This is a genomic window from Bradyrhizobium sp. CCBAU 45384 (assembly GCF_028128665.1).
GTDB classification, from domain to species: domain Bacteria; phylum Pseudomonadota; class Alphaproteobacteria; order Rhizobiales; family Xanthobacteraceae; genus Bradyrhizobium; species Bradyrhizobium manausense.
In genome coordinates this window covers 1-114923 of sequence record NZ_LBIZ01000118.1, presented here as the reverse complement: position 1 = coordinate 114923, position 114923 = coordinate 1, and the positions used below count along the sequence as shown (strand labels likewise).

The 114923-nt window shown below is 64.1% G+C and carries 98 protein-coding genes (1 of these 98 running past the window's edge); 52 read left to right on the top strand and 46 right to left on the bottom strand.

The genetic code is table 11. The annotated features are described in order from the left end of the window. Positions 1–1194: the 5' portion of an aspartate ammonia-lyase gene (gene aspA, locus XH80_RS34330; RefSeq protein WP_271602439.1), read on the bottom strand. The gene continues 240 nt to the left of window position 1, outside the view; the window shows 1194 of its 1434 coding nt (coding positions 1–1194); it begins with the start codon at positions 1192–1194; its stop codon lies off the left edge, out of view. Between the two features lie 197 nt (positions 1195–1391). Here aspA and XH80_RS34325 point away from each other — a divergent pair, with 197 nt between their 5' ends. Then, complete coding sequence (locus XH80_RS34325; protein WP_271602438.1) at positions 1392–2276, top strand: LysR family transcriptional regulator; 885 nt, start codon at positions 1392–1394, stop codon at positions 2274–2276. A gap of 79 nt (positions 2277–2355) precedes the next feature. After that, positions 2356–3069, top strand: coding sequence for an aspartate/glutamate racemase family protein (locus tag XH80_RS34320; RefSeq protein ID WP_271602437.1), 714 nt, complete (start codon positions 2356–2358; stop codon positions 3067–3069). A 2-nt stretch (positions 3070–3071) separates the two neighbouring features. On the opposite strand, the gene XH80_RS34315 is transcribed toward XH80_RS34320, so the two are convergent. Continuing rightward, positions 3072–4244: an MFS transporter gene (locus tag XH80_RS34315; RefSeq protein WP_271602436.1), complete on the bottom strand. Its 1173-nt coding sequence runs from the start codon at positions 4242–4244 to the stop codon at positions 3072–3074. 62 nt (positions 4245–4306) lie between these two features. Here XH80_RS34315 and XH80_RS34310 point away from each other — a divergent pair, with 62 nt between their 5' ends. Together XH80_RS34310 and XH80_RS34305 are read left to right on the top strand one after the other, a co-directional pair. After that, positions 4307–5122 carry an AraC family transcriptional regulator gene (locus XH80_RS34310; RefSeq protein ID WP_271602435.1) on the top strand — a complete coding sequence of 272 codons (816 nt, stop codon included), beginning with the start codon at positions 4307–4309 and terminating at the stop codon, positions 5120–5122. A 263-nt stretch (positions 5123–5385) separates the two neighbouring features. Continuing rightward, a complete protein-coding gene (locus XH80_RS34305; protein ID WP_271602434.1) occupies positions 5386–6738 on the top strand; it encodes a malonyl-CoA decarboxylase in 1353 nt (450 codons plus the stop codon). 294 nt (positions 6739–7032) lie between these two features. Here the strand turns inward: XH80_RS34305 and XH80_RS34300 are convergent, their stop codons facing one another. Then, complete coding sequence (locus XH80_RS34300) at positions 7033–7320, bottom strand: GIY-YIG nuclease family protein (protein ID WP_220005842.1); 288 nt, start codon at positions 7318–7320, stop codon at positions 7033–7035. 259 nt (positions 7321–7579) lie between these two features. On the opposite strand from XH80_RS34300, the gene XH80_RS34295 reads away from it, so the two are divergent. After that, a complete protein-coding gene (locus XH80_RS34295; protein WP_271602433.1) occupies positions 7580–8713 on the top strand; it encodes a DUF418 domain-containing protein in 1134 nt (377 codons plus the stop codon). Between the two features lie 152 nt (positions 8714–8865). Here the strand turns inward: XH80_RS34295 and tarD are convergent, their stop codons facing one another. From tarD to XH80_RS34270, 5 genes are all read right to left on the bottom strand, one after another. After that, a complete protein-coding gene (tarD, locus tag XH80_RS34290; protein WP_271602432.1) occupies positions 8866–10035 on the bottom strand; it encodes a D(-)-tartrate dehydratase in 1170 nt (389 codons plus the stop codon). Positions 10036–10231: 196 nt separating this feature from the next. After that, complete coding sequence (locus XH80_RS34285; protein ID WP_092237479.1) at positions 10232–10489, bottom strand: DUF3297 family protein; 258 nt, start codon at positions 10487–10489, stop codon at positions 10232–10234. Beyond that, the gene (locus tag XH80_RS34280; protein ID WP_271602431.1) at positions 10486–10962 is read right to left on the bottom strand and encodes a glutathione peroxidase; all 477 of its coding nucleotides are present in this window, start codon (positions 10960–10962) and stop codon (positions 10486–10488) included. Before XH80_RS34280 ends, XH80_RS34285 begins: the two co-directional genes overlap by 4 nt. Before the next feature lie 2 nt (positions 10963–10964). Then, positions 10965–12365 carry an amidase family protein gene (locus tag XH80_RS34275; protein WP_271602430.1) on the bottom strand — a complete coding sequence of 467 codons (1401 nt, stop codon included), beginning with the start codon at positions 12363–12365 and terminating at the stop codon, positions 10965–10967. 247 nt (positions 12366–12612) lie between these two features. After that, positions 12613–12870: a DUF6894 family protein gene (locus XH80_RS34270; RefSeq protein ID WP_271602429.1), complete on the bottom strand. Its 258-nt coding sequence runs from the start codon at positions 12868–12870 to the stop codon at positions 12613–12615. Between the two features lie 251 nt (positions 12871–13121). Here XH80_RS34270 and pqqA point away from each other — a divergent pair, with 251 nt between their 5' ends. The 10 genes from pqqA to XH80_RS34220 all read left to right on the top strand — a co-directional run bounded on the left by pqqA (position 13122) and on the right by XH80_RS34220 (position 23252). Next, a complete protein-coding gene (pqqA, locus tag XH80_RS34265; RefSeq protein WP_007595659.1) occupies positions 13122–13202 on the top strand; it encodes a pyrroloquinoline quinone precursor peptide PqqA in 81 nt (26 codons plus the stop codon). Between the two features lie 135 nt (positions 13203–13337). After that, positions 13338–14267 (top strand): pyrroloquinoline quinone biosynthesis protein PqqB, encoded by a 930-nt coding sequence (pqqB, locus tag XH80_RS34260; protein WP_271602428.1) that lies wholly within the window; start codon positions 13338–13340, stop codon positions 14265–14267. Beyond that, complete coding sequence (gene pqqC, locus XH80_RS34255; RefSeq protein WP_220005850.1) at positions 14264–15043, top strand: pyrroloquinoline-quinone synthase PqqC; 780 nt, start codon at positions 14264–14266, stop codon at positions 15041–15043. Before pqqB ends, pqqC begins: the two co-directional genes overlap by 4 nt. 9 nt (positions 15044–15052) lie before the next feature. Beyond that, positions 15053–15364 carry a pyrroloquinoline quinone biosynthesis peptide chaperone PqqD gene (gene pqqD, locus XH80_RS34250; protein ID WP_271602427.1) on the top strand — a complete coding sequence of 104 codons (312 nt, stop codon included), beginning with the start codon at positions 15053–15055 and terminating at the stop codon, positions 15362–15364. After that, the gene (gene pqqE, locus XH80_RS34245) at positions 15361–16554 is read left to right on the top strand and encodes a pyrroloquinoline quinone biosynthesis protein PqqE (RefSeq protein ID WP_271602426.1); all 1194 of its coding nucleotides are present in this window, start codon (positions 15361–15363) and stop codon (positions 16552–16554) included. The genes pqqD and pqqE overlap by 4 nt, the downstream gene beginning before the upstream one ends. Continuing rightward, positions 16544–17530, top strand: a complete 987-nt coding sequence (pip, locus tag XH80_RS34240) for a prolyl aminopeptidase (RefSeq protein WP_271602425.1) — start codon at positions 16544–16546, stop codon at positions 17528–17530. The genes pqqE and pip overlap by 11 nt, the downstream gene beginning before the upstream one ends. A 26-nt stretch (positions 17531–17556) precedes the next feature. Further along, the gene (locus XH80_RS34235; protein ID WP_271602424.1) at positions 17557–18234 is read left to right on the top strand and encodes a DUF4286 family protein; all 678 of its coding nucleotides are present in this window, start codon (positions 17557–17559) and stop codon (positions 18232–18234) included. Positions 18235–18583: 349 nt separating this feature from the next. Next, on the top strand, positions 18584–20383 hold the full coding sequence (locus XH80_RS34230) for an FAD-dependent oxidoreductase (RefSeq protein WP_271602423.1): 1800 nt from the start codon (positions 18584–18586) through the stop codon (positions 20381–20383). After that, a complete protein-coding gene (locus XH80_RS34225; protein WP_271602422.1) occupies positions 20353–22200 on the top strand; it encodes a 2-oxoacid:acceptor oxidoreductase subunit alpha in 1848 nt (615 codons plus the stop codon). The genes XH80_RS34230 and XH80_RS34225 overlap by 31 nt, the downstream gene beginning before the upstream one ends. After that, the gene (locus XH80_RS34220; RefSeq protein ID WP_057743200.1) at positions 22197–23252 is read left to right on the top strand and encodes a 2-oxoacid:ferredoxin oxidoreductase subunit beta; all 1056 of its coding nucleotides are present in this window, start codon (positions 22197–22199) and stop codon (positions 23250–23252) included. The genes XH80_RS34225 and XH80_RS34220 overlap by 4 nt, the downstream gene beginning before the upstream one ends. A gap of 32 nt (positions 23253–23284) precedes the next feature. Here the strand turns inward: XH80_RS34220 and XH80_RS34215 are convergent, their stop codons facing one another. Next, positions 23285–23851 (bottom strand): STM3941 family protein, encoded by a 567-nt coding sequence (locus XH80_RS34215; protein WP_271602421.1) that lies wholly within the window; start codon positions 23849–23851, stop codon positions 23285–23287. A 190-nt stretch (positions 23852–24041) separates the two neighbouring features. Between XH80_RS34215 and XH80_RS34210 the strand changes: the two genes are divergently transcribed. The 6 genes from XH80_RS34210 (at position 24042) to XH80_RS34185 (ending at position 26795) form a co-directional block, all read left to right on the top strand. After that, a complete protein-coding gene (locus XH80_RS34210; RefSeq protein WP_271602420.1) occupies positions 24042–24662 on the top strand; it encodes a hypothetical protein in 621 nt (206 codons plus the stop codon). Between the two features lie 41 nt (positions 24663–24703). Beyond that, entirely contained in the window at positions 24704–25153 is a 450-nt protein-coding gene (locus tag XH80_RS34205; RefSeq protein WP_271602419.1) for a DsrE family protein, read from the top strand. 213 nt (positions 25154–25366) lie between these two features. Beyond that, entirely contained in the window at positions 25367–25690 is a 324-nt protein-coding gene (locus XH80_RS34200; RefSeq protein WP_271602418.1) for an ArsR/SmtB family transcription factor, read from the top strand. Continuing rightward, entirely contained in the window at positions 25687–26118 is a 432-nt protein-coding gene (locus XH80_RS34195; protein WP_271602417.1) for an SRPBCC family protein, read from the top strand. The genes XH80_RS34200 and XH80_RS34195 overlap by 4 nt, the downstream gene beginning before the upstream one ends. Positions 26119–26163: 45 nt before the next feature. Then, on the top strand, positions 26164–26376 hold the full coding sequence (locus XH80_RS34190) for a hypothetical protein (protein WP_271602416.1): 213 nt from the start codon (positions 26164–26166) through the stop codon (positions 26374–26376). Next, positions 26373–26795 (top strand): DUF1801 domain-containing protein, encoded by a 423-nt coding sequence (locus XH80_RS34185; RefSeq protein WP_271602415.1) that lies wholly within the window; start codon positions 26373–26375, stop codon positions 26793–26795. The genes XH80_RS34190 and XH80_RS34185 overlap by 4 nt, the downstream gene beginning before the upstream one ends. A 109-nt stretch (positions 26796–26904) precedes the next feature. On the opposite strand, the gene XH80_RS34180 is transcribed toward XH80_RS34185, so the two are convergent. From XH80_RS34180 to XH80_RS34170, 3 genes are read right to left on the bottom strand one after another with little or no spacing between them, the layout of a single operon-like run. After that, the gene (locus tag XH80_RS34180; RefSeq protein ID WP_057743052.1) at positions 26905–28443 is read right to left on the bottom strand and encodes a SpoVR family protein; all 1539 of its coding nucleotides are present in this window, start codon (positions 28441–28443) and stop codon (positions 26905–26907) included. After that, entirely contained in the window at positions 28440–29717 is a 1278-nt protein-coding gene (locus tag XH80_RS34175; RefSeq protein WP_205668201.1) for a YeaH/YhbH family protein, read from the bottom strand. Before XH80_RS34175 ends, XH80_RS34180 begins: the two co-directional genes overlap by 4 nt. A 19-nt stretch (positions 29718–29736) precedes the next feature. Continuing rightward, complete coding sequence (locus XH80_RS34170; RefSeq protein WP_271602414.1) at positions 29737–31680, bottom strand: PrkA family serine protein kinase; 1944 nt, start codon at positions 31678–31680, stop codon at positions 29737–29739. A gap of 900 nt (positions 31681–32580) precedes the next feature. Here XH80_RS34170 and XH80_RS34165 point away from each other — a divergent pair. Genes XH80_RS34165 through XH80_RS34140 form a run of 6 tightly spaced genes read left to right on the top strand, consistent with a single transcriptional unit; the run spans position 32581 to position 40070 of the window. Next, positions 32581–35430 carry a bifunctional transaldolase/phosoglucose isomerase gene (locus tag XH80_RS34165; protein ID WP_271602413.1) on the top strand — a complete coding sequence of 950 codons (2850 nt, stop codon included), beginning with the start codon at positions 32581–32583 and terminating at the stop codon, positions 35428–35430. 13 nt (positions 35431–35443) lie between these two features. Next, positions 35444–36442, top strand: a complete 999-nt coding sequence (gene gnd, locus XH80_RS34160; RefSeq protein WP_271602412.1) for a phosphogluconate dehydrogenase (NAD(+)-dependent, decarboxylating) — start codon at positions 35444–35446, stop codon at positions 36440–36442. 29 nt (positions 36443–36471) lie between these two features. After that, positions 36472–37983, top strand: coding sequence for a glucose-6-phosphate dehydrogenase (gene zwf / locus XH80_RS34155; RefSeq protein ID WP_271602411.1), 1512 nt, complete (start codon positions 36472–36474; stop codon positions 37981–37983). Then, positions 37983–38732 carry a 6-phosphogluconolactonase gene (gene pgl, locus XH80_RS34150; protein ID WP_271602410.1) on the top strand — a complete coding sequence of 250 codons (750 nt, stop codon included), beginning with the start codon at positions 37983–37985 and terminating at the stop codon, positions 38730–38732. The genes zwf and pgl overlap by 1 nt, the downstream gene beginning before the upstream one ends. Beyond that, complete coding sequence (locus XH80_RS34145; protein WP_271602409.1) at positions 38719–39261, top strand: gluconokinase; 543 nt, start codon at positions 38719–38721, stop codon at positions 39259–39261. Before pgl ends, XH80_RS34145 begins: the two co-directional genes overlap by 14 nt. Continuing rightward, positions 39258–40070 carry an HAD family hydrolase gene (locus XH80_RS34140; RefSeq protein WP_220005870.1) on the top strand — a complete coding sequence of 271 codons (813 nt, stop codon included), beginning with the start codon at positions 39258–39260 and terminating at the stop codon, positions 40068–40070. Before XH80_RS34145 ends, XH80_RS34140 begins: the two co-directional genes overlap by 4 nt. A gap of 228 nt (positions 40071–40298) precedes the next feature. Here XH80_RS34140 and XH80_RS34135 read toward each other — a convergent pair whose 3' ends face one another. Then, positions 40299–42104, bottom strand: a complete 1806-nt coding sequence (locus XH80_RS34135; RefSeq protein WP_271602408.1) for a glycoside hydrolase family 15 protein — start codon at positions 42102–42104, stop codon at positions 40299–40301. A 27-nt stretch (positions 42105–42131) separates the two neighbouring features. Then, positions 42132–44093: a 4-alpha-glucanotransferase gene (gene malQ / locus XH80_RS34130; protein ID WP_271602407.1), complete on the bottom strand. Its 1962-nt coding sequence runs from the start codon at positions 44091–44093 to the stop codon at positions 42132–42134. A gap of 204 nt (positions 44094–44297) precedes the next feature. Between malQ and XH80_RS34125 the strand changes: the two genes are divergently transcribed. From XH80_RS34125 to treY, 6 genes are read left to right on the top strand one after another with little or no spacing between them, the layout of a single operon-like run. Continuing rightward, a complete protein-coding gene (locus XH80_RS34125; protein WP_271602406.1) occupies positions 44298–46244 on the top strand; it encodes a maltotransferase domain-containing protein in 1947 nt (648 codons plus the stop codon). 10 nt (positions 46245–46254) lie between these two features. Then, the gene (gene treS / locus XH80_RS34120; RefSeq protein WP_271602405.1) at positions 46255–49548 is read left to right on the top strand and encodes a maltose alpha-D-glucosyltransferase; all 3294 of its coding nucleotides are present in this window, start codon (positions 46255–46257) and stop codon (positions 49546–49548) included. Next, positions 49541–51688 (top strand): 1,4-alpha-glucan branching protein GlgB, encoded by a 2148-nt coding sequence (gene glgB, locus XH80_RS34115; RefSeq protein WP_271602404.1) that lies wholly within the window; start codon positions 49541–49543, stop codon positions 51686–51688. Before treS ends, glgB begins: the two co-directional genes overlap by 8 nt. A 3-nt stretch (positions 51689–51691) precedes the next feature. Continuing rightward, positions 51692–53770 (top strand): glycogen debranching protein GlgX, encoded by a 2079-nt coding sequence (gene glgX, locus XH80_RS34110; protein WP_271602403.1) that lies wholly within the window; start codon positions 51692–51694, stop codon positions 53768–53770. Further along, a complete protein-coding gene (gene treZ / locus XH80_RS34105; RefSeq protein ID WP_271602402.1) occupies positions 53767–55521 on the top strand; it encodes a malto-oligosyltrehalose trehalohydrolase in 1755 nt (584 codons plus the stop codon). Before glgX ends, treZ begins: the two co-directional genes overlap by 4 nt. A gap of 1 nt (position 55522) precedes the next feature. Then, positions 55523–58306, top strand: coding sequence for a malto-oligosyltrehalose synthase (gene treY / locus XH80_RS34100; RefSeq protein WP_271602401.1), 2784 nt, complete (start codon positions 55523–55525; stop codon positions 58304–58306). Positions 58307–58309: 3 nt separating this feature from the next. Here treY and XH80_RS34095 read toward each other — a convergent pair whose 3' ends face one another. Next, on the bottom strand, positions 58310–58627 hold the full coding sequence (locus XH80_RS34095; RefSeq protein ID WP_271602400.1) for a polyhydroxyalkanoic acid system family protein: 318 nt from the start codon (positions 58625–58627) through the stop codon (positions 58310–58312). A 182-nt stretch (positions 58628–58809) separates the two neighbouring features. On the opposite strand from XH80_RS34095, the gene XH80_RS34090 reads away from it, so the two are divergent. Further along, the gene (locus XH80_RS34090; protein WP_018318514.1) at positions 58810–58974 is read left to right on the top strand and encodes a DUF3309 family protein; all 165 of its coding nucleotides are present in this window, start codon (positions 58810–58812) and stop codon (positions 58972–58974) included. A 126-nt stretch (positions 58975–59100) separates the two neighbouring features. Here XH80_RS34090 and ligD read toward each other — a convergent pair whose 3' ends face one another. Then, on the bottom strand, positions 59101–61752 hold the full coding sequence (ligD, locus tag XH80_RS34085; protein ID WP_271602399.1) for a DNA ligase D: 2652 nt from the start codon (positions 61750–61752) through the stop codon (positions 59101–59103). Between the two features lie 119 nt (positions 61753–61871). Between ligD and ku the strand changes: the two genes are divergently transcribed. Beyond that, on the top strand, positions 61872–62756 hold the full coding sequence (ku, locus tag XH80_RS34080; RefSeq protein WP_271602398.1) for a non-homologous end joining protein Ku: 885 nt from the start codon (positions 61872–61874) through the stop codon (positions 62754–62756). A 95-nt stretch (positions 62757–62851) separates the two neighbouring features. Here the strand turns inward: ku and XH80_RS34075 are convergent, their stop codons facing one another. The 6 genes from XH80_RS34075 to XH80_RS34050 form a co-directional block, all read right to left on the bottom strand. Continuing rightward, positions 62852–63541 (bottom strand): response regulator, encoded by a 690-nt coding sequence (locus tag XH80_RS34075; RefSeq protein ID WP_057743008.1) that lies wholly within the window; start codon positions 63539–63541, stop codon positions 62852–62854. After that, positions 63538–66261 carry a sensor histidine kinase gene (locus XH80_RS34070; protein ID WP_271602397.1) on the bottom strand — a complete coding sequence of 908 codons (2724 nt, stop codon included), beginning with the start codon at positions 66259–66261 and terminating at the stop codon, positions 63538–63540. Before XH80_RS34070 ends, XH80_RS34075 begins: the two co-directional genes overlap by 4 nt. Before the next feature lie 39 nt (positions 66262–66300). Beyond that, positions 66301–66906 (bottom strand): K(+)-transporting ATPase subunit C, encoded by a 606-nt coding sequence (locus tag XH80_RS34065; RefSeq protein WP_271602396.1) that lies wholly within the window; start codon positions 66904–66906, stop codon positions 66301–66303. Between the two features lie 156 nt (positions 66907–67062). Next, positions 67063–69177 (bottom strand): potassium-transporting ATPase subunit KdpB, encoded by a 2115-nt coding sequence (kdpB, locus tag XH80_RS34060; protein ID WP_271602395.1) that lies wholly within the window; start codon positions 69175–69177, stop codon positions 67063–67065. Positions 69178–69208: 31 nt separating this feature from the next. Further along, positions 69209–70912, bottom strand: a complete 1704-nt coding sequence (gene kdpA / locus XH80_RS34055; protein WP_271602394.1) for a potassium-transporting ATPase subunit KdpA — start codon at positions 70910–70912, stop codon at positions 69209–69211. Positions 70913–71027: 115 nt separating this feature from the next. After that, positions 71028–71117, bottom strand: coding sequence for a K(+)-transporting ATPase subunit F (locus XH80_RS34050; protein WP_035698142.1), 90 nt, complete (start codon positions 71115–71117; stop codon positions 71028–71030). A 512-nt stretch (positions 71118–71629) separates the two neighbouring features. Here XH80_RS34050 and XH80_RS34045 point away from each other — a divergent pair. The 3 genes from XH80_RS34045 to XH80_RS34035 all read left to right on the top strand — a co-directional run bounded on the left by XH80_RS34045 (position 71630) and on the right by XH80_RS34035 (position 74443). Further along, complete coding sequence (locus tag XH80_RS34045) at positions 71630–72097, top strand: hypothetical protein (protein ID WP_271602393.1); 468 nt, start codon at positions 71630–71632, stop codon at positions 72095–72097. Between the two features lie 105 nt (positions 72098–72202). Next, entirely contained in the window at positions 72203–72838 is a 636-nt protein-coding gene (upp, locus tag XH80_RS34040; protein ID WP_220006491.1) for a uracil phosphoribosyltransferase, read from the top strand. Positions 72839–72868: 30 nt separating this feature from the next. Further along, a complete protein-coding gene (locus XH80_RS34035; protein ID WP_271602392.1) occupies positions 72869–74443 on the top strand; it encodes an AMP-binding protein in 1575 nt (524 codons plus the stop codon). Here the strand turns inward: XH80_RS34035 and XH80_RS34030 are convergent. After that, positions 74440–75606: an acyl-CoA dehydrogenase family protein gene (locus XH80_RS34030; RefSeq protein ID WP_271602391.1), complete on the bottom strand. Its 1167-nt coding sequence runs from the start codon at positions 75604–75606 to the stop codon at positions 74440–74442. The two genes, XH80_RS34035 and XH80_RS34030, sit on opposite strands and share 4 nt — an antisense overlap. Positions 75607–75854: 248 nt before the next feature. Here XH80_RS34030 and XH80_RS34025 point away from each other — a divergent pair, with 248 nt between their 5' ends. Then, a complete protein-coding gene (locus tag XH80_RS34025; protein ID WP_271602390.1) occupies positions 75855–76706 on the top strand; it encodes an HpcH/HpaI aldolase/citrate lyase family protein in 852 nt (283 codons plus the stop codon). A gap of 66 nt (positions 76707–76772) precedes the next feature. Here XH80_RS34025 and XH80_RS34020 read toward each other — a convergent pair whose 3' ends face one another. Then, positions 76773–77189, bottom strand: a complete 417-nt coding sequence (locus XH80_RS34020) for a hypothetical protein (protein ID WP_271602389.1) — start codon at positions 77187–77189, stop codon at positions 76773–76775. 413 nt (positions 77190–77602) lie between these two features. Between XH80_RS34020 and XH80_RS34015 the strand changes: the two genes are divergently transcribed. Continuing rightward, positions 77603–77821 (top strand): hypothetical protein, encoded by a 219-nt coding sequence (locus XH80_RS34015; protein WP_271602388.1) that lies wholly within the window; start codon positions 77603–77605, stop codon positions 77819–77821. Then, complete coding sequence (locus tag XH80_RS34010; RefSeq protein WP_271602387.1) at positions 77818–77994, top strand: hypothetical protein; 177 nt, start codon at positions 77818–77820, stop codon at positions 77992–77994. The genes XH80_RS34015 and XH80_RS34010 overlap by 4 nt, the downstream gene beginning before the upstream one ends. Positions 77995–78064: 70 nt before the next feature. Here the strand turns inward: XH80_RS34010 and XH80_RS34005 are convergent, their stop codons facing one another. The 5 genes from XH80_RS34005 to XH80_RS33985 form a co-directional block, all read right to left on the bottom strand. Beyond that, complete coding sequence (locus XH80_RS34005; protein WP_442869194.1) at positions 78065–79171, bottom strand: trypsin-like peptidase domain-containing protein; 1107 nt, start codon at positions 79169–79171, stop codon at positions 78065–78067. Positions 79172–79333: 162 nt separating this feature from the next. Next, positions 79334–79669, bottom strand: a complete 336-nt coding sequence (locus XH80_RS34000; RefSeq protein ID WP_271602386.1) for a hypothetical protein — start codon at positions 79667–79669, stop codon at positions 79334–79336. An 86-nt stretch (positions 79670–79755) separates the two neighbouring features. Next, positions 79756–80247, bottom strand: coding sequence for an Hsp20/alpha crystallin family protein (locus tag XH80_RS33995; RefSeq protein ID WP_271602385.1), 492 nt, complete (start codon positions 80245–80247; stop codon positions 79756–79758). A gap of 74 nt (positions 80248–80321) precedes the next feature. After that, complete coding sequence (locus XH80_RS33990) at positions 80322–80783, bottom strand: Hsp20 family protein (protein WP_057742975.1); 462 nt, start codon at positions 80781–80783, stop codon at positions 80322–80324. A gap of 209 nt (positions 80784–80992) precedes the next feature. Continuing rightward, positions 80993–82294 carry an MFS transporter gene (locus XH80_RS33985; RefSeq protein WP_271602384.1) on the bottom strand — a complete coding sequence of 434 codons (1302 nt, stop codon included), beginning with the start codon at positions 82292–82294 and terminating at the stop codon, positions 80993–80995. 371 nt (positions 82295–82665) lie between these two features. On the opposite strand from XH80_RS33985, the gene XH80_RS33980 reads away from it, so the two are divergent. The 3 genes from XH80_RS33980 (at position 82666) to XH80_RS33970 (ending at position 86491) form a co-directional block, all read left to right on the top strand. Beyond that, positions 82666–83880, top strand: a complete 1215-nt coding sequence (locus XH80_RS33980) for an ABC transporter substrate-binding protein (protein ID WP_271602383.1) — start codon at positions 82666–82668, stop codon at positions 83878–83880. Positions 83881–83888: 8 nt separating this feature from the next. Continuing rightward, positions 83889–85622, top strand: a complete 1734-nt coding sequence (locus XH80_RS33975) for an FAD-dependent oxidoreductase (RefSeq protein ID WP_271602382.1) — start codon at positions 83889–83891, stop codon at positions 85620–85622. Between the two features lie 77 nt (positions 85623–85699). After that, entirely contained in the window at positions 85700–86491 is a 792-nt protein-coding gene (locus tag XH80_RS33970; protein ID WP_271602381.1) for an IclR family transcriptional regulator, read from the top strand. A 271-nt stretch (positions 86492–86762) separates the two neighbouring features. On the opposite strand, the gene XH80_RS33965 is transcribed toward XH80_RS33970, so the two are convergent. The 4 genes from XH80_RS33965 to XH80_RS33950 all read right to left on the bottom strand — a co-directional run bounded on the left by XH80_RS33965 (position 86763) and on the right by XH80_RS33950 (position 91253). Beyond that, the gene (locus tag XH80_RS33965) at positions 86763–87464 is read right to left on the bottom strand and encodes a GntR family transcriptional regulator (RefSeq protein ID WP_271602380.1); all 702 of its coding nucleotides are present in this window, start codon (positions 87462–87464) and stop codon (positions 86763–86765) included. A gap of 105 nt (positions 87465–87569) precedes the next feature. Continuing rightward, positions 87570–88313, bottom strand: coding sequence for an aspartate/glutamate racemase family protein (locus tag XH80_RS33960; RefSeq protein WP_271602379.1), 744 nt, complete (start codon positions 88311–88313; stop codon positions 87570–87572). A gap of 9 nt (positions 88314–88322) precedes the next feature. Beyond that, positions 88323–89588 carry an NAD(P)/FAD-dependent oxidoreductase gene (locus XH80_RS33955; RefSeq protein ID WP_271602378.1) on the bottom strand — a complete coding sequence of 422 codons (1266 nt, stop codon included), beginning with the start codon at positions 89586–89588 and terminating at the stop codon, positions 88323–88325. 3 nt (positions 89589–89591) lie between these two features. After that, positions 89592–91253: a thiamine pyrophosphate-binding protein gene (locus XH80_RS33950; RefSeq protein WP_271602377.1), complete on the bottom strand. Its 1662-nt coding sequence runs from the start codon at positions 91251–91253 to the stop codon at positions 89592–89594. 272 nt (positions 91254–91525) lie between these two features. On the opposite strand from XH80_RS33950, the gene XH80_RS33945 reads away from it, so the two are divergent. After that, positions 91526–92362, top strand: a complete 837-nt coding sequence (locus XH80_RS33945) for a transporter substrate-binding domain-containing protein (protein ID WP_271602376.1) — start codon at positions 91526–91528, stop codon at positions 92360–92362. A 245-nt stretch (positions 92363–92607) separates the two neighbouring features. Further along, positions 92608–93918, top strand: a complete 1311-nt coding sequence (locus tag XH80_RS33940; RefSeq protein ID WP_271602375.1) for an MFS transporter — start codon at positions 92608–92610, stop codon at positions 93916–93918. Positions 93919–93935: 17 nt separating this feature from the next. On the opposite strand, the gene XH80_RS33935 is transcribed toward XH80_RS33940, so the two are convergent. The 3 genes from XH80_RS33935 to XH80_RS33925 form a co-directional block, all read right to left on the bottom strand. Further along, entirely contained in the window at positions 93936–94094 is a 159-nt protein-coding gene (locus XH80_RS33935; RefSeq protein ID WP_167353964.1) for a hypothetical protein, read from the bottom strand. A gap of 107 nt (positions 94095–94201) precedes the next feature. Further along, positions 94202–95662 (bottom strand): carboxylesterase/lipase family protein, encoded by a 1461-nt coding sequence (locus XH80_RS33930; RefSeq protein WP_271602374.1) that lies wholly within the window; start codon positions 95660–95662, stop codon positions 94202–94204. A 22-nt stretch (positions 95663–95684) separates the two neighbouring features. After that, on the bottom strand, positions 95685–97022 hold the full coding sequence (locus tag XH80_RS33925) for an MFS transporter (RefSeq protein WP_271602373.1): 1338 nt from the start codon (positions 97020–97022) through the stop codon (positions 95685–95687). A gap of 207 nt (positions 97023–97229) precedes the next feature. Here XH80_RS33925 and XH80_RS33920 point away from each other — a divergent pair, with 207 nt between their 5' ends. Beyond that, positions 97230–97880 (top strand): TetR/AcrR family transcriptional regulator, encoded by a 651-nt coding sequence (locus XH80_RS33920; RefSeq protein WP_271602372.1) that lies wholly within the window; start codon positions 97230–97232, stop codon positions 97878–97880. A 132-nt stretch (positions 97881–98012) separates the two neighbouring features. On the opposite strand, the gene XH80_RS33915 is transcribed toward XH80_RS33920, so the two are convergent. From XH80_RS33915 to XH80_RS33890, 6 genes are all read right to left on the bottom strand, one after another. Beyond that, positions 98013–98798: an ABC transporter permease gene (locus tag XH80_RS33915; protein WP_271602371.1), complete on the bottom strand. Its 786-nt coding sequence runs from the start codon at positions 98796–98798 to the stop codon at positions 98013–98015. Continuing rightward, positions 98795–99607 carry an ABC transporter permease gene (locus tag XH80_RS33910; protein ID WP_271602782.1) on the bottom strand — a complete coding sequence of 271 codons (813 nt, stop codon included), beginning with the start codon at positions 99605–99607 and terminating at the stop codon, positions 98795–98797. The genes XH80_RS33915 and XH80_RS33910 overlap by 4 nt, the downstream gene beginning before the upstream one ends. Before the next feature lie 69 nt (positions 99608–99676). Further along, on the bottom strand, positions 99677–100723 hold the full coding sequence (locus XH80_RS33905; protein WP_271602370.1) for an ABC transporter substrate-binding protein: 1047 nt from the start codon (positions 100721–100723) through the stop codon (positions 99677–99679). A 22-nt stretch (positions 100724–100745) separates the two neighbouring features. Then, positions 100746–102053: an NAD(P)/FAD-dependent oxidoreductase gene (locus XH80_RS33900; protein WP_271602369.1), complete on the bottom strand. Its 1308-nt coding sequence runs from the start codon at positions 102051–102053 to the stop codon at positions 100746–100748. 15 nt (positions 102054–102068) lie between these two features. Next, a complete protein-coding gene (locus tag XH80_RS33895; RefSeq protein WP_271602368.1) occupies positions 102069–102782 on the bottom strand; it encodes an HAD family hydrolase in 714 nt (237 codons plus the stop codon). 30 nt (positions 102783–102812) lie between these two features. Beyond that, positions 102813–103892, bottom strand: a complete 1080-nt coding sequence (locus XH80_RS33890) for an ABC transporter ATP-binding protein (protein WP_271602367.1) — start codon at positions 103890–103892, stop codon at positions 102813–102815. A gap of 212 nt (positions 103893–104104) precedes the next feature. On the opposite strand from XH80_RS33890, the gene XH80_RS33885 reads away from it, so the two are divergent. Beyond that, positions 104105–105043 carry a LysR family transcriptional regulator gene (locus XH80_RS33885; protein ID WP_271602366.1) on the top strand — a complete coding sequence of 313 codons (939 nt, stop codon included), beginning with the start codon at positions 104105–104107 and terminating at the stop codon, positions 105041–105043. On the opposite strand, the gene XH80_RS33880 is transcribed toward XH80_RS33885, so the two are convergent. After that, entirely contained in the window at positions 105037–106209 is a 1173-nt protein-coding gene (locus XH80_RS33880) for an alpha-hydroxy acid oxidase (protein WP_271602365.1), read from the bottom strand. The genes XH80_RS33885 and XH80_RS33880 overlap by 7 nt on opposite strands. Positions 106210–106325: 116 nt before the next feature. After that, a complete protein-coding gene (locus XH80_RS33875) occupies positions 106326–107972 on the bottom strand; it encodes an L-lactate permease (protein WP_271602364.1) in 1647 nt (548 codons plus the stop codon). A 220-nt stretch (positions 107973–108192) separates the two neighbouring features. Between XH80_RS33875 and XH80_RS33870 the strand changes: the two genes are divergently transcribed. Then, positions 108193–108954 (top strand): FCD domain-containing protein, encoded by a 762-nt coding sequence (locus XH80_RS33870; protein WP_271602363.1) that lies wholly within the window; start codon positions 108193–108195, stop codon positions 108952–108954. A gap of 126 nt (positions 108955–109080) precedes the next feature. Here the strand turns inward: XH80_RS33870 and XH80_RS33865 are convergent, their stop codons facing one another. Beyond that, a complete protein-coding gene (locus XH80_RS33865; protein ID WP_271602362.1) occupies positions 109081–110538 on the bottom strand; it encodes a M81 family metallopeptidase in 1458 nt (485 codons plus the stop codon). Positions 110539–110849: 311 nt separating this feature from the next. Continuing rightward, positions 110850–112439 carry a winged helix-turn-helix domain-containing tetratricopeptide repeat protein gene (locus XH80_RS33860; protein WP_271602361.1) on the bottom strand — a complete coding sequence of 530 codons (1590 nt, stop codon included), beginning with the start codon at positions 112437–112439 and terminating at the stop codon, positions 110850–110852. Positions 112440–112589: 150 nt separating this feature from the next. Between XH80_RS33860 and XH80_RS33855 the strand changes: the two genes are divergently transcribed. The 3 genes from XH80_RS33855 (at position 112590) to XH80_RS33845 (ending at position 114434) form a co-directional block, all read left to right on the top strand. Beyond that, a complete protein-coding gene (locus XH80_RS33855; protein WP_271602360.1) occupies positions 112590–112826 on the top strand; it encodes a DUF1127 domain-containing protein in 237 nt (78 codons plus the stop codon). Positions 112827–113062: 236 nt separating this feature from the next. Then, positions 113063–113656 (top strand): DUF6647 family protein, encoded by a 594-nt coding sequence (locus XH80_RS33850; protein ID WP_271602359.1) that lies wholly within the window; start codon positions 113063–113065, stop codon positions 113654–113656. 430 nt (positions 113657–114086) lie between these two features. Next, positions 114087–114434, top strand: a complete 348-nt coding sequence (locus XH80_RS33845; RefSeq protein WP_271602358.1) for an MAPEG family protein — start codon at positions 114087–114089, stop codon at positions 114432–114434. Positions 114435–114923 lie beyond the last annotated feature (489 nt).

Sequence of the window (114923 nt, the reverse complement as noted above, 5' to 3'; positions counted from 1 at the left end):
GGCCTTGAGACGGTCGCGGTTGGCGGTGATGCCTGCGACGCAGCTTCGTTCCAGCGTCAGGCAGGCCCGGCTGAGATGGCTGATGCTCTTGAACAGGCTGTGCGCGATGATCGGCTCGAAGGCATTGAGCTGCAATTGGCCCGCTTCGGCGGCCATGGTCACCGTGACGTCGTTGCCGATCACTTCGAAAGCGACCTGGTTCACGACCTCGGGGATAACAGGATTGACCTTGCCGGGCATGATCGAGGAGCCGGCCTGGACCGCCGGCAAATTGATCTCGCCGAACCCGGCCCGCGGCCCGCTCGAGAGCAGCCGGAGATCGTTGCAGATCTTCGAGATCTTGACCGCGACGCGCTTCAGCACGCCGGAGATCTGAACGAAGGCGCCGCAATCCTGCGTCGCCTCGACGAGATCAGGCGCGGTCACCAGCGGCAATCCCGTGATCGCATTCAGATAGCGGCAGACGAGACGCGCATAATCCGGGTGGGCGTTGATGCCGGTGCCGATGGCGGTTGCGCCCATGTTGATCTCGTGGATCAGGGTTCCTGCTTCGCGGAGGCGCTCCTGATCCTCGCCGATCATGACGGCATAGGTGTTGAACTCCTGCCCCAGCGTCATCGGCACCGCGTCCTGCAACTGGGTCCGCCCCATCTTCAGGACGTCCTTGAACTCCGCAGCCTTGTCGGCGAAAGCGAGACGAAGGACGTCCATCGCTCTCACGAGAATCTGCAGGCCATGCGACGTCGCGATCTTCAGCGCCGTGGGGTACACGTCGTTGGTGCTCTGGCTCATGTTGACGTGCTCGTTCGGATGCAGCGCGGCATACGCGCCCCTGGCGTGGCCAAGAATTTCCAAGGCCCGGTTCGCGATCACCTCATTGGCGTTCATGTTGGTGGAGGTGCCGGCGCCGCCCTGGATGACGTCAACGACGAACTGGTCGTGCAGCCGGCCGGCGCGCAGCTCCTCGCAGGCCGCGACGATGGCCCGGCCGCGTCGCTGGTCGAGAAGGCCGAGCTCCATGTTGGACAGGGCCGCCGCCTGCTTGATGGCGGCGAGCGCACCGATCAGCTCCGGATAGGCCGAGATCGCGATCCCCGAGATCGGAAAGTTCTCGACGGCGCGCAGCGTGTGGACGCCGTAATAGGCCTCAAGAGGCACCTCGCGCTCGCCAAGCAGATCATGTTCCGTCCGCATGTCATCTCCCGCTGGTCAGCTCCGTTGTCCGGAGACAGTGGGCCTCGCGCTGAGGCCTGGCATTGCGGGGCGATGCATGCGCCTGGGGACGGCGGGCCGTCCAATGTTATGCCGGCAAGCTCTATTCCGATTTTGCATAGATTTCCCGCCAGGATCAGGGCATCTTCGCAAGGCGAGCCTCGCCCGGAGCAGACCCGATGGAATTGAAATGGCTGGAGGATTTTCTCAGCTTGGCGCGAACGCGCAGCTTCTCGCGCGCGGCCGACGAGCGGCACGTGACGCAGTCTGCGTTCAGCCGCAGGATCCAGGCGCTGGAGCTTTGGCTCGGCGTGTCCCTCGTCGACCGCAGCAGCTACCCGACGACGCTGACCGCCGAGGGTCGTGAGTTCCTGGAGACCGCGGAAGAAACCGTTCGCATGCTCCATGCGAGTCGTCTCGCGCTTCAGGCGAGCAAGCGGCCGAGCACGCAAGTGGTCTCCATCGCCGCTCTGCACACCCTGTCGCTGCACTTCTTTCCGCGCTGGTTCCGGACCATCGAGAAAGAGGTCGGGCCGATCGGCAGCCGCTTGCTGCCCGATGATTTTCACAGCTGCCTGCAGGCGCTCGTCGAAGGCAGCTACGACTTCCTGCTCACCTTCCATCATGCCAATGTGCCGATCCTGCTGGAGCCGGAGCTCTACCCGCATATCGTCGTCGGCATGGACAGTTTCGTCGCCGTCCGCAGCACGGCGCTCGCTGGAGACGATACCGCTTCGCTGCCCCTGCTCAGCTACGCCGCGAACTCGTTCCTGGGACGGGTCGCCACCTTCGCCCAGGCCCAGGCCGGCTCGCCGCCGGCGCACGTGACCCATACCAACGAGAACGCCATGGCCGAGGGGCTGAAATTCATGGCGCTGGAGGGTTATGGCCTGGCGTGGCTGCCGCGCAGCCTGGTGGCCCGGGAGATCGATGAGGGCACCCTCACCATCGTGGGGCCGGAGATCCCGCTGGAGGTTCGGCTCTATCGCAGCGCACGCCGGACCCGGCCCATCGTGGAAAAGGTCTGGAACGCGGCGCAGGCAGCCGCCCCCAAAACTATGTAGAAGCCGCATATGCCGTTCTGAACAGGCATTGGATTTGCCTGACGCGGCCGTGCATCGTGGCTCCAACAAGGAGAGTTCGATGCTTGGCATTCTGGGCGGCATGGGGCCGATGGCGACCGTGGATTTCATGGGCAAGATCGTCAGGAACACCCCCGCGTCCTGCGATCAGGACCACATCCAGATGGTGGTGTGTTCGGCGACCGACGTGCCCGACCGCACCGCCGCCATCCTCGGGCACGGCGCTGATCCCTTTCCCGCCATGCTGAATGCCTTGCGCCGGCTCGAGCTGTCAGGCGCGACCCGCATCGCCATCCCCTGCAATACGGCGCATCATTGGTACGGCGCGCTGCAGGCCGAGACGTCGGTGCCGATCATCCACATCGTCGATGCCGTCACTGAGGCGCTTGCGCAGCGGCGGACGAACCCGACCCTGGGGGTGCTTGCGACCGACGGCACGGTGCACGCCGGTATCTACCAGCAGCGTCTCGCCGAACGCGGCTATGCCTGCGTGGTGCCCGCCGCCACGGCGCAAGCCGAGGTGATGCGCGCGATCCGTCTCGTCAAGGCAGGACTAACGGACGAAGCGGCCGGCATCCTCGGCCGGGAAGCAGAGGCGCTCGCGGCCAGAGGCTGTTCGCACATCGCGATGGCCTGCACGGAGATTCCCCTGGCACTGGCGGCTCTCGACAGCGATGTCGGCGCGGCGCTGCTCGATCCCACCGACCTGCTGGCGCAGGCCTGCGTCAGATCATGCCTGGCCGCGCCGCGGGAGACGGTGCGGGAAGTCGCCTAGCCTCACGCCGCCGGCGGCATGCGGATCTCGCGCGGCAGGATGATCGCCGCGGCGATCGCGAGCAGGCAGAGGCCCGCAAACGCGTGCAGCATCGTCACGAAGCCGCCCTGCTCGTAGAGCCAGGCGACGAGGCCGACTGACGCGCCCGCCGCGGTGAAGCCGATGAAGTAGCGCACCGCGTAGGCGCGCGAACGCCATTCCTCGCTGGTGTATTTGCCGACCATGGCGTCGTTCACCGTGACCTGGCCGAAGGCGCCCATGACGATGCCGATCGAGACCAGGATCAGCGGCAAATTGCTCAGGCTCGCGGCCAGATAGAGGAACGGTGCCAGCATGAAGGACAGCGGCAGCGCCACCGTCTTCAGCGAATAGCGATCGAGCAGCCGGCCGATCGTGTACTGCGTCATCGCGCCGAACACGTAGACGCAGGCGGCAATGACCCCGAGCAGCGCCGGACTTTTGGTGAGATCGGCGAGCCGCTCCGCGAACAGTTTTGGCAGCGCCACGGTGACGGCGTTGAAGGTGGTGGAGATCGCGATCACGACGATCAGCAGCGACAGCACCACGCGCCACATGTCCTGCTTGGCCACGCGAGCCTGGGCTGCGGCCTGCTTCGAGCCCTTGCGGTCCTCGTGCACCACCAGCATCGCAAAGGCGATGCCGATGAGGATGGTGACGATTCCAGGGATGATGAAGGCAGCACGCCAGCCGAGATATTGGCCGATCACACCGGTCACCAGCGCGGACGAGGCGACGCCGAGATTGCCCCAGACGCCGTTGATGCCCATCTCGCGGCCAAGCCTGTCGGCATAGGACACGATCATCGCGGTCCCGACAGGGTGATAGATCGAGGCGAAGACGCCGATCGCGAGCAGCGCGGCGCCGAGCTGCACGGGCGTCTGCGCCAAGCCGACCGAGATCATGGAGGCGCCGATGCCGACGAAGAAGATCAGCATCATGTGGCGGCGGCTCCAGCGGTCCCCGAGCCAGCCGGTCAAGAGCGAGCCGGCGCCGAAGGCGATGAAACCCGGCGTCGCGTAAGGCAGCAGTTCCGAATAGGCCATGCCGAGCGCCGGCCCCATGATGATCACCGCGGCGGCGAAAATCAGCATTGAATAATGGTCGATGAAATGGCCGGCGTTGACGAAACTGATGACCCTGACGGGGCTGTTCATGTCCCGAATCCTCTCCTGCTCCGAAATGAGTTATATGTCTTGGCCATGACGGGGTGCTGCCAATGACTGTCTTGGAAACGCCAATCTTGGAAACGCCAATCCTGCGGGAGGTCCGGAGCAACCATCGCTCGCCCGCGGGCGTGCACCTGGTTGCGCGCGACTATCCCAGGGGGATGCGGATCGATCTGCACATGCACCGCGAAGCGCAGCTGATCTACGCGGTGAAGGGCACGATGCAGGTGAATACGCCCGGCGGACGCTGGCTGGTGCCTCCGGACCGCGCGGTCTGGGTGCCGGCCGGGCTCGAGCACGCCATCGACCTGCTCGCCGACACCGAGATGCGCACGCTGTATTTCGACCTCGCCTGGCTCAAGCGCGAACAGCGCTATGAAGGATTGACGCGGGAATTCGTGGTGCGGGTGTCGCCGCTGCTCAACCAGGCGATCCTGGCGCTGTTCGACGCCCGCAACACCGAAGAGCGAACGGAGCTCCTGGTGCGCCTCGTCATGCTGGAATTGCACCAGGCCGAGGATTCCGCGACCTTCGTGCCGCTGCCGCAGGAAGTGCGCTGCCGCCGCGCGGCGATGATCGTGCTCGACGATCCCACCGCCCTGCACGACATCGACACGCTGGCGCGCGAGGTCGGCACCTCCGCGCGCACGCTGTCGCGGCTGTTCTCGGCGGAGACGCAGCTCAGCTTCAAGAGCTGGTGCCAGCGCGCGAGGATCGCGGCGGCGATCCAGAGACTGTCGACGGATGCGAATGTGTCCATAAAGCAGCTCGCGACCCAGCTCGGCTACGCCAGCGTGCCGGCGTTCTCGGCCGCGTTCCGCCAGGTGACGGGACGGACGCCGACGGAGTTTGCGGGGAAGGTGTAGCTCCAGCCTCGTCATTGCGAGGAGCTCTTGCGACGAAGCAATCCAGACTGCCACCGCGGAGAAACCCTGGATTGCTTCGCTACGCTCGCAATGACGGTGGTTGAGGCAGCCGGCCCCCTCTCGCCTTCACCGAGCATAGCGGCATTCTCCAAACGCACGGCACCAACGAAAGTTGCCGCATTCCCCTGCTTGATTGTGATCGGCTTCCGCCTAAATCCCGTGTAAGCTTGCGCATCGCACAAACCCGGATTCGAAAAGCCCTGATGGCCAATGCCTTCTTCTCTGACCTGCTCGCCACAATTTCCGAGCGCGGCCGAACGCTGCTGCGCCGGAGGGATTCCGCTGACACCAAGCAGGATGCCGACGGGCTGATCGCGCTTTGCAACGCGCTACTGTCGGGCCGGGGCGAAGCCTCCGGCACCGCGATGGCGCGTGAGGTGCTCGACATCTACCAGGAGTTGGATGCGGCGGGACGACGCGCCTTCTTCGAAGGGTTGGTGCGCGATTTCGGACCGGACCGGGAGCGCCTGAGCAAGGCGATCGAAAAGTGGCGCAGTCAACCTGATGACGAGGACGCCAGCGCGCTGCATTTCGCCTCGGAACCGCGACGGCAGGAGCTGATCCGCCGGCTCAACCGCGCGCCCGGCGGCACCGGCGATCTCGTCGCCATGCGGGCCGACCTGCTCGGCATGATGAACGGACACACCGACCTCGCCGCGCTCGACCGCGACGTCTCGCATCTGCTCTCTTCTTGGTTCAACAGGGGGTTTCTCGTGCTGCGCCGGATTGACTGGTCGACCCCGGCCAACATCCTCGAAAAGATCATCCGCTATGAAGCCGTGCACGAGATCTCTGACTGGGACGATCTGCGCCGCCGCATCGATCCGGTCGACCGCCGCTGCTACGCCTTCTTTCATCCCGCGATGGTCGACGAGCCCCTGATCTTCGTCGAGGTGGCCCTGACCGAGACGATTCCCGGCGCGATCGCCCCGCTGCTCGCGGTCGATCGCCAGCATCTGGGAATCGAGAAGGCGCGCACCGCGGTGTTCTATTCGATCTCCAACACCCAGCGCGGGCTTGGCGGCATCTCCTTCGGCAGCTTCCTGATCAAGCAGGTGGTCGAGGAGCTGCGCCGCGAGCTGCCCAAGCTCGACAATTTCGTGACGCTGTCGCCGGTGCCGGGCTTCATGTCCTGGATCAAGCAGGACAAGGATCTGCCGCTGTCGGACGAGGACCGCGAGGTGATGAAGCGCCTCGACGATCCCAAATGGTATGAGAATCCGGAGACGACCACGCAGCTGCGCGCCGTGATCGAGCCGCTCGCCGCCTATTACTTCCTGAGGGCACGCACGCCGAAAGGCCGCCTGATCGATTCCGTCGCCCGCTTCCACCTCGGCAACGGCGCGCGGCTCGAGCGCATCAACTGGCTCGGCGACCTCTCGCCCAAGGGCCTGCGCGAATCCGCCGGCGTGATGGTCAACTATCTCTACCGTCTCGACGACATCGAGAAGAACCACGAGGCCTACGCCAATGACGGCGAGGTGGTGGCGTCGAGCGCGGTGAAGAAGCTGCTGAAGGGCGAAGGACGACGGCTGCTGGACATGCGGCTGTCGTAGGGAGCGCGTTCTCTCCGCCGTCATTGCGAGCGCAGCGAAGCAATCCAGAACCGCGGAAAGACTCTGGATTGCTTCGCTACGCTCGCAATGAAGGAGTGTGTGGCGGCACCTCGCGCAATTCAGCAATTCGCTCCCAGCAAGCAAGATCTCCGATAGATATCGCCGCTCTATCCCCGTCATTGCGAGGAGCCCTTGCGACGACGCAATCCAGACTATTCCCGCAGAGGCAGACTGGATTGCTTCGCCACGCTCGCAATGACAAAAAGCGTGGCGGCGCCTTCGCGCATTGCAAGGTCAGATCAGCGTCTCGTACAAATCTCGCCAGTCCGGATTGACGCTTTCGATCAGCGCGAGCTTCTTGGCCCGACTACCGCCTTTGATCTGCTTCTCGCGCGTGATCGCGTCGGTCATGGTCGCATGCAGTTCGTACCAGACGAGGACCTTGCAGCCGTATTTCGCGGAGAAGCCTTTCACGAGGCCTTCCCGGTGCTCGAACGCGCGGCGCGGCGGGTTTGAGGTGACGCCGGTGTAGATCGTCCCGTTGCGACAATTGGCGAACATGTAGACGCAGGGTTGCTTCATGATTACCCTCACTTCAAGCGAGTCTGGAGCATATCACAACCAAGAGGTGATTGCGAGCAAGCACCCGCACTGAATGCGGTGAATCGCGAGACTGTCGCCACACCGTCATTGCGAGCGCAGCGAAGCAATCCAGCGTCCCTCCGCGGCAAGGATTCTGGATTGCTTCGCTGCGCTCGCAATGACGGAGGGTGTGGCGGCAGCTCGCCTGGTGTCCCAGGACTTGCGGTAAAATTCGCCGAGACTCATTTGGAATGCATGCATGACGTCCGATAGCACAGCATCAGCCCGACCGACGAACCCTGCGGACCGCATCGACGCCATCGACGTGCTCAGGGGCATCGCCCTGTTCGGCGTCATGGCCATCAACGTCGTGATGGAATTTCGCGTTTCGATCTTCGAGCAGTTTCTGGGGCCGAAGACGCTCGCCTCGTCAATCGATCGCGCCGTCGAGACGATCTTGACGCAGGCCGTCGAGCTCAAGGCATTTGCGCTGTTTTCGCTGCTGTTCGGCGCCGGCCTTGCCATTCAATTCGACCGGCTCGCCAAGAGCGAGCACCGCACCAGGCTGCTGGCGCGCCGGCTCGCCGTGCTGCTGGTGTTCGGCGTCATCCATTTGTGCCTGATCTGGAACGGCGACATCCTCACCGAATATGCTCTGGCCGGGTTCATTGTGCTGCCGCTGCTGTTTGGTCCGCGCTGGCTGATCGCTCTCGCTGCACTGGTGTTTCTGGCGCTGTATCTGACGATACAGGACTTTCCGCCGGAGGGGTTCTTTCCGAGCCGGACCCTGATCTGGCGCGATGTCATGGATGCCAACCGCATCTATGCGACCGGCGGCTTCCTCGACGTGCTGGCGTTTCGCCTGCGCGAACTTCCCCTGATCGCCTCGCTCCACGCGTTCGTCTTCCTGCGCACGATCGGGCTGTTTCTGCTGGGGGCGCTGGCCTGGCGCAGCGGCCTCGTGCGGAATACGCGCGCCCTGTTCGTCATCGCGATTCCCGCGATCGCTCTCGGTGCGGCGTTGCTCTGTGGCGGCATGGAGCCGCTCGGCACCATCCTGCTGGCGCTGGGCTATGGTGCCGCCATCCTTGGTTTTGCCAGCTTTGAGCGCGGCAAGCAGTTGCTTGGCTGGGCCGCGCCGCTGGGACGGATGGCGTTCACCAACTACATCGCGCAATCCATCATCTTCGGCTGGATCTTCTACGGCTACGGCCTCGGCCTGTTCGGCCGGCTCGGCATCACCGAGGCCCTCGCCATCGGCATCGCCGTCTACCTCGCACAGGTGCTGTTCAGCGCCTGGTGGCTGCGCCGCTACCGCTACGGACCGCTGGAATGGCTGTGGCGGTCGTTGATGTATGGGGTGCGGCAGCCGATGGTGGTGGCGGAGGTGTGACTTAGCTCTCTCCCCGTCATTGCGAGCGCAGCGAAGCAATCCAGAATCTTCCTGTGGAGAGACTCTGGATTGCTTTGTCGCAAGTGCTCCTCGCAATGACGTGTGGAGAGAGCTGCGCTCGCAATGACGGAGGGGTGTGGACGCAGACGGGCTTACTCCGCCAGCGCCTTCATCTCCTTGTAGAGATCGGACTTGCCTTCGAAACCGATGCCCGGAAGGTCGGGCATGGTGATGTGGCCGTTCTCGACGCTGATACCATCCGGGAAGCCGCCATAGGGCTGGAACAGGTCGGGATAGCTTTCGTTGCCGCCGAGGCCAAGGCCGGCGGCGATGTTGAGCGACATCTGGTGACCGCCGTGGGGGATGCAGCGGCTGGGGGACCAGCCGTGGGTCTTCAACACGTCCAGCGTGCGCTGGTATTCGCACAGGCCATAGGACAGCGCGCAATCGAATTGCAGCCAGTCGCGGTCGGGGCGCATGCCGCCATAGCGGATCAGATTGCGGGCGTCCTGGTGGCTGAAGAGATTCTCGCCTGTCGCCATCGCACCCGGATAGAATTCGGCGAGTGCGGCCTGCAGCGCGTAGTCGAGCGGATCGCCGGCTTCCTCGTACCAGAACAGCGGATAATCCCGCAGCATCTTGGCGTAGGCGATGCTGGTCTCGAGATTGAAGCGGCCGTTGGCGTCGACGGCGAGCTGGGCGTCCTTGCCGATCTCCTTCAGCACCGCCTCGATGCGGGTGCGGTCTTCCTCAATCGGCGCACCGCCGATCTTCATCTTCACGACGTTGTAGCCGCGGTCGAGATAGCCGCGCATCTCACCGCGCAGCATCGAGAGATCCTTGCCGGGATAGTAATAGCCGCCGGCGGCGTAAACGAACACGCGCGGATCGGCGGTGACGCCGTGACGTTCGGCGAGCAGGCGGAACAGCGGCTTGCCCGCGATCTTCGCCACCGCGTCCCACACCGCCATGTCGATGGTGCCGACCGCGACCGAGCGCTCGCCATGGCCGCCCGGTTTCTCATTGGTCATCATCGCGCCCCAGACCTTGTCGGGGTCGAGATTGTCGCCGGCCGCATCGAGCAGCGACTTCGGATCGGCTTCGAGGATGCGCGAGGCAAAGCGCTCGCGGATCAGCCCGCCCTGCCCGTAACGGCCGTTGGAGTTGAAGCCGTAGCCGACGACGCGCCTGCCATCGCGCACGACATCGGTGACGACGGCGACCAGGCTCGTCGTCATCTTGGTGAAGTCGATATAGGCGTTGCGGATCGGCGACGAGATCGGCTTGGTGATCTCGCGGACGTCGACGATGCGGACGGACATGGGCGGCCTTCGTGATCGAGAGGGACTTCGCCGACTGTCTTCCCATCATCCTGAGGTGCGAGTCGCGCGATGCAAAGCTTCGCGCCGGGAGCCTCGAAGGATGAACGGCCGAGATGCAGCCGGGCCGTCGCCCTTCGAGGCTCGCCGAAGAGGCGAGCACCTCAGGGTGACGGGGAAACATTTAGGCACGTCGCGCTTATTTCTTATCCCTGAAATACGGCTCCACGGGCCCGTGCACCTTGATGGTCAGCGGGTTGCCGTAGCGGTCCTTGGCGTTGCCGGCGGTGACGCGGACCCAGCCCTCGCTGATGCAGTACTCCTCGACATTGGTCTTCTCGATGCCCTTGAATCGGATGCCGACGTCGCGCGAGAGGATGTCGGCGTTGTAATAGGGGCTGTTGGGGTCGACCGACAGTCGATCGGGGAATTCATCGCTCATGGATGTCTCGCTCATAACAGGGTTTCGATTTGCTGCCGCAGCCCTTCCGGTCGCGCGGTCGGCGCATAGCGCGCGGTCACCTTGCCGGCACGGTCCACCAGGAATTTGGTGAAATTCCATTTGATGGAGGAACCGAGCAGACCGGATTGCTGGCGTTTGAGGTACTCATACAGGGGATGCGCATTGGCGCCGTTGACGTCGATCTTCGCGAACAGCGGAAAGGTGACGTCGTAATGAGTCGAACAGAATTCCTGGATTTCGCTCGCCTGCCCCGGCTCCTGCGCGCCGAACTGGTTGCAGGGAAAGCCGAGCACCGAGAAGCCGCGCGGCGACAGGTCGCGATGCAGATCTTCCAGACCACGATATTGCGGCGTGAAGCCGCATTTGCTCGCGGTGTTGACGATCAGCAGCACCTGTCCCTCGAAGGCGCGCATCGACACTTCCTTGCCATCAAGCGAATTGGCCTTGAAGTCGTAAATCCCAGGCATCGCTAACCCACGGGATCGATCGGCGAGGCCGGCACGCCGCCCGCCTCGATCGCTTCGCCGGCGAGCAGGCAGAGATCCTCGCGGTAGCGGCCGGAGACGATGTGCACGCCGACGGGCGTCTTGCCGACGAGGCCGGTGGAGACCACGAGGCCCGGCAGGCCCATGAAGGGAATGGCGATCTGCGGCAGCTGCGCCTCCCAGACCCGCTTGAAGGACTCGTCGTCCTTGCGGTCGAGATGATCCGGGAACGGCAATTCGCCCGAGACCGGCGTCAGCAGCACCGCATATTTTTCGAAGAACAGCATCCATTCGCGGGTCAGCGTGGCTCTTCGGGTCAGCGCCTTGGCGTAAGTCGCCTGGTCCATCGGCGTGACCCTGGCGCGGACACCGCGCAGGCAGGCCAGCGCGCCGGGATCGCCCTCGCGTTCGGCCATCTCGAGCTGTGCCTCGAAAGCATCGCCGAGCCAGAGTTTGATTTGCCACTCGACCGCTTCGCGCATCGGCGGCGTGTTCTCGATCACATCGACGGTCCAGCCGGCGCGCTCGAGGCGCTTGCCGGCGTCGGTCACGGCGGCCTTGACCTCAGACGTGGTGGCAAGTCCATCCGGGTTGAGGCAGAGCGCGGCGCGCTTCTCGCGCGCCGGGCCTTCCAGCGGCACGGGCACGTACCAGGGATCGCGCACGTCGCGCGCCGACATGGCGGCGAGGGAAATCCTGAGGTCATTCACAGTGCGCGCCAAGGGGCCCGAGACGGCCATGATCTGCGGACCGATCGGTCGCTCCGGCAGCGCCGGGTTGAAGGCGGGGATGCGGCCCAAGGTCGGGCGCAGGCCGTGCACGCCGCAGGCATAGGCGGGATAGCGGATCGAGCCGGCGATGTCGGTGCCGTGGGCGATGGCGCCGATGCCGGCCGCCACCGCCGAGCCGGCACCGCCGGACGAGCCACCCGGGGTCAGCGCGGCATCGCGCGGGTTCTTGGTATCGCCATGGACGAGATTGGTGGTGAACCAGCGATAGGAGAAGGCCGGGCAATTGGTGCGCCCGAGGAGAACCGCCCCGGCTTTGCGGAAATTGGCGACGACAGGATTGTCCTCGCGCGCGATCAGGTCGCGCTGGAGTTTCAAGCCGTTGGTGGTGGCAAAGCCTTCCTGATCGACATTGGCCTTGATGGTGACGGGCACCCCCGCCAGCAAGCCGGGGTCCTCGCCCCTGGCGATGGCGGCATCGACGGCGTCGGCCTGCTTGAGCACGTCCTCGGGCCGGTGGTCGATCACGGCGTTGAGCCTGGGATTGACGGCATCCAAGCGGTCGAGACCGGCCTTGGCCGCCTCCCGAGCAGACACCTTCCTGGATTTGACGAGGGCAGCGAGGTCGGCGGCCGACAGGCGCCATAGATCTTGCATGACATGCTCCGTATGACCGGCGTCTTTTAGCGCCGGGATCGCGGCAAAGCCATGCGGAATTCGCAGGGAGGAAAGGCGGGTTTGGTCCCGGGTCGTGCCTCATCCTCCGTCATTGCGAGCGAAGCGAAGCAATCCAGAATCCCTCCGCGGAGGCAGTCTGGATTGCTTCGTCGCATCTGCGCAAAATTGCTACGCAATTTTGTCGCGAGCTCCTCGCAATGACGTGGAGGGAGCGGCGGATCTCCCCCTAATGCCTTGTCGCGGATTCGTCCGGGAGGTCCAGCAGCGCCTCGGTGAAGGGGAATTCGAGCACGATCTCGCCGTCGTCATCGGTCACCTCGATGACCGCCTCGAGCAAGGCCGGCTGGGCGCCTTCGGATTTCACCACCTCCAGGATCATCTGGCGGGCGACCTCCCAGGCGCGATCGGGATTGCGCAGATCCTCGCCATCGGGGTCCACGATCAGTTCATCGCCGATACGGGTGTTGAAGAAATATTTTGGCATCACGAGATCCAGCTAAAGCGGCCTGTACCGGATTGAAAGCTGCACTGCACTCACAACTGCTTTATCAGGACAGGGTTCACGACCGAATGCGCCGGGCGCAAGGCCGTATCACCAGAAAGTACTGTTCCCCGCGTATGTCTCGCGGCGCAATATGGCCGTGCTCGGGAAAATTTCACTGGCGAACTTTTCCGCCCGCAGTAATTTAACCCCCGGGCGGAGACGTCCCAAAATCGCGAAAATGGAGAGCCGAAATGGCCTGGAAAGCCCCCAAGATCGTCGAAGTGCCCTGCGGCATGGAAATCAACATGTATGTGAGCGCCACCCGCAAATAAGCGGTCGGCAGTCAAGCGTTCTGCGCAGGTGGGTCTCTCGGTCACGATCGGTTTCCGACTGATGGAAACTGTGTCGTCCGAGTCCTTTTTGATCCTTTTGATCCACCTCGCGACGTTGCCTCCAGGAGACGGATCATGCTTCGCGTCGTCGTCCTGGGCGCCGGGGCTGGCGGCGGAGTCCCGCAATGGAATTGCGGGTGTGAGGGCTGCCGGGCGGCCCGTGAAAACGGCCACGAGCTTTGTCGAACCCAGGCCTCGGTCGCCTTCAGCGGCGACGACGAGCATTGGTTCCTGATCAATGCCTCCCCTGATCTGCGCCAGCAATTGAATGCCACGCCGCGGCTGCATCCCAAGGCGGGCGCGCTGCGCCATACGCCTGTCGCAGGCGTGATCCTGACCAACAGCGAAGTCGATGCCGTCGCCGGCCTGCTCTCGATGCGCGAGGGTTCGCCCTTCACGGTCTATGCGCATGAGAAGGTGCTGGCGATCCTGGCCAGCAACAGCATCTTCAACGTGCTGAACGAGAAGAACGTCAAGCGCCAGCCGATCGGAATCGGTGAGCCGTTCGAGCCGCGATTGCCTGATGGTGCGCGCTCGGGCCTGGAGGTGCTGCCCTTCGCGGTGCCGGGCAAATCGGCCTGGTATCTCGAGGGCAAGGTCCATCCCGGCGGCGAGAGCGGCGATGGCGATACGCTGGGCCTGAAGATATCAGACAAATCATCAGGCAAGTGCTTCTATTTCATCGCCGCCTGCGCCGAGGTCACCGATGCGCTCAAGGCCGAGATCGACGGCGCCGCGCTGGTGTTCTTCGACGGCACGGTCTGGCAGGATGACGAAATGATCAGGTGCGGCCTTGGCCACAAGACCGGCAAGAGCATGGGCCATGTCGCGATGTCCGGCGAGAACGGCGCCATTGCGCGGCTGGCCGATCTCTCGATCGGCAGAAAGATATTTCTACATATCAACAACTCGAACCCGGCACTGCTGCCTGCCACGCCTGAACGCAAGATGGCCGAGGGCGCGGGCTGGCAGATACCCGCCGACGGAACGGAGATCGTGCTGTGAATGCTGCATCCATGACGGGAATGACCGCGCTCTCGATCGGCAAGGACATCAGGCTCACGAGCGCCGAGGAGCTCGAGGCGACGCTGCGCCATATCGGCGCGACGCGCTATCACAGCCTGCATCCGTTCCATAAGCTGCTGCATGGCGGCAAGCTGAACAAGGGCCAGGTGCAGGCCTGGGCGCTGAATCGCTACTATTACCAGAGCACGATCCCGATCAAGGACGCGGTGGTGATCTCGCGCTTCCGCGACCGCGCCACGCGGCTGGAATGGCGTCACCGCATCGAGGACCATGACGGCGATGTCGGCTCCGAGGGCGGCATCGAGCGCTGGCTGAAGCTGACCGAAGGCCTCGGCCTCGACACGGCCTACGTGGAATCAACCGAGGGCATCCTGCCGGCGACGCGCTTCGCGGTCGAGGCTTACGTGCATTTCTGTCGCGAGAAGAGCCCGCTGGAGGCAATCGCCTCCTCGCTCACCGAGCTGTTCGCGCCGAGCATCCATGAAGAGCGCATCGCCGGCATGTTGCAGCATTATGATTTCGTCAATCCTGACATCATGAGCTACTTCAAGCGCCGGCTGACGCAGGCGCCGCGCGATGCCAATTTCGCGCTCGATTATGTGCGGACGCATGCGCGGACCCCGGAAGAGCGGGCTTCGGTCTGCAATGCGCTGATCTTCAAGACCAACGTGCTGTGGGTGCAACTCGACGCGCTCTATCATGCCTATGTCGAGGGCAACATTCCGCCGGGCGCGTTCGTGCCCAAGGCGAGCTAAGGACAACAGATGGCCGGGCCGCGGAACATCAGCGTCAGCGAGGCAAGCCGCCCCGTGCTGCCGCGGCATGCCAAGCTGAAATATGACGAGACGCGAAAGGTCTGGGTGATCCTGGCGCCGGAACGCGTGCTGGCGCCGGACGAAATTGCCGTCGAGGTCTTGCAGCTCTGCAATGGCGAGCGCAATGTCGGCGAGGTCGCCGATCAATTGGCGGCGAAATACGCCGCGCCCCGCGAGGCGATCCTGACCGATGTCATCGCCATGCTGCAGGATCTCGCCGACAAGGGCTTTTTGGCCGAAGCCCGGGAGAAGACGCCATGAGCGATGTGCCCCTGGTCATCCCGCCCGACGCCAGCGACAGCCTCGCGGTGCTGGAGAAGAGCCGCTCGACGGCGGAGACCTTCGGTATTCCGCTCGCGGTGCTGCTGGAGATCACCCATCGCTGCCCGCTGCAATGCCCGTACTGTTCCAATCCGATCGAGCTGGATCGCTCGGCCAAGGAGCTGACCACCGACGAGTGGAAGAAGGTGCTGAGCGAGCTCGCCGAGATCGGTGTGCTGCAGGTGCATTTCTCCGGCGGCGAGCCGACCGCGCGGAAGGACCTGGTCGAGCTGGTCAAGCATGCCAGCGACGTCGGGCTCTATACCAACCTCATCACCTCGGCCGTGCTGCTGACGCGCGAGAAGCTCGGCGAGCTGGCCGATGCCGGGCTCTGCCATGTGCAGATCTCGTTCCAGGGCATCGAGGAAGGCCTCGCCGACCGCGTCGCCGGCTACAAGGGCGGCCATCGCAAGAAGCTCGAGGTCGCCAAATGGACGCGGGAGCTGGATTTGCCGCTCACCGTGAACGCGGTGATGCACCGGCAGAACCTGCACCAGCTCCCCGAGATCATCCAGATGTCGATCGATCTCGACGCCGACCGGCTCGAGGTCGCCAATGTGCAATATTACGGCTGGGCGCTGAAGAACCGCGCCGCCTTGATGCCGACGGTGGCGCAACTCGACGAGTGCACCCGCACCGTCGAGGACGCGCGCGAACGGCTGAAGGGCCGGCTGACGATCGACTACGTCGTCCCTGATTATTACGCGCTGCGGCCGAAGAAATGCATGGGCGGCTGGGGCCGACAGTTCTTCAACATCTCGCCCGCCGGCAAGGTGCTGCCCTGCCATGCCGCCGAGAGCATCACTGGGCTCGATTTCCTGTCCGTGCGCTCCAACCATTCGATCGCCTGGATCTGGCAGAACTCCGACGCCTTCAACCGCTATCGCGGCACCGGCTGGATGAAGGAGCCGTGCAAGTCCTGCGAATTCCGCGAGATCGATTTCGGCGGCTGCCGCTGCCAGGCCTTCGCGCTGACGGGCGATGCCGCCAACACCGATCCGGCCTGCGCGCTGTCGCCGCTGCACGAGACCATCTTCAAGCAGGCGGAAGCCGAGGCCGAGGGCGAAACCAACCGCTTCCTCTACCGCAATTTCGCCGGCGGCACCCTGGAATCCGAGAATGGCGCCTGACGCCGACGCTGCCGCATCCGCCAGGCGCGCCGATCCCTTTGCGCCGCTGACATCGGACATGCTCGATGTCGGCGACGGCCATGAGCTCTATGTCGAAAGCATCGGCCGCGCTGGCGGCATTCCCGCGATCTATCTGCATGGCGGCCCGGGCTCCGGCTGCCAGCCCGATCACCGCCGGCTGTTCGATCCCGAGCGCATGCACGCTGTGCTATTCGACCAGCGCGGCTGTGGCCGCAGCCGGCCGAAGGGATCGCGCGAGCATAACACCACTGCGCATCTGGTCGCGGACATGGAGAAGATCCGCGAGAAATTCGGCGTCGCACGCTGGATCGTCGTGGGCGGCTCCTGGGGCGCGACGCTGGCCCTGGCTTACGCAGAGGCTCATCCCGAGCGCGTCTGCGGCATTGCGCTGCGCGCGACGTTCCTCGGCACGCAAGGCGAAGTCGAGACCGCCTTCACCTCGCGCCTCGCACAATTCTATCCGGCGCTGCACGAGGATTTCTTGAGCGTGCTGCCGCCGGAGGAGCGCGCGCAACCGGTGCAGGCCTATTATCGCCGCATCCTCGATCCTGATCCGGCCGTGCATGGTCCCGCCGCGCGCGCCTGGCACGACACCGAGCGCGCGTTGTCCGAGCACAAGGCGGCAAAGACGCGCATCGACCTTGCATCACTGAACGTCTGGCGCACGCTGCCGGCGACGCCGTTCATGGAGGCGCATTATTTCGTCAACAACTCCTTCATGAGCGACAACCAGTTGTTGCGAAATGCTACGAGGCTCGCCGACATTCCCGGCATTATCGTGCAAGGCCGCTACGACCTGTTGTGTCCTCCTGAGACATCCGCGCGGCTCGCGAAACTGTGGCCGGGTTCCGAGGTCAGGATCGTGGAAGAAGCCGGACATTCCCTCTATGATGCCGGCGTGCGCGATGCGGTGATGAAGTCGATCGCCGACCTTGCGTCGAAGGCCGCGCGCTGACGCGCGAAAGTAAGGACAACAAGAAAATGCCGCTCGCCGGGACAGGCATGCTGCTGACATCGATGGATATCGACGCGGCTGACGATGCCGATTTCAACCGCTGGTACGATCGCGAACATCTGCAAGAGCGCGTCGCGATCGAGGGATTTCTCGAAGCGCGCCGCTATGTCGCGCACGCGGCCTCTCCGAAATATCTCTCGCTGTATTCGACCACGACCCTCGAGGTGCTCGACAGTCCCGCCTACCGCGCCCGGCTTGCCAACCAGACCGAATGGTCGCGGCGGACCATGGCGCATTTCAAGAACATGCTGCGCGTGGTCGCCCGCATCACCATCAGCAAGGGCACCGGCCGCGGCGCCGCGCTTGGCCTGGTGCGGCTGCGGCCCACGCCTGACAACGCCGGCGCATGGCGTGACGCACTGCGAGAAAAGCTGGCGCCGGGGGATCGTGACGGCATCATCTCGATGCATCTGCTCGAAAGCGAGCCGGAATTGTCCGGCGCAACGGCGGACATCCCCGCGGTGCGCAACGAAGGCGCGCGCGACTGGTTCGTGCTGATCGACGGCACCCATGTCGGCGCCGTCTCCGCCGTCATCGCCGAACGCTTCACCGGCCCTGCGGCCGCGCCCTTCCCGCTCCCGGTCTCCGTCGGCACCTACTGCCTGATGTGGGACCTTGCCAAGAGCGATATTGCGGGCAGCTGAGGTGCCGAGATTGCTGCGCTGCCACCAACACCGCCATGGCGAGGGCAGCGAAGCAATCCAGGGTCTTTCCGCGGTGGCAGTCTGGATTGCTTCGCTGCGCTCGCGATGACGACGGATGGAGCAGAGTGCGATGCTGCACCGCACGCAGCTCGCGCGCGCGGCGCTAATGCTGTGTGCGCTTAGCTCCCATGAAACGCGGTGATCGCACAAATTTGCCGTTGTACTCCGGAACGGTTCTAATAAGCTAACCCGATGACGTCATTCAGAAACGAGATCGCCGCGCGTTAGGCGTCGACAAGCTCAAAGAAGAGGCCGCCAGGTCTTTGAGCCTGCGCGGACGAGGGTAGGAATGAAACCGACCGATATCGCGGCCCCCGACTACTTTCACAAAGTGGTCGATTGCCAGTGGGCCTGTCCCGCGCACACCCCGGTTCCCGAATACATCCGATTGATTGCGCAAGGCCGCTACAGCGACGCCTACATGATCAACTGGAAATCGAACGTGTTTCCCGGAATTCTGGGACGCACTTGCGATCGTCCATGCGAGCCGGCGTGCCGCCGCGGACGCGTCGAGGAAAATCCGGTTGCGATCTGCCGCTTGAAACGCGTCGCGGCCGACTTCAAGGACGACATCAAGCAGCGCCTGCCGCGGCCCGCAGCCAGAAACGGCAAGCGCGTTGCGCTGGTCGGCGGTGGTCCCGCCTCGCTGACGGTGGCGCGCGATCTCGCGCCGCTCGGTTATCACTGCACCGTGTTCGATGCCGACCCCGAAGCCGGCGGCATGATGCGGACGCAGATCCCGAAATTCCGCCTGCCCAATTCGGTCATCGATGAGGAGACCGGTTATATCCTGGGTCTCGGCGTCGAGTTCAGGGGCGGCCATCGCATCGAGAGCATGAAGGCGCTGCTCGCGGAGAAATATGACGCGATCTTCGTCGGGTCCGGCGCGCCGCGCGGACGCGAGCTCGACATTCCCGGCCGGAAAGAGGCCGCCGCCAACATCAACATCGGCATCGAGTGGCTGGCCAATGTGTCGTTCGGCCATGTCGACAAGATCGGCAAGCGCGTCATCGTGCTCGGCGGCGGCAACACCGCGATGGATTGCTGCCGCACCGCGCGCCGTCTCGGCGGCGAGAAGGTCACGGTGGTCGTGCGTTCCGGCTTCGAGGAGATGAAGGCCTCGCCCTGGGAGAAGGAAGACGCAATCCACGAGGATATCCCGATCCTCAACTACATGGTGCCGGTGGCCTTCAAGCATGTCGCCGGCAAGCTGATCGGAGTCACCTTCCAGCACGTCAAGGCCGAATACGACGCCAAGGGCCGCCGCAACCTGGTGCCTTCGGGCGATCCCGATCAGACCATTCCCTGCGACGACGTGCTGGTCGCGGTCGGCCAGGAGAACGCCTTCCCCTGGATCGAGCAGGATTGCGGCATCGCGTTCGACAAATGGCATATGCCCAAGGTCGACCCGAAGACCTTCGTCTCGACCAATCCGAAGGTGTTCTTCGGCGGCGACGCCGCCTTCGGGCCGAAGAACATCATCTGGGCGGTGGCGCACGGCCACGACGCCGCGCTGTCGATCCACAAGATGCTGTCGGGCGAGGACATCACCGAGCGGCCGCTGCCGGAGGTGCAAATCTCCTCGCAGAAGATGGGCATCCACGAATGGAGCTATGACAACGACATCTCCATCGACAAGCGCTTCAAGGTGCCGCATCGCGACAAGGTGATCGCGCTGAAGGACGTCAGGACCGAGGTCGAGCTCGGCTACGACGTCAAGCTCGCGCTCGGCGAAGCGCATCGCTGCCTGAACTGCGACGTGCAGACGGTGTTCTCGACCTCGCTCTGCATCGAGTGCGATGCCTGCGCCGACATCTGCCCGATGGACTGCATCACCTTCACTGACAATGGTGAGGAGAGCGACCTGCGCACGCGCCTGAAGGCGCCCTCGCCGCATCCGGACCAGGATCTCTACGTCTCGTCCGATCTCAAGACCGGGCGCGTCATGGTCAAGGACGAGGACGTCTGCCTGCATTGCGGGCTGTGCGCCGAGCGGTGTCCCACCGGGGCCTGGGACATGCAGAAATATTTCATCGAGATGACTCACGCAGGTTCGACATGCCCGACAAAAAGCCGATCAGCAGCGTAAACGACTTCGTCGTCCGCTTCGCCAACGTCAACGGCTCGGGCTCGGCCTCCGCGAACGAGATGTTCGCGCGCGCGATCCTGCGCCATGGCGTGCCGGTATCCCCGCGCAACATCTTTCCCTCCAACATCCAGGGCCTGCCGACCTGGTACGAGGTGCGGGTGACTGAAGCCGGCCATCTCGGCGCCCGCGGCGGCGTCGACATGATGGTGGCGATGAACCCGCAGACCTGGGACAAGGACGTCGCCGGCATCGAGCCCGGCGGCTATCTGTTCTACGATTCCACCAAACCGATGCCGTCGACCAAATTCCGCGACGACATCACCGTGATCGGCGTGCCGCTCACCGCGATCACCAACTCGACCTACACCGATCCGCGTCAGCGCCAGCTGTTCAAGAACATCATCTATCTCGGTGCGCTCAGTGCGCTGCTGGAGATGGACCCGAAGCTGATCGAGCAGCTGATCGGCGAGCAGTACAAAGGCAAGGAGAAGCTGCTCTCCTCCAACGTCCATGCGCTGCATCTAGGCCGCGACTGGGCGCTGCAGAATTTGAAATGCCCGATCGGGCTCAGGGTAAAGAAATCCGACAAGGTCGGCGACCGCATCTTCATCGAGGGCAACAGCGCCGCCGCGCTCGGCGCCGTCTATGGCGGTGCCACGGTGTGCGCCTGGTATCCGATCACGCCGTCATCGTCGGTGGCGGAAGCCTTCACCGCGCATTGCAAGAAGTACCGGCACGATCCGGAGACCGGCAAGGCGAAATACGCCATCGTGCAGGGCGAGGACGAGCTCGCGTCCATCGGCATCGTCATCGGCGCCTCCTGGAACGGCGCCCGCGCCTTCACCGCGACCTCGGGGCCCGGCATCTCGCTGATGACCGAGTTCATCGGTCTCTCATATTTTGCCGAGATCCCGGCCGTGATCATGAACATCCAGCGCGCCGGCCCTTCCACGGGCATGCCGACCCGCACCCAGCAATGCGACATCATCGCCTGCGCCTATGCCTCGCATGGCGACACCAAGCATGTGCTGCTGTTCCCGGAAGATCCGGCCGAAGCGTTCGAGTTCGCCGCGGCCGCGTTCGATCTCGCCGAGCGGCTGCAGACCACGATCTTCCTGATGCTCGACCTCGACATCGGCATGAACCACCGGCTCTGCCGTCCGCTGAAATGGGACGATGCGCGGCAATACGACCGCGGCAAGGTGATGACCGCGGAGATGCTGGAAGAAGGCCGCGACTTCGGCCGCTATCTCGACGTCGACGGCGACGGCATTCCCTACCGCACCTATCCCGGCACGCATCCGACCAAGGGCTCCTATTTCACCCGCGGCACCTCGCGTGACCGTTACGCGCGCTATTCCGAGGAAGGCACCGTCTATGCCGACAACATGCAGCGCCTGGTCCGCAAATTCGAGACCGCGCAGGATCTGGTGCCGCGGCCGCTGCAGGCCAACGCGGAACGGCCGACCAAATATGGCGTGATCTATTTCGGCTCGACCTCGCCGGCGATGGACGAGGCGATCGGAATGCTGGAGGCGCGCGGGCACCAGCTCGATCGCCTGCGCATCCGCGCCTTCCCGTTCCACTCCAGCGTCGCAAGCTTTCTCGCCGAGCACGATTTCGTCTATGTCGTCGAGCAGAACCGCGACAGCCAGCTCCGTCAGCTCATCGTCAACGAGAACGGCATCGATCCAGTCCGCCTCGTGCCGATCGTGCATTATGACGGCACCCCGATCACCGCCCGCTTCATCGCAAAAGCCATTGGCGACCATCAGGATCACCTCAAGGTGACCCCGCTCCGCAAGGCCGTGTCATGACCTACATCGCAAAGCCGAAATTCCACCATCCGGGCCTGAAGAAGAACGAGCTCGGCTACACGCATCGCGATTACGAGGGCAAGATCTCGACGCTGTGCGCCGGCTGCGGCCATGATTCGATCACCGCCTCGATCATCGAGGCCTGCTACGAGCTGTCGATCGAACCGCACCGCGTCGCGAAGATCTCCGGCATCGGCTGCTCCTCCAAGACGCCGGATTACTTCCTCGGCAATTCGCACGGCTTCAACTCCGTGCACGGCCGCATGCCCTCAGTGCTGACAGGCGCCAACCTTGCCAATCGCGACTTGATCTATCTCGGCGTCTCCGGCGACGGCGATTCCGCCTCGATCGGCTTCGGCCAGTTCGCGCATTCGATCCGGCGCGGCGTCAACATGACCTATATCGTCGAGAACAACGGCGTCTACGGCCTGACCAAGGGCCAATTCTCGGCCACTGCCGACCGCGGCTCGAAGTCGAAGAAGGGCGTCACCAACACCGACAACGCCATCGACCTCGTCGCGATCGCGCTGCAGCTTGGCGCCACCTTCGTGGCGCGCTCGTTCTCCGGCGACAAGGACCAACTGGTGCCGCTGATCGCCGCCGCGATCCGACACAAAGGTTCGTCTTTCATCGACGTCATCAGCCCCTGCATCGCCTTCAACAATCACGCCGGCTCGACCAAGAGCTTTGATTATGTCCGCGAGCACAATGACGCCGTGAACCGGCTCGACGTGCTGGTCGGCCGCGATCCGATCGCGGTGGACTACGCGCCTGGTACCGTGCAGGTGGTGGAGCAGCATGACGGCAGCAAGATCGCGCTGCGCAAGATCGACGCCGATTACGATCCGCATGATCGGCTGGGCGCCCAGACCTTCCTTGCCAGGCACGCCGCCAAGGGCCAGATCGTCACCGGGCTGCTCTACGTCGATCCTGACGCGGAAGATCTGCACGCCCATCTCAACACGGTCGAGACGCCGCTCAATACGCTGGAAGCGGACACGCTGTGCCCCGGCTCGGCGGTGCTCGACAAGATCAACGCCAGCCTGCGCTGACGCGCTGACGCGACCGGCCGAGCGATCGGTCGCTAGCTGACGGGCTCCGGCGTCGCACGGCGCAAATGAGCGAGCCGGCTGGCCGTCCAATATTGCCTGCAGGTCTGGGACAAGGTCTCGGCGTCCATGGTCAGGCCGCCGGCATTGATGATCACGCCGTCGGCGCCGAGCGCCTTGTTCATCAGCGTTACGATGTGCTTCAGCATGCCTCCAGCAAACTGCTCGGCAACGAGGGGATCAACCTTCAGTACCACGATCTTTTGGGTGCGAAGCTGCCAGACCAGGATGTCGCGCACCGATCGCCAGGCGATGGTGTCGTCGGCGATCCTGGTGTCGCGGATGCCGACGCGGGTGATGAAGATAACCGGCTCCCGGGCGGAGACCAGCCTCCAGATCGCCTGGCAGGTCGCAAAGCCGAACAGCGCAACACCGGCGGAGCAGATCACGATCTGGAGCGAGCTGATCTCCTTGCCGTGCAGCCAGTTGAAGGCGACGGCGGCACAGAGCAACGTCAGCAGCAGGCCCGCGCCGAGCACCTTCAACGACCTGGCCAGGGAATAGCCGATCGCAAGATTGGGCAAGTTCTGACTTTCGGACATGTTCAACCGCCTCCAGCCATTTGCAACGCCCGGGGTTTTTCTGCGCCCCCTCGCAAGGGTTAAGCCTGGAACCTTGCGCGAGGCTGCCGGCCAGGCGCGCGGTTGAACGCGCCGCGTGCGGCTTGCGACTAACCGCTGGTGGCCCGTCACCATCCCGATGCGGGGCCCAAATGGCTGACCCGGTGCAATCATGAAAATTGCCCTTATCCTTCCGCTTGCCTTCGTGGCCTTCATCGGCGTCGCTGGGGCCGAGGAGGCCGACGACTTCCGCGAGGCGAACAAGACCGAAGCCGAGACCTTCAACGCACGGATCTATGCGGGCACACCAGGCAAGACAGCCTATGCCTGCTTCGTCCGCCGCTACGATGCCGAGCATCTGGCGCGACATCCGAAGCAGAAGGTCGCTTCCATGAAGCTGCTGGTCTCCGCGGAGACCGACAGCGAGGACAAAGAGCTCCACAACTCGTTCCGGCTCGGCTTCCGCTATCGCCACCGTAGCGGTGATTTCGATTCCAGCGGCTCGTGTCACCACACGGTGCTCACCAAGGAAGGCAACGAGGTCAGACTCGGCTGCGGCGTCGATTGCGAGGGCGGCGGCATCGGTATCGCGCTCTCGAAGGACGACAAATCGGCCATCGTACGGCTCGAGAGCGTCAGGGTCTGGCTGCACAACAAGCCCGACGACGAGGCCGAGCGGTCGCTGGTCGCCGGCAGCGATGACGGGATTTTCCGGCTCGACCGGGCTGACAACAGCGAATGCGCCGCGCTCGCGACCGACCGCAAGGAACTCGCCGCGCTCCGCCACAAGTGATATCGCTCCGGCAAAGACGGGCGTCATCAAAGGACATCGCCATGAACCGCCGGAACATTCTGTGGAGCACGATTTCGGCGCTGGGCGCGGCCTTTGCCGCCTCGCGCGCCAACGCTGCGACTGAAGCTGCAAAGTCAGACAAGCTGAAGGTGGTGTATCACCTCAGCGACGCCGACAAGGTCAATTTCGTGCTCGGCAACATCCAGAACCACATCGACGGCGTCGGCGGCCCCGACCATGTCACCCTCGCGCTCGTCATCCACGGGCCGGCGCTGAAGGCCTTCCATCAGGCACAGGCCAATCCCGACGTCAGGGGGCGGATCAGCAATTTCGCCAAGGACGGCGTCGAGCTCGCCGCCTGCGGCAACACCATGAAGGCGCAGAACATCACGCTGACGGATCTGTTGCCGGGCTTCGCGAGCGCGGAGAAGGGCGGCGTGGTTCGGCTCGCTGAACTGCAGTCGCAGGGGTATTTGTACTTGCGGCCGTGAGCCACTTCGCCCCCATCCTCCGTCATTGCGAGGAGCCCTTACGACGAAGCAATCCAGGCTGCCTCAGCGGAGAGATCCTGGATTGCTTCGCTACGCTCGCAATGACGGGCGAGAGAGTTGCGCCCGCCAGCACCAACCCCTTTGCCGCCCCTTGACTTACCCATAACCCTGCGGTTATGAATCAATCCATAACCTAGGAGTTATGGATTTCCCATGTCCTCCACCCCTGACCTTCTGTTCCGGACGCTCGCCGACCCGACGCGGCGGGCGATCTTCGAACGGCTGTGCCGGGAGGGCGAGCAGACGGTCGGAGCACTGACGGCGCGATCGGGCGTTTCGCAGCCGGCGGTGTCAAAGCATCTCGGCGCGCTGAAGCTCGCCGGCCTGGTGCGCGACCGGCATGAGGGACGCCAGACCCATTACAGCGCGCAGCCCGGCGCGCTCAATCCGCTGATCGACTGGACCAGCCAGATGGCCGGCTTCTGGCAGAACCGGCTCGATGCACTCGACGATCTCCTGAAGAGGATGGACCAATGACTGAGGCTGCGACCGAAACACGTTCCGTGGTGATCGAGCGGGAATTCGCCTATCCGCCTGAGCGGCTGTGGCGCGCGCTGACGCAGCCGCATCTGATCGAGGAATGGCTGATGAAGAACGACTTCAAGCCCGAGGTCGGCCACCGTTTCAATCTGCGCGGCGAATGGGGCGGCGTGCTGGATTGCGAGGTGCTCGCCATCGAGCCACAGCGCTCCCTCGCCTATACCTGGAATTTCACCAACGAGGACGCAGCCTACGACCTCAGAAGCGTGGTGACGTTCACGCTGACCCCGCGAGGATCGGGCACGCATCTGCGTGTCGAGCAGGCGGGCTTCCGCCCCAGCCAGAAGCAGGCCTATGGCGGCGCACATGCCGGCTGGAAGCAGTTTTTCACCAAGCTCGACGAGCTGCTGGCACGGGCCGAATAGCGAGCCACAAACGTTGATCCCGAATATTCCCAGAGGAGACTTTAGATGAACTCGAACATGTGGGTCCGGCAAATCCATCGCTGGCTGTCGATTGCCTTCACGCTGGCTGTGATCGCCAACATCGTTGCGCTGACCATGCAGATTCAGGCCACATGGATTGGCCTGATGGCTTTCGTGCCCTTGATTCCATTGCTCGCGACCGGGCTCTATCTGTTCGCACTGCCCTATCTCGACCGCGGCAGCGAGGCGAGGCCATGAAGAAGACCGTGACCGCGAAGAAAAAGACGGATGGGCCGTCACCATCCAGGATGATCGACGGCCGGATCAAGGAGCTCGGCGACTGGCGCGGCGAGACGCTGAAGCGGATCCGCGCGCTGATCAAGGAGGCCGATCCTGATGTGGTCGAGGAATGGAAGTGGCGCGGCGTTCCCGTGTGGGAGCACGACGGCATCATCTGCACGGGGGAGACCTACAAGGCGGTGGTGAAGCTGACCTTTGCCAAGGGCGCGGCTCTGGACGACCCCGCCGGCCTGTTCAATTCCAGCCTCGACGGCAATGTGCGGCGCGCGATCGATATCAGCGAGGGCGCGAAGATCAACGAGAAGGCGCTGAAGGCGCTGATCCGCGCGGCGGTGGCGCTGAATGCGGCGAAGAAGAAGCCGGGGAAGAAAGCCTGACCTGATCTCTTCAGAAGCCGCGGACTGGCTCTAACCTCTCCCGCAAGCAGGCGGGCGAGGGAGCGCACCGCCTTCTGCGCGCGGGTCTCATATCACCTTGAAAGATGCCTCAGGCCACCGCGGCCGCTATTGGACGCGGGCTGACGACGTATTCGCGCAGCACCTTGTCGTTGGCATCGACCTCGATCAGCGCGACGTCGTAGGTCCAGAGATCGGCGAGGTGCTGCAGCACGCGCTTGGCGTCGGTCTCGTTGAGCTGCGAGCCCTTGATGACACGGTGATGCAGGATCAGCCGGCGGTCGCCGGAGAGATCGACGTCGACCACCTCGATATTGGCATCGATGAAGCCGACATCGTGCTGGCGCGCCAGCTCGCGGCGGACGCGGCGGAAGCCGCGCTCGTCGTGGATCGCGTCGACCCGGATGCCGGCGCGCTCCTCGGGATCGTCGTGCAAATGGAACATGCGGAAGTGCCGCATCAGCTTCGGGCTCAGGAACTGGCCAATGAAGCTTTCGTCGCGGTAATTGGCCCAGACGTCGCGCAGCACGCCCATCACGTCGTTCTTGCCGGCGATATCAGGGAACCATTCGCGGTCCTCGTCCGACGGACTGGTGACGATGCGCTCGATGTCCTGCATCATGGCGAAGCCGAGCGCGTATGGATTGAAGCCCGAGAAGCGTGGATCGTCGAATTCGGGCTGGAACACCACATTGGTGTGCGAGCCCAGAAACTCCAGGAAGTTGCCATCGGTGATGCGGCCCTGCTGATGCAGCTGGGTCATGATGCGATAGTGGACGTAGGTCGCCGTCCCCTCGTTCATCACCTTGGTCTGGCTCTGCGGATAGAAATATTGCGCGATGTGGCGGACGATGCGCAACAATTCGCGCTGCCAGGGCGCGAGGCGCGGCGCGCTCTTCTCCAGGAAGTAGATCAGATTTTCCTGCGGCAGGCCGAGCAGCTTGCGGCGGCGCTCGATCGAGAGCGCGGACCGGCTCTTGCTCTTGCCTGTCGGCACGGTGCGCCAGAGGTCGTTGAAGACCTCCTCCTCGTGCTGGCGGCGGCGCCCTGCCCGCTTCTCCTCGGCGCGCAAATCCAGCTTCTTCTTGCCGGGATACCGGTCGATGCCGTGCGACATCAGCGCATGCGCGGCGTCCAGCGTGCGCTCGACCTCGATGCGGCCGTAGCGCTCCTCGCACTGCATGACGTAGTTCTTGGCGAAATCCAGATAGTCGAGAATCCCTTCCGCGTCGGTCCACTGCTTGAACAGGTAATTGTTCTTGAAGAAGTGGTTGTGGCCGAAGGCGGCGTGCGCGATCACCAGCGTCTGCATCGTCGCCGTGTTCTCCTCCATCAGGTAGGAGATGCAGGGCGAGGAGTTGATCACAATCTCATAGGCAAGACCCATCAGGCCCTTGCGATACGAGGCCTCGTGATAGGCGAAGTGCTTGCCGAACGACCAGTGCTTGTAGAACAGCGGCATGCCGACGGACGAATAGGCGTCCAGCATCTGCTCGGCGGTGATGACCTCGATCTGGTTCGGGTAGACGTCGAGCCCGAGATCCTTCAACGCAACTTCTTCGCAGGCATCGGTGATGCGCTGCAAGGTGTGGAAATCCCAATCGGCGCCTTCGAACAAGCGTTCCGTCATGGAGCGGCTTTCTCCTGGGCAGTTTCGCGGCGCTGGAACAGATCGTGGAACACCGGGAAAATCTCGCTGCGCTCGGAAACCTTGCGCATCGAGAGCGGTGCGCCAGAATTGCGCAGGCGCTCATAGAGGGTCCAGAGCGAGGAGTCGGAGAGATCGAAGGCGCTGCCGCCTGATTCCCCGACCTCGAGATAGGCAAAGAACTGGCAGACCGGCAGGATCTTCTCGGTCAGCAGCAGGCCGGTCAGCTCGCCATCGGAATAGGAATTGTCGCCGTCGGAGGCTTGCGCGGCGTAGATGTTCCAGTCCGCCGGGCTGAAGCGCTCGCGCACGATCTCGTGCATCGCCTGCAGCGCGCTGGAGACCAGCGTGCCACCGGAGGCCGGGCCATAGAAGAAGGTCTGCTCGTCGACCTCCTCGGCGCGGTCGGTATGGCGGATGAAGACGATCTCGACATGCTTGTAGCGCCGCTTCAGGAACACGTAGAGCAGCATGTAGAAGCGTTTGGCCAGATCCTTCATGTGCTCGGACATCGAGCCCGACACGTCCATCAGGCAGAACATCACGGCCTGCGCCACCGGCCGCGGCACCTTCTCGTAGCGGCGATAGCGGATGTCGAGCGGATCGATGAAGGGAATGCGCTTGGTCTTCGCCTTGAGCTTTTCGAGCTGGGCGATAAGCTCGGCACGCTCGTCCTCGTCGGTACAGGCCTCGATCGCGGCTTCCAGCTCCTCGACCTCGTCCTTGCGCGGGCGCTTGAGCGCGATGCGGCGTGCGAGCGCCAGCTTCACGGTGCGGCTGACCGAGATATTGGCGGGCGAGCCCGAAGTGGTATAGCCGGCGCGCTGGATGCCTTCGCTCTCGGTCTGCGCGATCTTGCGCTTGGCGAGATCAGGCAGCTCGAGATCGTCGAGAAAGAGATCGACGAACTCGTCGCGGCTGAGCACGAAGCGGAAGGCATCTTCGCTGTCGCCTTCACCGGGACCGGAATCCTTGGCGCTGCCCTGGCCCTGACGCTGGAGATAGTCGCCCTCGACGAACTTCTTGTTGCCGGGCAGCACCATGTCGCGCGTGCCGCCTTCACGGCGGAAACGCGGCTCGTGCATCCCGTCGAGCGGGATTGTGACCTCTCCACCCTCCAGGACGTCCTTGATGTCGCGTTCCTGAGAGGTCTTCTTGACGGCGCCCTGCACCAGGGATTTGGCCCGACGCAAGAACCGCTGGCGGTTCTCAAGACTCTTGCCGCCTGGATTCAGGCGCCTGTCAATAATGTGAATGGCCACTTTCTCATCCGCCTCAACCGGCTTGCTTCACGCGCATGTACCATTCGACCAGTCGGCGAACCTGACGCTCGGTGTAGCCGCGCTCCACCATGCGTGCCACGAACTCGCCGTGCTTCTTCTCCGTCTCGCCGTCCTTCTTCGAACCGAACGAGATGACCGGAAGCAGGTCTTCGACCTGGGAGAATATCCGCTTTTCGATCACATCGCGAATCTTCTCGTAGGAGGTCCAGGTCGGATTCTTGCCGCCGTTCTGGGCCCGGGAGCGTAACGAGAATTTGACGACCTCGTTCCGGAAGTCCTTGGGATTGGCAATACCCGCCGGCTTCTCGATTTTCGTCAATTCCTGGTTCAAAAGCTCGCGATCAAGCAGCTGGCCGGTGTCGGGGTCCTTGAAGTCCTGGTCCTCGATCCAGGCATCGGCGTAATCGACATAGCGGTCGAACAGGTTCTGGCCGTAATCCGAGTAGGATTCGAGATACGCCTTCTGGATCTCGTTGCCGATGAACTCGGCATAGCGCGGCGCCAGGTCGGCCTTGATGAATTCGAGATAGCGCTTCTCGACTTCCTCGGGCAGCTGCTCCCTGCGGATCGACTGCTCCAGTGCGTACATCAGATGCACGGCGTCGGCGGCAACCTCCTGCGGATCGTGGTTGAAGGTCGCAGCCAGGATCTTGAAGGCGAAGCGGGTGGAGACGCCGTCCATGCCTTCGTCGACACCGGCGGCATCGCGATATTCCTGCACGCTGCGCGCCTTCGGATCCGATTCCTTCAGGCTCTCGCCGTCATAGACCCGCATCTTGGCGAACAGCGTCGAGTTCTCGTGCTTGCGCAGGCGCGACATCACCGAGAACCGCGCCAGCGTCTCCAAGGTCGAGGGTGCACACGGCGCAGCCGCCAGCTCGGAGCCCTGGATCAGCTTCTCGTAGATCTTCTGCTCCTCGGTGACCCGGAGGCAGTAGGGCACCTTGATGACGCAGATGCGGTCGATGAAGGCCTCGTTGTTCTTGTTCGACTTGAAGCTCGCCCACTCCGCCTCGTTGGAGTGCGCGAGGATGACGCCGGTGAACGGGATCGCGCCGATATTCTCGGTGCCGATGTAATTGCCTTCCTGCGTTGCCGTCAGCAACGGGTGCAGCATCTTGATCGGCGCCTTGAACATTTCGACGAATTCGAGCACGCCCTGGTTGGCGCGGTTGAGGCCGCCGGAATAGCTGTAGGCATCGGGATCGTTCTGCGCGTAGGTCTCGAGCTTGCGGATATCGACCTTGCCGACCAGCGAGGAGATGTCCTGGTTGTTCTCGTCGCCGGGCTCGGTCTTGGCGATCGCGATCTGGCGCAGCCGCGACGGCTGGATTTTTGCGACCCTGAACTGGGAAATGTCGCCGCCGAAGGCCTCGAGGCGCTTGTAGCACCACGGGCTCATCAGGCCGGTGAGACGCCGGCGCGGAATGCCGTACTTCTCTTCCAGCATCGGCCCGAGCTGATCGGGATCGAACAGGCTGAGCGGGCTCTCGAACACAGGCGAAAGCTCATCGCCGGCCTTGAGCACGTAGATCGGATGCACCTCCATCAGCGACTTCAGCCGCTCGGCGAGCGAGGATTTACCGCCGCCGACCGGGCCGAGCAGATAGAGGATCTGTTTACGCTCTTCGAGACCTTGCGCCGCATGACGGAAGAAGCCGACGATGCGCTCGATGGTTTCCTCCATGCCGTAGAAGCCGGCGAAGGCCGGATAGGTCCGGATGGTGCGGTTCAAAAAAATACGGCCAAGGCGTGGGTCCTTGGCCGTGTCAATCGTCTGGGGCTCACCGATCGCTGCAAGTAGTCGTTCGGCCGCATTCGCGTATTTCATGGGATCGCTTCGACACGATTCCAGATATTCCGCCATCGACATGTCGTGCTGGCTTCTCGCCTCGAACGACCGAGCGAAAGCGTTGAATAGAGAATCGTTGTACATGATCCCTCTCCGCGTGAGTTCCGCTACAAGCTGAAACGAAAGCAGTTACTAGACTGTTCCTCAGGCCGCTTCTCGAATCAGCGTGAGCACATGCCGATCATTGGACACCCGGGTGCCGACACGACGCAACGCACAAGGTAGGCACTCGCTGAATTACGAACAGGCACTTGCCTGTAATTTGTGCGAATCTTCCTATATCTTGGCGTATTTCCAGAAATTGTCACTGGCTGGCCACATCCGGGCGATACCGGGGCACCACTCCCTCCGGCACTGCAACATGACGATTTCCGAGCGGCAAACTTATGACGCTTGCAGGACGATCGCGTGGGTGCCGCGGTCATCTTCCTGCTGCAATGCGGTGCCCCGGCTGCCTGCAGCGGCCTGCTTACTTGCAGCCATGACGGTCGCGACAAGCGCGCAGTATCAAAATCGGTCGCCAGGCCCTCCTGACGGATAACGTCGTTCTGCGTGGCAGCTCGGATGCAGTCGCATCAGGTATTGACCGACGTCGGGATCACAGGATGCGCCGACGCAGGCGACCGACGCGATCGATCGCCGGTGACCGGCGACGGCAACGCCGTCAGGACTTGCGTGCATGCTTTCCCCCAGCATGACCATTCGCGACCGAGCCGATCAGACAGGTCAAACAACCGCTGACCACACTCCGCGACGCGACAGGTGTCCTCACGCAGCAAGACGTTGGTCGAACCATCCCAGATTTATATTACGCATAAGCACGACTGCCGCCTGGATCGCCATGATCGCGACGGAGTTAGACCGAGAGAATGACGCCAATACCCTTGATTGGTTCCCTCCCGGGAGCATGTGGGCTAAAGGATAGCGCGTCAGGACCGGCGCGGAAACCCCCTCCGCCCGCAGGCTTGGAGATAAATAAGCATCATGAATCCCGTCAAAGAACTGGAAAAGCACGGACAAGCCGTCTGGCTGGACTTCCTCGCCCGCGGCTTCATCGCCAAGGGCGACCTGAAGCGGCTGATCGACACCGATGGCGTCAAGGGCGTCACCTCCAATCCCTCGATTTTCGAGAAGGCGATCGGCAGCTCGGACGAATACGACGCCCCGATCGGCAAGGCGCTGAAGCGCGGCGACCGGACCGTGGCCGATCTGTTCGAGGCGGTCGCGGTCGAGGACATCCAGGCCGCCGCCGACGTGCTGCGCCCGGTCTATGACCGCCTCAAGGGCGGCGACGGCTATGTCAGCCTCGAGGTCTCGCCATATCTCGCGATGGACACGTCAGGCACGATCGCCGAAGCACGCCGGCTCTGGAAGGACGTTGGTCGCAAGAACCTGATGGTGAAAGTGCCGGCGACGGCCGAGGGCCTGCCGGCGATCGAGACGCTGATCGGCGAGGGCATCAGCATCAACATCACGCTGCTGTTCTCCAAGGCGGTCTATCTCCAGGTCGCCGAGGCCTACCTCGCAGGCCTCGAGAAATATGTTGCCGGCGGCGGCGACCCCTCGCATGTCGCCAGCGTCGCCAGCTTCTTCGTCAGCCGTATCGATACCATGGTCGACAAGCAGCTCGACGAGAAGATCGCGCGGGCCAACGACCCTAGCGAGAAGGAGCGGCTCGCCGCGCTGAAGGGCAAGGTCGCGATCGCCAATGCCAAGGTCGCCTATCAGGATTACAAGCGACTGTTCTCGGGCCCGCGCTGGGAGAAGCTCGCCGCCAAGGGCGCCAAGCCGCAGCGCATGCTGTGGGCCTCGACCGGCACCAAGAACAAGGATTACAGCGACGTCCTCTACGTCGAGGAGCTGATCGGCCCCGACACCATCAACACCGTGCCGCCGGCAACGCTGGATGCATTCCGCGACCACGGCAAGCTGCGCGACAGCCTGGAGGAGAATGTCGAGGACGCCTACCGCGTGCTGGAGGAGCTGGAACGCTCCGGCGTCTCGCTCGATGCCATCACCGAGGAGCTGGTCAAGGACGGCGTCAAGCAGTTTGCCGACGCCGCCGACAAGCTCTACGGCGCGGTCGCCCACAAGCGCGCCACCGTGCTCGGGCCGGCAATCGACCACCAGCTTCTCTCGCTCGGCGACGGCCTCGGCAAGGCCGTGGCCAAGAGCACCGAGGAATGGCGCGCATCGGCAAAAATCCGCAGGCTGTGGCAGCGCGACAAGTCGGTCTGGACCGGGACGGACGAGGACAAATGGCTCGGCTGGCTCGACAGCGCCGCCAAGGCCGACGTCGCCGATTATGAGGACTATGCCAGCCGCGTGAAGGGCCAGAAATTCTCCGACGCCGTCGTGCTCGGCATGGGCGGATCGAGCCTCGGCCCCGAGGTGCTGGCCGCGACCTTTGCCCGGAAGCCCGGCTTCCCGAAGCTGCACGTGCTCGATTCCACCGATCCGGCCGAGGTGCGGGCGATGGAGGCCAAGATCGACATCGCCAATACGGTGTTCATCGTCTCCAGCAAGTCCGGCGGCACCACCGAGCCGAACGCGATGAAGGACTATTTCCATGAGCGCGTCGCGCAGGCCCTCGGCCCCAAGGCCAAGACCGGCTTCCGCTTCATCGCAGTGACCGATCCCGGCTCCTCCTTGGAGAAGGCGGCCAAAAAGCTGAGCTATGCCCGCATCTTCCATGGCGAGCCCTCGATCGGCGGCCGCTATTCGGTGCTGTCGCCGTTCGGCCTGGTGCCAGCGGCAACCGCCGGCATCGACGTCAGGACCTTCCTCAAGCATGCGCTTGCGATGGCCCGCTCCTGCGGCCCGGACGTGCCGCCAGCCGAGAACCCGGGCGTGCAGCTCGGTCTCGCCATGGGCCTTGCCGGCCTCGAAGGCCGTGACAAGGTGACGATATTCTCGTCGAAGAAGATCGCCGATTTCGGCGCCTGGGCCGAGCAGCTGATCGCGGAATCGACCGGCAAAGAGGGCAAGGGCCTGATCCCGATCGCCGGCGAGCCGATCCGCGAATCCGCCGTCTACGGCAATGACCGCTTCTTCATCGACATCCGCACCGAGGGCGAAACCGATGCCGCCCATGACTCGGCGCTCGCCGGAATCGAGGCGGCCGGTCATCCCGTCGTGCGCATCGTGATGAAGTCGATCGACCATCTCGGCCAGGAATTCTTCCGCTTCGAGATGGCAACGGCGGTGGCGGGCAGCATTCTCGGCATCAATCCGTTCGACCAGCCGGACGTGGAAGCGGCCAAGATCAAGACCCGCGAGCTGACGTCGGCCTTTGAGAAGACCGGCGCGCTGCCGGCCGAACAGCCTGTCGTCAGCACCAAACAGTTCGATCTCTACACCGACGACCACAACGCCGCTGCGCTCCGCACGATGGGCGCCAATGGCGACCTCACCTCCTGGCTCAGGGCCCATATCACCCGCTCGCGGCGCGGCGATTACTTTGCCCTGCTCGGCTACATCACGCGCGACAAGGCCAACATCGAGGCGCTGCAGCAGATGCGCACCGCCGTGCTCGAGAAGCGGCACCTGGCAACCGCCGCCGAATTCGGGCCGCGCTTCCTGCACTCCACGGGGCAGGCCTATAAGGGCGGACCGGACAGCGGCGTGTTCCTCCAGATCACCGCCGACGACGCCAAGGACCTCGCTGTGCCGGGCCAGAAGGCCAGCTTCGGCGTGATCAAGGCGGCGCAGGCGCGTGGCGATTTCGACGTGCTCACCGAGCGCGGCCGGCGCGCGCTCCGGGTGCACCTGAAGGGACCGCTCAAGAAAGGTCTCGCGGCGCTCAACGCCGCGCTCAACGACGCGCTGAACTAAGGGAATTTCTCACATGCAACTCGGCATGATCGGCCTCGGCCGGATGGGCGGCAACATCGTTCGCCGGCTGATGCGTCACGGCCATTCGACCGTGGTCTATGACAAGGACGCCAAGGCCGTCGCCAGCCTTGCCGCCGACGGCGCCGTGGGATCGGCGACGCTTGAAGAGTTCATCTCGAAACTGGAGCGGCCGCGCACGGCCTGGGTGATGCTGCCGGCCGGCCGCATCACCGAACAGACCATCGAGACGATCGCGGGCGTGATGCAGGACGGCGACGTCATCATCGACGGCGGCAACACCTTCTGGCAGGACGACGTCCGCCGCGGCAAGGCGCTGAAGGCGCGCGGCATCCAATATGTCGACGTCGGCACCTCGGGCGGCGTCTGGGGTCTCGACCGCGGCTATTGCATGATGATCGGCGGCGAGAAGCAGGTGGTCGACCGGCTCGATCCGATCTTCGCAGCGCTCGCGCCCGGTGTCGGCGACATTCCGCGCACGCCGGGGCGCGAGGGACGCGATCCCCGCATCGAGCAGGGCTACATCCATGCGGGTCCCGTCGGCGCCGGCCATTTCGTCAAGATGATCCACAACGGCATCGAATATGGCCTGATGCAGGCCTATGCCGAAGGGTTCGACATCCTCAAGAACGCCAATATCGACGCGCTGCCGGCCGATCATCGCTACGATTTCGACCTCGCCGACATCGCCGAGGTCTGGCGCCGCGGCAGCGTGATCCCGTCCTGGCTGCTCGACCTCACCTCGACGGCGCTCGCCGACAGCCCGCAGCTCGCAGAATATTCCGGCTTCGTCGAGGACTCGGGCGAAGGACGCTGGACCGTGAATGCGGCGATCGACGAGGCCGTGCCGGCCGAAGTCTTGACCGCCGCGCTCTACACCCGCTTCCGCTCCCGTCGGGAACACACCTTCGCCGAAAAAATTCTTTCCGCGATGCGCGCGGGTTTCGGCGGCCACAAGGAGCCGAAGCAACCGGCCGCTTCGAAGCCCAAATAAGAACTCCATCAAGCGAAGGCCAATCGTTCGTGACCAAAGACCCGCAACCAAAGCGCAAGCCGGAAAACTGCGCCTTCGTCATTTTCGGTGTCACCGGCGACCTCACCCATCGCCTGGTGATGCCGTCGCTCTACAACCTCGCGGCCGAGCACCTGCTGCCGGAAAAGTTCTGCGTCGTCGGCGTGGCCCGCAGGGGCCAGTCGGACGACGAGTTGCGCGACGGCCTGATGAAGGGCCTCAAGCAATTCGCAACGCGGCCCGTGGACGACGACATCGCGACGAGGCTCTTGGAATGCGTGACCTTCGTCGAGGCTGATCCGAAGGACCCGCCCTCCTTCGACCGCTTGCGCGAGCATCTGGATACGCTGGAATGCGCGCAGGATACCGGCGGCAACCGCCTGTTCTATCTTGCGACCCCGCCGGCCGCCTTCGCGCCGACGGCGCGCGAGCTCGGCCGCACCGGCATGATGAAGGAGAATGGCGCCTGGCGCCGCCTCGTGATCGAGAAGCCTTTTGGCACCGACCTCGCCTCGGCCAAGGCGCTGAATGCCGAGCTCCTGAAGATCATGGACGAGCACCAGATCTACCGGATCGATCATTATCTCGGCAAGGAGACGGTGCAGAACATCCTGGTGCTGCGCTTTGCCAACGGCATGTTCGAGCCGATCTGGAATCGCAACCACATCGATCACATCCAGATCACGGTGGAGGAGAAGCTCGGCGTCGGTCATCGCGGCGGCTTCTATGATGCCACCGGCGCGCTGCGCGACATGGTGCCGAACCATCTGTTCCAGCTGATGTCGCTGGTGGCGATGGAGCCGCCGGCGCGCTTTGACGCGCATTCCGTGCGCTCCGAGAAGGCCGACGTCCTCACGTCGATCCAGCAGCCAAGCCGGGAAGAGGCACTGAGAAATTCGGTGCGCGCGCAATATCTCGCCGGCCGCATCGGCGACGAGGACATCCCGGATTATCGCAAGACCGAGGGCGTCAAGCCCGACAGCACCGTCGAGACCTTTGTCGCCCTGAAGCTGATGATCGACAATTGGCGCTGGGCCGGCGTTCCGTTCTACTTGCGCACCGGCAAGGCACTGGGCCACAAGCGCACCGAGGTGGCGATCAAGTTCAAGCAGGCGCCGCTGTCGATGTTTTCAGGCACGACGGTCGACCGGCTCTCGCAGAACTTCCTCACCATCGGCATTGCGCCGACCGAAACCATCGAGCTTCAATTCAATGCCAAGATTCCGGGGCCGAGCATCACCATCGACGGTGTCGAGATGAAGTTCAGATATGGCGACTATTTCCGCGCCGACCCCTCCACCGGCTACGAGACGCTGATCTACGACTGCATGATCGGCGACAACATCCTGTTCCAGCGCGCCGACGGCATCGAGGCCGGCTGGGCGGCGGTGCAGCCGTTTCTCGACGCCTGGAAAACCGAGGGCAGCAACGGCATCGAGACCTATGAAGCCGGCAGCGACGGCCCCGCCTGCGCTGATGAACTGCTGCGCCGCGACGGCCGCAGCTGGCGGAAGTTTTCGTGATGGCCACGACCGCAGAGCCGAAGCTGATCGTCGTCGCGGACGCCGAGGCCCTCGCACAAGCCGCCGCCGAGCGGGTGATGGCGCGGATAGCAGCCAATTCCGGCCGTATCGCGATCTGCCTGACCGGCGGATCGAGCCCGAAGAAGCTGTATCAGCTGCTCGGCAGCGACGGCTATCGCAGCAGGATTCCGTGGGACCGCGTGCACTGGTTCATCGGCGATGAGCGCTTTGTCCCCGAGAGCGATCCGCTCAACAACATGGCCGTCGCGCGCGCCATTTTTCTCGATCGCGACGCGCCGTCGGGCCATATCCATCCGATCCCGACCCTGGTTGAAAATCCCGACGAGAGCGCTGCGGCCTACGCACACGAATTGCAGGCCTTCTACGGATCTGAACGCCTCGATCCGGCTCGACCGCTGTTCGATCTCGTCCTGATGGGCGCAGGACCCGATGGGCATACCGCCTCGCTGTTTCCCGGCTATCCCGAGATCGAGGAAACCGCGCGCTGGGTGGTCGGCGTGCCCAAGGCCAATGTCGCGCCGTTCGTGCCGCGGGTCTCGCTGACGCTTCCCGCGCTGGCCTCGTGCCGCGAGATGCTGTTCGAGATTGCAGGGCATGACAAGCAGCCGATCTTGACGCGCCTTCTCAATGGCGAGAATCTGCCGGCGTTACGCGCGCGCTCGCATGGTGAGACCGTCTGGATGGTCGATCGGGCCGCGCTTCCGGAGGGGATTCGTGGGCCGCGTTAAAGCACCTTGTGCGTTGATTGTGATGGGCGTGTCGGGATCGGGCAAGAGCACGATTGCGGCTGCACTCGGCGAGCGCCTCGGCTGGCGCTTCGAGGACGGCGACAGCTTCCACCCCAAGAGCAATGTCGAGAAGATGCGGGCCGGCCATCCCCTCACGGATGAGGACCGCTGGCCCTGGCTCAACGCCATCGCCGACGAGATCGCGCGCGCCTGCGGCAAGGGCGAGCATGTCATCATCGCCTGCTCGGCGCTCAAGCACAGCTATCGCGAAGTGCTGCTGCGCGGACGTGACGACGTGCGCTTCGTGTTCCTGAAAGGCACGCAGGAGCTGATCGCCGACCGGCTGGCGCACCGCAAAGGCCATTTCATGCCGCCCGGGCTGCTCACCAGCCAGTTCACCACGCTGGAGCCGCCGGACGCGAGCGAGCACGTCATCACGGCCTCAATCGACGAATCCGTCGAGGCGATCGTCGACGGCATCGTGCGGCAGCTGAAAATCGACGGCGGGAAAAGCAGGGCTGAGCCATGACGAAGATTTCACTGGTCGTCTCCGATGTCGACGGCACGCTTTTGACCAAGGACAAGACGCTGACGGACCGCGCGAGGAGCGCGGTGCAGCGGCTGCACCAGGCCGGCATCGGCTTCACCATCACTTCGAGCCGCCCCGCGATCGGCATGCGCTTCCTGATCGAGCCGCTGGCGCTGTGGCTGCCGGTCGGCCCGTTCAACGGCTCCTCGATCATCGACCCCGAGATGAGGCCGGTCGAGCAGCATCTGATCCCGAAAAGCGCCGCCGAAAGGTCGCTTCAGATCCTGCGGGAGTTCGGCGCCGACATCTGGCTGTTCACGACCGACCAATGGCTGATCGACAACCCCAGCGGTAAATACGTCGCGCATGAGCAGCACACGATCCGCTCCGATCCCACCATCGTCACGGACTTTGCGCCGTATCTCGCCAGTGCCTGCAAGATCGTCGGCGCCAGCGCCGATGCAGCGGGCCTCGAGGCTTGCGAGAAGGCGATGCAACAGGCGCTCGGGAGCGAGGCGACCGCGGTGCGCTCGCAGACCTATTATCTCGACATCACCCCGCCCGGCTTCGACAAGGGCACCTTCGTGCAGGCCATGGCCAAGCGCCTCGGCGTTTCCCTGGATGCGGTCGCCACCATCGGCGACATGCAGAACGACCTCGCCATGTTCCGCGTCAGCGGCACCTCGATCGCCATGGGCAACGCCACCGACAACGTCAAGGACCAGGCCACCAACGTCACCGCGAGCAACGAGCAGGATGGTTTTGCCGAGGCGATGGAGATGATCTTGAAGCGGAATGGGGTGGGCTAGGGCATCCCGCGAGGGCAGGTTGAAGCGGCCCGCTCAAATCTCTCACCGTCATCCTGAGGTGCTTGTCCTGCAACGCAGGACGAGCCTCGAAGGACGACGGCCTGGCTGCATCCCCGGCCGCTCATCCTTCGAGGCTCGCCAAGCACCGCTTCGCGTCGCATGGCTCGCACCTCAGGATGACGGGTCTGACATGGCATCCTTGCGCGCAATCGAAGTTGATCTTTCGAGCTATTTCGACCGCTGCATCGCCGGCTTGTCGCCGGCGTGCCTTGCCGCCGAGAGATTGTGCGCGGTGTTGATCAGCGCAATATGTGTCAGCGCCTGCGGGAAGTTGCCGGTCTGGCGGCGTGCGACGGAATCATATTCTTCGGCGAGGAGCCCGACGTCGTTCGCAAGACCTGCGATGCGATCGAACAGCGCCTGCGCCCGATCGAGGTCGCCCGCGAGCACGTGGGCGTCAGCCAGCCACAAGGTGCAGGCCAGGAAAGCGCCCTCGATCGGCTGTGTCTCCTCGGAGACCTCGCGCGGATCGTGCCGCAGCACGAAGCCGTCGCGCATCATGTGCTTCTCGATGGCCGCGACGGTGCCGCGGATGCGCGGGTCATCGGCCGGCAGGAAGCCGACACCCGGCAGCAGCAGCAGGCTGGCATCGAGCCGTTTTGAGCCGTAGGACTCGACGAAAGCGTTCTCTTCGGGATCAAAGCCCCTGTGGCAGACGTCGCGGTGGATGGCCTCGCGCAAGGTGCGCCAATGCAGCAGCGGCGCCTTGAAGCCAAAAGTCTCGGCGCTCTTGATGGCCCGGTCGAAGGCGACCCAGGTCATCACCTTGGAGAAGACGTAGTGCTTCGGCTGACCGCGCCGCTCCCAGATGCCGTGGTCGGGATGATCCCAGACTTCAGCGAGATGATTCAGCACCGCGCATTCGAGCGCCCAGGTCGCCTCATCGTCGAGCTTCAGCTTGGCCATGCGCGACTGATGGAAGGCATCGATCAATTCGCCGTAAACGTCGAGCTGGAGCTGGGCATGCGCGGCATTGCCGACACGTACCGGCTCGGCGCCTTCATAACCGTCGAGCCAGGCCGCCTCCCATTCCAGGAGCCGCCGCTGGCCCCAGATGCCGTACATGATCTGCATGTTGGCCGGCGAGCCGGCGGCCGCACGCAGCAGCCAATTGTGCCAGGCCGAGGCTTCCTCGGTGTAGCCCGAGTTCATCAGCGCCAGCAGCGTGAAGGTGGCATCGCGCAGCCAGCAGAAGCGGTAGTCCCAGTTCCTGCCACCGCCGAGCTTTTCCGGCAGCGAGGTGGTCGGCGCCGCGACGATGCCCCCCGTCGGGCCAAATGTCAGCGCCTTCAGCGTGATCAGCGAGCGCATGACGAGATTGCGATACTCGCCATCATGGGTGGAGCGGCTTGACCACTCCTTCCAGAACTTTTCGGTCTCCTGGAGCGCGATCTCTGGGTCGATTGCCTCTGGCGGATCGAGATGCGAGGGGCCGTAGGTCAGCACGAACGGCACGGTCTCGCCGGCCTTGACGTCGAAATCGGACACCGTGGTGAGATCCTCGCCGCGGATTTCGACCGGCGTGCGCAACACGGTCATGTCCTGGCCGGCGACCGCCAGCAGGGACCGATCTTCGCAGCGGCGCACCCAGGGAATATCGACGCCGAAGCCGAAGCGGATGATGAGCTCCATCCGCATCTTCACCGTGCCCTTGACGCCGCGCACCAGCCGCACGATGTCGGAGGCCTTGCCGCGCGGCGGCATGAAATCGATCAGCGCGGCGGTGCCGCTCTTCGTTTCAAAGCGCGTTTCAAGGATGAGAGTGTTGCCGAGATAGCGGCGCGAGATGCTTGTAACGTCCTCGCTCGGAGCGATCAGCCAGCGACCGTTCTTGCGCGTGCCGAGGATGGCGGCAAAGCAGGCGTCGGAATCGAAGGCCGGCCAGCACAGCCAGTCGATCGAGCCGTTGCGCCCGACCAGCGCCGCGGTCTCGCAGTCGCCGATCAGCGCATAGTCCTCGATCCTCTGCGACAATGTTTTGCGAGCCTAAAACCCTCGATATCAACGCCCACCGATGAGCGAACGTTCCCGCGTCGCGGCCTTCAGGGCCGCGAGATCGATCTTGGCAACGATCTGATCGAGCGCGACCGGAAGCCGCTGCCGCCAGTTCGGGTGCTCGTCGATGGTGCCGGGAATGTTGGGTTGGTCGATCACGCCGAGCAGGTCCTCCAGCGACACGGCGAGCAGCCGCGACGGCGTGCGCGACAGGAAGCCGAGCACAGAGTAGAGATCGTTGGCCTTGATCCCGTTCTGGCGCAGGATCTCGTCGAGCGCGCCGAGCGCGTCCCAGCGCGCCTGCTCGTTCTCGCCGGGATCGAGCCCCAGCGAGCGCTTCATCTTGAGATCGCTGAAGGAGCGCCAGCCCGCATAGGTGCAGAGATCATGGGTATTCAGCGTGACCAGCGCGTTCGGCCGGTAATGGTCGACATTGCGGAAATGGCCGGCATCGTCGCGCTCGAACATCATGACGAGATAGGACCAGATGCCGAAATCCTGCATGGTCTCGCGGAAGCCTTCGGGCACGGTGCCGAGGTCCTCGCCGATCACGATGCATTTATGGGTGACGCTCTCGCACACGACCGCCGCCAGCAGCGCCTCGAGCGGCATCTGCACATAGGCGCCGTTGTCAGGCTTGAAGCCGCGCGGCACCAGGTACAGCCGCTTCAAGCCGAGCACGTGATCGAGCCTGATGGCGCCGGCATGCCGCATCGAGGCGGCCAGCATGTTCGCGAAGGGCACGAAGGATTGCGCCTCCAGGCCGCCCGCGTTGAAGCCGGCAAGGCCCCAATCCTGGCCGACGGTATTGAGGACATCAGGCGGGGCGCCGACCGCGAGATGGCGGGAGATGGACGTCTGCTCGTTCCAGGCATCGAAGCCGTTGGACTGCACGCCGACAGCAACGTCGAGATAGAGCCCGACGCGCATGCCGAGCTCTGCGGAGAGCTCCTTCGCAGCGCGCAACTGGCTGTCCGCCGTCCATTGCACGAATTCGACGAACTCGATCTTGTGCTTGTCGGGTCCGTTGCGCAATTCAGCGCATTTGACATCGTCCGGCTGCTGCCATTCCACCGGCCATTCCCACCACGGCACATTGAAACGATGCCGAAGTACCTCGAAGCAGGCAAAGCGCGACAACAGCGGCGCCCGCTCGGCGCGGAAGGCATCGAACTGGTTGCGCCGGACACCGGTCGCGGTCTTCAAGAAGCTGTCAAAGGCGGCGCGCAGGCCCAGCCATTTCAGCGCCGCCATGTCGGCATACGGGACACGATCGCCTTCGCGCAGCCGCGCCGCGGTCCTGGCAGCGTCCGGGATGAGGTCGGCCGAATATTCGGGGATGGCCTCCACGTCGATATAAAGCGGATTGAGAAACAGCCGGCTGTTCGGCGAATAGGGGCTGCAATCGGCCGGATGATCGTCGAACAGGACATGGAGCGGATTGAGCCCGACGCCGTCGGCGCCGAGTTGCTTGGCGAGCCTGACAAGGCCGGCGAGGTCGGTGAAATCGCCGATGCCCCAATTGCGATCCGAGCGGACGCTGTAGAGCTGCACGGCCAGCAGCCAGCCGCGGTCAAACTCACCGCCGAAGGCCCGTTCGGGCGCCACGATCATCGGCACCTCTTCGGTCGCGCCCGCAGCATCGGTCAGCGTCAGCCGGTGATAGCCCAGTGGCAGGCCGGCGGGCCAGGCGATGACAGGCTCGTGCGTCTCGCCCTGCCCGATCATGTTGCCGTTGCCCGTGATCTTCCATTGCAGCGGCGCGGCGCCGACGGAAGCGAGCTCGGTGCGCGGATTGCCGAGCGCGCGCACCACGACCGGACCGCTGACGAAGCGATAGACCCGCTTTTCCGGCAGGGCATCGAGGATGGACTTGAGCGCCTCGGGCGCAGTGACCCGCAGCTTGCCGAGGGCATCGACGAATTCGGACTGAACGCCCTTGATCCGGGCTTGAGCTAAAAGATCCATTCGGCACGCAGCTTGCAGGCCATTGTTTGGCCGGGGGCATGGATTTTAACGAGGTCGCGGAAGAGGTTAGTCAGGGGTAACTCGCAAACTGGGCCTGCCGTTCCCAAGGGAACCAATGACACACAAGCGGCTTTCTATAGTGGTACCAAGCGTAGGTTCCCGACAAGGGAAACGGGCTCCTGCTTTCTTGTCAATGGCATCACCGTGAACAAGACAATTCAAACTGTCGAGAGTGCCGCCGCCGGCAGCGCTTTCCTCATCGAAGATATCTATCCGTTGATCGATGGCGGCCGTTTTGCCGTGAAGCGGATCGCGGGTGATCGGGTCGAGGTCTGGGCCGACATCTATCGCGACGGCGAGGCGACCATCAGAGCCGCGCTGATCTGGCGTGGCGAACAGGACCGGGAATGGCGGCGCGAGCCGATGACCCATCATGGCGACGACCGCTGGTGCGGCGCGTTCACGCCAACCGAAGCAGGCCAATATGTCTATGCCATCGAAGCCTGGACCGACGAATTCGCCACCTGGCGTCACGGGCTCGAACGCAAGCAGCTCTCGGGCGGCGACGTGACGCTCGATGCGATCGAGGGCGCCGGCCTTTTGACCAAGGCGCATGGCGCGCGGCAAGACGCTGCGGCCGTGATTTTCAGGCAATGCGAGGATTATCTCCAAAACGGCGACGTCGCTTCGCTGCTCGCAACTGATCTCGGCGAGGCCATGGCCGAAAGCCAGGCGCGGCCCGACCTGACCCGCTCGCCAAACTTCCCGCTGATTGTCGACCGCCACAAGGCGCGCTTCAGCGCCTGGTATCAGATGATGCCGCGCAGCCAGAGCACGGTGGCCGGCCGGCACGGGACGCTCCGCGACTGCATCGCCCGCGTACCCGACATCGCCGCGATGGGCTTTGACGTCCTGTACTTCACGCCGATCCACCCGATCGGGCGCACCAGCCGCAAGGGCCGCAACAATGCGCCGGTCGCAACCGAGGGCGAGCCCGGTTCGCCCTATGCGATCGGCTCGGCCGAGGGCGGGCACGATGCGCTGCATCCCGAACTCGGCACCATCGAGGATTTCCGCGCGCTGGTCGCGACCTGCCTCGAATATGGCCTCGAGATCGCGCTCGATTTCGCCGTGCAATGCTCGCCGGATCATCCCTGGCTGACGCAGCATCCGGAATGGTTCAAATGGCGGCCGGACCGCTCGGTGCGGACGGCGGACGGTCCCTATTCCGACATCGTCATCCCCGATTTCGCCTCGGTCGACCGGGTCGGGCTGTGGAATGCGTTTCGCGACGCCATGCTGTTCTGGATCGACCATGGCGTGACCATCTTCGCCATCGACAATCACGACACCGCGCCGCTGCCGTTCTGGGAGTGGCTGGTCCACGAGATCAGGCAGCGGCATCCCGAGGTGATCCTGTTCGCCAAGACGTTCGCGCGGCCGAAGCTGATGAAGGGTCTCGCCAAGCTCGGCTTCGCGCAGTCCTTCAGCTATTTCCCCTGGCGCACGGCGAAGTGGGAGCTGGAGCAATATCTCGGTGAGCTCTTGCGCTATCCCGAGCGGGATTTCTACCGGGCAAACCTGTTCGTCAACACGCCGGACCTGCTGCCCTATCACCTCCAGAGCGGCGAGGCCTGGATGTTCAAGGCCCGTGTCGCTTTGGCAGCAACGCTGTCGGGCAATTACGGCCTCTATAGCGGGTTCGAGCTGCTCGAGCACGAGGCCGTGCCCGGCCACGAAGAATATCGGGATTCCGAGAAGTACCAGATCCGCCAGCGCGACTGGGACAAATCAGGCAATATCAAGCCCTGGATTGCCGCGCTCAACCGCATCCGCAACGACAATCCGGCGCTGCAGCAGACCGTCAATCTGCGCTTCCTCGGCATCGAGGACGGCGAGACCATCGCCTTCGTCAAGGAGGCCGCCGAACCCGCCAACACGATCGTCGCGGCCATCGCCCTCTCGCGCCATGTGCGCGAGACCTGGTTGCCGCTCGGCGACCTCACCATCGACGTCGGCGGCGAACGCCGCCCCGTCACCGCTCTTGAAAATCTCATGACAGGCGAACAGTCCCGCATCGAATGGGGCGGGATCAAATTGCGTATCGATCCCGACCGCGATCCGGCCCTGCTCTTCCGCTGCCTGGCGTAAGGATCACGCCATGAATGTTCTGTCTTCCGTCGACACCAAGAAGGCCGAGGCTGCCGGGATCGTAGATGAGCTCTGGTACAAGGACGCGATCATCTACCAGCTCCACGTCAAGGCCTTTGCCGACAGCAACAATGACGGCATCGGCGATTTCGCAGGGCTGACCGAGAAGCTGCCTTATCTGCAGGACCTCGGCGTCACTGCACTGTGGCTGCTGCCGTTCTATCCCTCGCCCGGCCGCGACGACGGCTACGACATCGCCGATTACGGCGCGGTCAATCCCGATTTCGGGACGATGAAGGACTTCAAGCGCTTCATCCAGGAAGCGCAGAAACGCGGCCTGCGCGTCATCACCGAGCTCGTCGTCAACCACACCTCGGACCAGCACAAATGGTTCAAGCGCGCCCGCCGCAGCCCGGCCAGCTCGAGCGCCCGCAACTGGTATGTCTGGAGCGACACCGATCAGAAATACCAGGGCACGCGGATCATCTTCACCGATACCGAGAAGTCGAACTGGACCTGGGATCCCGAGGCCGGCGCGTTCTACTGGCATCGCTTCTTCTCGCACCAGCCCGACCTCAATTTCGACAATCCGCGCGTCGTCAGCGCCATCATCCAGGTGATGAAGCGCTGGCTCGACGCCGGTGTCGATGGCTTCCGGCTGGACGCGATTCCCTATCTGTGCGAGCGCGAGGGCACCTCGAACGAAAACCTCCCGGAGACGCATGCGATCATCAAGCGCCTGCGCCAGGAGCTGGACGCCTATTCCAAGGGAAAGCTGCTGCTGGCCGAGGCCAACCAATGGCCGGAGGACGTGCAGGAATATTTCGGCCGCGGCGACGAATGCCACATGGCCTACCACTTCCCGCTGATGCCGCGCATCTATATGGCGATCGCGCAGGAGGACCGCTTCCCGATCACCGATATCCTGCGCCAGACGCCTGATATCCCCGCGAGCTGCCAATGGGCGCTGTTTCTGCGCAATCATGACGAGCTGACGCTGGAGATGGTCACCGACGTCGAGCGCGACTATCTCTGGACCACCTACGCCAACGATCCCCGCGCCCGCATCAATGTCGGCATCCGCAGGCGCCTTGCGCCGTTGATGGACAATGACCGGCGCAAGATCGAGCTGATGAACTCGCTGCTGCTGTCCTTCCCCGGCACGCCGATCATCTATTACGGCGACGAGATCGGCATGGGCGACAACATCTATCTCGGCGACCGCAACGGCGTGCGCACGCCGATGCAATGGAGCCCGGACCGCAACGGCGGCTTCTCGCGCTGCGACCCCGCCCGTCTCTACGCGCCGCTGATCATGGATCCGGTCTATGGCTATGAGTCGGTGAACGTGGAGGCGCAGTCGCGCAGCCTGTCGTCGCTGCTCAGCGCCACCAAGCGGCTGATCTCGGTGCGCAAGTCGACGCTGGCCTTCGGCCGCGGCACCATGACCTTCATCCGCCCGGCCAACCGCGCCGTGCTGGCCTATGTCCGGCAATATCGCGACGAGGTCATTCTCTGCGTCGCCAATCTGTCGCGCGCGGCGCAGGCGACCGAGCTCGATCTGTCGCCGTGGAAGGACCGCATCCCGCAGGAGATGCTGGGCCGCACGCGCTTTCCGCCGATCGGCGAATTGCCCTACATGATCACGCTCGGGCCCTACGGCTTCTACTGGTTCCAGCTCCAGGAGCGCGACAAGTCCGAGCCGGTGGTGCCGCGCGCGGTACCGGAGTTCGAGACGCTGGTGGTTCCGGTCAACTCGAACTGGGTGTCGCTCGCCCGCGAGCGCGGCGTGTTCGAGCGCGACGTGCTGCCGGGATTTCTGGCAAGGACGCGGTGGTATCCCGAGCATAATCCCAAGCACATCAAGGCGACGCTGACGTCAGCGGTGCCGTTCAGCGACATCGGCGACAACAGGCCCTGGATCGCGTTCTTCGAAACCGCAGGGAATGATGTCACGACGCGCTACGTGCTGCCGATGCAGATCGAGTGGGTGCGCTTCGACCGCGAGCGCTTCAACCCGAGGGCGCTCGCCGCCGTGCGCCAGGGCGCGCGCGAAGGCACCCTGCTCGACGTCGCCACCGACCAGATCTTCATCGGGCTTTTCCTGCGCGGCTTGTCTCAGAACCTGGTGGTGGACGAAAACAATCTGCGGCTCGAGTTCAAGGCGACGAGCCGTTTCGCCGACTACACCGTCAAGGAGCCCGGGCGCATCCGCGCGATCGAGCAATCCAACAGCACCGCGCTGGTCGACAATCAATATGTGGCCAAGATCTATCGCCGGCTTGAAAGCGGCCCCAATCCTGAGATCGAAATCGGCAATTATCTCACCGAGGTCGCACACTTTGCCAATACACCGGCGCTGCTCGGCAGCGTCGAGCTGGCCGAGGGCGACAGCCGCAGCGCCGTCGGCGTGCTGCATGCCTATGTCGAGAACCAGGGTGACGGTTGGGCGGTCACGGCGGGCTATCTCGACCGCTATGTCGACGAGCAGCGGGTGCTGCCGCCGGACGAGGAGTACCGGACGACCCAGGAGCAGTCGATCTATCTGCACTTCGTGGCGCAGATTGGCCGCCGGCTTGCCGAGCTGCACATGGCGCTCGCCGCTGCAAAATCCACCGACCTTGCCCCTGAACCGATCGGCAAGGCCGACGTCAAACGCTGGACGACCGACCTCATGGGCCGAGCCGAGCGGGTCTTCGACCTGCTGACCGATGCCCGGGACGGCCTGCGCGAAAGCGACCGGCCCCTGATCGACCAGCTTGTCGGGGTGCGCGCGAGCTTGCCGCGCCACATCAACACACTCTTGCCATCCGAGATCGGCGGGTTGAACATCCGTCATCACGGCGACTTCCGCCTCGGGCAAACTCTGATCGTGAAGGACGACATCTTCATCATTGATTTCGACGGCGATCCGCACCTCGCACTGGCCGACAAGCGGCGCAAGCTGCCTGCCGCGCGCGATGTCGCGGGCCTGGTGCGCTCGATTGATCTTTCGGTTAACGCAGCGCTTGGCCGCGCGGGCTCGGGCGGCGGTGATGAACAAGGCCGGATCACGGCCGCGCTCGACGAATGGCGCGAGCGCGCCACCGCAACCTTCCTGTCCGCCTATCATGAGGCCATGACCCACCGGCGGCTCTGGCCGGAAGACGCGCACGGCGCGGAAAGCATGTTAAGGTTTTTCCTGCTTGATCTAGCGTTCGACGAGGTAGAGTACGAGCTGTCCCACCGGCCCGACGGGCTCCATGCGCCGCTGACCGGCCTGCTTCGCATTCTGTCCAGTGCCGGGAGCGAAGCCCATGCCTAAACTGCCAGCCGAAGCCTACGCCATCATCGAGGGTCGCCACTCCGATCCCTTCCACTATCTCGGGATGCATCCCGAGGGTGGCAGGAGCGTGGTGCGCGCCTTCCTGCCCGAGGCCTCCAATGTCGAGGCAATCGGCGAGCATGGCGAAGTCGCGCCGCTCGACCGTGTCCACGATTCCGGCCTGTTCATCGGCGCCCTGCCCAACGGCTCCAAGCACTACCAGCTTCGCGCCAAATTCGGCGACAACGTCGTCGAGTTCGAGGACGCCTATCGTTTTCCGCCCATTCTGACCGATTTCGATCTCTATCTGCTCGGCGAAGGCACGCATCAGCGCCTCTACGACAAGCTCGGCGCCCATCCGATGCGGCTGGAGGGCATCGACGGCGTCGGCTTCGTGGTGCTGGCCCCGAATGCGCGGCGCGTGTCCGTGGTCGGCGATTTCAATTTCTGGGATGGGCGGCGTCATCCCATGCGGGTGCGCGGCGCCGGCTATTGGGAATTGTTCATTCCGCACGCCAAGAGCGGCGATCACTACAAGTTCGAGATCATCGGGCCGCACGGCCATCTGCTGCCGCTGAAATCCGACCCGCTGGCGTTCGCCAGCGAGGTGCGGCCGAAGACCGCCTCGATCGTGTTCGACGAGGCGCATCTGCCGCGGCCGCGGCCGGCGCCCGACGGCATCAACGCACTGTCGGCGCCGATGTCGATCTACGAGGTTCATCTCGGCTCGTGGCGGCGCAAGAACGGCAATGAATGGCTGACCTATCGCGAACTCGCCGAGCAACTGCCCGCCTACGCCCGCGACATGGGCTTCACCCACCTCGAATTCCTGCCCGTGAGCGAGCACCCGTTCGACGGCTCCTGGGGCTATCAGCCGACCGGCCTCTATGCGCCGACCAGCCGTTTCGGATCGCCGGAGGATTTTGCGGCGCTGATCGATGCCTGCCATCGCGAAGGCATCGGCGTGCTGCTCGATTGGGTGCCCGGCCATTTCCCCGATGATCCGCACGGGCTCGGCAGCTTCGACGGCACGGCGCTCTACGAGCACGCCAATCCGCTCCAGGGCCGTCATCTCGACTGGGGCACGCTGATCTACAATTACGGCCGCACCGAAGTGACGAACTTCCTGGTGTCGAACGCGCTGTTCTGGCTCGAGCGCTACGCCATCGACGGCCTGCGCGTCGATGCGGTGGCATCCATGCTCTATCTCGACTACAGCCGCCCGCCGGGCGCCTGGATTCCCAACCAGTATGGCGGCCGCGAGAACATCGAGGCGATCAACTTCCTGCGCCGCTTCAATACCGAGCTGTTCGCGCGCTTTCCGCAGGCGACCACGGCAGCGGAGGAATCCACCGCATGGCCGCAGGTCTCGCGCCCGGTCGAATTCGGCGGGCTCGGCTTCGGCTACAAGTGGAACATGGGCTGGATGCACGATACGCTGAACTACATCAGCAAGGATCCGATCCACCGCAAATATCACCACGGCGAGATCCTGTTCGGCCTGCACTACGCCTTCTCTGAGAACTTCATCCTGCCGCTGTCTCATGACGAGGTCGTGCACGGCAAGCGCTCGATCTTCGGCCGCATGCCCGGCGACGAATGGCAGCGCTTTGCCAATTTGCGCGCTTACTACAGCTTCATGTTCGGCCATCCCGGCAAGAAGCTGCTGTTCATGGGCGGCGAGATCGCGCAGAGCCGCGAATGGAATCACGACCAGTCGCTCGACTGGCACCTGCTCGAATACAAATATCATCAGGGCATCCAGGCGCTGGTTCGCGACCTCAACCGCCTCTATCGCGCAGTGCCGGCGCTGCACCAGATGGACTGCGACCAGGCCGGCTTCGAATGGCTGGTCACTGACGATGCCAACCGCAACGTGTTCGCCTGGCTGCGCAAGGGCTTTGACGAGCACGCGCGGTGTCTCGTGGTCGTCAACTTTTCCCCCAATGTCTATCGCAACTACCGCGTCCCCGTGCCCTTTGCGGGCAAGTGGAAAGAGGTTTTCAACTCGGATTCCGCCCATTATGGCGGCACCAATGTCGGGAACATCGGCGAGGTGCAAACCGTTGCCGGCAAGGCGCCCGAGCTCCGCCTCACCATTCCGCCGCTCGCCGCGATCTTCCTCGTTCCGGAAAGCTGACCGATGCGCCTGACTGCTGGATCGCCCGCGCGCCTCGGTGCAAGCTGGGACGGACGCGGCACCAATTTCGCACTGTTCTCAGCCCACGCCGAGAAGGTCGAGCTGTGCCTGTTCGACAGCCAGGGTCGGCGCGAGCTCGAGCGCATCGAGCTGCCTGAGCGTAACGAAGACGTCTGGCACGGCTATCTCAACGACGTCTCGCCGGGCCAGCTCTACGGCTATCGCGTGCATGGCCCCTACGAGCCCGAGCACGGCCACCGCTTCAACGCCAACAAGCTTCTGCTCGACCCCTACGCCAAGCGGCTCGCCGGGCGGCTGGTCTGGAGTGACGCGCACTTCGCCTATCGCACCGGCTCGGCGCGCGAGGATCTGTCGTTCGACCGGCGCGACAATGCACGCGGCATGCCCAAGGCGGTCGTGGTCGACGAGACTTTCAACTGGGGCCGCCGCGAGATCAGGCCGAACATCGCCTGGGAAGACACCATCATCTACGAGGCCCACGTCAAGGGCCTGACCCAGAAGCGCGACGACGTGCCGCCGAATCTGCGGGGCACCTATGGCGGATTGTCGTCGCCGGCAATGATCGAACATCTGAAGAGGCTCGGCGTCACCACGATCGAGCTGTTGCCGGTTCACAGCTTCGTCGACGACCGCGTGCTGGTGGAGAAGAAGCTCACCAACTACTGGGGTTACAACACGCTGTCCTTCTTCGCGCCGGAGCAGCGCTACGCCCAGGACAATGCGCTGGATTCCTTCCGCACCACGGTGGCGCGCCTGCACGATGCGGGCATCGAGGTGATGCTCGATGTCGTCTACAATCACACCGCCGAAGGCAATCACCTCGGCCCGACGCTGTGCTACCGCGGCATCGACAATGCCTCCTATTACTGGCTGAACCGCGAGAACCCGCGCTATTATGACGACTTCACCGGCTGCGGCTCCTCGGTGAACCTGACCCATCCGCGCGTGCTGCAGATGGTGATGGATAGCTTGCGCTACTGGGTCGAGGTCTGCCATGTCGACGGCTTCCGCTTCGACCTCGCCACCACGCTGGCGCGCGGCCCGAACGGTTTTGACCGCGGCAGCTCGTTCCTCACCGCTGTCAGGCAGGATCCGGTGCTCGCCACCGTCAAGCTCGTCGCCGAACCCTGGGATCTCGGCCTCGGCGGCTACCAGGTCGGCGCCTTCCCCTCGCAATGGTCGGAATGGAATGACCGCTATCGCAGCGCCATGCGCCGCTACTGGAGCGGCGAAGGCAGCCTGATCGGCGACATCTCCAGCCGCATGACGGCCTCGTCCGACCTGTTCAATCACGACGGACGCCGGCCGCGCGCAAGCATCAACCACATCACCGTTCATGACGGTTTCACGCTGGCGGATCTCTTCAGCTACAACGAAAAGCACAACGAGGCCAATGGCGAGGACAATCGCGACGGCTCAAACGACAACCACAGCAACAATTGCGGTGTCGAGGGCCCGACCGATGATCCCAAGATCCTTGGCCTGCGCCGGCAGCTTCGCAAGAACGTGCTGGCCTGTCTGATGCTGGCGCAGGGCGTTCCGCTGATCCTTGCCGGCGATGAGGTCGGTAACACGCAATTCGGCAACAACAACGCCTATTGCCAGGACAACGAGGTCGGCTGGGTCTCTTGGGACAATCTCGGCAAGGACGGCGATGACATGATCGATTTTGTCGCTGATCTCGCAGACATCCGCCGAAAATTCTCGCAGCTCCGCAGCCATCGCTGGCTCGACGGCCGGCCCAAGGACGGCATCTCCTATGGCGCACTGTGGCTGACGCCCGAAGGCAACGAGATGACCGAGAGCGACTGGACATTCCCGGACGGCCGGTTCCTCTCTTATGTGATGGGACCGATGGAACCGGGCAACGCGGCGCTCTTTATCGTTCTGAACGCCGCCCCGGAAGAGATTGCATTCAAATTGCCCAAAATGCCCGAATACAAGAGTTGGCAGCAGATCCTGAACACGACGGATGCCAAGCTGAACAGCGTTGATTTCCTGTCCGGAAGCGACAGCAAGGCGCCGCCACGCTCCGTGCTCGCCTTCGCGGGGGCGCTATGAGGCCATCCTTCGGAGCGAAGCCGACCAAGGACGGCGTGTCGTTCCGGCTGTGGGCGCCCGCCGCGCGCCGCGTCGATCTCCTGCTCGAAAGGCGACATGCGATGCAGCGCCGGCAGGATGGCTGGTATGTCGCCGAGATCGCCGGCCTCGCTCCTGGCAGCCAATACAAGTTCAGGATCGAGGACGAGATCGACGTGCCGGATCCCGCCTCCGCGTTTCAGCCTGAGGATGTGTTCGGCCCGAGCGAGGTGATCGATCACGACGCCTTCGCATGGCGCGCCAAGGATTGGCGCGGCCGCCCCTGGGAAGAGACGGTGCTGATCGAGACCCATGTCGGCACCTTCACGCGCGATGGCACCTACCGTGCCATGATCGACAAGCTCGATCATCTGGTCGCATCCGGTATCACCGCGCTGGAGCTGATGCCGCTGGCCGATTTCGCCGGCCGTCGCGGCTGGGGCTATGACGGCGTGCTGTGGTACGCGCCCGACAGCGCCTATGGCCGTCCGGAGGACTTGAAGACGCTGATCGACGAGGCGCACCTGCGCGGGCTGATGGTCTTCCTCGACGTCGTCTACAATCACTTCGGCCCGGAAGGAAACTACCTCGGCCGCTACGCGCCATCTTTCTTCACCGACGCGCACACGCCCTGGGGCAGCACGATCGATTATCGCATGCCGCAGGTGCGCGCCTTCGCGGTCGAGAATGCGCTGTCCTGGCTGACTGACTACCGGTTCGACGGTCTCAGACTGGATGCCGCCAACCACATCATGGCGATCCCGGGCGAGCAGTCGATGCTGCACGACCTCAGCGTCGCCGTCGGCGAGCTCGCCAAGGCCACCGGAAGGCACATTCATCTGGTGCTGGAGAATGGCGACAACCGCGCCAGCCTGCTCGATGCCGCGCAGGAGCCGCCGAGCGGCAAATATCGCGCGCAGTGGAACGACGACTATCACCACGTCTGGCACGTGATGCTGACCGGCGAGCTCAACGGCTATTATGCCGACTACCAGACCCCGCGCATGGACCTCGCGCGTGCGCTCGCCTCCGGCTTCGTCTACCAGGGCGAGATCTCGGAGTTCTGGGGCAAGAAGCCGCGCGGCGAGCCGAGCGGCGAGCTGCCGCCGGCGACCTTCGTCACCTTCCTGCAAAACCACGACCAGATCGGCAACCGCCCGCTCGGCGAACGGCTGGAGAGCCTGGCCTCGCCCGAGCAGATCGAGGCCGCGCTCGCGGTGACGCTGCTCGCGCCGATGGTACCGATGCTGTTCCAGGGCGAGGAATGGGGCTCGAAGATGCCCTTCCCATTCTTTTGCGATTTCCAGGGTGGCCTCGCCGATGCCGTGCGCAAAGGGCGCAAGCAGGAATATGCCTGGGCCTACGCGAAATATGGCGACGAGGTGCCGGACCCGCTTGATCCTGCCACGCCGCAATCGGCCGTGCTGGACTGGACCGGCCGCACGCCCGAACAGGACGCTCGGCTGGCGCTGGTGCGCGACTTGCTCGAGCTTCGCCGCAGGGAGATCATGCCGCGGCTGAAAGACGCGCGCTTCGGCGATGCCGAGGCGAAAGACAACGGCCTGCTCACCGCGCATTGGCGCATGGGCGACGGCACGACGCTGCAGCTCACCGCCAATCTTTCCGACAACGACATCGCGCATTCCAACGACAACGCGGGCACGCCGATCTGGGGCGGCGCTGCCGGCGACCGACTCCCGCCCTGGTCGGTGGTCTGGCATCTCGGAGGTTGAAATGCCTTCCGCGATCCCTCTTGCGACCTACCGGCTCCAGCTCACTGCGGATTTCGACTTCGACAAGGCCGCCGCGGTCGTGCCTTATCTGAAGGCACTGGGGATCACCCATCTCTACGCCTCGCCTGTGATGAAAGCGCGCAAGGGCTCGACCCATGGCTATGACACTGTCGATCACAGCCAGTTCAATCCCGAACTCGGCGGCGAGGCCGGCTTTGCCCGGCTGAGCGAGGCGCTCGCACAGAACGACCTCGGCCTGATCGTCGACTTCGTGCCCAATCATGTCGGCGTGCATTTCGCCGACAATCCCTGGTGGCTCGACGTGCTGGAATGGGGCCAGGCCTCGCCGCACGCCGTTTCCTTCGACATCGACTGGGACCAGCTCCCCTATCGTGCCCGCGGCGGCGTGCTGCTGCCGATCCTCGGCGCCTCCTATGGCGAGGCGCTGGAGCGCGGCGAGATTGAGCTGCGCTACGATCCCGATGAGGGCAGCTTTTCTGCCTGGTATTTCGAGCACCGCCTGCCGATCGCGCCGGAGCGCTATGGCGAGATATTGCGGATGATCGTGAAGGAGGCGGATGCTGCCGATACCGTTGCCGGCAAACGCCTGCTCTCGCTCGCCGCGCGCTATACCGGCCTGCGCAGGCCGAACCGCAAGGAGGCCCCCGCCTTCAAGGCAGAGCTGAAGGAGATCGCAGGCGGCGCCGACATCGTCATGCACGGCCTCCTCGCCTATCGCGCAGCCAAAGACCGCCCGGCGCAGACGCTGGCGCTGCATCACCTGCTGGAGCGGCAGAACTACAAGCTCGGCCATTGGCGGCTTGCCTCCAGCGACATCAACTATCGCCGTTTCTTCGACGTCAACGGGCTCGCCGGCCTGCGCGTCGAGGACGCGAGCACGTTCGCCGCCACGCACCGGCTGGTGAAGCAGCTCGTCGCCGACGGAAAACTGCAAGGCATCCGCCTCGATCACATCGACGGCCTGCGCGACCCTGCGCAATATTGCCAGCGGCTGCGCCGGCTGGTGCGCGACGCGCAAGGCAATGCCAAACCATTCTACACGGTGATTGAGAAGATCCTGTGCGAGCACGAGAAGCTGCCGCACTTCGCCGGCGTCCAGGGCACCACGGGCTATGAGTGGATGAACGCGATCACCCAGGTGCTGGTCGATGCCAAAGGGCTGGAGGCGCTGGACGAGACCTGGCGCCAGATCAGCAACCGGCCGCCGCGGCTCGCGCCCTATGTCAAGGACGCCAAGCGGCGCGTGCTGGAAACGCTGCTGACCAGCGAATTCACCGTGCTGACCCGCCTGCTCGCACGCATCGCCAACGGGCACTATTCGACCCGCGATTTCTCCGCCGACAGCCTGCGTCAGGCGCTCGAGCTCTACGTGCTGCACTTCCCGGTCTATCGCACTTACTTGACGCATAGCGGCCCGACCGCGCTCGACCGCAAGCTGATCGACGACACCATCGCGTGCGCCCGCACAGAGTGGTTCGCCGCGGATGAAGGCATTTTCGACTTCCTGCGCGATGCGCTGACCATGGACCTGCTCAAGCCCGGCCGTCCGCCGCACAGCGCGCCGCGCGTGCGCCGCTTTGCACTGAAGGTGCAGCAGTTCACGGGACCGATGATGGCGAAATCACTGGAGGACACCGCGTTCTACCAGTTCCACCGGCTGCTGGCGCTGAATGAAGTCGGCGGCGATCCCGCCAGCAAGGGCCTCAGCATACCGGCCTTCCACGAGGCGATGCGCGCCCGCGCCAGGGAATGGCCGCAGGGGATGACGGCGACCGCCACCCACGACACCAAGCGCGGCGAGGATGCGCGAGCGCGGATCACGGCGCTGAGCGAGATATCAGGCGAATGGACCAGCGCGGTTTCGCGCTGGAAGGTGCTGAACGCGCCGCACCTCGCGCTGTCAGGCAATCTGCGCGCGCCGTCGGCAACGTTCGAATACATGCTCTACCAGACCCTGCTCGGCGCCTGGCCCCTTCAAGGGCCGGATGCCAGTTTCGTCGAGCGCATCCAGGCCTATGCGCTCAAGGCGGCGCGCGAGGGCAAGGAGGAGACGAGCTGGCTCAATCCGCATGAAGCGTATGAAAACGGCATCAACAGCTTCATCGAGAAGATTCTCGACCCCGGCCTATCAGGCGAATTCCTGGATGCGCTTGCCACTCTGGCTCGCCGTGTCGCGCTGCTCGGCGCACTGAATTCGCTGAGCCAGCTCACGCTGAAGGCGACACTGCCGGGGGTGCCTGATTTCTACCAGGGGACTGAATATTGGGACCTGTCGCTGGTCGATCCGGATAATCGCCGCCCGGTGGATTTTTCTGCACGGCAAGCGGCGCTGGCTTCGCTCGAAACACCGGATTGGGGCGGGCTGATCAGGACCTGGCCGGACGGACGGCTCAAGCTGGCCTGGACGCGGCACCTTCTCAGGCTCCGGACTGAGCTCGCCGACGTTTTTGCGCAAGGCGGTTATCAGCCGCTGGATGTGCGCGGCGCGCACGCCGATCATGTGATCTCTTTTGTCCGCCACCACGGCCGCGCTGCAGCGATCGTCGTGGTGGCGCGCCAGTTCGCACCCTTCACGCAAGCGGGCCGCGAGTGGCCGGCGCTCGAAGGTTTTGACGCAACCGTCGACATCAGCGGCTACGCCGCGCCGGGCCTTGCGGGCAACGAATTGCCGCTCGCGCAGGCATTCCGTGATTTTCCCGCTGCGGTCATCAAGGCGCGCGCGGCAGGTGCCGTCAGGCCCCGGCGACAGCGCGTGGGCGCCTGACGCCTACTTTCCCTCATCCTTGGTCAGCAGCAATTGCCCGCGCTTCTTGATGGTCGCCTGCGCCATCTCGGCAAAGCGCTGCAGCAGCCACGGCAGCACCACCTCGACCTTGACATGGTCCTCAGTGACGTCGACCTGCCCGCTCGCGACCTGGCCGAGCGCGCGAATGCGGAAATTCATGGTGTCGCCGCTCCAGCGCTCCTCCTCGACCTGCATCACGGGAATGCTGGCGGCGGCGCGGCCGAGCCCGGTCTTGAGCCGGCGAACCGCTTCCTCGCGACCGAGGCGATGCGGAATGGAGACGACGAGCGGTGCTGACATGGCCCTGCCCTGTGGCGACTGATCCTCACATAGTCATGCCTGATAGAGGCGTAAAGGTTCCATGCAGGTCGGAACTGTCGCCCCGTTTCAAACCCGGAACTTTAAAACCCCGGGCAAGTTGCCCTCCGCACAACGGGACAGGTTGCAACAACCCTTTCGACAAAGGGCTGGAGGAGATTCGCATGTCTATCGGTACGATCATTCTGATCATCCTGGTTATCGCGCTGCTCGGCGGCTTCAGCGGCATCGGCGGCGGTCCGTTCTACGGCACCGGCTATTACGGCGGCGGCGGCCTTGGGCTCGTCATCGTCATTCTGCTGATCCTGCTGCTGATGGGCCGGATCTAGGACGAGATCTCGTAGGGTGGGCAAAGGCGCGACGCGCCGTGCCCACCTAATCTTCGCTCCAACGAAAAGATGGTGGGCACGCTCCGCTTTTGCCCACCCTACAGCAGTTGTGCCCGGCGCGCGGGTCTACTTCTTCGTAGCCAATTTCTTGATCGCCGCCTTGATCGACACGGCAGCATCATCATAGCCATCCCATGCCTTCGACCGCGCCAGCAGGCCCGGCACGGTGCGAACCGTGTAACGCTTCGGATCGAGATCGCTCTTCACCTGCGCCCAGGTCAGCGGCATGGACACGGTTGCGCCCGCACGTGCACGCGGCGACAACGGGGCGACCGCCGTCGACATGCGGTCGTTGCGCAGATAATCCAGGAAGATCTTTCCCTTGCGCAGCTTCTTCGACATGTTGAGCAGATAGCGCTCGGGATCGTCATCGGCCATCCACTGACAGATGCCTTGCGCGAATGCCTTTGCTTCCTTCCAGTCCACCTTGTCGCGCGCGCCATGCAGCAGTGGGACCACCACATGCAGGCCCTTGCCGCCCGTGGTCTTGCAGAAACTCTCCATGCCGATATCGGTGAGCCGCTGCCGCATCTCCTTCGCCGCTTCCACCACATCGGCGAATTCGACATCAGGCGCAGGATCGAGATCGAATACCAGCCGGCCCGGAACGTCATAGGCGTAGGGCGCACAGTTCCAGGGGTGCAGCTCGACCCCGCCGATCTGCGCGACCGCGGCAAGGCCCTCGATACGGTCGATCTGCAGGTAAGGCTTGCGATCGCCTGACACGCGCGCGAGCTCGAGCAGGTTCGAGGTGCCCTGCATGGCGTGGCGCTGGAAGAAGCACTCTCCCTTGATTCCGTCAGGTGCGCGGATCAGCGAGCATGGCCGGCCCTTGAGATGCACGATCATCCATTCGCCGACGGCCTCGAGATAGCGTGCGAGGTCGAGCTTGGTGACCGGCGCGCCCTCCCCATCGTCGGGCCACAGCTCCTTGTCGGGCTTGGAGATCACGACGCCCATCACTTCGGCGGTGCCCTTCCCTGCCGCCGGCTTTGCAGCAACGCGCTTCCTGGGAGAGGGCTTGGCGAGTTCTGTATCCGCAGGCGTCTCCGCCTCGACTTCCTCAGCGGGCTTGTCCTGCCGCAGGCCCTTGAAGGCGGCCTGGCGGATGTTGCCATCAGCGGTAAATCCGGCGAACTCGATCTCGGCGACGAGCTCGGGCTTCAGCCAGTGCACGTCACGGGTCTTCTTCGGCGCATTCTTGCCGCCGAACGGACTTTCCTTGGCTTCCATCGCTTTCAGCGACGGCATGATGCGCTTGATCTTGTCGGCACCAAATCCGGTCCCGACCATTCCGACGAAGGCGAGATGATCGCCCCGATGCACGCCCGCCATCAGGGAGCGGAATTTTCCATTGGTGGTCTTGTAGCCGCCGATCACCACCTCATGGCCGGCGCGGCATTTTGCCTTGGTCCAGCTCTCGGTGCGGCCTGAGCGATAGGGCGCGTCCAGCTTCTTCGAGACGACCCCCTCGAGCTCGAGCTTGCAGGCCGATTGCAGCACCGCATCGCCGCCGCTCTCGAAATGCTCGACATAGCGGATCTGGCTCGTCTTCTTCTTGCGCGCCTCCAGCAGTTTCTTGAGACTGGCCTTGCGCTCGCCGAGCGGCAGGCGGCGATAATCGAGATCCTCGGCGAACAGCAGGTCGAAGGCAAAGAAGATCAGCTCGTCGGTCTTGCCGTCCGACAGCGCGGCCTGCAGCGAGGAAAAGTTCGGCGCGCCGTTATGGTCGAGGGCGACGATCTCGCCGTCGATCATCACGTTCGGCAACTCGGCGGCCTCCTTCGCGATCGACGCGAACTTGTCGGTCCAGTCGAGGCCCTTGCGCGTCTTCAGCGTCGCCTCACCATCCTCGACGCGAAGCTGCACGCGATAGCCGTCGAACTTGATCTCGTGGCACCAGCCATCCGAGGCCGGCGGCCGCTCCACCGGGGTGCAGAGCTGCGGCGCCACGAAATCAGGCATGTCCGAGACCTTCCTGGCCGTCGTCGCTGATGTCGCTTTCTTCTTCGATGCCTTGCTGCTCTTCAGCGCCGTGCGAGGCGCCGGCTTGACCGTGCGCCCCTTGGCCTCCTCGGCGCGGTTGGACTGCCAGACCGCATCGGCCTTGCCCTTACCCTTCGCCAGCATGAACGGTTTTGGCGCGCGACCCTTCCCGCCTGCGATCTGTTCCATCGCACGGCCGGAGGCCACGGACTTGTCCTCCGCCAAAATATCCTCGTCTTCGCTGGCATATTCGTCGCGGTGCTTGATCAAGAGCCAGTTGGTGCGCTTCTCGCCGCCACGGTTACGCATGCGCACCAGCACCCAGCTGCCATGCAGCTTGTCGCCATGCAGCGTGAACTTGAGATCGCCCTTCTTGAAGCCGGCTTCGGGGTCATCGCACTCCCAGGTGCCGCGATCCCACAGCATCACCGTGCCGCCGCCATATTGGCCCTCGGGAATGGTTCCTTCGAAATCGCCATAGTCGAGCGGATGGTCCTCGACTTCCACCGCCAGCCGCTTGTCATGCGGATTGAGCGAGGGCCCTTTCGTCACCGCCCAGGACTTGAACACGCCGTCGAATTCAAGCCTGAGATCGTAGTGCAGGCGCGTCGCGTCATGTTTCTGGATCACGAAGCGGCGTTGCTTCGAGGGCGCCACCGCCGTCTTGCCCGACGGTTCGGGCGTCTTTTCGAAATCCCGCTTCTTTCGATAGATGGAGAGTTTTTGCAGCACGACGGGTCCCACATCCTCTGATCGCGTTGAAGCCTATCACGGCGAAAGTCCCACCCGGAACCAAAACCCCGGGGGCCGGTTGGAGTTCCTGAAAAGCCTTGAAATCACTGGAGAATGGAATGGCCCCGCGCGCCTATTGGAAGGGAACGTTGAAACTCTCGCTGGTCAGCTGCCCGGTCGTGCTTTACCCGGCGACCACGGCCGCCGAGAAGACGCGGTTTCACATGATCAACCGCGAAACCGGCAACCGGCTCAAGCAGCAGATGGTGGATGCCGAGACCGGTGACGTCGTCGAGAGCGACCAGAAAGGCCGCGGCTATGAGCTGCGCAAGGGCAAATATGTCGAGATCCAGCCGGAAGAGCTCGAGGCGGTGCAAATCGAGAGCAACCACACGATCGATATCGAGAGCTTCGTGCCGAGCGAGGAGATCGACCAGCGCTATCTCGACCATCCCTATTACATCGCGCCCGACGGCAAGGCCGCGGCCGACGCCTTTGCGGTGATCCGCGACGCCATGAAGGACCAGGACCGCGTCGCGCTCGCCAAGATCGTGCTGACCAACCGCGAGCACATCATCGCGATCGAGCCGCTCGGCAAGGGCCTGCTCGGCACCACGCTGCGCTTTCCTTACGAGCTGCGTGACGAGGACGAATTCTTTGGTGACATCAAGAGCACGAAGATCACCAAGGACATGGTCGAGCTCGCCGGCCACATCCTGCACACCAAGGCGGCGCATTTCGACCCGAGCAAGTTCAAGGACGAGTACGAGACCGCGCTGAAGGCGCTCGTCAAGCGCAAGGCGAGCGGCAAAAAGATCGAGCTGCCGGAGCCCGAGGAGCGGCCGAGCAACGTGATCAACCTGATGGATGCGCTGAAGCAGAGCCTGAAGGGGCGCGGCGGCGGAAAAACGGCGGCCAAGTCGCATGCGCGGCGTGCGACGGGGCGGCAGCGGGCGGCGAAGAAGACGCACCGGCCGACTGCGCGGCAGAGGAAGGCGGGGTAGCTCCTACCGTCATTCCGGGGCGCCTCGAAGAGGCGAACCCGGAATCTCGAGGTTCCGGGTTCGATGCTTCGCATCGCCCCGGAACGACGACCAAGTTAATCCCCCGCCTTCAGCCGGTACCCGATCCCCGTCTCGGTCAGCACATATTGCGGCCGCTCCGGATCGGCTTCGATCTTCTGGCGGAGCTGGCGGACGTAGACGCGCAAATATTGCGCATCGGTCAGCTCGTCCCAGAGCTCCTTGAGCAGAAAGCGATGGGTCAGCACCTTGCCGGCGTGCTGGACCAGCACGCGCAGGAGATCATATTCCTTCGGCGATAGCTTGATCTCGCGCTCGCCGAGCTTGACGATGCGGCGGACCAGATCGACCGAGAGATCGCCGCTGCGAAACACCGGACGCTCGCCCTGGACCTGCAACTGGTGCCGTAGCGCGGCGCGCAGGCGCGCCAGCAGCTCGTCCATGCCGAACGGCTTCGTCAGATAATCATCGGCGCCAAGATCGAGCGCCTGCACCTTGCCGGCCTCGTCGCCACGGCTCGACAGCACCACGATCGGCACGGCTTCGTTGCGGGCACGGATGGTGCGCAAGAGCTCGTGGCCCTGGATGTCAGGCAGGCCGAGATCGAGAATGATCAGCGCGGGCTCTTCGGCAAGCTTCTCAAGAGCGAGCTTGCCGTTCGACGCCTCCAGGATCTCGTAGCCTTGCGTCGACAACCCCATCCGCAGCAATTTGCGGATCGGCGGCTCGTCGTCGATCACCAAAACCTTGATCGGGGCAGCGCTCATGCGGCGGTATCCAAAGCCTTGGTCTGTGCCGGAACCGGCAGACGGATGGTGAGGACGGCGCCGCTGCGGTCGCTGCGGTTGGCGGCCGAGATCGTGCCGCGCATCGCCTCGACGAAGCCGCGCGAGATGGCGAGCCCGAGCCCGGTGCCGGGACGGACATGGTCGCCCTTCTGCACGCGATAGAACTTGTCGAACACGCTCTCGAGCTCGTCGGGTGGAATGCCGGCGCCCTCGTCAGCGACCTCGAGCACCACATGGTCACGCTCGCGCCGGCTCCTGATCGCGATCGTGGTTTCAGGCGAAGAATATTTCGCGGCATTGTCGAGCAGGTTGAACAGCACCTGCTCGAACAGCACGGCGTCGAGCTCGAGCATCGGCAGATCGGCCGCCAGCACCAGCTCCACCTTGTGCGCTGTCAGGATCTTCGATGCCCGCCGCAGTGCGCTGCCGACGATCTCGCCGAGATCGTGCAGCGCCGTGTTGGGCACGATGGCGCCGGATTCGAGCTTGGTCATGTCGAGCAGATTGGCGATGAAGCGGTTGAGCCGCTCGGACTCGTCGATCACGGTCGCAAGCAGGTCGCGCTTCTCGGTGTCGGACAGCGCGCCGGCGAGGTCGCGCATGGTCGAGGCCGCGCCCAGCACGGAGGCGAGCGGCGTCTTCAGGTCGTGCGAGATCGAGGTCAACAGCGCCGAGCGCAAGCGCTCGGATTCGACGGTGCGCTTGACGCGATCCATGTCCTCGACCAGCAGCACGCGCTCGATCGCCAGCGCGCCCTGGTCGACCAGCGCGTCCAGCAGCCGGCGCTGGTCCGGCGTCAGCAGCGGGCCGGTGCGGTCATTGTCGATGCCGATCACACCGATCGGACCGCGCCCGGTACGCATCGGCAGGAACAGCCGCTTGGCACCCGGCAGCGTATCCGAGCCGCGACCGGCGGAACGGTCATTGCTCCAGGCCCAGTTGGCGGCGGCAAGGTCGGCCTGGTCGAGCTGGTCCTCCGGCGGATAGCCCGACTTCACCGTGAGCAGGCCGTCTTCCGGCAGCAGCAGCACGACACGCACCTTCAGCATCAACGCGATCTGATAGGCGGTCGCCCACAGCACGTCGTCGAGCGTGGCGGTGCCGGCGAGCTTGCGGCTGAACGCATAGAGCTGCTCGGTGGTCCTGATCCGGCCGATCGCGGTGTCGGCCTGCGTACGCACGCGCGCGGCGACATTGGAGACGATCATCGCCACCACCATGAACAGGAAGAAGGCGGCGACGTTGGTCGGGTCGGTGATCGTGAAGGTGTAGATCGGCGGCAGGAAGAAGAAATTGTAGGACAGCGAGGCCCCGACGGTCGCGAGCAGCGAGGGCCACAGGCCATAGCGGACCGCCACGGCAACAACCGCCGTGAGCAGCACGAGGTCGACGTTCTCGATCCCGAAATAGGGCTGGATCAGCTCCGCGGCACCGAGGCCGACCAGCACGACGCCGAGCGCCTTCAGATAGGGTAGCGGGTTGAACGGCTCGGCCCGCGCGGCGGTCTGCACCGCCGTCTTCGCCGCCGCCTCGCCGGGCAGCTCGTCACCGGGAATGACGTGAACACTGATATTGCCGGCGCGCCGCACCAGATCATGCACGACCGAGCCGCGCGTCATCTCGAACCAGCGCGAGCGTGTCGACTTGCCGATCACGATCTGGGTGACGTTGTTGCCTTGCGCAAAATTGATGACGTCGTCGGCGATGCGGCGGCCGACCGCGGGAATGGTCAGCGCTTCGCCGCCGAGCGACTCCGCGAGCCGCAGCGTGTCGGCGAGCCGATCGCGCTCCTGGTCCGAAAGCTGGAGCGAGCGCCTCGTCTCGATCGAGATCGCTGTGAACGGCGCATGCAGCCGGTCAGCCAAGCGCTTGGTGTAGCGCACCAGGCCGGCCGCGCGGGGATCCTCGCTGACGCAGACGAGGATGCGCTCGCCTGCGGCCCAGGGGCCGGCGATGGCGTTCGCCTGCATGTGACTGAGCAGCTGCTCATCGACCCGCTCGGCCGTCCGCCGCAGCGCGAGCTCGCGCAGCGCGGTGAGATTGCCGGGCGAGAAGTAATGCTCCAGCGCCCGCTCGGCCTGCTTGGGAACGTAGACCTTGCCCTCGCGCAGGCGCTGGATCAGATCGTCAGGCGTGAGGTCGATCAGCTCGATCGCGTCGGCGCGGTCGAAGATCGAATCCGGCACGGTCTCGCGGACCCGCACATGGGTGATCTGGGCGACGACGTCGTTCAGGCTCTCGATGTGCTGGATGTTGACGGCGGTGTAGACGTCGATGCCGTGCGAGAGCAGCTCCTCGACGTCGAGATAACGCTTGGGGTGACGGCTGCCGGCTGCATTGGTGTGGGCGAGCTCGTCCACCAGCGCGATCTTCGGCCGCCGCGCGATCACCGCGTCGAGGTCCATCTCCTCGACGATCTGGCCGCGATAATCGAGCCGCTTGCGCGGGACGACCTCCAGTCCCCGCACCAGCGCCTCGGTCTCGGCGCGGCCATGGGTCTCGACGAAACCGACCACGACATCAATGCCGGCCTTGCGCCTGGCATGGGCGCTTTGCAGCATCTCGTAGGTCTTGCCGACGCCGGGGGCGGCGCCGACGAAAATCTTCAGCTTGCCGCTCGCGCTCTCCTCTCGGCGCGCAGCTTCCAGCAGCGCCTCGGGCGAGGGACGTTGTTCGGGATCGCGGCGTTGCTGAACCATCAGGCCAATATAATCATCCTGATATTGCCGGCCTAGACGCTACTTCGCGGACGCACGATCCAGCGCCAGATTCAGCGCCAGAACGTTAACCCGGGGTTCGCCGAGCAGGCCGAGCAGGCGGCTCTCGGTGTTGGCGGCGACCAGCCGCTTGAGCGACTCTTCCGGCATCTTGCGCGCCTTGGCGACGCGCGGCACCTGGAATTGCGCCGCTTCCGGCGAAATGTCGGGGTCGAGACCGCTGGCCGAGGTCGTGACCAGATCGACCGGCACGGCGGCATCCGGATTCTCGGCTTTCAACCTGTCCACATCCTCCTTCAGCCGGTCGGCCAGTGCCTTGCTGGTCGGGCCGAGATTGGAGCCACCGGAATTGGCGGCGTTGTAGGGCGCCGGGATCGTCTTGCTCGAATCGCTCGGGTCCGGCGCCAGCGTCGCCGAGGGGCGGCCGTGGAAATATTTGTCATCCCTGAACTCCTGCCCGATCAGGGCGGAGCCGATCACCTTGCCGTCCTTCTCGATCAGGCTTCCTTGCGCCTTGGCGGGGAAGATCGCGCCGGCAATGCCGGTCATGGCGAGCGGATAGGCCAGGCCCGTGATGGCGGTGAGCACCAGCAACAGGACGATGGCGGGGCGGATTTCTCTGAGCATGTGTTTTTCTCCAGTTACGTCGTCATTGCGAGGAAAGCGTCTCTCCTGTCGTTCCGGGGCGGTGCGAAGCATCGAACCCGGAACCTCGAGATTCCGGGTTCGCCTCTTCGAGGCGCCCCGGAATGACAGTGAAAATCGCTCCACTCGATGACGCGGTTAAGCCAGGTGCAGCGCGACGACCGCAAGGTCGATCGCCTTGATGCCGATGAAGGGAATGACGATACCCCCTAAGCCGTAGATCAGGAGATTGCGCCGAAGCAGCGCGCCGGCACCGACCGCGCGATAGGCGACGCCCTTGAGTGCCAGCGGGATCAGGCCGACGATGATGAGCGCGTTGAAGATGATCGCCGACAGGATGGCGCTCTGCGGGCTCGACAGGTTCATGACGTTCAGCACGTTGAGCTGCGGGTAGAACGCCAGGAACATCGCCGGGATGATCGCAAAATACTTTGCCACGTCGTTGGCGATCGAGAAGGTGGTCAGCGCACCGCGCGTCATCAAGAGCTGCTTGCCGATCTCGACCACCTCGATCAGCTTGGTCGGGTTGGAGTCGAGGTCGACCATGTTGCCGGCCTCGCGGGCGGCCTGGGTGCCGGTGTTCATGGCGACGCCGACATCGGCCTGCGCCAGCGCCGGGGCGTCGTTGGTCCCGTCGCCGCACATGGCGACCAGCTTGCCCTTGGCCTGCTCGTCGCGGATCAGCTTGAGCTTGTCCTCGGGCGTTGCCTGCGCCAGGAAGTCGTCGACGCCGGCTTCCGCCGCGATCGCGGCCGCAGTCATCGGATTGTCGCCTGTGATCATGATGGTGCGGATGCCCATGCGGCGCAGCTCGGCAAAGCGCTCGCGGATGCCGCCCTTGACGATGTCCTTGAGCTGGATGATTCCGAGCAGCCTGCCGTCCTTGGCGACCGCCAGCGGCGTGCCGCCGGACTTCGACACTTCGTCGGCAATCGTCTGGATCTCGCGGCCGATCTCGGAGAGAGCCGCAGGCTGGATCGCCCTCGCCGTGTTGCCGGAAGCGACGGCGATCGGAGCGCCGCCGCCGACATAGTTCAACATGGCATCCACCGCGCCCTTGCGCACCGACGAGCCGCCGGCATCGACGCCGCTCATGCGGGTCTGCGCCGTGAACGGGATGAAGGTCGCGCCAAGCTCAGCCATGTCGCGGCCACGGATGCCGTACTTTTCTTTCGCGAGCACGACGATGGAACGGCCTTCCGGCGTCTCATCGGCGAGCGAGGCGAGCTGGGCGGCGTCCGCGAGCTCCTGCTCGGTCACCCCGCGCACAGGGCGAAACGCCGTTGCCTGGCGGTTGCCCAGCGTGATGGTGCCGGTCTTGTCGAGCAGCAGCGTGTCAACATCGCCGGCCGCCTCGACCGCGCGGCCGGACATCGCCAGCACGTTGAAGCGGACCAGACGGTCCATGCCGGCGATGCCGATGGCTGACAACAGCGCGCCAATGGTGGTCGGGATCAGCGTCACGAACAAAGCGACCAGCACGATCACCGAGATCGAGCCGCCGGCATAAGCGGCGTAGCTAGGAATCGTGACGGTGGCGAACACGAAGATGATGGTGAGGCCGGCGAGCAGGATGTTCAGCGCGATCTCGTTCGGCGTCTTGGCCCGCTCGGCGCCCTCGACCAGCTTGATCATGCGGTCGATGAAGGTCGAGCCTTGGGCCGCCGTGATACGGACGCGGATCCAGTCGGACAGCACCTGGGTGCCGCCCGTCACCGCCGAACGGTCGCCGCCGGACTCGCGGATGACAGGCGCTGATTCACCGGTGATGGCGGCCTCGTTGACGGAGGCCACGCCCTCGATCACCTCGCCGTCGGAGGGGATGGTGTCGCCGGCTTCGACCAGCACCAAGTCTCCAACCTTCAGGCTCGTGCCCGGCACCAGCTTGAAATCATGGCCCGCGCCATTCAGGAGCTTGGCCTGGCTTTCGGTGCGGGTCTTGCGCAGCGAATCCGCCTGCGCCTTGCCGCGGCCTTCCGCGACGGCTTCCGCGAAATTCGCGAACAGCACCGTGAACCAGAGCCAGACAATGATCTGGAAAGTGAAGCCGAGATTCACCCCGCCCGTGACGAGATCGCGCAGGAAGATCACCGTGGTGAGCGCGGCCACGACCTCAACCACGAACATGACGGGGTTCTTCACCATCAGCCGCGGATCGAGCTTGGCGAAGGAGGCACGGATCGCGGGCAGCACGATTTTCGGATCGAGCATGGCCGACATCGGGGCACGCTTTTGCAGTTTCATCGTATCCATCGAGGGCACTCCGGAAATCAGAAGAGGTTAGTCAGAACAGTTGGCTTGCGTTCATCGCCAGATGCTCGACGATGGGGCCGAGCGCGAGTGCCGGAAAGAAGGTCAGGCCGCCCATGATCAGGATCACGCCGACGACGAGGCCGACGAACAGCCCGCCCGTGGTCGGGAACGTGCCCATCGACGGCGGGATCGATTTCTTCTCTGCGAGCGAGCCCGCAATCGCCATGGCCGGCACGATCATGAAGAAGCGGCCGACGAACATCGCGCTGGCCAGCGTGAGGTTGTAGAAGAAAGTGTTGCCGGTCAGGCCCGCAAAGGCCGATCCGTTGTTGCCGGTCCCCGAGGTGTAGGCGTAGAGCACCTCGGTGAAGCCGTGCGGTCCGGCATTGGCCATGGAGGCCACCGCCGCCGGATAGACCACGCCAACCGCGGTCCAGCCCAGGATCATCAACGGCAGCACCAGGATGGCCAGCATCGCCATCTTGACCTCGCGCGCTTCGATCTTCTTGCCGACATATTCCGGCGTGCGGCCGACCATCAGGCCGGCGACGAAGATCGCCAGGATGACGAACAGCAGCATGCCGTACATGCCGGCCCCGACACCGCCGACGACGATTTCGCCGAGCTCGATGTTGATCAGCGGGATCATGCCGCCGAGCGCGGTGAAGCTGTCATGCATGGCATTGACCGCGCCGCAGGAGGCGGCGGTGGTGATCACGGCAAACAGCGAGGAGGCAACGATGCCGAAGCGGACCTCCTTGCCTTCCATATTGCCGCCGGTGAGGCCGAGCGCCTGGAGCGTCGAGGTGCCGCTGGCTTCCGCCCAGTAGGTCACGGCAACGCCGGCGATGAACAGCACGCCCATCACGGCGAGGATCGCCCAGCCCTGGCGCTGGTTGCCGACCATGCGACCGAACACGTTGGTCAAGGCAGCGCCCAGCGCAAAGATCGACAGCATCTGCACGAAGTTCGACAGCGCGGTCGGGTTCTCGAAGGGATGCGCAGCATTGGCATTGAAGAAGCCGCCGCCATTGGTGCCGAGCATCTTGATCGCGACCTGCGAGGCGACAGGGCCGACCGCAATGGTCTGCTTGGCGCCTTCGAGCGTCGTGGCTTCGACATAGTCACCGAGGGTTTGCGGCATGCCCTGCCAGACCAGGAACAGGGTGTAGACGACACAGATCGGCAGCAGCACGTAAAGTGTGCACCTGACGACATCGACCCAGAAATTTCCGACCGTGCGCGCCGAGGCACGCGAGAAGCCGCGGATCAACGCGACCGCGAGCGCGATGCCGGTCGCCGCCGACAGGAAGTTCTGGTGCGTCAGGCCCAGCATCTGCACGAGATAAGAGATCGTGCTCTCGCCGCCGTAGTTCTGCCAGTTGGTGTTGGTGATGAAGGAGATCGCGGTGTTGAAGGACAGATCCTCGGCGACCGCTGTCTGCCCGGCCGGATTGAAGGGCAGAACGGCCTGGAGACGCATCACGGCGTAGATGATCAGGAAGCCGCCGACATGGAACAGCAGCATGGCGACCGTATAGGTCAGCCAATGCTGCTCGCGCTTCTCGTCGACGCCTGAAATCCAGTAGATCCCGGCCTCGATCGGGCGCAGCACCGGCGAGAGAAACGTTGTCTCGCCATTGAACACGCGCGTCATGTACCAGCCGAGCGGTTTTGTCAGCGCGACGATGATGAGGCAGAAAAGAATGATCTGGAGCCAACCGATCACGGTCATGGAATCAACCCTTCAGGCTTGGTGTCCGGCGCAACAGCTACGGCAGCAGCACCATCAACGGGCAGGCGAACAGCGAGGCCTCTGCCAGCAGCAATCCGACAAGCAGCAGCACCGCTCAGAATCGCTCCGGCCGCAGCAGCGCGTAAGTGAGGTAGATCAGAAGGCCGAACGAGACGGCGCCGGCGAGCGCATAATCGAAGATCATGGTCCGCTCCGTCACAGCCGTTCGCAGGCGTAGGTGTAGCCGATCGCAAGGGCAAAGAAGCCGAAGCCCAGCGCCAGCATAAGAATGTCCATCATAGGGATGCTCCTCGTTGCGTCCCCATATCGGGGGCAACACTCGACCGTGCTGAAGTGCCATCACGGGCATAGGTTTTCGAGACGAGGGCCATGGCGAAGTTATAAGAATCTCATAAAGGGCGGAGGCGGTGCTCGGCCAATTCTCTATCGTCGTCCCGGCGAAGGCCGGGACCCATAACCACGAAAGGGAGTTGGAGCGCAGAGCTCCCACTCCGAGTCTTCGTCAAACCACTGCCTCGGGGTATGGGTCCCGGCCTTCGCCGGGACGACGACAGAGAATGACGCTACAGACCGCCCCCTCCCACCTTTATGAAATTCCTATATCTGCCGCTCCCGCCCCATCTCGTTTTCCAATGCGCCTCCCGCCATCCTGAACAGGCCGGCCGACTGACCGACGCCGCTTCCAGGAGGCCTGACATGACTGCCGCTTTCCGACACTACGATTCATCCTCCCTCGGCGATCGCTTGCGTAACGCGCAAGGCATGACCGGTCCGCTGATGCGCGAGTTCATCGACAAAGCCTGCCGGCGACTCCCCTCACTCCACCAGAGCGAGCGCACGGCACGCCTGGTGCAGCTGATCGAAGCCGAAGCCTGGACCGATGCCGCGTTGGCACTGATGGAGCTTGAGCTGCCGCTGTGGCACGTCCGCCGCATCGCCTATGACGAAGGCGAGTGGCATTGCGCGCTGTCGCGTGAACGCGAGCTGCCCGACTGGCTCGACGCGGCGATCGAGGGATGCCATGGCGACCTCGCGATCGCGCTGATGTCGGCGTTCGTGGAGGTGCAGGCACGCACCGTGGACGCGCCGCGTCCGAGTGTGCCCAACGTGCGTCCCGCCCCGGATCCCCTCATTGAGCCGGCCTCGTGCGAGAACTTCAGCTGACCGAGCTCCCGCGGTAGTCGCACCGCCCTGACAGGGTTGCGTCCCTTGCGGAAAACGCCCCGGCCGATCTGGCGCAGCTTCGCGGAACCGTGTTAGATCGGCCGCATGAGCACATCTAGCGTCAACGTCGTCGCCCACCCCCTGGTCCAGCACAAGCTCTCGCTGATGCGGGAGAAGGACCGCTCGACCAAGAGCTTTCGCGAGATCCTGAACGAGATCGGGATGCTGCTCGGCTACGAGGTGACGCGCGACCTGCCGCTGGAGCTGGTCGACATCGAGACGCCGATCGCCCCGATGCAGGCGCCGAAGATCGCCGGCAAGAAGCTCACGCTGGCGCCGATCCTGCGCGCCGGCGTCGGCTTTCTCGACGGCATGCTGGCGCTGATGCCGTCGGCGCGCATCGCCCATATCGGGCTCTACCGCGATCCCGAAACGCTGCAGGCCGTGGAATATTACTTCAAGGCGCCGCAGGACCTGTCGGACCGTACCGTGATCCTGATGGACCCGATGCTGGCGACCGGCAACTCGGCCTGCGCCGGCGCCACGTTGCTCAAGGCGCGCGGCGCCCGCGACATCCGCTTCGTCTGCCTGCTGGCGGCCCCGGAGGGCATCGCCCAGTTCCAGAGCGAGCATCCCGACGTGCCGATCTGGACCGCCGCGATCGACGAGCGGCTCAACGATCACGGCTACATCGTGCCGGGTCTCGGCGATGCCGGCGACCGGATGTTCGGCACCAAATAGACGAATTTGCGCGATCGGGCTCCGGTTGCCATGCATGCTGACGATGTTTCACTGCAATCGCTGATCGGACCTGCGACATCAGCCGATCCCGCCTTCGTGTTTGGCGGCACGCCCGTTTTGCGCGCGGAATTTTCCCGCAAGGTCGAGCAGACCGCGGCCTGGCTTGCCGCGCAGGGTATCGGCAAAGGCGACGTCGTGGCGGTCTGGCTGGTCAACCGTGTGGAATGGATTGCGCTGCTGTTTGCCGCCGCCAGGCTGGGAGCGATCGTCGCCGCCGTCAATACGCGCTATCGCAGCGCCGAAGTCGCGCATCTGCTGAAGCTATCAGGCGCAAAGCTGCTGGTCATCGAGGCGGCGTTCCGCTCGATCGATTTCGCTGCCATTCTCGCCGACATCGCCAAGACCGATGTCCCCGCGCTGCAACAGCTCGCGGTGGTCGGCGCGGATACGGTTCCTGCGCAATGGCCCAGTGTGCGCTTCGACGCCTTCGACAAGCATTATCCCCCGGCTCCGACTCAGCACGACATCGATCTGCCCGTGCTGCTCTACACCACATCGGGCACGACCAAAGGGCCAAAACTGGTGGCACATTCGCAGCGAACGCTGGCGAGCCACGCCAAGGCCGTGGCCAACGCGCTCCAGCTTTCGCCGCAGCGTCATGCCCTGCTGGCGATGCTGCCGTTCTGCGGCACCTTCGGCATGACGAGCCTGCTTGGCTTCGTCGCCGCCGGCGCCACCGTCCACGTGCTCGACGCCTTCGAGGCGGCGCCGGCGCTGAAGATCCTTGCCGAGCACAAGATCACCCACAGCTTCGGCTCCGACGAGATGTTCCGCCGCATCCTTGCGCTGACCGACGCAAGGCGGCCGTTCCCGCATCTGCAAGTTTGCGGCTTCGCCGCATTCCAGCCCGGCTGGCGCGAGCTGGCCGCGGAGGCCGAGGCACGCGGCCTGCCGCTGTTCGGCCTGTACGGCTCGAGCGAGGTGCAGGCGCTGTTCTCGATCGGGCGCGCCAGCGACGCCTTCGCCGACCGCATCGAGGGCGGCGGCTGGCCGATGTCCCCGGACGCGGAAGTCCGCGTGCGCGACACCGAAACCGGCGAGCTTGCGCCGCAAGGCGTCTCCGGCGAGATCGAAATCAGCGCGCCATCGTGCTTCATCGGCTATTTCAACAATCCGCAAGCCACCGGGGATGCGATCACTGCGGACGGCTTCTTCCGCACCGGCGATATCGGCCGCCTGCGCGGCGGCGCCTTCGTCTATGAGACCCGCGCAGGCGATGCGATGCGGCTCGGCGGCTTCCTGGTCGCGCCCGGCGAGATCGAGGACGAGCTCAAGTCCTGCGCCGGCGTTGCCGACGCCCAGGTCGTCGCCGTCGATCTGAAGGGCCAGGCGCGCTGTGTCGCTTTCGTAGTCCCGGCCGGAGCTCCGCCGCGTCAGGAGGTGCTGACGGCCCGCCTGCGCGAGCGGCTCGCCGGCTACAAGATTCCGGCACGGATCTATGTCGTGGATGCCTTCCCGGTCACCGACAGCGCCAATGGCGTCAAGATCCAGCGCGCAAAGCTCCGCACCATCGCGATGGAGCGGATCGCGGCCGAACCGAGCTAATACGACTTGGCAAGCCCCAGCACCTTTTCCGCGATGAAGCTCAGTGCGAGCTGCGGGCTGACCGGCGCGATGCGCGGGATCAGGATTTCGCGCAAGTAGCGCTCGACGTGAAACTCCTTGGCGTAGCCGAACCCGCCATGGGTCATCACCGCCTGCTCGCAGGCATGGTATCCGGCTTCGCCCGCGAAATATTTTGCGGCATTGGCGCCAGCGCCGCAGGGCAAGCCCTTGTCATATTGCCAGGCGGCCTGCATCACCATCAGCCAGGCCGCCTCGAGCTCGACCCAGTTCACCGCGAGCGGGTGCTGGATGCCTTGATTCTTCCCGATCGGCCGGTTGAACACGACACGGGTCTTGGCGTATTCGGTCGCGCGCGACAGCGCGAGCTTGCCGAGGCCGACGGCTTCTGCCGCGATCAGGATGCGCTCGGGGTTCATGCCTTCGAGGATGTACTGAAACCCTTTGCCCTCTTCGCCGATGCGGTCCTCGATCGGGATCTCGAAATCCTCGAAGAAGAGCTCGTTGGAATCGACGATCTTGCGGCCCATCTTCTCGATCTCGTGGACCTTGATCCTGTTGCGGTCGAAATCGGTGTAGAACAGGCTGAGGCCATGGGTGGGCGAGCGCACCTCCTCCAGCGGCGTGGTGCGCGCCAGCAGCAGGATCTTGTGCGCGACCTGCGCGGTCGAGATCCACACCTTCTGGCCGTTGACGATGTAGCGGTCGTTCTTGGCAACGGCGCGGGTCTTGAGCTGGGTGGTGTTGAGCCCGGTGTTCGGCTCGGTGACGGCGAAGCACGCCTTCTCGCGGCCCTCGACCATCGGCGGCAGCATGCGCTTGCGCTGCTCTTCGGTGCCGAACACGACGACGGGGTTGAGACCGAACACGTTGATATGCACGGCAGACGCGCCGGACATGCCGGCACCGGATTCGGCAATGGTGCGCATCATGATTGCAGCTTCGGTAATGCCGAGGCCCGAACCGCCATATTGCTCCGGAACGCAGATGCCGAGCCAGCCGGCATCCGCCAGCGCTTTGTGGAAGTCGTGCGGGAAGCCGCCGTCGTGGTCTTTCTTCAGCCAATAGGCGTCGGGAAAGCCTTCGCAGATCTTGGCGATGGCGTCGCGAATGGCTTCCTGCTGATCGGTGAGCGCGAAATCCATGGTCTTGGTCTCCTTGTTGGGAGCCGCGATTGCCCCATCTCCCGATCGCGTTCCCCGCGCAAAGGCCATGGCGCTTGCCGCGCCCGACATGCCCTGGCTTTTCGTTCTTTAGCTCGAAAAACCGCATGCAGATACGTGAATTTGTCCATCAACTGTGTCTAACATGCATGGCGTCATGCGGCGCAAAGCTAAGCGCGCCGTTATTTCGCAAGGAGGGAAACCGCGATGATGCACAAGAGGCCGGCCTGATGCGTTCGATGCTGTTCGTGCCGGGCGATTCCCCGCGCAAATTCGAGAAGGCGAGCGAAGGCAAGGCCGACGTCCTGATCATCGATCTCGAGGACTCCGTCGTCACCGACAAGAAGCCCGAGGCGCGGACCCTGACGCTTGCGATGCTCAGGAGCCGCCCCGGCCCGCACCAGCTCTATGTCCGCATCAACGCGCTCGACACCGGCATGACGCTGACCGATCTCGCCGCCATCATGCCGGGCAAGCCTGACGGCATCGTGCTGCCGAAATCGCAAGGCGGCGATGACGTGCGCCAGGTTGCGACCTGGCTTGAAGCACTGGAAGCAGCATCCGGAATCACAGCAGGCGCAACACGCATCGTCTGTGTGGCGACGGAAACCGCCAGCTCGATCTTCGGGCTCGGCAGCTACAGGGGCTGCTCCCCTCGCCTTGCCGGCTTGATGTGGGGCGCGGAAGATCTTTCCGCCTCGCTCGGCGCGACCGAGAAGGCGTCAGGCGGCGTGTTTCACAGCCCCTACCGCCTCGCGCGCGATCTGTGCCTGATGGCGGCGGCCGCGGCGGAAGTGGCGCCGATCGACACTGTCTATACCGACATCGACAATCTCGCAGGTCTCGAGCAGGAAACCCGCGCCGCGCGGCGCGACGGCTTTTCGGCGAAGGCGCTGATCCATCCCAAGCATGTCGACATCGTCAACGCGGCGTTCGCGCCGACCGACGCCGAGCGCATTTGGGCGGAGAAGGTCGTCGCCGCGTTCGCGAGCAATCCAAACGCCGGCACGCTGCGCCTCGACGGCCAGATGATCGACAAGCCGCACCTTCGCGCCGCGAAGAAGATCCTGGGCCAGATCTAGAGAAGTGGTCGCGCTGATGGCGCGGACGGTCGATCGGCTGCGGCCGAAGACCACCGCGGCCTGGTTTCAGTCGAATCCCTGAACGGGTGGCGTCGTGGTTGCCGCTGGCACCGCAGGCGCAACTTGAGCCGGCTGCGACACGGGAGCGGCTTGGACCGGCGGATTGCCGGCCGCTCTCATCTGACCGTTGGCCTCCATCGCCTCGCGGGTGCGTGGGGGCGCACCGGCGGCCGTCGTCCCATACGCCTCGCGACGTGGCGGCTGCCGGTGTCTTGCCGAGCGCGAACCTCTCATGCCCCATGACCGGGCGATGGCAGGACCGGCGGTATAGCCGATCACGGCGCCCGCGACGGCACCGACCGGCCCCAGCACGACCGCGCCGGACACGGCTCCGAGCGCCGCCGAGCCGGCGCGCTCCTGCGCAACGGCGCTTGCGGGCACGGCGGCCAGCATCACAACGGCAGTGATCAGAGCTTTGTTCATGGAGTGCCTCCCTCACCGGAAACCACTCCTTCTCAAATATGGCCACAGGAGGTTCGCTTGCCGGCCAACAAAAGGCAATCGACGGGGGAACCCGGCGGTCGAAGCGGCGATGACCTTAACCCCGCGAGCGCTAGGGCGTCGCAGATCGACGTTCACCGGAGGTCGTCATGCCCGGGCTTGTCCCGGGCATCCACGTTCTTTGTGCCGCGTAACAAGGCGTGGATGGCCGGGACAAGCCCGGCCATGACGATGTGAGCCGGCGGATTTCAATACGGCGACGAGCTCGACCTCGTGGTGGCCGGCGTTTGGCAAATCTCTTGACACGAAATTCGCGCTGCATATTTTTGCGGCGAGAACACCGTTCTCACCCTCGGAAATCAAAGGATCCAACGCGACCGTCTGGAGAGACGACGATGCTCGATGAGAATTTGGCCCGCATTCGTGCACATCGTAACAACATCCACCGTTACCGGCGTCTTCTGAAGACCAGGCTGTCGGCGCTCGAACGCCAGTTCATCGAGAGACGTCTCACGGAAGAAAGGTCGGCGCTCGAAAGCCTGACCGCGGCGACCTTCCCGGTTGCTCTCTCTGCCACCCAGGCGCCGATCGATGTGAGAGGAGCAATACAATGATCAGCCAGCGAGAGCTGCTCATTGGCGGCAGCGAAAAGGTGATCGGCCATTACGAACTGCTCCTGGCAAGCGCAAAGTCCGAGCAGGAGCGCGAGCTCTATCTCCAGCGGATCGAACGCGAGCGAAGGCTGATCCGCGACTTGCAAGGCGAGCAGGATCACCGCGCGGCTTGAGCCGCGATGTCATGCGGCTCACCACCCTCGCAGGGGATACACCGTTGATCTTCGGCCCCCTGCGACCGATTCAACGAACGAGGCGATTGGGCCCTGCGAGGGCGCTGCTGGACTCACTCGCGGGCGCGATCCTGACGCTCACGGTGAGCGGAACGCCGTTCCGCAAGACCGAGAGCCTCACATCCTCGCCGACGCGGGCAAGGCCGATGGTGTTGCGGAGCTGGGCGGCGGTGCGGATCGGGCGGTCGTCTGCTCCGGTGACCACATCCCCCCTGCGCAGGCCTGCCTTTTCCGCGGGCGAATCCGCGGCCACTTCGGCAATGACGGCGCCTTGAATCAATCCCCTGTTGGCCGAGGGATGCAGATCGTTCAGCGAGATGCCGATACGGCCGCGCTCGACGCGACCGTTGGCGATGATCTGCTCCATCACCTTGCGTGCCATGTTGACCGGAATGGCAAAGCCGATGCCGACATTGCCGCCGGCCGGAGAGATGATCGCCGAGTTGATGCCGACGAGTTCTCCGCGCAGGCTGACCGGCGCCCCGCCGGAATTGCCCGGATTGATTGCGGCGTCGGTCTGGATGAAATCCTCATAGCCCTGTTTGCCGATTCCAGTCCGGCCCAGCGCGCTGACGAGACCTGACGTCACGGTCTGGCCGAGCCCGAATGGATTTCCGATCGCGAGCACGAAGTCGCCGACTTCGAGCGCGTCGCTGTCGCCGAAGGGGAGCGCCTTGAGCCCGGTCGGGTTCTGAATCTGGAGTACCGCGACATCGGTGGGTGGATCACGTCCGACGACCTTCGCGGAAAACTGCCGGCCATCCTTGGTCGTGATCTGGACGGCGGAGGTGCCTTCGACCACGTGATTGTTGGTCAAGACATAGCCGCGCTGGGCATCGACGATCACGCCGGAGCCGGTCGCGTTGACCTCCTTCTCGATCTGCCTGGGGACGTCGAAGAACTCGCGAAACATCGGGTCGCGGTAGAGCGGGTTATCCTCCCGCACGCGGCCGTGCACGGAGATGTTGACCACGGCGGGCGTCACCTGACGCACCAGCGGCGCCAGGGTCGGCAGCGAGCCGCCGGTCTTCAGGTCGGGAATTTGGCCGGCAGCAGGCTGCAACGCCGTGGGCGTCAGCACCAGCATCGCCAGCAGGAGCAAACGCACAGCACGCATCTTCAGTACCTGCTACCTTGCCTGGGATTGGAACGTAAAAGCTCTGGCCTCAGATCTCGGCACGCGCCCCGGTGACGAGGCCTTGCAGAGCCAGAAATGGAACCGCCCAGACTGCCGAAGCCTGGCCGAGCAGCACGAGCCCGAGAACAGTCTGTGTGAGCATCATGCGCTTTGCCCCTCGGCGGCGGCCGATGGCCGCCGCAGCCGCATCGGGACGCCGCCGCCGCGCGGCGGGTCGTCATTGTCGTTGTCGCCGTCGAGCTTGCGCAGGGCAGCCAGGATATCGGCGAGCCGGACCGTGTGGCCCATGCCGGGGATCTCGCGCAAGGCGGGACAGGATTCCACCGCGTACATATCGGACGCCCAGGACGACAGGATGACCCGCTTCTCCGGCGTGGAGAGATCCTGTGCATTCAGGACCTCGGTAGGTGAATCGTAATGGGCGGCGGGATGAAACAGCGGATTGAGATTGCCGAAATTGGTATTCACGTTGGTCATCGGCGGTTGCCTCCCTCATACTCCTTTCAAGGGACGGGTTCGTTGACGGGGGACGGCGGCGCCAGAGGCCGCCGTCCGGCTTGTTGCTATTGCGTATTGATCGCGATGCGCTTGACGCCTTCGCGCGCCCTCTCGGACTTCGGCAGCGACACGGTCAGAACGCCGTTCCTGAACGACGCCTCGGCCTTGTCCTCCTCGACGCCTTCCAGCGGGATCTGCCGCTCGAAGGCACCATAATAGCGCTCGGTGAAGTACCGGCCCTCGCCGTTGCGCTCCGCCTTCTTCTCGCCGCGGACTGTCAGGACGCCATTGGCGATCTCGACCTGGACGTCCTTCTCGGTCAAGCCGGGAAGCTCGGCAGACACCGTCAGTGTCTTGTCGGTCTCGCTCAGTTCGACCTTCGGCCAGCCGAAACGGCCTTCCATCAGCGGCGACAGACCGGTCCCACTGACGCCGCGGAAAACGTCGTCGAACAGACGGTTCATCTCGCGGTGAAGCGTCAGGAAGGGGTCGAAACTGTCCCGCGTGGGCGCAAGCTCCTGGTTTCTCGACCAGGGAATGAGGTCACGAAAAGCCATGCTTGTCTCCTTCATGCATCGGGAGCGCGGCGCGCATTGCACGCCGCGTTCCGCCGTTGGACCGATCGAGCGCTTTAGGCTGCTTTCTTCTGCTCGATCTGCGATGCCGCAGGAGCGCCGCCCGCGATCGGAATCCGACGCGGCTTCATGGCTTCCGGAACCTCGCGGACGAGGTCGATGATCAGGAGCCCGTCCTGGAACGAGGCCTGCTTCACCTGGACATAGTCTGCGAGATTGAACACGCGCCGGAACGGACGCGCGGCGATGCCCTGGTACAGGTATTCGCGCGCGGCGGTCTCGGGCTTCCTGCCCTCGATGGTGAGCGCGTTCTGCTCGGCCGTCACGGTGATATCACTGGTGCTGAAACCCGCCACCGCAAGGCTGATCCGGTAATGGTCCTCGCCGGAGCGCTCGATATTGTAGGGGGGATAGTTGTCCTCGGTCGCCTGGCGCAGCGTGCTGTCGACGAGGTCGGCCAGGTGATCGAAGCCGATGGTGGAGCGCCACAGGGGCGCAAAGTCAAAACTGGTCCTCATAACCAAGTCCTCCAAAGAGCAAGATGGATACGAAGGAGCGCAGGACAGGGTATCAGACGGGTCCGACGACCGATCCGGCGCCCGCACCGGGCCCGATCTGGCGCCCGGCACACCGCTCTCGCGGCGAGAAATCAATTAGAAAAACGGCTGGCGGTTTCAAGGGGGAGGCTCGAAAAATTTTTGGCCGCCCAGCCGGTCGCCGGAATGCCTCAGGACTTCAGCGCGTCGCGCGCCGTCTCCGGCGTCATCAAGGTCGCAATGATCGTGATGACCGAAAGCGCGATGATGTAGAGCGACACCGGCCAGGACGTGCCGGCCCAGCCGAGCAGCGCGGTCGCGATCAGCGGCGAGAAGCCGCCGCTCAAGGCGGCCGCGACATTTGCCCCGAGCGAGGCGCCGCTGTAGCGCACCTTTGTGCGGAACAGTTCCGGCATGAACGCCGCCTTCGGCCCGAACAGCAGCGCATGCGTCAGCGTCATCGTGACGACGAGCGCGAGCGTGATCAGCACCGGCTCCCTGGTGTCGAGGAACCAGAACAGCGGAAAGGCGAGCGCCACCGTGAATACGCCGCCGGCAAGATACAGCGCCTTGCGGCCGAAAAGATCGGATAGCCAGCCGGCGAGCGGCAACGTGGTGAACTCGACGAGCGCGGCATAGACGACAGCATTCAGGATCACCTGGCGCGGGAGGCCGAGTTTTGTCGTGGCATAAAGCACGGTGAAGACAGTGAGGAGATAAGCGAGCCCCACTTCCGAGATCGTGATGCCGATCGCCAGCAGAAAGCTGCGCCAGTCGCGGCGAAGCACCTCCCACACCGGCTGCGCCAGCACCTCCTTGCGCTCGACCACCTCCTTGAAGTGCGGCGTCTCCGCAAGCTTGAGCCGTACGATGAGACCGATGCCGACCAGCAGAATGCTGATCCAGAACGGCACGCGCCAGCCCCAACTCAGGAAGTAGGCCTCGGGCAGTTGCGTCATCAGCCCGAACATGCCGGTGGAGGCAGCAACGCCGACGGGAAAGCCGATTTGCACCAGGCTGCCGTAGAAGCCGCGCCTGTTACCGGCGTGCTCGACCACCATCACGACCGCGCCGCTCCACTCGCCGCCGAGGCCAATGCCTTGCACAAAGCGCAGGATGACAAGCAGGATCGGCGCCCATACGCCGATTTGGCTGTAGGTCGGCAGGCAGCCGATCAGGAAGGTGCCGAGCCCCATCGCGATCATGGTCGCGACCAGCATCCTCTTGCGGCCGAGCCGGTCGCCGTAATGCCCGATGATGGCGCCGCCGATCGGCCGTGCCACGAAACCGACCGCATAAGTGGAGAATGCCGCCAGCGCGCCGACGAAGGGATCGAAGCTCGGGAAGAACAGCTTGTTGAGCACGAGCGCGGCCGCCGTGCCATAGATCAGGAAGTCATACCACTCGATCGCAGTGCCGAGCGCACTCGCCCACACCACATGCGCCGTCGTCGATCGCTCCGTTTCGCCGGAGACTCCTGTTGCCGCCGTCATTGCCCATCCGCCCCAAAAGATCCCGGGAGCATCATGGCCAATCGTGGTGTGGGTTGCAACTTGTCCGCGCAATGCCGTCAACCCGGATCACAGCGGGAGAGGATGCTCACAACTGTTTCAACCACGTCGTTGCGAGGAGCCCTTGCGACGAAGCAATCCAGACTGTCTCCGCGGAAAGATTCTGGATTGCTTCGCGTCGCTCGCAATGACGGGTGCTGAGGCAGTTGCGCACACGTCTCCGCAGCGCTTCTCGGCGAGAAGGAACCCTCATTGACGCCTGTATTTGTCATTGACAAACTGTTTCGCTAATATCTAATTTACCGCCATAACAACCGGCCGCACCAAGCGGCCAATAACGAGAGGAAACATCGATGAGAGGGCTTTTGGCCTGCGCCATGCTCGCGGCCATGACTTCGGCTGCCATGACCAATGTCGCGCGCGCGCAGGTCTCCGACGATGCAGTGCGGATCGGCGTGCTGACGGATCTGTCGAGCTGGGGCCGCGACAACTCCGGGCCGGGCTCGGTCGAGGCCGCCAGGATGGCGGTGGAGGAGTTCGGGCCGACCGTGCTTGGCAAGCCGATCGAGATCATCAGCGCCGATCACCAGATGAAGACGGACGTGGGCGTGCAGATCGTGCGCGGCTGGTTCGACAACGGCAAGGTCGACGCGGTGGTCGACATCCCCAATTCCGGCATCGCGATCGCCGTGCACAACATGGTGCGCGAGCGGGGCAAGATCGCCCTGCTCTCCGGCCCCGGCGCGAGCTCGCTCACCGACGAGCTGTGCAGCCCGAACACAGTGCACTTCACCTACGACACCTACGCACTGTCGAAGGTGACGGCGTCCGCCGTGATTAAGGAAGGCGGAAAATCCTGGTACTTCATCACCGCGGACTACGCCTTCGGCCAGCAGCTCGAGAAGGACGCCACGCGCTTCATCAACGAGATGGGCGGCAAGGTGCTCGGCGGCGTCAAGCACCCGACCAATACCGCGGATTTTTCGTCCTTTGCGCTGCAGGCGCAGAGCTCCAAGGCTGACGTCGTCGCCTTCGCCAATGCCGGCCAGGATACGGACAACGCGATCAAGCAATCCGGCGAGTTCGGCCTGGTGCAAGGCGGCCAGAAGCTCGTCGGCCTCTTGATGTTCGACACTGACGTGCACGCGATCGGCCTGAAGTCGGCGCAGGGCACCTACATGACGACGGCGTCCTACTGGAACATGGACGAGGCCACGCGGGCATGGTCCAAGAAATTCTATGCGCGCACCAACGTCATGCCGACCATGATCCATACCGGCGTCTACGGCTCGGTGCTGCATTATCTCAAGGCCATCAAGGCTGCAGGCACGGACGACCCCGCCAAGGTGATGGCCAAGATGCGCGAGCTGCCGATCGAGGATATTTTCGTCCATGGCGGCAAGTTGCGCGAGGACGGCCGCGTCATCCGCGACATGTATCTGGCCAGGGTGAAGGCACCAGAGCAGTCCAAGGAGCCCTGGGACTATCTTGACATCATCAAGACCGTGAAGGGCGAGGATGCCTTCCGCCCGGTCTCCGAATCCAAATGTCCGCTGCTGAAGCAGTGAGGTGAGACATGGCCGGCAGCGAGCATAGCGCAAGCGAAACATACGAGTGCGACGTGCTCGTGGCCGGATCAGGCTGCTCCGGCATGTCGGCGGCGATCACCGCGAGATATCGCGGCCTCGACGTGCTGATCGTCGAGAAGGAACCGCGCTTCGGCGGCACCACCGCGCGCTCCGGCGGCTGGCTGTGGATTCCGGGCACCGCCCTGGCGAAAGCCTACGGCATCGAGGAGACGCCGGAGCAGGCCCGTACCTATCTGCGCCACGAGGCCGGCAACAATTTCGATGCGGCGCGCGTCGATGCGTTCCTCAGCGCCGGCCCCGAGGCGGTGGATTTCTTCACCACCAAGACCGCGCTCCGCTTCGACATGCCACTGGTGTTCCCCGACTATCACGCCGAGGCGCCCGGCGGCGGGCAAGGCGGCCGCTCCATGGTGACATGCCCGTTCGATGGCCGTGAGCTGGGCGACCTCATCAAGACGCTCGGCATGCCCCTGCCCGAGCTCACCGTGTTCGGCATGATGCTGGGGTCAGGCAAAGAGATCATCCATTTCATGCGCGTCACGAAGTCGCTGACGTCAGCGGTTTATGTCGCAAAGCGGCTATCGCGCCACCTGATGGACGTGCTGCGCCATGGCCGCGGCATGACCTTGACCAACGGCAATGCGCTGGCGGGTCGGCTCGCAAAGTCCGCGCAGGATTTGAAGATCCCGATGTGGTTGTCTTCGCCGGTGCGCGAGCTGACGGTCGAGAATGGCACGGTGACCGGCGCGATCGTGTCGCGCGAGGGACGCGACGTCCGCGTCCGCGCGCGGCGGGGCGTCGTGCTCGCCTGCGGCGGCTTCCCGCATGATGTCGAGCGCCGCAAGAAGATGTTTCCGCATGCGCCGACCGGCGCGGAGCATTTCTCGCCGGGGCCGACCGGCAATACCGGCGACGGCCTGCGCCTCGCCGAAAGCGCGGGCGGACATATCGAGGATCGCCTGCCGAACGCGGCGGCCTGGGTCCCGGTGTCGCTCACGACGCGCAAGGACGGCTCGAAAGGCGTGATGCCGCACTTCATCGATCGTGCCAAGCCCGGCGTGATCGCGGTGATGCGCGACGGCAAGCGCTTTGCCAATGAAGGCAATTCCTACCACGACTTCGTCCAGGCCATGATCAAGGCGGCCAGGCCCGGCGAGGAGATCGCCGCCTATCTCGTCTGCGATCACAAGACGTTGCGCAAATACGGCCTCGGCTGCGTGCCGCCGTTCCCGATGCCGCTGGGACATCATCTCGCGAGCGGCTATCTCATGCGCGGCGATACGCTGGAAGCGCTGGCGGCAAAGGCCGGCATCGACGCGAAGGGCTTTGCGGAGACAGTCAGGCAGTTCAACGCGACCGCGCCGCTCGGACAGGACCCCGCCTTCGGCAAAGGTTCAAAAGCCTATAACCGCTACCAGGGCGACGCACTACACGGTCCCAATCCTTGCGTCGCGCCGATCGAGAACGGCCCGTTCTACGCCATCAAGATGGTCACAGGCGATCTCGGCACCTATGCCGGTATCGTCACCGACGAGAACGCGCGCGCTCTCGACGCCGAAGGCCGGGTGATTCCCGGGCTCTATGCCGCCGGCAACGACATGGCGAGCATCATGGGTGGCAATTATCCCGGCGCCGGCATCACGCTTGGGCCCGCGCTGACCTTCGGCTACATTGCCGGGCGACACCTTGCCGACAGCGCCAGCAAGCGCGACGCGGCGTAGAGCATGATCCGGAAAAGTGTGCAGCGGTTTTCCGAAGAGATCATGCTCAAACAAGGACTCAAGCGCATCGGGAACGCATGAAGAAAGAAAGCCGCGGCATCCAATCGATCGAGGTCGGCGGAGAATTGCTGCGCGCGCTCGCGAGATGCGGCGAGCCGATGATGCTGCGCGATCTCGCGCGCGAGGCCGGCATGACGCCGGCCAAGGCGCATCCTTATCTCGCCAGCTTCTCCCGCATCGGGCTGATCGAGCAGGACGAGACCACCGGCCGCTACGAGATCGGCGCGCTGGCGCTCGAGCTCGGACTGATCAGCCTGCGCCGCCTCTCCGGCGTGCGCATCGCGCAGCCGAAGATCGCGGCGCTCGCAAGCCAGATCGGCCACGCGGTCTCGCTCGCGGTCTGGGGCACGCACGGCCCGACCGTGGTGCAGCTGGAAGAGCCCGGCCAGCCCGTCCACATCGTCATGCGCGCGGGATCGGTGATGGCGTTGCTGGAGACCGCCACGGGGCGTGCCTTCGCAGCGTTCCTGCCGGAGAAGACCATCAACGCCGCGCTCGAGAGCGGCCTCGATCGCCAGGGCGTCGGCTACAATCCGAAGCGGCCGGTGAAAGGCAAGGTCGCGGAGATGCTGACCGAGGTCCGCAAGCACGGGCTCGCCCGCGCGCTCGGCGATCCCCTGCCCGGCGTGAACGCGTTCGCCGCACCGGTGTTCGATCATTCAGGCCATGTCGCGCTGGTCATCACCGCCATGGGACCGGAAGGCACGTTCGAAGCGCGCTGGGACAGCCCGATCGCGCACGCGCTGCGCGATTGCGCGGGGGCGATTTCGAAGCGGCTTGGTTACGGAATGAATGTTGCGGCGGAGTGAAAGGCGAACCGCCCGCCTCACAACAGGTGTCATGCCCCGCGCAGGCGAGGCATCCAGTACGCCGCGGCCTATCGGTTCAATCACCGCCGTCTCGGCGTACTGGATCGCCCGGTCAAGCCGGGCGATGTCAGCGAGAATGGAGCCGCCCTGCTTATCCTTCACCGGCACCGTGTAGAAATCGTAGGGTGGGCAAAGGCGCACTTGCGCCGTGCCCACGACTAGGTGGTGGGCACGCTTCGCTTTGCCCACCCTACGATACTGCAGAAGAGCCTCAATTCGCCCCAGCTCTCAGCGCCGCCGGCATATAGATCTGCGCGTAGCCTTCCTTGATCGCGGAGGTGATGCGGTCGAGGCGGCGGTCGATGTGCTTCTCCAGCACCGAGACGCAGACCTCTTCGTTGCGTGCCATCAGGCCCTCGATCACCGCGCGATGCTCGGCCTGGGTGTTGGTACGGTTGATGCTGTCCATGTCGATCCAGCGCACGAAGCGGATGCGGGCGTTGACGTTGCGCAAGACGCGCAGCATCTCGGCATTGTTCGACATCGCCATCAGCCGCTCGTGAAAAGTCTCGTCCAGCTCGACGAGCTCGACCGATGTGCGGTCGCCGGGATCGGGGCCGGTGGCCTCGAGGAATTTCAGCAGCGCGTCGATATCTTCGTCCTTGGCGCGCTTGATGGCGAGGCGGACCGCGGCGACTTCGATCGACTTGCGCAGCTCGTAGAGATCGAAGATCTCGTGGGCGTCGAGCTCGCGGCAGAAGAAGCCCTTGCCCGGCGTGAAACGCAGAAAACCTTCGGTGTTGAGACGATTGAGCGCTTCGCGCAGCGGCGTGCGGCTGACGCCGAGGCGCTTGGCCAGTTCGCCTTCGTTGAGCCGCTCGCCCGGCTTGAACTCATAGCTCACGGCCATGGCCTTGAGCTGTTCATAGACGCGATCGACGATACTGTCGGAGGCCAGTTCCACGTTGCTCATCATCAACTGCATTCATGACCGAACACAGCCAAATATACCGGGGCTGCGGCGGCGATTGCAATGCAAACAACAGCAGAGGTGCGAGGAGCTGTGTGACATCAGGAATCAGCCGAAGGCGCGCGGGCGCAGTCCAGCATGAAACCAGGTGATCATGGAATAGATGTCGTAAACGGGCAACCCGACTTCGGCCTGCAGCGCTGCCGCATAAGGCGGCATGTTGGTGCATTCGAGCACGATGGCGCCGACGTCGGGGTTTTTCGCGACCAGCTCTTTGCCGGCCTCGACCACGTCGCGCTCGGCCTGCGCGACGTCCATGTCATCCTTCTCGGCCTTGATCAGGACGCGGAAAAACTCCTTGCCGTGCTCGGTACCGACCACCGGCGTATCGAGCGGCACGCCGGCACCTTCGAGATGGGCCGGTGTCAGGGTCGAGCCCGATACCGTGACGAGGCCGACGCGCTTGCCAGGCGGCAAGGTCGCCTGCACCCACGGCACCTGCATCAACGACGAGGTCGCAACCGGCACGCCGACCGCGGCGGCGATCTCCTTCTGGAACAGGGAGAGGAAGCCGCAATTGGTGGTGATGGCTTCGGCCCCGAGCCGCACCAAGTCCTTCGCCGCATCGATGAAATCAGGCAGCAGGCCAGCCGCGCCCTTCAGCACCACCTTCTCCGGCGACGCCCCGCTCACCACGCGATAGAGCACGGGGAAGGGCCAGGTCGTGCCATTGCCCATGTCGCCGGGGATGCGCGGAAAGCGCGCTTCCAGCATCAAAATGCCGAGCGGCGCGCCGTAGATGGCCTTGCCGCCACGGGCGATGCGGGATGAGGAACTGGACGTATAAGTCATGTTGCAAGCTCAGAGGAAGCGATCGGGAGAAAACGGCGCGAGCGGAATTTCGGGCGGCTTGCCGCTCAGGAGCTGGGCGACGAGGCGACCGGTGCGAGCTGAGCCGACCAGGCCGACATGACCATGGCCGAAGGCATAGACGATGTCGCGCGAGGCGCGGGAGTAGCCGATGCAGGGACGTCCGTCCGGCATGCTCGGACGATGGCCGAACCACATCTTGATGCGCGAGGCGGGAATGTCCCTCGGCAGTTTCGGAAACATGCTGAGAAGGTGGTCGCGCAGAATCTCCGCGCGCTTCCAGTTCGGCGCGGCCTCGAGGCCCGCGATCTCGACCGTGCCTGCGGCGCGCAAGCCCTTGTTGGTCCAGTTTGCCACCATCTTGGCGTCGGAGGCCATCATCGAGCTGCGCGGACCTGCTTCGGGGTTCTCGATCATGACGTGATAGCCGCGCTCGGTCTCGAGCGGTAGCGGATCGCCGACGGACGCAGTCAGCTGCTTCGACCGCGCGCCGGCGGCCACCACAGCGGCATCGCAAGCAATCTCGCCGGTGTCGGTGAGAACGGCGACGAGCTTGTTGCCGCTCAGCTTAAGCCCGGTTGCCTTGGCACGAACCAGCTTCGCGCCGCTCGCCAGCGCGTGTTGGGCAAGCGCGGCAACATAAGCGCCGGGATCACGGCAGCGTCCCGCCTCCTCCACCACCACACCAAAGGTATAGCGCGGATGCAGATCCGGCTCGCGCTGACGCATCTCGTCGGCGTTCAGCTCCAGCCATTCGACGCCGACCTTCCTGCGCAGGCGCCAGCCGAGATCGTAGTCGAAATTGCCGCGCGACGGGAACACATGCATCACGCCGTTGCGCTCGATCAGCTCAGGCACGCCAGCTTCTTCCGCCAGCTTCCGGTGCAACAGCGGCGCGTCCTTCAGGAGGTCGCGCAGCGCGAACGCTGTCTTCTCGACACGCGCCTCGGTCCAGCCCGACAGCAGATATTTGATCAGCCAGGGCAGCGCCTTCGGCAGATATGACCAGCGGATCGCGAGCGGGCCGAGCGGGTCCATCAGATAACCCGGCACCTTCTTCCAGACGCCGGGCTCGGCCGGCGGGATCACCGAATGCGACGAGAGCCAGCCGGCATTGCCGTAGCTTGCCGCCTGTTCGCCGCCCGGCTCGCCCGGATCGATCAGCGTGACGCGATGCCCTTCGCGCAGCGCCTCGATGGCGCTGATCACGCCGATCGCGCCGGCCCCGATGATGGCGACGTGGCGACCCTCTGCCATCGCTTACGCCTTCACCTGCGGCACAAAATCCTTGCCGACCGAGATCGCGCGGGGATCGATGATACAGTGGAGGATCGACGGCTTGCCGGAAGCGAGCGCGCGCTCGAACGCCGGTGCGAATTGCTCGGTGCGCTCGACCCGCTCGCCATGGCCGCCGAACGCTTTCGCGTACATCGCGAAATCAGGATTTTTCAGCTGGGTGCCGACGACGCGGCCGGGATAGTCGCGCTCCTGGTGCATGCGGATGGTGCCGTATTGCGAGTTGTCGACCACGATCACGATCAGCGGCGCGTCATACTGCACGGCGGTCGCAAACTCCTGGCCGTTCATCAGGAAGCAGCCGTCGCCGGCGAAGGCGACGACGACGCGGTCAGGATATTGCCGCTTCGCCAGCACGCCGGCCGGCACGCCATAGCCCATCGAGCCCGAGGTCGGCGCGAGCTGCGAGGCAAAGCTGTGGAAGCGATGATGGCGATGAATCCAGCCGGCATAATTGCCGGCGCCATTGCAGACGATCGCATCCTTCGGCAAGCGGTCACGCAACCAGGTCATGACCTGACCGTACTGGAAATTGCCCGGCAGCTCCCGCGCCTTCTCGGTCCAGGCGAGATAATCGGCATGCGCCTTGGCGGCCTCGCCCTTCCAGGCAACGGCACTCGAAGGCTTCAGCGTCTCCACAGCGGCTGCGAACGCGGCGGGCGTCGCCTGGATCGCCAGCTCCGGCTGATAGATGCGGCCGAGCTCTTCGGAGCCGGGATGCACATGGATCAGCTTCTGCTTCGGCGAGGGAATGTCGAGCAGCGTGTAGGACGAGGACGGCATCTCCGACATGCGGCCGCCGATGAGGAGAATGACGTCAGCGTTGTCGACGCGCGCTTTCAGGCCCGGGCTCGGCCCGATGCCGAGATCGCCGGCATAATGCGAATGATCGGCATCGATCAGCGAGGCCCGGCGGAACGAGGTCGCGACCGGCAGATCGAAGCGCTCGGCAAACCGCGCGATGCTCTTGGTAGCCTCATCGGTCCAGCGCGAGCCCCCGAGAATGACCAGGGGTGCCTTCGCGCCAGCGAGCAGCGCACCGACACGTTCGATGTCTGGTGGCGCCGGCCAGCTCACCGCGGGCTCGATGCGCATGGCGTCGGCCACAGCGGCGGTCTCGGTCAGCATGTTCTCCGGCAACGCGATCACCACCGGACCCGGACGGCCCTGCATGGCGACGCGGAAGGCGCGCGCGACCAGCTCGGGAATGCGGTCGGGGCGATCGATCTCGACGGCCCATTTCGCCATGGAGCCGAATACCGCCTTGTAGTCGAGCTCCTGGAACGCCTCGCGCTCGCGCATGCCGGTGTCGACCTGGCCGACGAACAGGATCATCGGGGTGGAGTCCTGCATCGCGATGTGGACGCCGTGGCTGGCATTGGTGGCGCCGGGGCCGCGGGTGACGAAGCAAACGCCGGGGCGCCCGGTGAGCTTGCCATAGGCTTCCGCCATCATCGCAGCGCCGCCCTCGGCGCGGCAGATCACGACGTCGATCGCGCTGTCGTGCAAGGCATCGAGCGCCGCCAGATAGCTTTCACCGGGAACGCAGGTAACCCGCTCGACGCCTTGCGCGACCAGCTGATCGATCAGGATCTGGCCCCCGGTGCGGGTGTTTCTGATGGTCATGACGGCTCCCTGCATGCTTTAGCGAACGCGCTGTTGTTCCGAGGTGGCGTAGGACAGGAGGACATGAGGTGCAAGGCCGATGCTGACAGTGCAGAGAGCATCGGCACGCCTCGGCTTCACAAAATTTTCTCTCGCTTTGCCAACGGACTAGGCTCTAACCTGCCGCATCGCTCAAATGCCCGGCAGGGCTGCGATACCATATTGCATTATGTTCTGAATACAGAAATAGTCCGCCTGCCGGCTAATGATCCCATCCCCAGGGAGTACCGACGATGAACCGCAGGGACGCACTCACCACCGTCGCGCTGGCAGGCGCCGCAATGGCCGCGACCGCGCCAGTCAAGGCCGACACCGCGCCGACCTCCACGCTCGATCGCATCAAGAAGAGCGGCGTGCTGCGCATCGCTGTCATCGCCGGCCAGGACCCCTATTTCCACAAGGACCTCGCCACCAATCAATGGTCGGGCGCCTGCATCGACATGGCGAATGACATTGCGGGCAAGCTGGGCGCCAAGGTCGAGATGCTGGAATCGACCTGGGGCAACCAGATCCTCGATCTTCAGGCCGACAAGGTCGACCTCGCCTTCGCCGTGAATCCGACGCCGGAGCGCTCGCTCGTCATCGACTTCTCGACCCCGATCCTGGTGCACTCCTTCACCGTCATCACCAAGAAGGGCTTTGCCAAGCCGCAGACCTGGACCGAGCTCAACAAGGCGGAGGTCAAGATCGCCGTCGACATCGGCTCGACGCACGAGACCATCGCGCGCCGCTACTGCCCGAAGGCTGACATCCTCGGCTTCAAGACCCGCGACGAGGCGATCCTTGCGGTGTCGACCGGCCGCGCCGACTGCAACGTCTCGCTCGCGGTGCTGTCGATCTTCACACTGAAGAAGAATCCGACGCTCGGCGAGCTCGCGATCCCGCGGCCGATCCTGACGCTGCCGACCAATCTCGGCATCCGCGCCGAAGCCGACCGCCGCTACAAGGATTTCCTCAGCGCCTGGGCCGACTACAACCGGTCGCTCGGCCAGACCCGCGAATGGCTGCTGAAGGCCTATCAAACCGTCGGCCTCAGCGCCGACGACATTCCCGGCGAAGTGCAGTTCTGATCGGTCAATCATGTCAGGGACGCGTCAGCCGCGCAGCAAGCGGCTGAAGACGTTCTTGAGCCGGTTGCACCGGACACATTGACGCGGATGCCCTGAATAAACCGGGACGCTGATATGCGCGCCGCCTTACGTGGCACTTCCGGTGTTGACGCGAATCCACGCGCGTTTAAGTAGGTGAGACAAAGACTGCAGGGATGGCGACGTTTGCTGGGCTGGTTCCCGTTGCCGTCACCTAAGCAGGACACATGACGACCTCGCCTCACGCGACCTCGCCAAGCGCGAAACCGAAATCCCATTCCCCTCATCTCGCCATCGTCCTGTTCTCGCTCGCGATGGGCGGCTTTGCGATCGGGACCACCGAATTCGCATCGATGAGCCTGCTGCCGTTCTTTGCGGCTGACCTTCATATCGACGAGCCGACCGCCGGACACGCGATCAGCGCCTACGCGCTCGGCGTGGTGCTGGGCGCGCCGCTGATCGCGGTGCTCGGCGCGAAATTCGCCCGGCGCACGCAGCTGTTGGCGCTGATGGCCGTGTTCGCGCTCGGCAACGCCCTCACCGCGCTGGCGCCCGGCTTCGGCTCGATGGTCGCGGCCCGCTTCCTCTCGGGTCTGCCCCACGGCGCCTATTTCGGCATCGCCGCGCTGGTTGCGGCCTCGCTCGTGCCGCAACACCGCCGCTCGCAAGCGGTCGGCCAGGTGATGCTGGGCCTGACTATAGCCACCATCATCGGCGTGCCGCTAGCCAATCTGATCGGCCAGATGGTCGGCTGGCGCGCGAGTTTCGGCCTCGTGTCGGTGCTGGCCCTGTTCACGATGCTGCTGTGCGCGTTGTTCGCGCCGCGCGACCGGGCCGGCCGGTCGGATCCGCTGCGCGAGCTCGGCGCGCTCAAAAGCCGCCGGGTCTGGACCACGCTCGCGATCAGCGCCATCGGCTTCGGCGGCATGTTCGCCGTCTACACGTATCTCGCGACGACCTTGATCGAGGTCACCAAGGTCAGCACCGAGGTCATCCCGTTCTTCCTGGCCATCTTCGGCATCGGCGCCACGCTCGGCAATCTGTTCGTGCCGCGCTTCGCCGACCGCGCCTTGATGCCGACCGCGGGCGGCATCCTGGTGTTTGCGGCCGTGGCGCTGCTGGTGTTTCCGCTTGTGGCCGGCAATCCCTGGCTGCTCGCGATCGACATCTTTGCCATCGGCGCGAGCGTCGCGCTCGGCGCCGTCTTGCAGACGCGGCTGATGGATGTTGCCGGAGATGCGCAGGCGCTTGCCGCCGCGCTCAACCATTCGGCGTTCAACACCGCCAATGCGCTCGGCCCGTTCCTGGGTGGCCTTGCCATTCGTCAGGGGCTCGGCTGGACCTCGACCGGTCCCGTCGGCGCGGGGCTGGCGGTCCTCGGCTTGCTGATCTGGTTTGTTGCCTGGCGCGACACCGGCGCTGCGCCGGTCGAACACGTCCCAGGCAGCGACACCTCGCCACGCGAAGCAGCTCCGCTGGAGCAGGCGCCGCCGCTGGCGCCGCGTGAGCGAAGCCGTCCCAAGGAACCCGTGGCCTGACGGCGATTGCGACGCGCTCAGAACAGAGCGGCGTTGAGAGCCTGTCCGTAGATCATCGCGGCGACGAGCGAGACCAGGAGGCCCGCGCCCGAGAAGATCACGAGGATCTTCAGGGTTTCGAAATCGACATTGGTTCCCGTCGCGCGGGATATTGCTCTTGCCAGTGCAGCAATCATCGCCAGCTCCGAAGTCGGCCGCTTGGACAGGGCCTGACTTCATCTAGCGCAGATCGACGCATTCGCCTGTGAAGCAGATTACAGGGGGCGGCTTCGAGCACCCCGTCTCACGCGCTCAGTTCCGCCCACAGGCGGGAACGCGCGCCCTCGTTGAGAGGGACAACCTGAAACGGCTGGCCGAAGATGGCGAGCGATTCCCTGTGAGGCTCGAACCGCGGCCAGGCTTCAGCAACATCGGGCATGCCTGAAGTCACGAAGCGCAGCAGGCTGGTCTGAAACCGTGCTGCGACGTCGATATCGGCAGGCATCATCGGTCCGCCCTTGCGCTTCAGGATCGGGCGATCGATGAAATCAGGCAGATGCGCCCACAGGCAGGCATTGTCGGCGCCATGGGTCGGGCCCTGGGACAGAAACGGCTCCAGCGCCGGGCGATGGTCGAACCGGCTGAGCCACACCGCGCCGCCTGCTTCGGCGTGGCTCCGCGCCAGATCGGCCATCGGGCGGTGCCAGAACGCATCCGACAGCAGCGCCTCGTACGGGTTCTCGTCGGGACGCACTGAACCGCGATAGCAGGCCAGCAGCCGTTCCCAGCCGGCGTCGCCAAAGGCAACGCGCAAATTGCGCTCGCTGGTGCGGATCATCGCGGCGGGCGGGGTGCTCTTCAGGAACATCACCATCTCGTCGCGGCAGGAGCCGAGCCAGAGCTCGACATCGCGCAGAGTCCCATCGGCAAACACATCGCGCGGCTCACGCGGGATCACGCTGCCATCGAGCACGGGCCCGAACACGGTGCCTGCTTCCGTTTCGTCCGCGATCCTGCGGCCGACACGCTCGACGGCTGCAAACAGGTTTGGCAGCGGCACCGATGCGATCGCGCTTGGGTCTTGCTCGATCTCGAGCTCCGCGAGCACCCGACGCGCGATGTGGTCGGCATGATCCGCACTCATGATGTTGCGCCCCGGCGCGCTCAGCGCCAGCGCGCGGGTGAACTTGCCCCTCGCCTGCGGCAACGTCGCGAGTGCAATCACCATCGACGCACCGGCCGACTGGCCCGACAGCGTCACCTGGTCAGGATCGCCGCCGAAATTGGCGATGTTGGCATGGACCCAGTCGAGCGCGGCGAGTGCATCCGAGATCGCGAGATTGTCGGCTTCGCTCAGGCCATGGCGATGCAGTTGCAGGAAGCCGAGCGGGCCGAGCCGGTAGTTGATGGTCACGATGACGGCCGGGCCGTGCGCGGCGAGGAAGGTGCCGTCATAGTCGGCGCCGCCACCGGTGACGAAGGCGCCGCCATGGATGAAGAACAGCACCGGCAGCGGGCCATCGGCGCCGACAGGCGTCCAGATGTTGAGGCTGAGACAGGAGTCTTCCGGCTGATCGAGCTGCCCCGGCTGCGGTGCGTAAGGGCCGTAATCCGTGCAGCGGCGCGGCTCGGTCCACGCAAGCGGCGGCGTCGCCTTGGCAAAGCGCCGCGCCATCGCGAACGGCACGCCCTTGAAGGCGCGGACGTGCCCCTGCTCGGCCCCGATGACGGGACCGAGCGTGGTCGGAACGGCGCAGGTCAGCATCGGTCTTTGTCCCGTCTTGCGCTCACGCGCGCCGCTTGCCGAGATCGGCGATGTCGACCTTATGGGTTTCGCGCGCGGTCGATGCGGCCGCGGCCGAGGCGACGCAGCAGCCGGCGACGAAGATCGCAACCGGAATCCAGCCGTTCGGACCCTCGCCGACGAGGCTTGCGCTCACCAGCGGCGTGAAGCCGGCGGCGAGGAAGCCAAGCTGGGTGCCGATCGCCGTGCCGGAATAGCGCACCCGCGCTTCGAACATCTCGGCGTAGAACGACGGCCAGATCGCGTTGGGCGCGGAGTAGATGATGTAGAGGCCGATCGCAGCAGTGAAGATCGCGGTCGTGCTGCCCGTCGTCACCAGCATGAAGTAAGGGAACAGCAGCACGGCGCAACCGAGCACGCCGCCGATGAACACCGGCTTGCGGCCGATCTTGTCGGCGAGCAAGGCCCAGAGCGGCTGCGCGAACAGCGCCACGACATTGCCGAGCACGCCGGCCCACAGCATGGTCGGACGCGCGACGCCGAACTTGCTGGTGGCATAGCCGAGCGCGAACACCGCCGTGAGCGTGCTGACGGTCGCGATCAGCGCGCAGACGATCACCCGCAGCACGTCCGGCCAGTAGTCGCGCAGCAGCGCGACGACGGGGAAGCGCGCCACCTGCGCCTTGTCCTTGATGTCCTCGAACACTGGCGTTTCCGGCATGGTCCGGCGCACCAGATAAGCCACCAGCAGCACCAGCGCCGAGAGCAGGAACGGAATGCGCCAGCCCCAGCTCAGCAATTGGTCTTCCGGCATGCCGGCGACGGGAATGAACACCAGCGTTGCCAGGATCGCGCCGGCCTGGGTGCCGCTCAACGTCCAGCTCGTGAAGAAGGCGCGGTTGGAATTGGCGGAATGCTCCAGCGTCAGCGAGTTCGCCCCGCTCTGCTCGCCAGCGGCCGACAGGCCCTGCAACAGGCGCAGCAGCGTCAGGATGATGGGCGCGGCATTGCCGATGGTCTTGGCATCAGGCAACAGGCCGATCGCCAGCGTCGAGAAGCCCATCACCACCAGCGTGAACAGCAGCACCGTCTTGCGGCCGATGCGGTCGCCGAAATGGCCGAGGATGACGGCACCGACGGGGCGCGCGATATAGCCGATGCCGAACGACAGCAGCGCGAGCAGCGTCGCGGTGCCGGGATCGACATTGGCGAAGAACACTTTTGGAAAGATCAGCGCCGCCGCAGTGCCGTAGATGAAGAAGTCGTAGTATTCGAGCATGCTGCCGACGAAGCTGACGAGCGCGGCGCGCTTCGGCAGCTTGTTCTGTGTTGTCTCCGCGCTGGACGGCGCGTGCAGCGATGCAGTTGAGGTCAAGCTCATCAATCGTCCTCCCGTATGCGATGGCGACCGCAGCCCGCGTCATGCCCATCCGGCTTTCCGCGGGCTTTTGCTTCTGGTTGCCGCAACCTTGGTTTCGCCGCATAATGTACGAACTAGTACGTTTATGCAAGCATCCTGGGTCGTCGGATTGGGCGAAATTTGCCTTCACCTTCAAGGTGATCCATAGAACCGGCGGGAGAAATTGTGATGCTCAAGCGCAAGCCGCCCCCATCCAAGCGCACCAACGACCCCGAACGCACCAAGCGCGACATCCTCGAAGTGGCGATGGCCGAATTCGCCTCGGAGGGCTATTCCGGCGCCCGCGTCGACGCGATCGCCGCGCGGACCCGCACGTCCAAGCGGATGATCTATTATTATTTCGGCGGCAAGGAGCAGCTCTACCTCGCCGTGCTGGAAGAGGCCTATCGCAGCATCCGCGCGCTGGAAGACCAGCTCGATATCGAAAGCTGCGACGCGCGCGAAGGCCTGCGCCGGCTGATCGAGGCGACCTTCGACCACGACGAGCGCAACCCGAACTTCATCCGCCTCGTCTCGATCGAGAACATCCACCACGGCAAGCATCTGAAGCAGAATCCCCAGCTGCGTGAGCTCAACGCCAGCGTGATCGCGACGCTCGACAGCATCCTCAGGCGCGGCCGCAGCGAGGGCGCGTTCCGCGACGACGTCGACGCCATCGATCTGCATCTGGCCATCTCCTCCTACTGCTTCTTCCGCGTCGCCAACCGGCATACGTTTGGGGCCCTGTTCGATCGCGACCTGAGCGAGCCGAAGGTGCTGGCGAGGAGCAGAAGCCAGATCGTGGAGATGATCCTGGCGTGGCTGGAGGCCAAGGCTTAACAGCCGCCACACACTCGCTGTCATTCCCCGCGAAGGTGGGGAATCCAGTACGCCGCGCCTATCGAGGAATCACTGCCGTCTCTGGAATACTGGATCGCCCGCTTCGCGGACGATGACACCGGGAATGGAGCCCTACCCCGCCTTCTTCTGCCGCGTACTCGCCGCGAGCACCAGCAGGAACGACGCCGCCGTCATCAGCGTCGAGATTGCGGCGATGGTCGGGTCGATCTCGTCGCGGAGCGCGGTGAACATGCGTTTGGTCAGCGGCTGATACTGGCCGCCGGAAATGAACAGCGCGACGATGGTCTCGTCCATGGCCGAGATGAAGGCGAAGATGCTCCCCGCAATCACGCTCGACTTGATCTGCGGCAGCGTCACCGCAAAGAAGCTGCGCAACCGGTTCATGCCGAGGCTGCGCGCCACCATCTCCTGCGCGGGATCGAAGCTTTGCAAGCCCGCGAGCACCGAGATGACGACGTAAGGCAAGCCCAGCATCACGTTGGCCAGCACGAGGCCGGGCATGGTCGCGACCAGGCCCACCTTGGCATAGACGAAGAAGATGCCGACCGCGGTAATGATGATGGGCACCACCAGCGGCAGCAGCAGCGCCATGTGGATCAGCCGCATGATGCGCAGTTTCGACTGGCTGATGGCATAGGCGGCGGCGATACCGCACGGCGTTGCGATCACCACGGTGAACAGCGCCACCGTCAGCGTCACCCGCGTCGCCTGCATCCAGGCCGGATTTGAAAAATACTGCTGGTACCAGCGCATGGAGAATGACGGCGGCGGGAAGGTCAAAAAGCGCGCACTGGAGAACGAGATCGGCGCGATGATCAGCACGGGCAGGATCAGATAGAGCAGCACCAGCGCGCTGATCACGTAGAGGGCAATTCGAGCGGGCGAGATCCGCGTCATTTCTGCCCCAACACGCGATCGAGCGAAATGAAGCGGCTGACGACGAAGAAGATCGCGAGCACACCGAGGAGCAGCACCACCGCGACCGCGCTCGCGGCACCGAACTGGTTGTAGAGCTCGACATTGCGGCTCACCAGCGTCGACACCATCACGGTGCGGCCGCCACCTAGCAGCTCCGGCGTGATGTAGAAGCCGAGGCAGAGCACGAACACCATGGTGCAGCCCGCGAGCACGCCCGGCAGCGACAGCGGCAGGAACACGCGAAAGAATGTCAGCGACGGGCTTGCGCCCAGGCTGGCGCCGGCCTGCATCAAGTCACCCGGGATCTTCTGCATGGTGGCGTAGAGCGGCAGCACCATGAACGGCAGCAGGATGTGCACGGTCGCGACCACCGTGCCAAAGGTGTTGTGCACCAGCGCCAGCGGCTCGGAGATCACATCGAGATAGCGCAGGAATTGATTGATCACGCCGGTGCGTTGGAGCAGCGCCAGCCAGGCATAGGCGCGCACCAGCACTGATGTCCAGAACGGCAGCACCACCAGCGACAGGATCAGGATGCTCCAGCCCTTCGGCACGGAATTGGCGAGGTAGGCGACGGGATAGCCGAGCAGCAGCGCGATCACGGTGACCGCGAGGCTGATCTCGAAGGTCAGCGCGAAGCTGCGCCAATAGATGTCCTCGGTGAAGACGCGGCGATAGTTCTCCACTGTAAAGCCGTCATGGTAGATCGACTGCCAGGCCAGCCAGCCGACCGGCAGCACGATCAGAGCCAGGATCACCAGCAGCGCCGGCGACGCCAATGCCAGCATCAGGCCGTGCTCGCGGCGCTGATGCTTTTGGGAGGGATCTGGCACTGAAGTCGCCAAGGCTGGCCTCACTCACTTCTGCATGAACGACGCCCAGCGCTTTTCGGCGGCTTCGCCCGCCGGCGAGGACCACCAGGCGTAGGACATCAGCGCTTGTTTCGAAGCGTTCGCCGGCTCGCTCGGCAATTGCGCTGCGCGCTCGGGGTTGATCACGCCCGTCTCGAACGCCTTGGGATTGCCTGGGCCGTAGTCGATGTTGAGCGGCAGATTGGCCTGGTGCACGGGATCGACGGCCTCGTTGAGGAACTTTACGGCCGTGTCGAGATTCGGTGCGCCCTTGAGGATGCACAGCGATGTGCTCTGCAGGATGCCCTGGTTGTAGGTGAAAGCAACCTTGGCGCCTTCCTTGGCGACGGCGCTGACGCGGCCGTTCCAGGCCATCTCCATGTCGACTTCGCCGTCATTGAGCAGCTGCGCCGACTGCGCACCCGAGGTCCACCACACCGTGATGTTAGGCTTGATCTCCTCGAGCTTCCTGAAGGCGCGGTCGACGTCGAGCGGATAGAGCTTGTCAGGCGCAACGCCGTCGGCCATCAGCGCCGCCTCCAGCGTCGCGAAGGGATGGTTGCGCAGCGCGCGGCGTCCGGGGAATTTCTTCACGTCCCAGAAATCGGCCCAGCTGTTCGGGGCGTCCTTCGGGAACGTCTTCTGGCTGTAGGACAGCACGCTGGAATAAAATTCGTAGGAGACCGAATAGGGACTGCGATAGGCTTCCGGCATCGCCGCACCGTTTGGAATCTTCGAGAAGTCGAGCTTCTCCATCAGCCCCTGCTCACCGCCACGCAGGCAGTTGCCGGTCGGGGTGTCGACGACGTCCCAGATCGGCTTGCCGCTGCCGACCTGGGTCTTGATCGCAGGCCAGGCGTCGGGGATCGAATCCTGGTTGATGGTGATGCCGAGCTTCTTGGCAGAGGGATCCAGGATCGCCACCGTCTGCGCCTGCTGATAGGCGCCGCCCTGCGAGACGAAGGTGATCTGCTCGGCGGCATCAGCCGAGGTGGTCAATCCCATTGCGCCCACCAGCGCACAGCCCAATCCAAAATTCCGTTTCGTCATCATCCTCGCCTCCTTCAAAGTGATTTCACCGACCGATCGCATCGAGAAACTGGTACCAGCCGGCGACCATGCGCACGGCGGGCTCGCGCAGCGGATAGAACGGAATGGGTTTCATGCGGCTGACGTCGAGCAGTGCGACATCGGGCCTCTCGCCGCGCACGAAGGCGGCGAGATAGCGGCCCATCAGGCTCGACATGGCAACGCCGGCGCCGTTGTAGCCGAGCGAGACCAGGGTGCGGTCGTCGATCCGGCCGATATGCGGCACCGAGTCCAGCGTCATCGCGACAAGGCCCGACCATTTGTATTCGAGCGGGACATCGGCCAGATCAGGGAAGATGCCGACCATCGCCTTGCGCAGCGCGTCGAAGGCGGTTTGCGAATCCTGCTTGCCGAAGGCTCCGCGGCCGCCGAAGATCACGCGATTGTCGACCATGCGGAACCAGCGCATCATGCGCTTGGTCTCGGTATAGGTGCGCCCCGTCGGCATCAGTTTGCCGGCGAGATTGCGCGGCAGTTTTTCCGTCGCAATGAGGGCGCTGCGGAACGGGATCAGCGTGCGCTGGAGTTGCGCGGTGGCGCCGGTGAGATCGGAATAGCTGTTGGTGGCGATGATCGCCTGCCTGGCGCGCACCGCACCTTGCGGCGTCTCTGCGACGACACCGTCGCCCTCGCGCCGGAGTTTTACGACCGGCGATTCCTGGAAGATCTGAACGCCGCGACGCGCGACCCCGTCGGCGAGGCCGCGCAGATAATTCAGCGGATGGACGCCGCCCGAGCCGGGATTGAGCACGCCGCCGACGAAAATGTCGGAGCCGGTCTCCTCGCGCACGCCGCGCTTGTCGAGGATACGAACCTCGGCCGAGCCCATTTCGCGCGTCATCCAGTTGGCTTCGTCGATGGCAGCCTTCAGCGTGGTTTCGTTGTGCGCCGCCTTGACCTGGCCGGTGCGGGTCAGGTTCGCACTGGTGATGCCGAACTCGGAGACAAGCTCCTCGACCATGTCGGTGGATTCATGCGCGATCTCGTACATGCGCCTCGCCATGGCGCGGCCATGCGCGGCATCGATCTCGCGAAACGAGAGACGAAACTTTGCGGTGATCACGCCGCCATTGCGCCCGCTCGCTCCCCAGCCCGGCCTGTTGGCCTCGAGCACGACAGGGGTCAGCCCGCTCTTGGCGATGTGGTGCGCGGCGGAGAGGCCGGTATAGCCTGCGCCAACGATCACCACATCCGCCTGTTGCTCGCCGGAGAGCACCGGAAAGGCGCGCGCCGGCTCCGCCGTGGCTTCCCACAGCGAGTTGGCCGATGGCAGCGCGCGCCAGTCCCGTGTCATGCCGGCACCCGTCCCTTAAGCCGGGCCGATGGCCGCGTCGGCCAGCGCCTTCAGGGTCGGGTAGTGGAAGTCCGGCTTGGTCAGCGTCTCCACCGCCGGCGTCCCGCCGAAACCTGCGATGCCCTGGCGGCGCTCGATCCAGCACACCTTGTAGCCGAGTTTTCGCGCGATCCCGATGTCGTGATACTGGCTCTGCGCGACGTGCAGGATGTCGGACTGCTTGTAGCCGAAGGCGGATTGCCGGCCCTTGTTGTAGGCAAAGAACTCCGGATTCGGTTTTGCCACGCCGGTGTCGTCGGCGCAGACGGTGTCGTCGAAGGGATTGCCGAGCGCATGGGCGTAACAGGAGAGCGCGACGCGGTCGGCATTTGTCATCGCCACCAGGCGAAACTTTGTCCGCAGCCGCTTCAGCGCCTCGACGGAATCGGAGAACGGGCCCCAGCGCAGCACCGAGAGCTGGAACACGTCGCAGGATGCGTCGTCGGCAGGCAAACCGAGCTCGGTGGCGAGATGGCGATAGACGTGGAACATCACCTCGCTGGAGCGCTCGTAATGCTTGTCGCGGCCGCGCTTGTAGGGCTCGAAGATCTGCTCGTCGCTGAGCTCGGCCGCCTTCCTGCCGCCGATCCTGCGCACGGCTTCGAGCACGCCGGTTTCGAAATCGATCAAGGTGCCGACGACGTCGAAGGTGAGAACCTTGAAATTGCTGAACGCGGCTTGGGTCGACATGTGCTTCTTCTCTCAGGTTGCAACAAGGCTTCAGTCCACCCGGGGCACGACGATGGTGTCCTCGGGGTGGAGGGTGACGGTGAGGCTGCCGCCGAGCGGCGGGATGCGCAGGTAAGCTTGATGATAGGAAGGCTGGCGCAGGCTGAGCGCGACGCCGCCTTCGAGCGCCAGGAAGATGCGCAGGCTCTCGCCCTGATAGACGATGTCGGTGACCGTGCCGGTCAGCCGATTGCAGGCGGCATCCTGCGCGCCGTCGTCGATCAGCAGCTTCTCGCTGTGCACGGCGAGCATCAGCGCATCGCTATCAGGAATGGCGCGGGCGCTGCGCAGCAGCGCGTTGCCGAGCGCGACACTGCAAGCATCGACGCGGCGGACGGGAAGCATCGTCGCCTCGCCGATGAAGCTGGCGACGAAGGAATCGGCCGGGTGATCGTGCAGGCGCGCCGGCGCGTCGATCTGGATCAGCCTTCCATCCTTCATCACGGCGACGCGGTCGCTCATGGTCAGCGCCTCGCGCTGGTCATGGGTGACGTAGATGATGGTCGCGCCGATGCGCCTGTGCAGCGCGCGCAGCTCGATCTGCATGGTCTCGCGCAGCTGCTTGTCGAGCGCCGAGAGCGGCTCGTCCATCAGGATCAGCCGCGGCTCGAAGATCATGGCGCGCGCCAGCGCCACGCGCTGGCGCTGGCCGCCCGAGAGCTGCGCGATGCCGCGCGCCTCGTAGCCGGCAAGGCCGACCATGCTGAGCGCCGCGCGCACCCTGTCAGGCCAGCTCGCCTTCGGCAGGCGGCGTGCGCGCAAGGGAAAGGCGACGTTCTCGCCGACGCTCATATGCGGGAACAACGCGTAGTTCTGGAACACGACGCCGATGTCGCGCTTGTGCGGCGGCATGTAGGTGACGTCGCGGCCGCCGAACAGGATGGTGCCAGAGGTCGGCAGGATGAAGCCGCCCAAAATTCCGAGCAGCGTGGTCTTGCCGGAGCCGGAAGGACCGAGCAGCGAGACGAACTCGCCGGCGCCGACATTGAGGGACACGTCGTCGAGGGCGCGAACGGCGCCATACGCCTTGCTCGCGGACCTGATCTCGACGCTTTCCGCTCGTTTGTCCAACGATCGACCTCGCGCAATCCCGCCATGACGTGCCTGACTGCACGCCATAAGCCTGCTTTATAGACAGGGTTTTGCAGCATTCAGAGGCGCGGCGTGCACCGCACCAAATCTTCGCTCGCAGGCCCCTGTCTTTAAGGCTGTCATGGCAATGACACCAGACTTGCGAAAATCCGGCAATTGCCAAATTCTCACCAGGATCATAACATGACGTTATGCCAGAGCTCCGCCGCATGCTGCCCTCCAGCAACGCCCTGTTCGTCTTCGACGCAGCGGCGCGCAATGGCAGCTTCACGGCCGCCGCCGCCGAGTTGAACGTGACGCAGCCGGCGGTGAGCCGCATGCTCGGTCAATTCGAGGAGCATCTCGGCGTGCGGCTGTTCGACCGCAAAGCCGGCCGCGCGGTGCTCACCGAGGAAGGCGAGCTGCTCTATCGCCGCGTGCTCGAGGGCTTTCGCAGCATCGAGACCGGGCTCACCGAGATCGAGCGGCGTCGCAAGGGCACCGAGACGGTGACGCTGTCGGTCTCCTCCGCCTTCACCACGCATTGGCTGATGCCGCGCATCGACAAGCTGCAGAAGCAGTTTCCGCAGGTCGATCTGCGCTTCCAGCTCATCTCCGGAGCGCTACGCGGGCCGGTGGAGAATGTCGATCTCGGCATGCGCTTTCGTGATCGCGAGGAGCCATCGTCCGGCGGCACGCTGGTGATGAAGGAGGTGATGCTGCCGATGTGCAGCCCGACCTATCTCGACGCGACCGATCCCGCCGAGGGCAACACCATCATTCGCCTCGCCGAGACGCCGGGCGACTGGGCCGCGGATTACGCCTCGCTGCTCACCGGCCGCCGCGGCGCCGCCAAGGGCTTGAGCTTCACCGATTATGCCGTCGTGGTGCAGGCGGCGCTACTCGGCCAGGGCATCGCGCTCGGCTGGCTCACGGTCGCCTCGCACTGGCTTTTGACCGGCGCATTGGTGCCGGCCTCCGACCGGCTCACCACCACGCGCCGCATCTGCGAATTCCTCCCCCCGCGCAACCGGCCAATGCGCCCCATCGCCGCCGAGATCCGCGACTGGATCATCGCCCAGATGCACAGCGAAATCGCGGCGATCGACAAGCTCTATCCCAAGCTCGGAGCGATGGCGGCCTGCTATTGAGAGCAACCGGCTGATGATCCGCTCCTGAAGCGCAGATTGGCACGCGACAGCTGACCGAGCGAGGTACATCCCATCAATTTCATGTCGCGCTCGAGCTCGGCGCGCAGCAGGCCGAGCGCACGCTCGACGCCGGGCTGGCCGGCCGCGGCGAGCGGATAGAGATAGTATCGTCCGAGGCCGACGGCCTTGGCCCCGAGCGACAACGCCTTGAGGATGTGGGTCCCGCGCTGGATGCCGCCGTCCATCATCACATCGATGCGGTCGCCCACCGCATCCACGATTTCGGCAAGCTGATCGAAAGCCGAGCGGGAGCCATCGAGCTGCCGTCCGCCATGATTGGACAGAACGATCCCCGCGCAGCCGATCTCGACCGCGCGCCGCGCGTCCTCCACCGACATGATGCCCTTGAGACAGAACGGCCCGTTCCAGGTCCGCACCATCTCGGCGACGTCGTCCCAATTCATCGACGGGTCCAGCATGTCGGTGAAATAGCGGCCGATCGACATGGCGCCGCCGCTCATGTCGACGTGCTCGTCCAATTGCGGCAGCCTGAACTTCTCGTGAGTGGCATATTGGATGCCCCACATCGGCTTGATCGCGAACTGAAGCATGCCTGATAGCGTCAGGCGGAAGGGTATGCTGAAGCCGGTGCGCAGATCGCGCTCGCGATTTCCTCCGGTGATGCTGTCGACCGTCAACATCATCACGTTCACGCCGGCCTCCTTGGCACGTTGCATCATGGCGCGGTTGAGGCCTCGATCCCGGTGGAAATAGAACTGATAGACCTGCGGCGTGGCGTGGGCCTTGCGCAGCTCCTCGAGGCCGACCGTGCCGAGGGAGGAAACGCCGAACATGGTGCCGTAGCGCGCCGCGGCCGCGGCGACGGCACGCTCGCCTTGGTGGTGGAACAGGCGCTGCAAGGCGGTCGGCGAGCAGTAGAACGGCAGCGCCAGCTTCTGGCCCATGACGGTGACCGACAGGTCGACCTGCCCCACGCCACGCAACACATTGGGGACGAGGTCGCACTGCTCGAAGCTTGCGGTGTTGCGCCGAAGGCTCGTCTCGTCGTCGGCTCCGCCGTCGATATAATCGAAGATCGGTCCCGGCAGCCGGCGGCGTGCCAGCCGCCGGAAGTCATGGAAATTGTGACACTGTGCGAGACGCATCTTGCGGCCTCCCCTCAGAGCATGATTCGGAAAAGTGTGAAGCGGTTTTCCGAAAAGATCATGCTCAAAACAAAGAACTAAAGCGCGATAACGATTCAACCCAAGCTCATCGCGCTTTAGGGCACCAGGAGCTTCAGCGGCCAGAGATAGGCCTGGCCCAGCACCATCAAGCCGACCAGAACGGCCAAGGCGAGGCTGTGGAAGAAAACGAAGCGCAGGATCGTGCCTTCGTGGCCGTACCATTTCGTCGCGGTGGAGGCGACCACAATGCTCTGCGCGTCGATCATCTTGCCCATCACGCCGCCGGAACTGTTGGCAGCCGCCATCAGCACCGGGCTGACGCCGATCTGCTCGGCGCTGATGCGCTGCAGCCCGCCGAACAGCACGTTCGACGACGTGTCAGATCCCGTGAGCGCCACGCCAATCCAGCCGATCAATGCACCGAAGAACGGATAGAGCGATCCGGACTTGGCAAAGGCGAGCCCGAGCGTGGCGTCCGTGCCGGAGTAACGCGTGACGAAACCGAGTGCCAGCATGCAGGCGATGGTTGCCAGCGAATAGCGCGTCAGATGCAGCGTACGCACATACATCCGCGCCAGGCCGAGCGGGCCGTAGCCGACCAGCAGTCCCGAGATGATCGCCGCCAGCAGGATGCCGGTACCAGCCGCCGAGAGCAGATTCAGCACATAGACTGCGCCTTCGGCGGCGGGCTTTGCCACGACCGGCGGAGCTTTCTGCACGAGGTTGTGCAGCCCCGCGACGGGAAATTTCGCAACCCAGATACTGTCGAGCCAGCTCTTCACCTGCGGCGTTCCCCAGGCGAAGACGAAGGCAGAGAAGATCAGCCACGGCGTCCACGCCTTGGCGACGGCCGCCTTCGTCGTCTTGCCGCTGGGCGCTTCGGCCGCGAGCGGCACGCCATAGCGCGCCGGCATCTCCTTCATCGCGTTCGCAGGGCGCCAGATCTTCAGGAACAGCGCAAGGCTCGCCATCGAGACCACTGCGGCGATCACATCGACCAGCCACGGACCATGGAAGTTCGAGACCAGATATTGCGGAACGGCGAACGAGACGCCCGCGACCAGGATCGCCGGCCAGATTTCGAGCATCCGCCGAAAACCGACGAAGGCCCAGATCAGCCAGAACGGCACGAGCAGCGAAAAGAACGGCAGTTGCCGACCGATCATCGCGCTCAACGCCTGCAGATCGAGCCCCGTTACGGCGCTGAGCGCAATCACCGGCGTTCCGAGCGCCCCATAGGCGACCGGAGCCGTATTGGCGATCAGCGACAGGCCGGATGCGGCGAGCGGAGAAAAGCCCAGCCCGATCAGCATTGCGGCGGTGACGGCGACCGGCGTGCCAAACCCGGCGGCTCCCTCGAAGAAAGCCCCGAGCGAGAACGCGATGAACAGCAGCTGCAGCCGCCGATCGTCGCTGATCGAGCTGATCGAGCGTTGCAGCACCGCGAACTCGCCCTTCTCGTTCAGCAACTGATAGAGGAAGATGATGTTGATGATGATCCAGCCGATCGGCAGGAGCCCGAAGCCCGCCCCATAGATCGCCGCCATTGCAGCCATCGGCGCCGGCATGCCGAAGCCGAGGATGGCAACGCCAAGCGCCGTCACGAGGCCGATCGCCGCCGCCCAGTGCGCCTTGATCTCGAAGATCGCAATCGCGCTCAGCAGGACGACCACGGGAAGGGCCGCCGCCGCGGTCGAAAGCCACGGATTATTGAAAGGGTCGTAAACCTGCGTCCACGTCATGAGACTTCTCCTCGCGTTTCCTCACGCCGCCGCGCTGAACCGCGATCTTGGGCATATCTGTTATCCTATCATCCTATTGGTAAAATTAATTTACCAGTACTGTCAATTGGGAAAGATATTTCATAATTGATCGATGACGGGGAGCGGACTTGACCGATGCCTGCCAAGGTCCATAGTCGCAAGACGAATCCATACGCTCGCCCAGACAGATAGGTGCCACTTGAGCAACGTCGTTCGCACACCCAAGATCGCGGAAGCGATGGCCGATCACATCGAGCGGCTGATCCTGGAGGGCGTGCTCCGGCCCGGTGAAAAGCTGGCGGCCGAGCGGGACCTGGCCGAGAAGCTGGACATCTCGCGGCCGTCGCTGCGCGAGGCGCTGCAGATCCTGGAACAGCGGGGGCTGCTCGCCACCACGCGCTCGGGAACGTTCGTCGCCCAATTCCTCTCGCCGCTGTTTCGGCCGCTCGCCACGCTGCTGCAGGACAAGCCGCGCGTCACGGCCGACTATTTCGAATTCCGCCGGATTCAGGAGGCGCATGCGGCCCGCTTTGCCGCCATGCGCGCGACCGACCTCGACCGCAAGGCGATCCGGCACTGCGTCGACCGGATGCAGAAGGCTCACAAGCTTGAGGATCCCTCGCAGGAAGGCGACGCCGACGTCGACCTGCATTTGCTGATCTACGAGGCCAGCCACAACGTGGTCCTGCTTCACGTCATGCGCGCGCTCGCCGACCTCCTGCGCAACAATATCTTCTACAGCCGCGCGCAGCTCTATTTGCGCGAAGGCGTCCGCGATCAGTTGCTCCAGCAGCACCTGACGCTCGCGGAGGCCGTGATCGCCGGCAAGGCCAAGGAGGCGGAGGCGGCAGCGGCCGCGCATATCGGCTTCACTTTCGAGACGGTCGAGGAAATCAGGCGCGACAGTGTTCGGCTGGAGACATCGTTGAGCCGCGTCAACCGCAGCGATTTTCTCGCCTGACCGCTAAAACGCGACGGGATTGGGATGAATCGGTGCGCGCCAAGAACTCGAGTCACCTCTCCCGCAGGGAGAGGTGAAACACGGACCCGCCGACCAAACCTAATTTCACGCTTTAATGACCGGCCGTCAGCTCGCATCCAGCGGCCATTTCGGGCGGCGGATCTTGCGGTATGGCAGCGAAGTGATGTCGCGGGCCACGACGCCGGGCGCGTCGACCATGATGACGCGCGTGGCGATCGGCTCGAACGACGCGCGGAAATGCTGCGATGACTTGACGACGGCGATCTTGCGCTGCGCGGGATCGAGCCCGAGCTGGGTGAAGACGTCGACACCGAAGGTCTGGCAGCGGAAGGTCGAGAGCACGACCTCGACGCCGTCAGAGGCAATCAGGGCGCAGTCGCCGAGCTTCGCCGGCGTCCCCGCAAGTCCCGTCATGACCATGTCCGGCTTGATCGCGCGGATCTCCCAGACGGCGTCGACAGGATCTCCCGACAATGGCCCGATCTTGCCGCCGATGCGCAAGGCGATGCGCGCGCCGACGCCGGCATCGAAGGCGATCCGTACCGCACCGGGATCCCACAATGGCCCGAGACAGGCGCTCGCGACCTTGCGATCGATGAGCCTCCGCAGGATATAGGTCGAATCGCCGGGTGCGCCGCCGCCCGGATTGTCGCTGCCATCGCCGAGCACCACCGTGCCATCAGCGGCGAGCGCGGCGTCGATCGCGGCATCGATCCCGACCGGTCGCTCGCTCAGCGCCCCGCGCAGGTCGCACAGCTCGCGCGCCAGGCGCTGCGCCACGTCTTGTCCCCGTGCGCCGTCCGGATCGGCGGCGGCATCGCTATAGACCAGCATCTTGGTGCCCATGTCAGGCACGTCGCCCGATGCAAAGCCGTGCACGACGGAGATGGAGACAATGCCGTCCTTGCCCTCGTGTGCGCGCACGCGGTTCACGAAACTCTTGCCCGGCTCGCGCGTGGTGTGCAGCGGCGCGATCATCCCGGTGTCGATAACAGCGACGCGCAGCTCGAGGCGCTGCTCGGCCAGCGCCGTGCAGAATTCGACGAGCTCCCGCGCCCGCTCCAGGATGTCCGTGTGCGGATATTCCTTCCAGCAGATCAGGAGGTCGGCATTGCCGACCATCGCGTCGCTGAGATGGGTGTGCGGGTCGAGCGTCCCGCCGACCACCGTATCCGGTCCCACGATCTGCCGGACGCGCGCCAGGAGGTCGCCTTCGCAATCGTCATAGCCGTCGGCGACCATGGCGCCGTGCATGCCGAGCAGGACCATGTCGACGGGAAGCGCCGCCTTGAGATCCCCGAGCAGCTGGTCGCGGAGACTTTCATAGGCTGTGCGCGTCACGATGCCGTTCGGCACGGCTGCCGCCACCAGACCCTCGATCAGCGTCCAGCCCCGCGACGGCCCGACCTCCCGCGCGGCCCAGAGCGGGCCGCCGTGCATCTGCATCGCATCGGGATGCTTTCCCGCGAGATAGTAGGCGCGCTCATGAAACGCCGACACGCCCGTCGGCATCGGCGCAAAGGTGTTCGTCTCGGTGGCAAGGGCGGCAGAAAAGACGCGCATGGGATTTCACTTCTCACGTTGAGAAGCGCAATAACGCCCGCTATGGCGGCAGGCGCAACCGTCTTTAATGCATGATCGCCCGGATGGCGCCACGCAGCTGGGCGAGACCGCGGAGGCGGCCCGGCCACCGGCGCGACGCGGCTGACGAATTCGACGAGTTCGTTGCGCATGATTCAGGCTCCAGTTCGGGAGCTTGAATCACGGCAGTCCGGCCAACCGCAACGCCGCTGGCCCGACGCTTACGGAAAGGAGCGGACATCAACCAGCCCGCAACCTCAGCCAAAACCGTCGAAAGTGACCCATCTCCGACATCACCTTTCCGGCACCCCCGCCATGCGCATGCCCTCGTAGACGCGCTTGCCTCCGGCGATGAAGGTTGGATTGTTGCTGGCTGCATGGGCGTTGAAGCGGCGGAGGGTGCGGAGGGTAAAGTTTGGGTCAAGCATAAGTCCTGCCTGCACAGCGGCCTTTGCCTCATCGAGCGAGCCGAGCAGCGCCAAGGCGGCGGCGAGATAGAAGTTTACACGGGGATGATTTCGGTTGATGTCCATTGAGCGACGGAACCGCGCGACCGCTTCCTCGTCGGCGCCGAGCTGTAGCTTAGCGTGGCCGGCGATTATCATCCAAATAAAAGCGTCCGTATCGCGAGGACTGAGGCGGAGTGCGTTCTGGATATGGGCCTCGGTCTCAGCGCCGCAACCAAGAAAATACTTGGCCATACCGATGGACCCGTGTGCGCTGGCCAAGTTTCGATCCAGTGCCAATGCCTGCTCGCATTCAGCAAGGCCTTGAGCCGCGCGGTTGGTGAAAATCTTGACGTGTCCAAGATGCCGGTGGGCCCGCGCGTGCTGTGGGGCCAATGACAGAGCCTTGATCAAGGCCGTCTCAGCCGCCGCGAACCGTGCGGCCGGATCATCTGTCAAATAGAATGCACCACTATTCAGGTCAATATTTGCCAACGCGACCAGCGCCTCGACATTTTTGGGATCGAGCGCCAAGGCGCGTTCAAGAAAACTGCGCGCTTGGGCAAGATACTCGGGAATCCTTCCCTTGTTTAAGCAAGCCATGCCTTGGAAATACAAATCCATCGCATCTGGATGCAGCGCGCGATCTGCTCGCCGCGCCTCAACCTCAATAAGCTGCGCATTCAAGCTGTTGGCGAGCCTCGATACAATTTCGTCCTGCATATCAAAAAGATCCGCGACTGGCTTATCGAAGCGTTCGGCCCAAAGGTGATTGGTGGTCTCGGCGTCAACCAACCGCACGTTCACGCGAACCAGGTTGCCACCCCGCTGCACCGAGCCTTGCAGCACGTAGCGGACGTTCAACTCCCGCCCGATCCGTTTCAGGTCGACCGCTTTCCCCTTGTAGGTGAATGCTGTGTGCCGTCCAATCACGAATGAGCCGCTAATTCGCGACAAGTCGGTGGTCAAACTCTCGGTTACGCCATCGACAAAATAGTCCTGCTCGCGCTCGCCGCTCAGGTTGGCGAACGGCAGCACAACAATGGATAAACGCGGCGCCGTAGATGAGCTTGACATCGTATCGCTGCGCTGCACTGCCGAACCGAGAGGGTCAACAGTGCGTCTCGGGACTTCCCGAACGGCGCCAACAAAGCGGAAGCCTTTGCGAGGCAATGTTTTTATTAGGCGCTGCTTCTCGCCCGTGTCGCCAATTGCGCTCCGAGCGGCATTCAGGCGGGTCGTCAGGGCGGCATCGGAAACGATACGTCCGTTCCAAACGGCGTTGGTGAGGTCGTCTTTGCTGACGACCCGCTCCCTGTTTCGGATCAGGTAGTCAAGCAGATCGAACACCTGAGGTGTGACAACAATCACGTCCGTTGCGCGGTGCAGTTCGCGTCGGTCAGTGTCCAAGGCGTAGTCATCAAAGAGATAACGCAAGCTGCCATTCCTTTTCGAGGTCACCTCTGAAGCCTCAGGAGCGCAAAGAATAAGCTGCCGGTAAGGAGAATGTAAGCCACCTGTTAAGCGCGCCAGCGGATGTGCAGGCAGCTTTAGTTTGGTGAAACAGCCCAACTTGGACACACCGCGATGAGCACGATCCACGGGACCACTGAGTTTGGACCGGCAACTGCAAGGCGGCAGTATTACAGCCCCCTCGAAGCATATTGGGATGCGTTTTGTGAGTGGCGCAAACGCGAGAGGCTGCGAATGCAGCTGTGTTGCCTGACGGACAGCGAGCTTATGGACATTGGTATCACGCGCGGTGAGATCGACTTCGTCACCTCGAACCCATCCATCGAACCAACCATCTTTCGTTCATCCTAGCTCGGCAATCGGCGATAGGCGTGCTCACTGTCACTACGATGGGCGGTCTGTTTGTATCCCGGCGAGGTACCACCCGCGCCGCTCACCAGCATACTCGGTGACCGGCGTTGTGGCTTCTCTGGTGTGAATGGGTTCACAATGGCGTCGGCAAGCGAATGCTATGATTCAGCCATTCAACTGCTGACTAAGGGTATTGGAAGAGCGTCCGTATTCCGAACAGCCTCTAGGAGAGGGTCATGTTCAAAGAATTTCTTATGGTCGCTGTAGTTGCCTCTCTCACGTTGGCGACATCCTCAGGAGGTCATTGCGAATATGCTTTGGAGGGCAGCGCGTCCACCGGGTCGCGTTCGGTCTTGTTGCATTCTGACGCGGTTCAACCTTCGGAAGACCTGTTGGAAGAGATTGTAACTTGGCTCTCGTCAAATTTTGACCTCCCAGCCAACAAAGATCGTCCTGCCATTGAATTTGCATCAAGGATGGAGCTTGCGAGGTTACGTGCAAGGGACCTTGCGTCTTCGCAAAGCTTCATGGGAAACGATGGGCAAGCCGCTCAGCGCGAGGTCGTCGCACTCTACGACAACCATAGGAGTACGATCCTGCTTCCTGACGATTGGGACTCGACTTCGCCGGCGGACCAATCGGTCCTGGTCCATGAAATGGTTCATCACCTTCAGAATCTGGGAAAGCTCAAATTCGATTGCCCCCAGGCGCGGGAGAACACGGCCTACCTGGCTCAGGCAAAATGGCTGGAGCGGTTCGGTCTGAGCCTGGAGAAAGAGTTCGACGTGGACATGTTTACGGTGCTGATTTCTTCAGCATGCATGTATTGATCTGGTCGCGGACGATTGCTTTTACGACGCAGCGCAAAGCCAAGAACTTGGACGTACGAACAAGTTTTCAGCAGAATTCGATCGATGGTCAAACTTCTCGCGGTCATTGCAATCATCTTGATAATCCTGGCGATGGCCCGGGGGCAGCAGAATCAATTTGTCCCACTGCCAACGGGGCCGCTGCCAGCGCCGCTTATTCCCTGAGTTCGCCGACGGTGGCGCACCTACCCAATTTGTCGCTGGCGCACAGGTCGGCTCTTGGCCCGAATGCGAAGTTTGGGCGGCGTCTTCAATTGTCAGCTTATCGGATTGGACCAGAAGCAAGGGCCAACCGTCGAAACGGCGCTCCTCACCCGAAGCGGACTTTGGGGCCTAGCCGCTCCCCGCTTCTGTGTGGTTGAATGACCGAGCAAAACGAAGGCGATGCGATATGGACAAGCTCAGCTTTCACGATCCGCTTTTTCGTACCTATGCGATCGCAGCCTCCATCATGGTTCTCAAAGCTCTCACGATGTCGTGGTTGACGGTTGTTCGGATGATGCAAGTAAGAGGCGGATTTCGCTCACCCGAGGACATCAAGAAGACCATCCTCAACCCACATCCAAACTCAGAACAACTAGCACCAAATGAATATGTGGACCGCATCCGGCGAATTCAGCTGAACGATCTCGAAAATCTGCCGTTTTTCCTAGTCGCTGGATTCCTCTTCATCTTGACCGAGCCATCAATAGCGCTCACGCAATGGCTGCTGTACGGTTACGTGGTCTCGCGGCTATAGCATTTCGCCGCATATTTCACGGCAAGGACTCACGATACGCGCGCAACACTCTGGACGGTGGGTTCTCTAATTCTAATCTTTATGACTTGCTGGACGCTGATTGTTGCTTTGCGTCAATGATGTCGGCAGCCACTGGGCCCTTCGCATGTAAGTTCGCAGCTTGCTATCGCATCCAACGTGGCATGGGCAGAAGCATCTGCCGGAGGTCCGTTCACCGCTCCTCAACGGACATCCTGCGATAGCATAGGGCGTTGGGCTCCGTTCCTTTGGCACTCTCAAGGAATTAACCGCATTGCCTCATGAAATCCATGCATTTGGCATCTGTGCTGCCGCGGCTGGCGACACAAGGGCGGTGCGAGAGTACATCGAAGGCTTTATCTGATATCTCTCGGGTCTATGTCTGCCTTTGATGCTGTGGACGGCTCCTCCACCGGCACGAGAGTGCCAAGGAGTGGGCGCCGTTTGAGGCTCCCACGATTCGGAGGAGCA

What these genes read in the sequence shown, in the direction of transcription:
- XH80_RS34325 (WP_271602438.1), top strand. Translation starts at nt 1,392, where the DNA reads ATGGAATTGAAATGGCTGGAGGATTTTCTCAGCTTGGCGCGAACGCGC.
- XH80_RS34320 (WP_271602437.1), top strand. Translation starts at nt 2,356, where the DNA reads ATGCTTGGCATTCTGGGCGGCATGGGGCCGATGGCGACCGTGGATTTC.
- XH80_RS34315 (WP_271602436.1), bottom strand. Translation starts at nt 4,244, where the DNA reads ATGAACAGCCCCGTCAGGGTCATCAGTTTCGTCAACGCCGGCCATTTC.
- XH80_RS34310 (WP_271602435.1), top strand. Translation starts at nt 4,307, where the DNA reads ATGACTGTCTTGGAAACGCCAATCTTGGAAACGCCAATCCTGCGGGAG.
- XH80_RS34305 (WP_271602434.1), top strand. Translation starts at nt 5,386, where the DNA reads ATGGCCAATGCCTTCTTCTCTGACCTGCTCGCCACAATTTCCGAGCGC.
- XH80_RS34300 (WP_220005842.1), bottom strand. Translation starts at nt 7,320, where the DNA reads ATGAAGCAACCCTGCGTCTACATGTTCGCCAATTGTCGCAACGGGACG.
- XH80_RS34295 (WP_271602433.1), top strand. Translation starts at nt 7,580, where the DNA reads ATGACGTCCGATAGCACAGCATCAGCCCGACCGACGAACCCTGCGGAC.
- tarD (WP_271602432.1), bottom strand. Translation starts at nt 10,035, where the DNA reads ATGTCCGTCCGCATCGTCGACGTCCGCGAGATCACCAAGCCGATCTCG.
- XH80_RS34285 (WP_092237479.1), bottom strand. Translation starts at nt 10,489, where the DNA reads ATGAGCGAGACATCCATGAGCGATGAATTCCCCGATCGACTGTCGGTC.
- XH80_RS34280 (WP_271602431.1), bottom strand. Translation starts at nt 10,962, where the DNA reads ATGCCTGGGATTTACGACTTCAAGGCCAATTCGCTTGATGGCAAGGAA.
- XH80_RS34275 (WP_271602430.1), bottom strand. Translation starts at nt 12,365, where the DNA reads ATGCAAGATCTATGGCGCCTGTCGGCCGCCGACCTCGCTGCCCTCGTC.
- XH80_RS34270 (WP_271602429.1), bottom strand. Translation starts at nt 12,870, where the DNA reads ATGCCAAAATATTTCTTCAACACCCGTATCGGCGATGAACTGATCGTG.
- pqqA (WP_007595659.1), top strand. Translation starts at nt 13,122, where the DNA reads ATGGCCTGGAAAGCCCCCAAGATCGTCGAAGTGCCCTGCGGCATGGAA.
- pqqB (WP_271602428.1), top strand. Translation starts at nt 13,338, where the DNA reads ATGCTTCGCGTCGTCGTCCTGGGCGCCGGGGCTGGCGGCGGAGTCCCG.
- pqqD (WP_271602427.1), top strand. Translation starts at nt 15,053, where the DNA reads ATGGCCGGGCCGCGGAACATCAGCGTCAGCGAGGCAAGCCGCCCCGTG.
- pqqE (WP_271602426.1), top strand. Translation starts at nt 15,361, where the DNA reads ATGAGCGATGTGCCCCTGGTCATCCCGCCCGACGCCAGCGACAGCCTC.
- pip (WP_271602425.1), top strand. Translation starts at nt 16,544, where the DNA reads ATGGCGCCTGACGCCGACGCTGCCGCATCCGCCAGGCGCGCCGATCCC.
- XH80_RS34235 (WP_271602424.1), top strand. Translation starts at nt 17,557, where the DNA reads ATGCCGCTCGCCGGGACAGGCATGCTGCTGACATCGATGGATATCGAC.
- XH80_RS34230 (WP_271602423.1), top strand. Translation starts at nt 18,584, where the DNA reads ATGAAACCGACCGATATCGCGGCCCCCGACTACTTTCACAAAGTGGTC.
- XH80_RS34225 (WP_271602422.1), top strand. Translation starts at nt 20,353, where the DNA reads ATGCCCGACAAAAAGCCGATCAGCAGCGTAAACGACTTCGTCGTCCGC.
- XH80_RS34220 (WP_057743200.1), top strand. Translation starts at nt 22,197, where the DNA reads ATGACCTACATCGCAAAGCCGAAATTCCACCATCCGGGCCTGAAGAAG.
- XH80_RS34215 (WP_271602421.1), bottom strand. Translation starts at nt 23,851, where the DNA reads ATGTCCGAAAGTCAGAACTTGCCCAATCTTGCGATCGGCTATTCCCTG.
- XH80_RS34210 (WP_271602420.1), top strand. Translation starts at nt 24,042, where the DNA reads ATGAAAATTGCCCTTATCCTTCCGCTTGCCTTCGTGGCCTTCATCGGC.
- XH80_RS34205 (WP_271602419.1), top strand. Translation starts at nt 24,704, where the DNA reads ATGAACCGCCGGAACATTCTGTGGAGCACGATTTCGGCGCTGGGCGCG.
- XH80_RS34200 (WP_271602418.1), top strand. Translation starts at nt 25,367, where the DNA reads ATGTCCTCCACCCCTGACCTTCTGTTCCGGACGCTCGCCGACCCGACG.
- XH80_RS34195 (WP_271602417.1), top strand. Translation starts at nt 25,687, where the DNA reads ATGACTGAGGCTGCGACCGAAACACGTTCCGTGGTGATCGAGCGGGAA.
- XH80_RS34190 (WP_271602416.1), top strand. Translation starts at nt 26,164, where the DNA reads ATGAACTCGAACATGTGGGTCCGGCAAATCCATCGCTGGCTGTCGATT.
- XH80_RS34185 (WP_271602415.1), top strand. Translation starts at nt 26,373, where the DNA reads ATGAAGAAGACCGTGACCGCGAAGAAAAAGACGGATGGGCCGTCACCA.
- XH80_RS34180 (WP_057743052.1), bottom strand. Translation starts at nt 28,443, where the DNA reads ATGACGGAACGCTTGTTCGAAGGCGCCGATTGGGATTTCCACACCTTG.
- XH80_RS34170 (WP_271602414.1), bottom strand. Translation starts at nt 31,680, where the DNA reads ATGTACAACGATTCTCTATTCAACGCTTTCGCTCGGTCGTTCGAGGCG.
- XH80_RS34165 (WP_271602413.1), top strand. Translation starts at nt 32,581, where the DNA reads ATGAATCCCGTCAAAGAACTGGAAAAGCACGGACAAGCCGTCTGGCTG.
- gnd (WP_271602412.1), top strand. Translation starts at nt 35,444, where the DNA reads ATGCAACTCGGCATGATCGGCCTCGGCCGGATGGGCGGCAACATCGTT.
- pgl (WP_271602410.1), top strand. Translation starts at nt 37,983, where the DNA reads ATGGCCACGACCGCAGAGCCGAAGCTGATCGTCGTCGCGGACGCCGAG.
- XH80_RS34140 (WP_220005870.1), top strand. Translation starts at nt 39,258, where the DNA reads ATGACGAAGATTTCACTGGTCGTCTCCGATGTCGACGGCACGCTTTTG.
- malQ (WP_271602407.1), bottom strand. Translation starts at nt 44,093, where the DNA reads ATGGATCTTTTAGCTCAAGCCCGGATCAAGGGCGTTCAGTCCGAATTC.
- treS (WP_271602405.1), top strand. Translation starts at nt 46,255, where the DNA reads ATGAATGTTCTGTCTTCCGTCGACACCAAGAAGGCCGAGGCTGCCGGG.
- glgB (WP_271602404.1), top strand. Translation starts at nt 49,541, where the DNA reads ATGCCTAAACTGCCAGCCGAAGCCTACGCCATCATCGAGGGTCGCCAC.
- glgX (WP_271602403.1), top strand. Translation starts at nt 51,692, where the DNA reads ATGCGCCTGACTGCTGGATCGCCCGCGCGCCTCGGTGCAAGCTGGGAC.
- treZ (WP_271602402.1), top strand. Translation starts at nt 53,767, where the DNA reads ATGAGGCCATCCTTCGGAGCGAAGCCGACCAAGGACGGCGTGTCGTTC.
- treY (WP_271602401.1), top strand. Translation starts at nt 55,523, where the DNA reads ATGCCTTCCGCGATCCCTCTTGCGACCTACCGGCTCCAGCTCACTGCG.
- XH80_RS34095 (WP_271602400.1), bottom strand. Translation starts at nt 58,627, where the DNA reads ATGTCAGCACCGCTCGTCGTCTCCATTCCGCATCGCCTCGGTCGCGAG.
- XH80_RS34090 (WP_018318514.1), top strand. Translation starts at nt 58,810, where the DNA reads ATGTCTATCGGTACGATCATTCTGATCATCCTGGTTATCGCGCTGCTC.
- ku (WP_271602398.1), top strand. Translation starts at nt 61,872, where the DNA reads ATGGCCCCGCGCGCCTATTGGAAGGGAACGTTGAAACTCTCGCTGGTC.
- XH80_RS34075 (WP_057743008.1), bottom strand. Translation starts at nt 63,541, where the DNA reads ATGAGCGCTGCCCCGATCAAGGTTTTGGTGATCGACGACGAGCCGCCG.
- XH80_RS34070 (WP_271602397.1), bottom strand. Translation starts at nt 66,261, where the DNA reads ATGGTTCAGCAACGCCGCGATCCCGAACAACGTCCCTCGCCCGAGGCG.
- XH80_RS34065 (WP_271602396.1), bottom strand. Translation starts at nt 66,906, where the DNA reads ATGCTCAGAGAAATCCGCCCCGCCATCGTCCTGTTGCTGGTGCTCACC.
- kdpB (WP_271602395.1), bottom strand. Translation starts at nt 69,177, where the DNA reads ATGGATACGATGAAACTGCAAAAGCGTGCCCCGATGTCGGCCATGCTC.
- kdpA (WP_271602394.1), bottom strand. Translation starts at nt 70,912, where the DNA reads ATGACCGTGATCGGTTGGCTCCAGATCATTCTTTTCTGCCTCATCATC.
- XH80_RS34050 (WP_035698142.1), bottom strand. Translation starts at nt 71,117, where the DNA reads ATGATCTTCGATTATGCGCTCGCCGGCGCCGTCTCGTTCGGCCTTCTG.
- XH80_RS34045 (WP_271602393.1), top strand. Translation starts at nt 71,630, where the DNA reads ATGACTGCCGCTTTCCGACACTACGATTCATCCTCCCTCGGCGATCGC.
- upp (WP_220006491.1), top strand. Translation starts at nt 72,203, where the DNA reads ATGAGCACATCTAGCGTCAACGTCGTCGCCCACCCCCTGGTCCAGCAC.
- XH80_RS34035 (WP_271602392.1), top strand. Translation starts at nt 72,869, where the DNA reads ATGCATGCTGACGATGTTTCACTGCAATCGCTGATCGGACCTGCGACA.
- XH80_RS34030 (WP_271602391.1), bottom strand. Translation starts at nt 75,606, where the DNA reads ATGGATTTCGCGCTCACCGATCAGCAGGAAGCCATTCGCGACGCCATC.
- XH80_RS34025 (WP_271602390.1), top strand. Translation starts at nt 75,855, where the DNA reads ATGCGTTCGATGCTGTTCGTGCCGGGCGATTCCCCGCGCAAATTCGAG.
- XH80_RS34020 (WP_271602389.1), bottom strand. Translation starts at nt 77,189, where the DNA reads ATGAACAAAGCTCTGATCACTGCCGTTGTGATGCTGGCCGCCGTGCCC.
- XH80_RS34015 (WP_271602388.1), top strand. Translation starts at nt 77,603, where the DNA reads ATGCTCGATGAGAATTTGGCCCGCATTCGTGCACATCGTAACAACATC.
- XH80_RS34010 (WP_271602387.1), top strand. Translation starts at nt 77,818, where the DNA reads ATGATCAGCCAGCGAGAGCTGCTCATTGGCGGCAGCGAAAAGGTGATC.
- XH80_RS34005 (WP_442869194.1), bottom strand. Translation starts at nt 79,171, where the DNA reads ATGCGTGCTGTGCGTTTGCTCCTGCTGGCGATGCTGGTGCTGACGCCC.
- XH80_RS34000 (WP_271602386.1), bottom strand. Translation starts at nt 79,669, where the DNA reads ATGACCAACGTGAATACCAATTTCGGCAATCTCAATCCGCTGTTTCAT.
- XH80_RS33995 (WP_271602385.1), bottom strand. Translation starts at nt 80,247, where the DNA reads ATGGCTTTTCGTGACCTCATTCCCTGGTCGAGAAACCAGGAGCTTGCG.
- XH80_RS33990 (WP_057742975.1), bottom strand. Translation starts at nt 80,783, where the DNA reads ATGAGGACCAGTTTTGACTTTGCGCCCCTGTGGCGCTCCACCATCGGC.
- XH80_RS33985 (WP_271602384.1), bottom strand. Translation starts at nt 82,294, where the DNA reads ATGACGGCGGCAACAGGAGTCTCCGGCGAAACGGAGCGATCGACGACG.
- XH80_RS33980 (WP_271602383.1), top strand. Translation starts at nt 82,666, where the DNA reads ATGAGAGGGCTTTTGGCCTGCGCCATGCTCGCGGCCATGACTTCGGCT.
- XH80_RS33975 (WP_271602382.1), top strand. Translation starts at nt 83,889, where the DNA reads ATGGCCGGCAGCGAGCATAGCGCAAGCGAAACATACGAGTGCGACGTG.
- XH80_RS33970 (WP_271602381.1), top strand. Translation starts at nt 85,700, where the DNA reads ATGAAGAAAGAAAGCCGCGGCATCCAATCGATCGAGGTCGGCGGAGAA.
- XH80_RS33965 (WP_271602380.1), bottom strand. Translation starts at nt 87,464, where the DNA reads ATGAGCAACGTGGAACTGGCCTCCGACAGTATCGTCGATCGCGTCTAT.
- XH80_RS33960 (WP_271602379.1), bottom strand. Translation starts at nt 88,313, where the DNA reads ATGACTTATACGTCCAGTTCCTCATCCCGCATCGCCCGTGGCGGCAAG.
- XH80_RS33955 (WP_271602378.1), bottom strand. Translation starts at nt 89,588, where the DNA reads ATGGCAGAGGGTCGCCACGTCGCCATCATCGGGGCCGGCGCGATCGGC.
- XH80_RS33950 (WP_271602377.1), bottom strand. Translation starts at nt 91,253, where the DNA reads ATGACCATCAGAAACACCCGCACCGGGGGCCAGATCCTGATCGATCAG.
- XH80_RS33945 (WP_271602376.1), top strand. Translation starts at nt 91,526, where the DNA reads ATGAACCGCAGGGACGCACTCACCACCGTCGCGCTGGCAGGCGCCGCA.
- XH80_RS33940 (WP_271602375.1), top strand. Translation starts at nt 92,608, where the DNA reads ATGACGACCTCGCCTCACGCGACCTCGCCAAGCGCGAAACCGAAATCC.
- XH80_RS33935 (WP_167353964.1), bottom strand. Translation starts at nt 94,094, where the DNA reads ATGATTGCTGCACTGGCAAGAGCAATATCCCGCGCGACGGGAACCAAT.
- XH80_RS33930 (WP_271602374.1), bottom strand. Translation starts at nt 95,662, where the DNA reads ATGCTGACCTGCGCCGTTCCGACCACGCTCGGTCCCGTCATCGGGGCC.
- XH80_RS33925 (WP_271602373.1), bottom strand. Translation starts at nt 97,022, where the DNA reads ATGAGCTTGACCTCAACTGCATCGCTGCACGCGCCGTCCAGCGCGGAG.
- XH80_RS33920 (WP_271602372.1), top strand. Translation starts at nt 97,230, where the DNA reads ATGCTCAAGCGCAAGCCGCCCCCATCCAAGCGCACCAACGACCCCGAA.
- XH80_RS33915 (WP_271602371.1), bottom strand. Translation starts at nt 98,798, where the DNA reads ATGACGCGGATCTCGCCCGCTCGAATTGCCCTCTACGTGATCAGCGCG.
- XH80_RS33910 (WP_271602782.1), bottom strand. Translation starts at nt 99,607, where the DNA reads ATGCTGGCATTGGCGTCGCCGGCGCTGCTGGTGATCCTGGCTCTGATC.
- XH80_RS33905 (WP_271602370.1), bottom strand. Translation starts at nt 100,723, where the DNA reads ATGATGACGAAACGGAATTTTGGATTGGGCTGTGCGCTGGTGGGCGCA.
- XH80_RS33900 (WP_271602369.1), bottom strand. Translation starts at nt 102,053, where the DNA reads ATGACACGGGACTGGCGCGCGCTGCCATCGGCCAACTCGCTGTGGGAA.
- XH80_RS33895 (WP_271602368.1), bottom strand. Translation starts at nt 102,782, where the DNA reads ATGTCGACCCAAGCCGCGTTCAGCAATTTCAAGGTTCTCACCTTCGAC.
- XH80_RS33885 (WP_271602366.1), top strand. Translation starts at nt 104,105, where the DNA reads ATGCCAGAGCTCCGCCGCATGCTGCCCTCCAGCAACGCCCTGTTCGTC.
- XH80_RS33880 (WP_271602365.1), bottom strand. Translation starts at nt 106,209, where the DNA reads ATGCGTCTCGCACAGTGTCACAATTTCCATGACTTCCGGCGGCTGGCA.
- XH80_RS33875 (WP_271602364.1), bottom strand. Translation starts at nt 107,972, where the DNA reads ATGACGTGGACGCAGGTTTACGACCCTTTCAATAATCCGTGGCTTTCG.
- XH80_RS33865 (WP_271602362.1), bottom strand. Translation starts at nt 110,538, where the DNA reads ATGCGCGTCTTTTCTGCCGCCCTTGCCACCGAGACGAACACCTTTGCG.
- XH80_RS33855 (WP_271602360.1), top strand. Translation starts at nt 112,590, where the DNA reads ATGAGCACGATCCACGGGACCACTGAGTTTGGACCGGCAACTGCAAGG.
- XH80_RS33850 (WP_271602359.1), top strand. Translation starts at nt 113,063, where the DNA reads ATGTTCAAAGAATTTCTTATGGTCGCTGTAGTTGCCTCTCTCACGTTG.
- XH80_RS33845 (WP_271602358.1), top strand. Translation starts at nt 114,087, where the DNA reads ATGGACAAGCTCAGCTTTCACGATCCGCTTTTTCGTACCTATGCGATC.